This is a genomic window from Paracoccus aeridis, from assembly GCF_004923205.2.
Taxonomy (GTDB): Bacteria; Pseudomonadota; Alphaproteobacteria; order Rhodobacterales; family Rhodobacteraceae; genus Paracoccus; species Paracoccus aeridis.
In genome coordinates this window covers 109,782-201,688 of the sequence record NZ_SELD02000001.1, presented here as the reverse complement: position 1 = coordinate 201,688, position 91,907 = coordinate 109,782, and the positions used below count along the sequence as shown (strand labels likewise).

Sequence of the window (91,907 nt, the reverse complement as noted above, 5' to 3'; positions counted from 1 at the left end):
CGGCGGCGCGGGCGGCGGCAATGGCGGCTCCGGAACCGGCGGCGGCCTGCCCCCGCAGGAAGCGCGGCGGCGCGCGGCCGCGGCCCCCAAGGCCAAGGCGCGCCGGCGCGGCAACGTCGTGACCCGCGGCGTGGCCGGGACCATTGCGCTCGCGTGGCGAATCGTCTGGGGCAGCGTCTGGCGCCTGGGCCTGACGGTCGCGCTGATCCTGTTCGTGGCCTCGGCCTATTACTATTCGACCCTGCCCGAACCGCAGGCGCTGTTCGACGGCCGCGCGCGCGGGTCCGTGACCATGCTGGACCGCGACGGCCGGGTCTTCGCCTGGCGGGGGGAAACCTTCGGCACCGTCAGCTCGGACAAGATCGCGCCGGTGCTGAAAAACGCCGTGGTCGCGACCGAGGACAAGCGGTTCTATTCCCACCTGGGCGTCGACCCGCGCGGCGTCGCCAGCGCCATCAAGATCAACATGGCCGAGGGGCGCGGGCCGCTGGAAGGCAACGGCGGCTCGACCATCACCCAGCAGGTGGCGAAGCTGCTGTGCCTCGGCGAGACGTTCGACCCGACCAAGTGGAAGTCCGAGGCCGAGTTCGAGGCCGAGTGCCGCAAGTCCTCGCTGTGGCGCAAGGTCAAGGAGGTGCCCTACGCGCTCGCGATGGAGACAAAGTACTCCAAGGACGACATCCTCAACATCTACATGAACCGCAGCTATCTGGGCGCCGGCGCCCGCGGGTTCGAGGCCGCGAGCCAGCGCTATTTCGGCAAGCCCGCGTCCGACGTGACCGCGGCAGAGGCCGCGATGATGGCGGGGCTTCTGAAGGCCCCCAGCTATTTCGCGCCGACCGCGAACCTCGAGCGGTCGCGGGAACGGGCCAGCGTCATCCTGGGGCTGATGCACGACCAGCGCTACCTGACCGACGAGGAATACGCGGACGCGAAGGCCAACCCGGCCCGGCTGAGCCGCGCCGCGGCAGCGCGCGCGGGCGGGTATTTCGCGGACTGGGTGATGGAATCCGGCCCCGGCTTCCTCACAAGCGAGACGACCGAGGACGTCACCATCAAGACGACCTTCGACCAGCAGATCCAGCGCGCGGCCGAACGGGCGCTGGCCAAGGTCTTTGCCGAGAAGGTGAAGGACGGTTCCAAGGCCCAGGCGGCGGTCGTCATCATGTCCCCCGACGGCGCCGTGCGCGCGATGATCGGCGGGCGCGACGAAAAGGTGAACGGCACCTTCAACCGCGCGACGCAGGCGATGCGCCAGCCGGGATCGGCGTTCAAGCCGTTCATCTACGCCGCCGCGCTGGACATGGGCTATTCGCCCGACAGCATGATCCTGGACGCGCCGCTGACGATCAACGTGCGCGGGTCCGGGCCGTGGTCGCCCAAGAACTACACCCGCCGCTACCGGGGCGAGGTGACGCTGACGACCTCGCTGATGCAGTCGCTGAACACCTCGACCATCCGCCTGCAGGAAGCCGTTGGCCGCGACGCCGTCCGGCGCGTGGCCGAGGATTTCGGCTTCGGCCACAACCTCGCCTCCGGCCCGTCGCTGGGCCTCGGCGTGTCGGAAACGACGCTTCTCGACATGACCGGCGCCTATGCCGGGATCCGCAACGGCGGCACGGCGGTCCGGCCCTACGGCCTTGTCGAGTTGGCGATCAAGGGCGAACAGACGCCGCTCATGGGCCAGGTCGGCGGCATGGGGCAGCGCGTGATCTCGGCCAAGGCGGCAGGCGAGCTGATCGGGATGATGCGCGAGGTCGTGGCGCACGGCACGGGCACGCGTGCCCAGCTTCCCGGCGGACGCGACGTGGCCGGCAAGACCGGCACCACCTCGTCCTACCGCGACGCGTGGTTCGTCGGCTTCTCGCAGCAATACGTGGCGGGCGTCTGGATGGGCTACGACGACAACAGCCAGATGACCGGTGTGACCGGCGGCGGCCTGCCGGCCGAGATCTGGGCCGCGGTGATGACCGAGATCCACGAGGGCCTGCCGAACGAGCCGCTGGACACCACCAGCGGCGGCGGCGGCGTCGTGCCGCAGATCGTGTCCGTGGGCGACGCCGATCCGCTGGCCGCGGCGCTGGCGCAGGCGGTGTCCGACGCGGCCCCCGTCCGCACCCTGCCCGAGGAGATGGGCGGCGGCGCGCTGGCGCCCATGCCGGACCCGGCGAACGGCAGCCTCGACGCGGCCCTGGCCGAGGCGATGGCATCTGCGCAGGAAGCCGACGAGGCGGCGGTGGCCGAGATCCTCGCGGCCGAGAACCTCGCCCCCGCGGCGGACGGCGGCGTGGTCGATCCGGTCCCGGCAGGCGTGACCGCCCCCCGCACCCCGGGATCGGTCGTCACGTCCGATCCGGCCGGCGACCAGCTTGCCGATCCGCTGGCGGCCCCGGCGCCGGACCCGTTCGTCGAAGCCGCGGCGGCCGAAGCCCCTCTGCCGGACCCTGCGGACCTTGCGGACCCGTCCGCCGGGGCCGGCGCGGGCGCTACCGCCGCCCTGCCGGCGGACGACCCGCTCTCGGCAGCTCTCGGCGCGGCGCTGGCGGGCAACTGACCGGCAGACGCGCATTGCCGCTCGCGTCGATGGTTTCTTAACCTTTCCCGTCGTAGAACTTGCGGACGAATCGGGAAACCGCACCGGGGGCACATGGCTCGGACATTTCATGACGGGCAGAAGGAACTGCGCGCGGCGCGGTCCGCGGGGTGGCACCTGCTGCTGTCGGTGGCCGCGTTCTCGGCGGCGGTGAACCTGCTGAACCTGGTCGGCCCGCTGTTCATGATGCAGGTCTACGACCGCGTCCTGGGCAGCCGCTCGGTCGAGACCCTGGCGGCGCTGTTCGGCGTCGTGGCCTTCCTGTTCGTCATGATGGGGCTTCTGGACCTCGCGCGGACGCGGGTGATGGCCCGGATCGCCGCGCGCTTCCACGCCCAGATGGAAGGCCGGGTATTCCGCGCGGCGCTGCAGGACGGGGCGGCGACCGGGCAGGCCGCCGCGACCGCCGTGGGGCCGGCCGATCTTGACGCGGTGCAGCGGCTGATCGCCTCGCCCGTCATGCTCGCGCTCTTCGACCTGCCCTGGGTGCCGATGTTCCTGGCCGGCCTGTTCATCTTCCACCCCCTGCTGGGCGCGATGGCGTGCCTGGGCGGCCTGGTGCTCGTCATCACCACGCTTCTGAACCAGCTGATGTCGCGCGACCCGCTGCGGCAGGCGCACATGGCCGGGCAGCAGGCCGACCGGACCGCCGCCATGTACCGCGAGGAAGGCGAACTGATCGGCGCGCTGGGCATGCGCGGGGCGACCCAGACCCGCTGGCAGCGGCTGCGCGACGACGTGGCGGACGCCACCATGCGGGGCGCCGACCGCTCGTCGGGCTTCACCGTGTTTTCGCGCGTCTTCCGCCTGTTCCTGCAGAGCGCGCTTCTCGCCGCCGGCGCCTGGCTGGTGCTGCGGGGCGAGGTGACGCCGGGCGCGATGATCGCGAGCTCGGTCCTGATGGGGCGGACGCTGGCGCCGATCGAACAGATCGTGGGCGGATGGCCGCTGGTGCAGCGCGGGCAGGATGGCTGGCGCCGCCTGGGCGAGCTTCTGTCCCGCCGCCCGCCGCCGCCCGCGCGCACCCCGCTGCCCCGCCCCGCCGCGCGGCTGCAGGCGACGAACCTGTCCGTGGTGCCGCCCGGCGCCGACATGGCGACGCTTCGGGCCGTGTCCTTCGCGCTCCAGCCCGGCCAGGCGATGGGCGTGATCGGATCGTCGGGCGCGGGCAAGTCCACCCTCGCCCGCGCGCTGACCGGGTCGTGGCCGCCCGCCGCAGGGTCGATCCGGCTGGATGGCGCGACGCTCGACCAGTACGATCCCGACGTGCTGGGCGGGCTGATCGGCTACCTGCCGCAGCAGGTGACGCTGTTCGACGGCACCATAGCCGAGAACATCGCCCGGCTTTCGCCCGAACCCGGCCCTGCCGCCGTGGTGCGGGCCGCGACGCAGGCGGCCGCGCACCGGATGATCCTGGACCTGCCGCAGGGATACGACACGCCCGTCTCGCAGGCCGGGGCCCGGCTTTCGGGCGGGCAGATCCAGCGCGTGGGCCTGGCGCGCGCGCTCTACGGCGACCCGGTGCTGTTCGTGCTGGACGAGCCGAACTCCAACCTCGACAACGAGGGATCGCAGGCGCTGAACCTCGCCATCCGCTCGATCAAGGCGCGCGGCGGATCGGTCATCATCATGGCCCACCGCCCCGCCGCCATCGCCGAGTGCGACCTGCTGCTGGTGATGGAACAGGGCACCGTGCGGGCGTTCGGCCCGCGCGACGAGGTGCTGAAGTCGACCGTCCGCAACGCCCAGGACATCCGCCCCGCGACGGCGGGCCCGCAGATGGCGGCGGGGGGTGCGGCATGACCCGGAAGGGCGACGCCATCGTGCCGGACGCGGCCGCGCAAGAGGGCGGCGCGATCACCCCGACGCGCCTGACGGGGCGGCCCGCGCGCGGGGCGGGCCCCGGAGGTCCCGGAGGTCCCGGCGTCCGGCCGCCCCAGCCCGCGCCCGCGCCCGCGCCCGCCGGATCGGCGCGCGACGCCGCCCGCAGGCGCTGGCCGGTCGGCGGCACCATGATGCTGGGGCTTCTCAGCCTTCTGCTGCTGGTCGGCGGCTTCGGCGGCTGGGCCACGCTGTCGCGCATCTCGGGCGCCGTGGTGGCCCACGGCCAGATCGAGGTCGAGCGGCACCGCCAGGTGGTGCAGCATCCCGAGGGTGGCGTGGTGGACGAGATCCTCGTGCGCGAGGGCGACCCGGTCCGGGCCGGCGACCCGCTGATCCGGCTGGACGGCGACCTTCTCCAGACCGAACTCGCGATCGTCGAGGGGCAGTACTTCGAGATCCTCGCCCGCCGCGGCCGGCTGGAGGCGGAACGGGACGAGGCCCCGGCGCCGCAGTTCCCGGCCGAGCTTCTGGACAGCATCCCCGAACGCCCCGAGCTGCAGGGCCTGGTCGACGGGCAGACGAGCCTGTTCAGGGCCCGGCGCGACACGCTGAAGCAGTCGCTGGACCAGCTTGCCCAGCAGGCGCGGCAGGTCTCCGACCAGATCGTCGGGATCGAGGCGCAGGAAGCCGCGACCAGGACCCAGCGCGAGCTGATCGAGCGCGAACTGACCGACCAGCGCACGCTGCTCGACAAGGGCCTCGCGCAGGCGCCGCGCGTGCTGGCGCTGGAACGCGAGGCGGCGAGCCTTGACGGCCGGCTGGGCGAGCTCGCCGCGTCGCGTGCGCAGGGGCAGACCCGGCTGACCGAGATCGGCATCACCCAGCTGGCCCAGTCCTCGGAACGGCGCGAGAGCGCCGAGACCGACCTGCGCGACCAGGGCTACCGCGAGCTGGAACTGGCAGAGCGCCGCCGGTCGCTCAGCGAACAGATCGCCCGGCTCGAGATCCGGGCGCCGGTCTCTGGGGTCGTCCAGGAGCTGCAGGTGACGACGCCGCGCTCGGTGATCCGCGGCGCCGATCCGATCCTGTTCCTGATCCCGCAGGACCGGCCGCTGGTGGCGGCCGCCCGCATCTCGCCCCTGAACGTGGACGAAGTCAGGGTCGGGCAGCCCGTCATGCTGCGGATGTCGGCGCTGTCGTCGCGCACCACGCCCGAGATCGGCGGAACGCTCGTGGGCGTGTCGGCGGACGCGGTGACGGACCAGGCGACCGGCGTGCCCTATTACCGCGCCGAGGTGACGATCGCGCAGGACCAGCTGTCGCGCCTGGGCGGCGCGGCGCTGGTGCCGGGGATGCCGGTCGAGGTCTTCATCCAGACCGGCGAGCGCAGCCCCATGGCCTATCTTCTGAAGCCCCTGACGGACTACTTCGCACGGGCGCTGCGAGAGACGTGAGGCGACCCGGGCTGCGGGACGCGGCCCGGCGGGCGCTCCGCGCGGGAGCGAGCCGTGGAGTTGCGGGTAGCCGGTCCTTGGCGTGGCTTGGCGGATCAGAAGCGCCAGCTCGACTTCTCGCCGGTGTTCCGGCCTCGCGGTGCCGCTGCCCGCTGCGCCGACAGGTGCTCGGTCGAGGCCCTCCTCGTCCGGCACGCCAGTTCGCGGCGGCTACTTCGGGGCGGCGACTTCGGCCTATGGCCATTGCAAGGCGGCCAGTCGTTGACTGGCGCACCCTGCCCCACCCCCAACCACGCCCTTCCACGTTGCAGGACTGCCCCACCGCCGACCACGCCCTTCCACGTTGCAGGATTGCTCCGGCGCCAGCCACGCCCCTTCCACGTTGCAGGATTGCCCCGCCGCCAGTCACGCCGCTTCAGGTTGGCGCGCCCTGCCCCACCCCCAACCACGCCCCTCCACGCTGCGGGATTGCCCCGCCGCCTCGTTTGCCTCTAAGCCTTGCGGCAACCGGAGTGCGCGCATGAAGATCATCATCTGTGGGGCGGGACAGGTCGGCTGGCAGATCGCCCGCCACCTGAGCGGCGAGCGCAACGACATCACGATCGTCGACACCGACGCCGAACTGATCCGCCGCGCCACCGACATGCTGGACGTCCAGGGCGTGAGCGGCTTTGCCAGCCACCCCCACGTGCTGGCACGGGCGGGCGCGGCCGACTGCGACCTCCTGATCGCCGCGACGCATTCGGACGAGGTCAACATCGTCGCCTGCGAGGTCGCGAACTCGGTCTTCCAGGTGCCCCGCAAGATTGCGCGGCTCAGGGCAGCGTCGTATCTCGATCCCGGCTACGCCGGCATGTACGGCACGACCAACCTGCCCATCGACGTGGTCATCAGCCCCGAACGCGAGGTCGCGCGCGCCGCCATGCAGCGCCTGCAGGCACCCGCGACCTTTGACGTCGAAAGCTTCATGAAGGGCAAGGTCCTGATGCTCGGCCTCGCGCTCGACGCGGACTGCCCGATCCTCAACGCCTCGCTGCGCCAGCTGGACGACATGTTCATCCGCAACATGGCCGTCGTCGTGGGCATCCGCCGCGGCGGGCGGCTGTTCGCGCCCGAGGCGGACGACAAGCTGTACCAGGGCGACGAGATCTACGTCATCTGCCCGATCGACGAGGTCGACCGCACGCTGGAGCGCTTCGGCAAGCCCACCGCGCGGCCGAAGCGGGTGATCATCGTGGGCGCGGGCAACGTCGGCCTGTCGGTGGCGCAGGCGATCGAGAAGAAGCTGCCCGGCCTGAACGCCAAGCTGATCGAGCGCGACCGCCGGCAGGCCGAGGCCGCGGCCGACGGGCTGGAACGCGTCGTCGTGCTGCAGGGCGACGGGATGTCGGCCGAACTGCTGGTCGAGGCCGGCGTCGCGCGCGCCGACGCCGTGCTGATGCTGACGCAGGACGACAAGACGAACCTTCTGGGCGCGGTCCGGGCGCGCCAGCTCGGTGCGGGGATGGTGGTCTCGCTTCTCAACGACCCGACCCTGATCCCGTTGCGGGGCCCGCTGGGGATCGACGCCTATGTCGATCCCCGCGCCGCCACCGTCAGCACGATCCTGCGCCACATCCGCCACGGCCGCATCCGCGACCTGTATTCCATCGGCGATGCCGAGGCCGAGCTGATCGAGGCGCAGGTGCTGCCCAGCTCCGCCTTCGCCGGGCGGCTGATCTCGGAACTGGACCTGCCCGCGGGGGCGATGATCGGGGCGGTCCAGAAGGGCGAACAGCTGGTCAAGCCGGTGCCGGCCCTTCGGCTCGACGCGGGCGACATCGTCCTGATCTTCGCCCTGAACGACGACGTGGGCGTCATCGACGGGATGCTGCAGGTCGGCATCGACTACTTCTGATGGGCGGGTCGATGGGCCGGACGAAGGGATCGGCATCGATGGACCGGCGCGGCTGATGTCCGTCCGCGAGCGCCTGATCGGCCTGCCGGTCATCGTGCAGCTGGCGCTGGCCGGCTCGCTTGCGATGCTGATCCCGGCAGGTCACGCGGCAGCCGCGGCGGAATGGGCGATGGCGCGCATATTCCTTCACAGCGCGATTGGCTGCACGCTGCTGCTGGTGCTGGTCTCACTCGCGATGGCGGGGCGGATCCCGGCCGACAGGTCGCGGGCGGTCCTGCCCACCATGCTCGGCGCCTATGCCGTGCTGCCGCTGGTGCTGGCGGTGCCGCTTGCGGCGGCGCTGCCCGACACCGGCCTGTTCAATGCCTGGTGGGAGATGCTGAGCTGCCTCACCACCACCGGCGCCACGCTCTACGCCCCCGACCTGCTGCACCCGAGCCTGCACCTGTGGCGGTCGGTGGTCGGCTGGCTGGGCGGGCTGTTCGTGCTCGTGGCGGCGATCGCGCTGCTGGCGCCGCTGCATGTCGGCGGGTTCGAGATCGTGTCGGGCGCGAGCCTCGGCCTTGCCGACGGTGCGCGCGAACCCGGCACCCGGTCGCGGGCGCCCCGGCCGGACAGCCAGATCCGCCGCATCTCGGCCGATCCGGGCGCCCGCATGTGGCGCTGGGGGGCAGAGGTCGCGCCGCTCTACATCGGCCTGACCGCCGCGCTGTGGCTGGCCCTGATGATGCTGGGCGATCCGGCGCTGGTGGCGCTGTGCCGCGCGATGGGAACGCTGTCGACGAGCGGCATCGGGCCGATCGCGGGCCCGGTGGGCGAACCCGGCAGCGGCGTCGCGACCGAAGCGGTGATCGCGCTGTTCCTGCTTCCCGCGCTGACCCGCCGCTTCTGGCCGGGCGGCAATGAGCTGCAGCTTGCGCCGGGGCTGCGGGACGACCCCGAACTCAGGATCGCCGCCGGCCTCGTCCTGTCGGTGACGCTGGTGCTGATGGTACGCCCGCTTCTGGGCGCGATCGGCGTGGTGGGCGCCGTCGCCCCGCCCGAAGCGGCGGCGCCGGGCGTGATCGGCGACCTTGCCCGCGCGTTCGCGGCGGCGTGGGGGGCGGCCTTCACCGCGCTGTCGTTCCTGACGACGACCGGCTGGACCTCAATCCACTTCGAGGGGAGCCGGGCGTGGTCCGGCCTGTCCGCGCCGGGGCTGATCATGGCAGGGCTCGCCATGATGGGTGGCGGCGTCGCCACCGCCGCGGGCGGGGTGAAGCTGCTCCGCGTCTACGCGCTCGCCCGCCACAGCAAGCGCGAGCTTGAGCGGATCGTCCACCCGGCTTCTGTCGCGGGCGGCGGCGCGCGGGCGCGGCAGCTGAGGCAGGGCGGGGCGCACCTCGCCTTCATCTTCTTCATGCTGTTCGCGATGTCGCTGGCGCTGGTGGTCGTGCTGGTGACGATCCGCCCGATCCGGCTGGAAACTGCGACCATCCTGTCGGTCGCGGCGCTCACCAACACCGGCCCCCTGGCCGAGGCGATCCCGCTGATCCAGGCCTACCAGTCCGACGCGGGCAGCGCGGGCGCACCCTGGGCCGGCTGGGCCGGGCTGACCGTGTTCACCAAGGCCGTGCTCGCCGGGGCCATGGTCGCGGGCCGGATCGAGACCCTGGCGCTGCTTGCCATGCTCTCGCCGGGGTTGTGGCGGCGCTGAGAAGCGGTCGAGGCGCGCGGCCTGCCGCCGGCGGCCGCATCGCACGGACAAGCAACGGTTTACCCTGCGTCAGGGGTGCGCTTGCACCAACGCTGCCGCTCGCATAAACGTGATTCTGTCAGACTGACCAAAAAGAAAAGGGCGACGCCAATGGCTGGCGACAAGCAGAACCTTCAGGACGCATTCCTCAATCACGTTCGCAAGGCGAAGGTCCCCGTCACGATCTTCCTGATCAACGGCGTCAAGCTGCAGGGCGTCATCACCTGGTTCGACAACTTCTGCGTGCTTCTGCGCCGCGACGGCCAGTCGCAGCTGGTCTACAAGCACGCCATCTCCACGATCATGCCGGGCCAGCCGATCAGCCTGTACGAAGGCGACGACTGAGTGGCCGAGGCACAGTCCACCGTCGCGCAGCCGACGCGGGCGTTCGTCATCCACCCCGACATGGGGGACCGCCGAGACCAGCGCCGCTCGCCCGACCTCGCGCTTGAGGAAGCGGTCGCGCTGGCCCGCGCGCTGCCCGCGCTCGAGGTGACGGGCGCGACGGTCGCGCGGCTGCGCAATCCTTCGCCGGGGATGCTGTTCTCGTCGGGCAAGCTGGAGGAACTCGGCGCCGCCCTGAAGGAGGCGGAGGCGGAGCTGGTGCTGATCGACGGCCCGGTCAGCCCCGTCCAGCAGCGCAACCTGGAAAAGGAATGGGACGTCAAGATCCTGGACCGGACCGGGCTGATCCTTGAAATCTTCGCCGACCGCGCCCGAACCCGCGAAGGCGTGCTGCAGGTCGAACTCGCCGCGCTCAGCTACCAGCGGACGCGGCTGGTGCGGGCCTGGACCCACCTCGAACGGCAGCGCGGCGGCTTCGGCTTCGTCGGCGGCCCCGGCGAGACGCAGATCGAGGCGGACCGCCGCGCCATCGACGACCAGATGATCCGCCTGCGCCGGCAGCTCGACCGCGTGGTCCGCACCCGCACCCTGCACCGCGCGGCCCGCGCCAAGGTCCCCTACCCCATCGTCGCGCTGGTCGGCTATACCAACGCGGGCAAGTCCACCCTGTTCAACCGCCTGACGGGGGCGGACGTCCTGGCCAAGGACATGCTGTTCGCGACCCTCGACCCCACGATGCGGGCGATCAACCTGCCGGGCCCCGACGGCGAGGCCAGGGGCCGCCGGATCATCCTGTCGGACACCGTGGGCTTCATCAGCGACCTGCCGACGCAGCTTGTCGCCGCCTTCCGCGCCACGCTCGAGGAGGTGCTGGAGGCCGATCTGATCCTGCATGTCCGCGACATCAGCCACCCGGAAACCGAGGAACAGGCCGGCGACGTCGGCGAGATCCTGGAAAGCCTGGGCGTGGAAGAGGACGTGGCCCTAATTGAGGTCTGGAACAAGATCGATGCCCTGTCGCCCGACCTGCGCGCGGCGCTGCGCCGCACCGACGCGCGCCGGGCCGACGTGCAGGCGGTGTCCGCGCTGACCGGCGAGGGGCTCGACGACCTGATCGCCGCGATCGACCTGCGGCTGGCCGACGTCCTCGACGAGCCGCGGGTCGACGATGAGGTGACGATCCCGTTTTCCGACGGCCGCCGCCGCGCGTGGCTGCATGATGTGGGCGTGGTCCGGTCCGAGGAAGCGACCGAAGACGGGCAGCGCGTGTTCGTCACCTGGACGAAGCGCCAGCAGACCGCGTTCGAGGCACTGGACGGTGCCCGCCCCGGTGACGGCGGTCAGGGGGACGGCGGCCAGGGGGACGGCGGCCACGGTGACGCTGGCGAGGGTCACGACCGCAATGACGTCGAGGATGATGACGGGCCGACCCGGACGCCGGGCGGCTGGGACCCGCTGGGCCGCGACTGACCGCCGCCCGCGGCGGACTGCGCGCTTCTGTTGGCGGCCCTGAAGGAAGGCGGTTTACAAGCTTGGCCGCCCCCCAGGGTTGACGGCCCGCGAGGGTGACGGCGGCTACTTCGCCGCCATCAGCTCTTCTTCCGCGCGCATGCCGCCCACGACGCCCAGCGACTTCAGCTTGCGGTGCAGCGCGCTGCGCTCCATCCCGACGAAATGCGCGGTGCGGCTGATGTTGCCGCCGAAGCGCTCGATCTGCGCCAGCAGGTATTCCCGTTCGAACAGTTCGCGCGCGTCGCGCAGGGGCAGGCTGGTGATGCGGTTGCCCAGCGCCAGCGTGTCGCCGTTCTCGCTGGCGCCCGACTGCGGCTCCAGCTCGCCGGGCTGGATCGGGCCGTTGCCCTCGCCCAGGATCAGCACCCGCTCGATCACGTTACGAAGCTGGCGGATGTTGCCCGGCCAGCGCATCGTGTGCAGCACGGTGACGCTGTCGTCGGGCAGTTCGCGCAGCGGCAGCCCCTGGGTCGCGTGGAACTGCTCGATGAAGCGGCGGGCGAGCGCGCCGATGTCCTCGCGCCGGTCGCCGAGCGACGGGACCGCGATCGGAACGACGTTCAGGCGGTCGTAAAGCTCCTGCCGGAAGCGGCCCACCTCGATCTCGTGGGCGAGGTCGCGATTGGTCGAACTGAGGACGCGCAGGTCCACCCGCACCCGGTCGGTGCCGCCCGAGCGCTGGAACTGCTGTTCGGTCAGCACCCGCAGGATCTTGGGCTGGGTGCCCAGCGGCATGTCGGCGACCTCGTCGAAATAGATCACGCCGCCATGCGCCTGTTCCAGCAGCCCCGGCTCCACCCCGCGCTCGGGCGATTCCCGGCCGAACAGGACTTCCTCCATCCGCTCGGGCTCGATCGTGGCGCAGGGGACGATGACGAACGGCGCCTCGGCCCGGGCGCTGTGGGCATGGATGTATCGCGCGGCGAGTTCCTTGCCCGACCCCGGCTCGCCGGTCAGCATCACCCGCCCGTTCGACCGCGCGACCTTGTCGAGGTTGTCGCGCAGCCGCCGGAACGGCGCGGAATGGCCCAGCATCTCGGCAGGCGAGCTGTCGCGGCGGCGCAGCGTCGCGTTTTCACGGCGCAGGCGGCTCGTTTCCATTGCGCGGCGGATGACGACCATCAGCTGGTCGATGTTGAACGGCTTCTCGATGAAGTCGTAGGCGCCCTGCCGGATCGCGGCGACCGCGATCTCGATGTTGCCGTGGCCCGAGATGATGACGACCGGCACGTCCGGGTTGTTGGCCTTGGCGTGCTTGAGGATGTCGAGCCCGTCCATCCGGCTGTCCTTCAGCCAGATGTCGAGGATCATCAGCGCCGGCTGGGCCGCGTTGATCGACGCCAGCGCCTCGTCGCTGTTGGCGGCGAGCCGGGTCGCAAAGCCTTCGTCCTGGAGGATGTCCGCGATCAGCTCGCGGATGTCGCGTTCGTCGTCGACGATCAGAATGTCACTCATGTGCCTGTGCCTCCTGCTCTGTTCTGGTCTTGCGCGATGGCGCCAGCCGCACCGGCTGGCGTTCGCGGGGTAGCCGGATCTCGGCCATGGCGCCGCGGTGTCCCGCGGCGTCCGGTTCGGCGTCGGTCAGGACCAGGCTGCCGCCGTGTTCCTCGACGATCTTCTTGACGATCGGCAGCCCCAGCCCGGTCCCGCCCTGCTTCATGGTGACGTAGGGCTCGAACAGGCGGGTGCGGTCCTCGGGCAGGCCCACGCCGTTGTCGGTGATGGTGATGGTCACGGCGTCGGGCTGCGCGTTCATGTCCACCCGCACGGCCGCCGCCCAGTCGCCGGCGGGCCGGTCACGCACCGCCTCGGCCGCGTTCTTGAGAAGGTTCGTGAACACCTGCCCCATCATCCCCGCGTCGCAATCCACGATCACGGGCTCGGCGGGAATGTCGGCCGCGATCCCGCCGGCGACCGCATCCTGCTGCAGGGTCACTGCGTCGCGCAGCAGGCGGGCGAGATCGACCTCTTTCCGGTCGGGTTCCGGCATCCGGGCGAAGCGGCTGAATTCGTCCACGATCCGGCGCAGGTCGCCGGTCTGGCGGATGATGATGCCGACCAGCTGGTCCAGCGCCTCGCGCGTCTCGCCTTCGGGGGCGATGCGGGCGAACTTGCGCCGGATGCGTTCGGCCGACAGCTGGATCGGGGTCAGCGGGTTCTTGATCTCGTGCGCGACCCGTCGGGCGACGTCGCCCCAGGCGGCCATGCGCTGCGCCGAGACGAGCTCGGTCACGTCGTCGAACGCGATGACGTAGCCTTCGACCTCGTGCGCGGCGCCGCGCCGGACGGCGATGCGGACCAGCAGGCTTTCGATGCGGCCGTCGCGCGTGACCCGGATCTCGTCCTGCACCGATGCCGCGACCGACCCGGACAGGCGGTCGAACAGCGCCGCGAACTCGGGCACCGCGTCGCGCAGCGGCCGGCCGATGTCGCGCCGGGGGTCGAGCGCGACCAGCCGGTGGGCGGACCGGTTCATGAAGTCGATCCCGCCCGACGCGTCGAGGCCGACCACGCCCGGCGTGACCGAACTCAGCACGTTGTCGAACAGGCGCCGCTGCTCGTCGGCGGCGCGGTAGGACGCGACCAGCTCCTCGTGCTGCTGCTTCAGCTGCCGCGTCATGTGGTTGAAGCTCGCGCCCAGCGTCTGGATCTCGTCGCCGGTGTCGAGCTCGGGAACCTGCACGTCCAGGTTGCCGCGGCCGATTTGCTCGGACGCTGCGGCGAGGCGGCCGATCGGGCGCGACAGCCGTTCCGCGAACCACATCCCCAGCCAGATCGCCGCCGCTACCAGGAGAAGCGCGAAGCTGAGATAGACCAGCGAGAACTCGAACAGCACCTTGCCGCGGACCTGTTCGAGCTGCTGGTACAGGCCCACCGTCTCGCGGGTGTCGTCCAGGAGGCCCAGCAGGTCGCCGTCCACGTCGCGGGTGACGTAAAGGAAGCGGTCGGGCACGCCGGTCAGCGGCACGAGGGCGCGGAACTCGTTGTTCTGCCAGTCCTGGATCAGCAGCAGGCCCGTATCGAGCGCGACGTCGAACTGTTCCGGGGTCGGCGTCTCGTACCAGAACAGGTAGGACCGTTCGCCCCGCGACCGGATCGCGCCGCCGCCGTCGATGACATAGGCCTCGCGCAGGCCGCGCTGGATGCGGGACTGCCCCTGCGACAGCAGCGCCCGCACGGTGCCGTCGTCGATCAGCGGGTTTTCGGCGGCGGCGGAGTTCAGAAGCCCCGCGAGCATCTGCGCGTCCGATACGAGGTCGCGGCGGTGTTCGTCCTGGTACGCCTCGGCCGCGGCGAGCGAACTCGACACCACGGACTGCACGCGGGTCGAGAACCAGCCCTCGAGCCCGATGTTGACGGTGAGGCCCGCGAACAGCGCGACCAGCACGGTCGGGATCAGCGCGATGCCCGCGAAGACGCCGACCAGCCGCATGTGCAGCCGCGACCCGGCCGCCGCGTTGCGCCGCGCAACCACCATGCGGGCGAGGCGCGCGATCACCAGCGCGGTGAGCAGCAGCATGTAGATGAGGTCGGCCAGCAGGACCAGCCGCAGGGTCGTGCTGTCGGTCGGCTCGTCCAGCGGGCCCAGCACGGCGAAGGTCGCGAGCGCCAGCAGCGGCCCGAGCACCGCCAGCCCGACGGTCGCCACGTTCTGCACGAGGCGCTTGCGGCGCAGCCGCGCCATCTGCTCCCACGGGATGCGCCGCGTCTGCGCCATCACCATCGCCTGCCTTGCCCCGCCAGCGCCGCTGTGTTCGCGGCTCATGTGGCCTTGCCGCGACTATGCGGCGGCCATCTGTGGCTGTTTTACATCAGGCGGCGGCGGCGTGTCACCTCGATATTCAGGTCGTTCACCTTCTTTCGAAGCGTATTGCGGTTGATTCCCAGCAATTCGGCGCAGCGAAGCTGGTTGCCGCCGGTCGCGTCCAGCGCGATCTCGATCAGCGGGCGTTCAACCTCACGAAGAATCCGGTCGTAAAGACCGGGCGGCGGCAGGTCGTCGCCGTGCAGGTCGAAGTAGCGTTGCAGGTGGGTTTCGATCGACTGGCCGAGCCGTTCGGCCGGTGCGGGCGCCGGCCCAGGTGTCAGCGCGGGGGCCTGCGGACGGGTTGTCGAGGACGGCTCCACCCCGGCGACCGACGGGCCCGACGCGAGGGCCTGCCGCACCTCGTCCCCGGTGATCTCGGACCCGGCCGCGACCAGCGCGACGCGGCGGACAAGGTTGTCGAGCTCGCGCACGTTGCCGGGAAAGGGCCAGCTCCGCAGCACCGCCGCCCCTTCGTCGGACAGCTCGCGCCGCGGCAGGCCCAGCGTCGCCGCACGGGCCAGAAGATGGCGGGCGAGCGGCGGGATGTCGTCCACGCGCGCACGCAGGCTCGGCACCGGCAGGACGACGCCGGCGAGTCGGTAGTGCAGGTCCTGCCGCAGCCGGCCCGAGGCGACGTCGGCCATCGGGTCCGGCCCGGCCGTCGCGACCAGCCGCGGCACGCGGGACGTGTCCGGCCCGTTCTCCGCCGCTTCGATCAGCCCGACGAGGCGCGCCTGCGCGGCCTGGTCCATCCCCGCCGGTCCTTCGATCAGCAGCGTGCCGCCGGCCGCGCGGGCGAAGGCGGCGGGCAGCCCCTCGGCGGGGTCGGCGGGGCTGACGACGACCAGCGGGCCGTCGCGGCGGTCGGAAAAGTCGTGCAGCGCGCGGGCGACGGTGGTGCGGCCGGACCCCGGCTCTCCCGTGACCATGATCGGCAGGTCCGCGTTCACCACCCGCGCGACGGTGCGGAACAGCGCCTGCATCGCGGGCGCGTGACCGACCAGCGGCATCGTCGGATCGGCGGCCGGCAGCGGCGACCCGCCATCGTCCTCGGCGCCGCGGACAGGCCTTCGCGCCAGCCCCGCGCGGACCCGCGCCATCAGGTCGGGCAGGTCGAAGGGCTTGGGGAGATAGTCGAAGACGTTCGCTTCGGTCGCCCGGATTGCCGTCACGATCGTGTTCTGGGCCGAGATCACGATCACCGGCAGCGCGGGCCGCGCGCGCGCGATCGACGGCACCACGTCCAGCCCGTTGCCGTCGGGCATCATCACGTCGGTGACGACGAGGTCGCCCCGCCCCTCCTCGACCCAGCGCTGCAGCTGCGACAGGCTGCCGGTGGCGTGGACGCGGCAGCCCGCGCGGGTCAGCGCCTGCGTCAGCACGGTGCGGATGCTGCGGTCGTCGTCTGCGATCAGGACCGTGCCGTCCATGGTCATTCCTTTCCGGCGAGGGGAAGCGAAAGGCGGACCACGGTACGGCCGGGGCGGCTGTCCAGCCGCAGCCCGGCGCCGTGGTCGGCGGCAATCTTGCTGACGAGCGCGAGACCCAGGCCGGTGCCGTTCTCGCGCCCGGACACGAACGGCTCGAACACCTGGTCGGCGATGGCCTCGGGCACGCCGGGCCCGTCATCCTCGACCTCGACCACCAGCGGAAGGGGGGTGTCGTCATCGATCCGGCGCAGCGTGCCGTCGTAAAGCGTGCGGAGCCGGATCGAACCCGGTCCGCGCGGATCGCCCGCCGTCCGGCCGTCGCGGGCCAGCGCCTCGGCCGCGTTCCGCAGAAGGTTCAGCACCGCCTGCACGATCAGGTCGGGATCGACGAACGCGGCGGGCAGGGACGGGTCGTAATCGGTCGTGATCCGGGCGCCGGTTCCGGTCAGCTCGAACGAACGCCGCGCCCGGTCCAGCACGTCGTGGATGTTGATCGCCGCAAGCCGCGGGGCCGAGCTGTCGCCGAAGCGTTCCACCTGGTCCAGAAGCGCGACGATCCGGCGCGATTCCGCGACGATGAGGTCGGCGAGTTCGCGGTCCTCGGGGCCGAGCCCTTCGGCCAGCAGCTGCGCCGCGCCGCGGATGCCGGCGAGCGGGTTCTTGATCTCGTGCGCCAGCATGTCGGCCATGCCGACGGCCGACCGCGCGGCGCGCCTGGGCCCCGGGCCCGCGGGCGCGGGAACGATCACCGCCGACACGCCGCCGCCGGGCAGCGGCCCCATGTGCAGCGCGGCCAGCCGGGTGCTGAACCCGCCGGTGCGGTCGCCGATCTCCCAGCGAAGCGCCGGGCGGCTCGCGACATCGTCGCCCGTCAGCGCGACCGCGAGCATCTGCCCAAGCGCCGGGTCCACCCGCAGCCGCCCGGCGAGCCGCGGGTCGTCGGGCGCTAGCCCGACCGCCGAGCGTTCCGACAGGTTCAGCCATGCCTGCGCGGCGTCGTTGAGGGCCGCGAACCGGCCCGCGTCGTCGAACCTCAGCGCCGGCACCGGCAGCGCCATCCAGCAGCTGTCGGCCGCTCCCATCACGCCGCCCCCCTCACGCTGCCGCCGTCTGGGCCGCCGCTGTCGGGGCCGCCGCCGCGGCGTCGCCCGGCGCGCCCGAGAACACGGCCGCGATCGCCGCCCGCGCCTGCGACGGAGAGGCCGCGGCCATCAGCTCCCGCCGGCCCGCCGCCGCGCCGGCCGCCTCGGCATACCAGCCGAGGTGCTTGCGGGCGACGCGCAGGCCCAGGTCGCGGCCATAGTGCGACAGGATGTCGTCGTGGTGTTCCGCCACCGCATCCGCCAGCGCCGCGCCCTGCGGCACCGACGGCTCGGGCGTTCCGTGCAGGGCGGCGGAAATCTGCGCCAGGCGCCACGGCGCCCCCTGCGCGCCGCGCCCGATCATCACCGCGTCCGCGCCCGAAGCTGCCAGCGCCGCCCGCGCGCTGCCCGCATCCACCACGTCGCCATTGGCGACCAGCGGCAGGCCCACAACCGCGTCCCGCACCGCGCGGATGGCGGACCAGTCGGCAGTGCCCGTATAGAACTGCTCGCGCGTGCGGCCGTGGACCGTGACCATCCGCACCCCGGCATCGCGCGCGCGGCGGGCAAGGTCGGGCGCGTTCAGGCACCCCGCGTCCCACCCCAGCCGCATCTTCAGCGTCACCGGCAGCTCGACCGCCGCCACCACCGCGTCGATCAGCCCCAGCGCGTGGTCGAGATCGCGCATCAGCGCCGCGCCCGACAGCCCGCCCGTCACCTTGCGGGCAGGGCAGCCCATGTTGATGTCGACGATGCCCGCGCCCATGCCCGCGACGATCCGCGCGGTTTCCGCCATGGCCGCCGCCTCGCGCCCCGCGATCTGCACGCTGACCGGCACGCCCCCTTCCACCAGCGCCTTGGCGCGGACGGCGGCGCGGGTGGACGGGCGCGGGGTCACCATCTCGGTCGAGGCGACCATCTCGCTGACCACCAGCCCCACCCCGCCCGCGCTGTGGCGGGCCACGGCGCGGCGGAACGGCAGGTCGGTGATCCCGGCCATCGGCGCAAGGAACACCGGCGGGTCGAGGGTATGGTCGCCGATCTGGAACGGGTCGCGCATGGGTCATCCTGTGAACCGGGCCGCCGCGGTCTGCACGGGCGGCGGGCGGGTGATCTGCGGTTACCCCGCCCGGTGCCGCGCCTCGAGGCAGCGCGCCTGCCATTTGCCCAAAAAAAGGGCAGAAAGCAAGCATTGCGACCTGCCGTGACCTTGCGTCCGGCGCGTCAGGGGCTACCTTCGCGGCAGTTCTGGAAGGGGTAGCCATGTTCCTGTCGGTGTTCGACCTGTTCAAGGTCGGTGTCGGGCCGTCGTCTTCGCACACGATGGGCCCGATGGTGGCCGGGGCGCGCTTTCTCGACACGCTCCGCGCGGCGCCGTTCCGCGTCCACGGCCTGCGGGCCAGCCTGCACGGCAGCCTCGCCTTTACCGGCAAGGGCCATGCGACCGACCGCGCCACGATCCTTGGCCTCGCGGGCTTCACCCCCGACGACATGGACCGCGACCGCGCCGACGAGGTGCTGGCCGACAACGCCCGCAGCAGGACCCTGACGGTCGAGGGGCTGGGCACGCTGCGCTTCGATCCGGCCGCGGACCTGATCTTCGACTTCGACCGGGTGCTGCCGGGCCATGCGAACGGCATGGTCCTGATGGCCACCGACGCGCAGGGCGACGTGATCGCGCGCGAGACCTACTACTCGGTCGGCGGCGGTTTCGTCATGACCGAGGCAGAGCTTGCCGCCAAGGGCGACGACAGCCGCACGGACGCCTCGGCCGCGGTCCCCTACCCCTTCTCGACGGCGGCCGAGATGCTGGCAATGGCCGAGGGGTCGGGGCTGTCCATCGCCGCGATGAAGCGCGCGAACGAACGCACGCGCCGCAGCGATGCCGAGATCGACGCCGGCCTGCGCCGGATCTGGCAGGTGATGCGCGACTGCATGGACCGCGGGCTCGAGACCGAGGGGATCCTGCCCGGCGGCCTCAACGTCCGCAGGCGGGCGCCGTCGATCCACGCCTCGCTGATGAACGAGCGGGGGATGAACATGCAGGCGCCGCACGTCGCGAACGACTGGATGTCGGCCTATGCCATGGCCGTGAACGAGGAGAACGCGGCCGGCGGGCAGGTCGTCACCGCCCCCACGAACGGCGCGGCGGGCGTGGTCCCGGCGGTCATCCGCTACTGGCTCGACCACGTCCCCGGCGCGACCGAGGGGCAGATGCCGGACTTCCTGCTGACGGCGGCGGCGGTCGGCGGCCTCGTCAAGCACAACGCCAGCATCAGCGGCGCGGAATGCGGCTGCCAGGCCGAGGTCGGCAGCGCCAGCGCCATGGCCGCCGCGGGCATGGCCGCCGTCCTGGGCGGATCGGTCCTTCAGGTCGAGAACGCGGCCGAGATCGCGCTGGAACATCACCTGGGCATGACCTGCGACCCGGTGCGCGGGCTGGTGCAGGTGCCGTGCATCGAACGCAACGGCCTGGGCGCGATCAAGGCGGTCAGCGCGGCAAGTCTCGCGCTGCGCGGCGACGGGCGCCACATCGTGCCGCTGGACGCCGCGATCGAGACGATGCGCCAGACCGGCCGCGACATGTCCGAGAAGTACAAGGAAACGTCGCTCGGCGGGCTCGCGGTCAACGTCCCGAACTGCTGAGCCGGGCGGGGTCCGCGCAGGTGCCGGGCGAGGTCCGGGCGCGGACCGGGCGGGGGATCGCCTATCCGGTGGGGCGCCGTCCCGCGACGGCCCCGCGCTGCTTGTCAGACGCGCGCGGCTTGGGTTAGTGCTGCGGCAACAAAAAAAGACGGGACGTGACCATCATGAAACTGCGTTTTGCCCTGCTGGGCCTTCCGCTGGCGCTTGCGGCCTGCGGCGACCAGGCCGACTTCCGCATGCCCTGGGAACGGGCCGAGCCGGAGGTCGCGGCCCCGGTCGTGACCGGCCCGCCGACGATCCCGCCGCCGCCGCAGATCTCCCCCGTCGACCAGCCGCTGCAGGTGGGCGAGGCGGGCGCGGCGCGCCCGACCGCCGAACGCGAGACGGTGGACCTGAAGGCGGTCTCGGCCGCAGGCGAGGGCTGGACGGTCGATGTTTCGGGCGAGCGCGCGTATTTCGCGCGGCCCGGCGCGAACCCGGCGACCGTGGCCGTGCGCCGGATCGTCTATGCCCGCGGGATCGAGTTCGTGGGCGAGCTGAACGGCGGCGTCTTCGCGCTGAACGTCACCTCCACCGACTGCGCGGGCAACCCGCTGACCGCGTCGCTGCGCGCCAACGGCAGGACCTACAACGGCTGCGCCGCCCCGGCCTCGGCCGCGACCATCGCGGCCGTCGCGGCGCTGCCGGCGCCCCGGGCCGCGAAGCCAGCCGCCCCGAAGCGCGCCGCGTCAAGGCCGGCCGCCACGAAGCCCGCCGCCGCAAAGCCCGCCGCAACGCCCGCCGCGGCGCCGGCGCCGGCGGCGACCGAAGCGCCTGCCCGGACTGCTCCGGCCTCCACTGCTCCGGCCACCACCGCTCCGGCCGCTACCAGCCCGAACGCCGCCGAGCCGACCAGCAACGAGCCGGAAGCCGCCTCTCCGGCCACGCCAGCCCCGGCTCCTGCCGAACCGGCTGCCGAGGCGCCGGCCCCGGCGGCCGACGCGCCCGCCGCCGCGGCTCCGGCCGTGATCCCGCCCGCCCCTGCCGCGCCTTCCCCGGCTGCGGCCGACCCCGCGCCGGCCGCCACGTCCGAACCGGCCCCCGCCGGCTCCGCCGCGCAGCCCACGCAAGGCTGACACCTGTTGCGCCAATGGCGCAATCGCCTGACGCCCGCACCGCGCCGCTGGCGCGGACGGGCGGGACACCGCTAGGATCGGGCGCGGGCCCCGGCTTCGTGCCGGGCCCGCCTCGTCCGCAATAAAGGACCGCACGGATGACCCGTCGCCCGACCCTGCTGCGCCACCTGCTGACCACGGCCCTTCCCGCGAGCATCGTCCTGTGCGCCGGATCCGGCCTTGCGGTCGCCGAGCCGATGATCGGCCGGTCGTTCAACAACTACGGCCTTCCCGGCGCGGTCGACACGCCCTCGGCCGAGATGCTGCCCGACGCCGAGCTGACCGCGACAGCTGCGAAGTCCGAGCTGACCGAGCGCGTCGGGCTGGTGTTCCAGCTCGCCCCCCGCGTCACGACGGCGCTGCGCTACGGCAAGTTCGACAGCACCGAGGAACGGCGCGGCTACGTCCGCGACCGGTCGTTTGACCTGCGCTTCCAGATCCTCGACGAGGCCGCGGGCACCTGGCGCCCGGCCGTCGCGGTGGGCATCCAGGACGCGATCGGGACCGGGTTCTATTCGGCCGAATACATCGTCGCCACCAAGACGATCACCCCCACCCTGCGCGCCAGCGCGGGCCTGGGCTGGGGCCGGCTGGCGCAGGGCGGCGGCATCGGCAGCCCCTTCGGCGACCGGCCCGGCCCCGACACCGGCACCGGGGGCGAGCTGAACGCCGACACCTGGTTCAAGGGCGAGGTCGCCCCGTTCGCCAGCGTCGCCTGGGCCGCCGGCGACAAGCTGACCCTCGTCGCGGAATATTCCGGCGACGAATACGCCTGCGAGACCGGGGACGCCGACACCTGCGCGCGTTCGGTCTGGCTGAGCGATTCCGATCCGCTGAAGAACCGCATCAACTTCGGCGCGACCTACCAGCTGGGCCAGAACTACCAGGTCGGCGCCTATGTGCTGGGCGCCAAGCACGTGGGCGTGCAGTTCACCCTGCTGACCAGCCCGCGCCGCGCGGCGTACCCCTCGGGGCTGGAACCCGCGCCCGCGCCGGTGCGCCCGCGTCCCGACCGCGCGTCCGACCCGGACGGCTGGTCCGGCGTCTGGGCCAGCGACCCCACCGCGCAGCCGGCGATCCAGAAGGCGCTGGGCGACGCGCTGGCCGACGAGGGGCAGCGGCTGGAATCGATGGTCCTGACCGCCGACCGCGCCGAGATCCGGATCCGCAACGAACGCTACATCCAGCAGGCCGAGGCGGTGGGCCGCGCCGCCCGTCTGATGACCCGCGCGCTGCCCCCTTCGGTGGAAACGCTCGTCATCACCTCGTCCGAGGCGGGGATGCCCACCTCGTCGGTCACGCTGCGCCGGTCCGACGTCGAGCGGCTGGAAAACACCGAGGCCGGGCAGATCGCCAACGCCGCGGCCCTGACCGACGCGGCTCCGCGGCCGGCGGGTCTGGTGCCGACGCCGGGCGAGTTCCCGGACCTCGACTGGGCGATCAAGCCCTATCTTTCGACCGGGCTCTTCGATCCCGACGAGCCGTTCCGCTACGAGGTCGGCGGCGAGGTTACCGCACGCTACGAGATCGTGCCGGGCCTCGTCCTGCAGGGCAGCCTGCGCCAGCGCGCCTTCGGCAACGCCGAGCAGGAAGCGCCGGGCAGCTATGCCGTGGATGAATATCTCGCGCTGTCGGACGACGAGATCACCGAACAGAACAACGGCGTCTATCGGGTCCGCTCGGATTCGCGCATGTACACGGGCAACGACAAGCTGCAGGTGCCGCGGCTCACGCTGAACTGGTACGGGCGACCGACCCAGACGGTCTATTCGCGCGTGACGGTCGGCCTGCTGGAACGGATGTACGGCGGCGCTTCTGCCGAACTGCTGTGGAAGCCGGTCAATTCGCAGCTGGCGCTCGGGGCCGAGATCAACCGGGTCCGCAAGCGCGACTACCGCGACGCCTTCGAGCTGCTGGACTACGAGGCGACGACCGGCCTTGTCACCGCCTACTACGAATTCGGCAACGGCTTCCGCGGCAGCATCGGCGCGGGCCAGTACCTGGCGGGCGACGTGGGCGCCACGGTCGAGGTCAGCCGTGAATTCGCGAACGGCTGGGAAGTCGGCGCCTTCGTCACCAAGACCGACCTCAGCGCGGACGAGTTCGGCGAGGGATCGTTCGACAAGGGCGTGACGATCAGCGTCCCGCTGTCCTGGGGCACGGGGCTGCCGTCGCTGCGCACGGTCGGTGGCACGCTGTCCTCGCTCAACCGCGACGGCGGCCAGCAGGTCAATGTCCGCGGGCGGCTTTACGAGACGGTCCGGGACAGCCACTCGGTCCGCATGTACGACGGTTGGGGGAAATTCTGGCGATGAGGCGAGCAATGAACCGGGCGATGAACGCGAAGTCGGCACGCGGGGTCGCCGCGCTTGCGGCCCTGCTGGCGCTGTCCGCCTGCGGCAACGCCCCGTCCCGCGGCGACGATCCGTCGCTGCTCAACGTGGCGCGGCAGACCGTCGCGCAGGTCGTGGCACGGCGGGGCGAGCCCGCCGAAGCTGCGGCGCCGCGCGACCCGGCCGAGATGGCCGCCACGGCCCTGTCGGTGAACCCGGGGCCGCTGATCCTCGTCGGGCTGGAGGGCCTGGGCACCACGCAGGTCCTGGCCATGACCGGCCAGAACGGCGGCATGCGGACCTACATGACGCCGAACGAACAGGCGGTGATCCTGCGGGGCGGCATGCTGGTCGGCACGCGCGGCCTGGGCCACGACATGTCCGCGACCGAAGCCGGGCGGTCCGCCGCGCTGATCCGCGCGGGACAGTCGGGGCAGGCTCAGCGGACCCTGCGCTACTACGCGGCCGACGGGCGCGAACGGCCGCTGCCCTTCACCTGCCGGATCGGGCCGGGGCCGAAGGCCGGGGTCATGGTCGAAAGCTGCGAGGGCAACGGCGTGTCGTTCCAGAACAACTACATGGTGTCCGGCGGCGCAATCACCGTGTCTCGCCAGTGGGGCGGGCCGGGGCTGGGCTACCTGACCATCCAGACCCTGCGGCCCTGACGGGCTGTCCTGACCGGCTGAGATCGCCGGGCTGCCCGTGCGGAACGGGGAACGGGCGCCTTCGGGCGCCCTTTCGTTTGCCTACCCCGGCAATTCGGAAATGAATTTACCTAACTTTACCGGACGGGCAGATTTCAGAAAACAATGGCTGAAATGAAAAAGGGCCGGTCTTTCGACCGGCCCGATCTTTGTAATCCCGCGGGGATTATTCGTCGTCGCCGGTGGTGTCGTCGTCGTCGTCATCGTCATCCGAAGCGACAGCGGCGATGACGCCCAGCAGCAGCAGCGCCGGGACAACCAGGCCAGCGTTCGAGCGAGCCGGCTGGGTGTCGACGACGACGGGCTCGACTTCGACGACCGGGGCGACGTAGCCACCAGCCAGAGCGGTCGAGGCGGACAGGCCGAGGGCCAGCGCGAAGGTAGCGAATTTGGTCATGATCATGCTCCGTACTTTTTTGAAGGCTGCCGTTCCCGACAGCATCGTTGCGACAGTTACATAAAGACCCGATCTTGGAAAGCGCAGACGCATTCTTCAGATTGCCGCCCCAGTCGACTGTTGCATAATCGCCAACACCTTCCAGAGGCTCAAGTTCCAGCCATTATCAGGGCCTTCGCGGGCTGTGGCCGAATTGCACCTACCCCGATCCGCCCCTGCCGGCGGAGGTCAGCTCAGGCCCGTCAGCGCGGCCTGCGCGGTCGATTCGGACACGGCCGGGGGTGCCTGCCCCGGTGGCCCGCCTGTCCAGCATGGATCCATGAAGAAGACGACAAAAATACTCTGGACATGTCCGAGTGTTCTTGTCAGATTTCAGACGAGCCCAGAAGGACGCCACCCGAAAGGACCGGAACCATGAATATCAGCCCCTCCGACTTCCCCAGCCTTCCCCATGTCCGGCTGCCGCAGGTGCCGGTCCACGACGCCACCTCGCTGACCGCGGGCGGGAACCAGGCGCTGATCGCGCTGGGGGACCAGCTCTACAACCTGCGGATCACCCGCGCGGGCAAGCTGATCCTGACCAAGTAGGACGTGCAGGCGGGTCCGGCCTTGCGGCGGGACCGCTGATGCATGGGCCGGCCGCGAACGGCCTCTCAGCGTTCGCGGCCGCCGCCTGCGGGGCCACCCGGCCTGGAACCGCGCCCTGCGGGCCGGCCGCCGCCGGGCTTTCCCCCGCCGGGCTTGCTGCCGAACGGCTTGCCGCCCGGTTTTCCGCCGCGCGGTTTTCCCGGGCTGGGTCTTTCCCCACCCGCGTTCCCGCCAAACGGCCTGCCGCCGGTCCGGTCGCCGCCCGGCTTCCCTCCGGACGGCCGGCCACCGAACGCGGGCTTGCCGCGCTCACCGCCACCGCCGGCGCGAGCAGGCCGGCCCTCGCCCTGCGCCTGCCCTGCCGCGCCGGGCCTGCCCTGCCCGCCCGCCGGACGCGCGCCGCCGTCACCCGATTTCCAGCGCGGCTTCCGGGCCTGCTCCCCCTGCTCGCCCACCGGGCGCGGCTTGCGGTCGTATCCGCCGGCACCCTCGGCATGGGGCCGGCGCTCGTAGCCCCCCGCGCCCTCGGCACGGGGCTTGCGGTCGTACCCACCGGCACCCTCCGCACGGGGCTTGCGGTCGTACCCGCCAGCACCCTCGGCACGGGGCCGGCGCTCGTAGCCGCCGGTGCCCTCGTTGCGCGGCTTGCGGTCATACCCACCGGCACCCTCGGCGCGGGGCTTGCGGTCGTAGCCTTCCCCGCGCGGCTTCCTGTCGTACCCGCCAGCGCCCTCGGCCCGAGGCCGACGCCCGTATCCGCCGGCGCCCTCGGCAGGCGGCCTGCGCTCATGACCGCCAGCCCCTTCGCCCCGCGGCTTGCGCTCGAAGCCACCCGCCCCTTCGGATCGCGGCTTGCGGTCACCGCCCGGTCCCTCGACGCGGGGCCTCGGCACATGGCCCCCGGCACCCTCGCCGCGCGGCCTGCGGTCGTAGCCGCCAGCACCTTCCTCGCGGGGCGCGCGCGGCTTGCGGGGGCCCTCGGCCCGGTCGCCGAAAGCCGGGCGGTCGCCGCGCGGCGGGCGGTCGCCACGGTCGAACCGGGCGGGACGCTCGCCACGGTCGAACCGCTCGCTTCGCTCAGGGCGATCGCCGCGCGGGGGCCGGTCGCCCCGGTCCGGGCGCTCTCCCCTCGCCGGTCGCGCCGCCCGGTCATCGTCGCCCCGGCGACCGCGCGCGGCGGCGCGGGGTTCGTCGTCGCTGTCGCCGGTCAGAAGCCCGCCGAGTTGATCCTTCAGGATCCGCCGCTTGACCTCGCGCACCTCGTTCTCCTCCATCCCGACGAGGCGGAAGGGGCCGTAGGCGATGCGGATCAGCCGGTTCACCTGCAGCCCCACATGGGCCATCGCGCGCCGGATCTCGCGGTTGCGACCCTCGCGGATGCCGACGGTGAGCCAGGCGTTCGCGCCCTTCTGGCTGTCCAGCTTGATCTCCATCGGCTGAAACTCCTCGCCGTCGATCACCGCGCCGCGCCGCAGCGGGTCGAAGGTCAGCTCGGACGGGTTGCCGTTCACGCGGACGCGGTAGCGGCGCAGCCAGCCGGTCGCCGGAAGCTCCAGCCGCCGCTTCAGCTCGCCGTCGTTGGTCAGCAGCAGCAGGCCTTCGGACGTGATGTCGAGCCGGCCCACGGACATAACCCGCGGCATGTCCCGCGGCAGCGCGTCAAAGACCGTCTGTCGCCCCTTCTCGTCGCTTTCCGAAGTCACGAGCCCGACCGGCTTGTAGTAGAGCCACATCCGCGTTTCCTGCGGCGCGTCCATCGGCTTGCCGTCGATGACGACCTTGTCGGTCGGCAGGATGTCGAGCGCGGGGCTGGATATCGCCTCGCCGTTCACCCTGACCCGGCCCTCGACGATCATCCGCTCCGCCTCGCGCCGGCTGGCGATGCCCGCGCGGGCCATGACCTTGGCGATGCGCTCGCCGCCCGAGGATTTCGGCGCGGCGGCGGCGGCGGCGGGGGCCGCGGCATCGTCCCCGGCCCCGCCGTCCTCATCCTCGCCCGCGTCCTCGCCCGCGTCCTCGCCCTCATCCACACCGTCGTCCTCGTCGGCGTAGATTTCCGCGTAGTCCTCGTCCTGCCCGAGCGGCTCGGCGGCCTCGTCCTGCCCGGCCTCTCCGGTCGGCGACTGGTCCTGCGGCAGGTCCTCGGGGGTCTCGTTCTCGTCGGTCATGGCGATCTCCTGGCGCATCGCTGCGATGGCAAACGGCGGTGTTATCCCGAACGCGCCAGCGGCGAAAGCGGTTCTTGATCCCGTGCGCGCCGCAGGGCACGACCGGACCATGACATTCATCAGCCACATGCCGCAGGCGCTGGACGAGGCGCGGGCCGCCGCCCGCCGCGGCGAGGTTCCCGTGGGGGCGGTCCTCTGCGATCCAGCCGGCCGGGTGGTCGCAGCCGCGGGCAACCGCACGCGCGAGCTGTCCGATCCCACCGCGCACGCCGAGATCCTCGTGATCCGGCAGGCCTGCGCCGCCGCCGGATCCGAGCGCCTGCCCGGCCACGTCCTGTGGGTGACGCTCGAGCCCTGCCCGATGTGCGCGGCGGCGATTTCGGCCGCGCGGATCGCGACGCTTTATTATGGCGCGTCCGACCCGCGGATGGGGGGCGTCGCGCATGGCGCGCGCGTCTTCGATCACCCGCAATGCCACCACAGGCCGGCGGTCTATGACGGGTTTTCAGGCCGGGATTCGCAGGCGCTGCTGCGGGCGTTCTTCGCCGAACGGCGCGACTAGCCGGCGGGCGACGGGACGACCTGGACCGGGCTCGGGCCGGGAAGGTCGAACACGAGGCAGTCGCCGTCGCGATCGGGCCAGTCCCGCACCGCCGGGGGCGGAAGCTCGAACCCCGCGCACAGGCGGTAGCTTCCGTTCGCAAGCGGCTCCACCCGGTAGCGTTCGCCGGTGAACGGGTCCGCCTCGCGCACGGGGCCGGGGCAGGTCTCGCTTGGCGAAAGGTGGGGTGGCAGGCGGCCCGAAGTCCCCGCCCGGCACGCGATCAGCTGCGAAATGCGGGAAAGATCCTCGCGCCGGGCCTCGTCGCGCCGCTCCATCCGGCCGCGCGCGGGGCCGCCGGACAGGACGAGGCCCGCGGCCACCGCCACGGCCGCCACGGCGCCGATGCCCCGGACCGCCATGCGCTGCACGGGTCGATCATGCGGCATCGATTTCTTCCTTGTAGTAGGCCAGCGCGAGGCCGCCGATCAGCGCGACCAGCGCCGCCTTTCCCAGGAAGCGCGCGGTCAGGTCGCCGTTGAGAAAGGCGTAGATCACCGCCACCGCGTCCGAGAGAAGCGCCACCGCGGCAAGAAGCATCGTGACCGCGGCGAGCCACTTGCGCACCAGCGAGCGCCGCCTGCCGGGATCGCCGCGCGTCGTCCTGGCCACCCGCGCGTTCAGCCAGAAGAACAGCGGCACCGAGATCACCAGCACGGCGACGGACCAGCGCAGGCCTGAGCGCGGCGGGTCGTAGACGTCGCCGTAGTCGGGCAGCAGCCGGTCGAGCACGTCGAAGCCCAGCGTCGTGACGTGCCAGCAGATCGTCGCCAGCAGCAGGAACATGAGGCCGTAGATCACCGCCTCGCCCGCCGAGACATAGGGCCGCGGCCGCGGCACCGGCGGCAGGCCCGGCGCGGCAGGCGTCCAAGCGCCGAGCGCGGCGGCGATCTCGCGATCGCTCCAGCCCGCCCGGGCCAGGTCGCGGCCGAGCTCGCCGGGTGCGCGCCCTGCGGCAAGGCCCGCGCGGACGAAGCCCTCGAGTCGGTCGGTGGGGGTCATTCCGCGTCCTTTCACAGTCGGGCGCAGATTGACGCCCCGACATATCAGGTCAAGGAAGCGATTTTTCTGCTTGCACCCCCCGGCGGCTTTCCCTAAATCACCCGTCACCGGCGGCAGCGTCCACCGGGACGGAGCGCGGGCGTAGCTCAGGGGTAGAGCATAACCTTGCCAAGGTTAGGGTCGTGAGTTCGAATCTCATCGCCCGCTCCAATTTCAAAAAGGCCGGTCCTGCGGGGCCGGCCTTTTGTGTTCGTGATTTACCCGGTGAGATCCTTGCAACGTCTCCCCGGTCCGCCCGCCCCCTGGCGGGCGCGTCCCTCCGGAGTGCCGGCTTCGATGGACCGCACGGAAACGGGCTCGTGGCCCGTCTCCTCCAGCATGCGCGCAGCTTGCATGGATCGTGGTCGCCAGCGGTTCGGGATCGTGGAACTACGCCATCCCCGGCAGCACCAGGTCCGGGGGGCGGTGGCCGTCGGCGAAGGTCCTGATGTTCAGCAGCACCTTTTCGCCCATCTCGGCCCGGCCCTCGACCGTGGCGCTGCCCATGTGCGGCAGCAGGACGACGTTCGGAAGTTCGCGCAGGCGCGGATTGATGTCGTGACCGTGCTCGAACACGTCGAGGCCCGCGCCCGCGATCTCGCCCGCGCGCAGCATCCGCGTCAGGGCGTTCTCGTCGATCACCTCGCCGCGCGAGGTGTTCACGATCACCGCCGAGGGCTTCATCAGCCTCAGCCGGCGCGCGTTGAGCAGGTGGAACGTGCTGGGCGTGTGCGGCACGTTGACCGACACGATATCCATCCGCGCGAGCATCTGGTCGAGGCTTTCCCACCAGGTCACGCCGAGCGCGGCCTCGGTCTCGGCCCGCAGCCGGCGCCGGTTGTGGTAGTGGACCTGCATCCCGAACGCGGTCGCGCGCCGCGCCACCGCCTGACCGATCCGGCCCATGCCGAGGATCCCCAGCCGCGCCCCCGCGATGCGGCGGCCCAGGTAGGCGGTGGGCGCCCAGCCCTGCCAGCGGCCCGCCTGCATCTCGGCCAGCCCCTCGGGGATGCGGCGGGTCACGGCGAGGATCAGCGCCATCGCCATGTCGGCAGTGTCGTCCGTGACGACCCCCGGCGTGTTCGAGACCTGGATGCCCCGCGACCATGCCGCGTCCACGTCGATGTGGTCCACGCCCGCGCCGTAATTCGCGATCAGCTTCAGGCCGGCGCCAGCCTGCCCCAGCAGGGTCGCGTCGATCCTGTCGGTCACCGTCGGGACCAGCACGTCGCTGTCGGCCATCGCGGCGGCCAGTTCCTCGCGCGTCATCGGCGTGTCCACCTTCCGCAGGCGGGCGTCGAACAGCTCGGCCATGCGGGTTTCGACCGAGTTCGGAAGCCGGCGCGTGACCGCGACCCGGACACGCTGACGCAAGGGTGAGCTTCGGTCCATGGGTGCTCTCTTCCAATGCAGGGCCGGCTTTGGCAAAGTGCCGGCTGCACGGGACGGACACAAGTCCCGGCCGCGGCATCGCGCCGCGACATGGGGCATGACAGGGCAGGCCGCCGTTCCGCGGCGCTGAGGGCACGACATGAACATCGGTAAATCCATGCTGGCCGCATCCACGTTCGCGGGGGCGCTGTTGCTGGCGTCCACGATCGCGCCGCTGCCCGGGCTGGCCCAAGGCGTCGGCGCGGACGGCACCGCGCCCGGCGAGGCGGCGGGGGAGCCGGCGATCCAGATCGACCCGGGCGAGGTGACCGCGGATTCGCTCATCAGCCGCAACCAGAACGAACAGCGCGATCCGAACCGCGGGCCGGTCACGAACCTGCCGCTGCCGCGCTACGTGTCGCTGAAGGGGAACGAGGGGAATGCCCGGCGCGGTCCCAGCCTTTCGCATCGGATCGACTGGGTGTTCCGCCATGCCGGCATGCCGCTGCGGGTGGTGGCCGAGTTCGGCCACTGGCGCCGCGTCGAGGACCGCGACGGCGCGGGCGGCTGGGTGCATTACTCGCTGCTGTCGGGGGTCCGCACCGCGGTCATCACGTCGGACATGGTGGACCTGCGCGCCCGCCCCGACACCAACGCCGCCGTGGTCGCGCGGGCCGAGGCGGGGGCCATCGTCCGCGTCCACGAATGCAATCCCGACTGGTGCCGCGTGTCGGGCGGCGGCGAGAAGGGCTGGATCACCAAGGACGTGATGTGGGGCGTGGACCGGCAGGAACTGCGCGACTAGGGCCGCCCTGAAGGGGCCGCGCGCGCCGGCCCTTCTCAGGCCAGCCCCCGCCCGCGCAGGAGCGGCTCGACCCCGGGCGTGCGGCCGCGGAACTCGTGCCACAGCTCGTCCGCGGGACGCGCGCCGCCCTGCGACAGGATGGACCGCTCGAGCCGCCCGGCCGTCGCAGGGTCGAACGCGTCGCCGGTTTCCTCGAATGCGGCGAAGGCGTCGGCGTCCATCACCTCGGACCACAGGTAGCTGTAGTAGCCGGCCGAGTAGCCGTCGCCCGAAAAGACATGGGCGAAGTGCGGGGTGGCGTGGCGCATCGGCACGGCGCGGGGGGCGCCCATCCCGGCCAGCACCTCGGCCTGCCGCGCGATCGGGTCGGCGGGCGGGACCCCGCGGTGGAAGTCGAGGTCCACCATCGCGCTTTCCAGGTATTCGGTCGTGGCGAATCCGGCATCGGCCTGCTCGGCCGCGATGATCCGTTCGCGCAGCGCGGCGGGCATGGGCGCGCCGGTTTCCACGTGGCGGGCGTGGGCGTCCAGCACCTGCGGCTGGTCCAGCCAGTGCTCGAACAGCTGGCTCGGCAGTTCGACGAAGTCGCGCGCGACCGACGTGCCGGCGATCGACGGCCAGTCCACGTCCGACAGGATCTGGTGCAGCGCGTGGCCGAATTCGTGAAACAGGGTCCGCGCCTCGTCCCAGGACAGCAGCGCCGGATCGCCCGTCCGCGCGGGCGGGGTGAAGTTGCAGGCGTTGAGAACGATCGCCCGCTGGCCTTCGCCCATCCCGTGCTGCGGCTGGAGCGCCGAACACCACGCGCCCGACCGCTTGCCGGGCCGGGCGAAGTAGTCGCCGACGAAGATCGCCATGGGCCGCCCGTCGCGGGTCACGGTCCAGCCGCGCACGCGGTCGTCCCAGAAGGGCGCGTCGAAGGGCGCGAAGTCCAGCCCGAACAGGCGATGCGCCACGTCGAAGGTGGCGGCGATCATGCCGTCGAGCGGCAGGTAGGGCTTCACCTCGACCTCGTCCACGGCGAGGCTGTCGCGGCGGCGGGGGGCGGCGTAGAAGCGCCAGTCCCACGGCTCGAGCGCGCCGTTGATGCCGTCGGCCGCGGCGCGGGCGGACAGGTCGGCCTCGTCCGCCAGGACGCGGGGCCGCGCGGCGGCCCAGACCGCGTCCAGCAGCGCCTGCACCTGATCGGCGGTCCGCGCCATTTCCGTGTCCAGCTTGAAGGCGGCGAAGTCGGGATAGCCCAGCAGCTCGGCCCGTTCGTGGCGAAGGGCCAGGATCTCGGCCACGATCGCGCGGTTGTCGGTGGCCGCGCCCCCGGCCCCCTGTCCGCTGCCGCGCGCGGTCCAGCCGCGCCAGGCGGCCTCGCGCAGGTCGCGGTCGGTGGACTGTTCGAGGAACGGCACGATCAGCGACCGGCCGAGCGTCACGACCTGCCCCGGAAGTCCCCGCTCGGCGGCGGCGGCGCGCATGGCCGAGACGAGACTGCCCGGCAGGCCGCCCAGCCGGTCGTCGGGGACGGGCAGGACGAAGTCACGCTCGTCGGCGAGGACGTGCTGGGCGAAATCGGTGGTGAGGATCGCGAGCCGCGCCCTGATCTCGGCCATGCGCGCGCGGGCGGCATCGTCCAGCGCGGCGGCCGCGCGGCGCATGTCGCGGGAGGCGAGTTCCGTGATCCGCCGGTCCTGCGGCGCGAGCGCATCGGCGCCCGCGGCGACTGCCTTCACTCGCGCGTAGAGCCGCGGGTCCATCGCGATGCGGGCGTTGTGGGCGGCGAGCCGCGGCGCGAGTGCGCGCTGCAGCGCCTCGCGCCGGTCGTTCGAGCACAGCCCGGCAAGCGTGTAGAAGACCGAGGCCACGCGGCCCAGCGCCTCGTCCGCCTTTTCCATCGCGGCGACGGTGTTGGCGAAGTCGGGCGCGGCGGGGTTGCCGGCGATCGCCTCGTGCGCGGCCTCGGCCTCGGCCAGCGCGGCGTCGAAGGCGGGTTCGAAGTCGTCGTCGGAGATCAGGTCGAAGCGCGGCAGGCCATGCGGCCCGGACCAGTGGACCAGTTCAGCGTTGATCGGCGTTCCCGTCTCAGAGTTCATCGGTGCTTCCCGTGTGATGGATGGCGCCCCGGCCGCCGCAGACGGGGCAGCCGGGCCGTGCCGGAATGTCGAGCCTGCGGGTGTCGCCCCACAGCCCGTCGAAAAGGATCATGCGGCCGCGCAGCCCCTCGCCCGCGCCCCGCGCGGTGACGCCGGCGACCAGCTTGATCGCCTCGAGCGCCATCAGGCTGCCGACCACGCCGGGCAGCGCGCCGACGACGCCCGCCTCGGCGCAGGGGGGCGCGAGGCCCGGTGCGGGCGGATCGGGAAAGACGCAGGCCATGCAGGGGCCGCCGCGCGCGGGATCGTAAAGCGCGACCTGCCCTTCCCACTGCGCCATCGCCCCCGCGATCAGCGGCACACCCGCGCGGACGCAGGCGGCGTTGACGGCGGCGCGCGCGGCGAAGCTGTCGGTGCCGTCAAGGACGAGGTCGTGGGCACCGATCACGTCGGTGTCGCCGTCGACGATCCGGCGCGCCAGCGGGGTGACGGTCACATGCGGGTTCAGCGCTGCGAGCCGGTCCGCCGCGGCCTCCGCCTTCGGGCGGCCCACGTCGGCGGTGGTGAACAGCACCTGCCGCTGCAGGTTGGACAGGCCGACCGCGTCGTCGTCGGCGACCGTGATCCGCCCCACCCCCGCCGCCGCGAGATACAGGAGCAACGGCGAGCCGAGGCCGCCCACCCCCACGACCAGCACCCGCGCCGCCTTCAGCCGCCGCTGCCCCTGCCCGCCGAGTTCGCGCAGGACGATGTGGCGCGCGTAGCGGTCAAGCTCTGCATCGGTCAGTGGCGCATCGGGATCGTCGGCGGGTGTCGTGGCGAGCGCGGATGCCGGGGCGAGCGGCGGCGCGGCAGCGGGCGGATCGGCCGCCCGCGCCTTGCGCCGGGCCCAGTTGACGACCGCGCCGTAGCCGAGCGCCAGCGTGCCGAGCGCGCCCAGGGCGGCCCAGCCGCGCGCGCTGGTGCCGGCAAGCCCGCCGGCAAAGCTGCCGGGCGCAAGCAGCACGGCGGCCAGAAGCATCGCCCAGACGATGGCCGCAAGCAAGGCCAGCCGCCAGCCCCGCAGCCCGGCGATCCGGGCGGCAACGACCGCGACCGCGATGATGAGAAGGCCGCCCATCGTCAGCCCCGGCCCGTGGACCCGAAGCCGCCGGACCCGCGCGCGGTGTGGTCGAGCGCGGCAACCTCGCGGAACCGGGCGCGCCAGACCGGGGCCAGCACCGCCTGCGCGATTCGGTCCCCGTGCGCCACGGTGAACGCCGCCGCCCCGAGGTTCACCAGGATGACGCCCAGCGGCCCGCGATAGTCCGCGTCGATCGTCCCCACGCCGTTCGCAAGCGTCACGCCATGCCTCAGCGCAAGGCCCGAGCGCGCGCGCAGCTGCACCTCCCACCCCTCGGGGACCTGCAGGCGCAGCCCGGTGGGAACAAGGGCAACCTCGCCGGGTGCCAGCGTCAGCGCGCCCTGGCCCAGATCGGCGCGGATGTCCGCGCCCGCTGCCCCGGCTGTCGCATAGTCGGGCAGCGGCAGCGCGGAATCGGCGCCTTCACAGCGAAGGACGAGGATCTCGGGCGCGTCCAGGGCCGGTCCGTGGGTCTGCATCGGTCACCTGCATCGCCGGACCGCAACCCGGCCCGGAAAAAAGGAAACGGCCCGCCCGGACGGGCAGGCCGAAAGTCACCTCCTGATGGTCGGACGCATCAGCGCGGCGCGATCATCATCACCATCTGCCGGCCTTCCAGCCGAGGCATCGATTCGACCTTGCCGTTCTCGCCCACGTCGTCGCGGACGCGGTTCAGCAGGTCCAGGCCGAGGTCCTGGTGCGCCATCTCCCGGCCGCGGAACCGCAGCGTGACCTTGACCTTGTCGCCGTCTTCCAGGAACCGCATGACGTTGCGCATCTTCACATCGTAGTCGTGGGTGTCGGTCCCGGGGCGGAACTTCACTTCCTTGATCTCGATGATCTTCTGGTTCTTGCGGGCTTCGGCTTCGCGCTTCTGCTGCTCGTACTTGAACTTGCCGACGTCCATGATCTTGCAGACCGGGGGCGTGGCGTTCGGCGAGATCTCGACCAGGTCGAGCCCGACCTCCTCGGCCAGCTGGATGCCGCGCGAAGGCGGGACGACGCCGATGTTTTCGCCGTCCGCGCCGATCAGGCGGATCTCGGGGACGCGGATGCGGTCGTTCACGCGGGGGCCGGTGTCGCGCTGGGGCGGCGCATTGTGCGGTCTGCGGGCTATGGCAGTGTTCCTTGGATAGCTGATTGGATTGCAGGAAAATAAGGAGGATTGCCGCCGGTTTCAACCGCGTTTCGCGCGGCCCGGCGAAGGCCGCGCGGCCGCCGCGGCCCGCCTTTCCCGCCCCCGAGAGCTGTGCGATACTGCGGGCCTAATGCAGATCGCTGTTGGGGAACTACGATGCGTCGGCTCATCTGGTATGTAATCGCTGCGGTGACCCTTGCGGGGATCGTGTGGTGGGCGGCCGTCATGCGCGGGACCGACGGGCTCGCGCCCGAGGGGACCCAGCCGGCGGTGCAGCCGGGCGGGACCGTGACGACCGGCGCGGCCGATCCGGCGCAGGCATCCAGCGGCGCGGGCAGCGGCGCGGTCCCGGTCGCGGGCGAGGCGGTTCCGGCGGTCAGCGCCGCGGACGCCGCTGCCGATGCCGCCGCGACCGCGGCGGACGCCGCGGCCGAGGCGTCCGCCAACGCCGATGCCGCCCGGGTCGGCCCGGCGGCCGATGCCGCCGCCCAAGCAGAGGCCGCGGCCGAGCAGGCGATCGAGGCCGCGGACGAGGCGGCCCGCGCCGCCGACGCCGCGACCGACAGCGCCGCGTCCGGCAACGACGCCGTCGCCCGCAACGCCACCGAGGCCGCGACAGTAGCGGCGGAGCAGGCAGCCGAGGCCAGCCAGACCGCCGCCCAGGCCACGACCACCGCGGCCGAGATCGCGACGCTGCTGACGCCCGAGGGGTTCGACCGCGCCCGCGTGGACCAGCTGATCGACAACAGTTCCATCGCCGACGCGCAGAAGACGACGCTGAAGGCCGTGATCGCCTCGGCCGAGGGCAACCCCGCCATCCTGCAGGCCGCGCTGGACCAGGTGCGGGCCGTCCTGCGATGACGGTGCAGCGGCCCGACCGGCCGCTTGCCGAACGCGCCGAGCCGGTTCCGCCCCCCGATCCCGCGCCCGGTTCCATGCCGCAGGCGCCCGTTTCCCCGCCGCAGGCGCCCGGTTTCCCGCCGCGCACGCCCGTCCCCGCGCCTCAGGCACTCGCAGCCGAGATCCCCCCTGCGCGGCCGCGCCGGGTGCAGTCCTTCGCCAGCTTCATCGCCTCGCCCGGCGACGCGCTGACCAGGGGGCCGGTCGCCGTGCTGCTGATCGAGGACGGCGTCGAGGTCGCATCCACGCTGGAACACCACATCCGCGCGGGGTTCCGCCGCATCCTCGCGCTGTCGGCAGAGCCGCTGCCCGCGTCCGCCCTGCCCGACGATCCCAAGGAACGGGTCATCAACCTGATCCACGACTGCCAGCGCACCCGCGCGCACGTGGAACCCGTCAACGCGATCATCGGGGCCGCGCCCCCGGATACCTGGGTCTATTACGGCTACAACGCCGAATACCTGTTCTATCCCTTCGCCGAGACGCGGTCGGTGGGCGAACTGCTGGCCTTCCACGCCGAGGAACGCCGGCGGGCGATGCTGACCTATGTCATCGACCTGTACGCCCCCGACCTTTCCCGCTTCCCCAACGCCGTCAGCGTGGACGAGGCGATGTTCGACCGCACCGGCTACTATGCGCTCGGCCGGATGGACCGGAACGGGCGGCCGAAGGACCGCCAGCTCGACTTCTACGGCGGCCTGCGCTGGCGGTTCGAGGAGCATCTGCCGCTCGACCGGCGCCGGATCGACCGGATCGCGCTGTTCCGCACCCAGAAGGGGCTGCAGCTGCTGGCCGACCACCGCTTCAACGTCGAGGAATACAACACCCACTCCTGCCCCTGGCACCACAACCTGACTGCCGCCGTCGCGTCGTTCCGGGTCGCCAAGGCGCTGGCGCGGAACCCGTCCTCGCGCGACCACATCACGGGGTTCGCCTGGAACAACTCGCTGCGGTTCCGCTGGACCTCGAACCAGTTGCTGGAACTCGGCCTGATGGAGCCGGGACAGTGGTTCTGAGCCGGTCCTGACGATGGCGAGGCGGGACGCACCGGCATCGGACGGCGTGGCCACCGGGACGGTCCCGGCCGGATCGGCGGCAGAGGTGTTCGGCGCGTTCCTGCGCCTCGGCCTGACCTCGTTCGGCGGTCCGATCGCCCATCTGGGTTACTTCCGCAACGAACTGGTGCTGCGCCGCCGCTGGCTGGACGATCGCGCCTACGGCGACCTCGTGGCGCTGTGCCAGTTCCTGCCGGGCCCGTCGTCGAGCCAGGTGGGGTTCGCGCTGGGGCTGTCGCGGGCGGGCTGGCCGGGGGCGCTGGCGGCCTTTGCCGGTTTCACGCTGCCCTCGGCGCTGCTGATGGTGCTGTTCGCGACGCTTGCGCCGCGGCTGGACGGGCCGGCCGGGGCGGGCGCGCTGCACGGGCTGAAGATCGTGGCGGTGGCCATCGTCGCGCAGGCGGTCTGGGGCATGGCGCGCAGCCTGTGCCCGGACCGGCCGCGCGCGGGGATCGCCGTCGCGGCGGTGGCGGTGCTGGCCTTCGTGCCCGGCGCCTTCGGCATGATCGGCGCGATCCTGGCGGGGGCCGTGGCCGGGCTGGTCCTGTGCCGCGGGGCGGCGCAGCCGGCCGCGCCCGCCGTGCTGCCGCTGTCGCGCGCGGGCGGGATCGCGGCGCTCGCGGCCTTCGGCGCGGGGCTCGTGCTGCTGCCGCTGCTCGCCGGATCGTCGCAGGCCTGGGCCGTCGTCGACGGCTTCTACCGCGCGGGGGCGCTGGTCTTCGGGGGCGGGCATGTCGTCCTGCCGCTGCTGGAAGGCGAGGTCGTCGCGCGCGGCTGGGTGACGCAGGACGCGTTCCTCGCGGGCTACGGCGCGGCGCAGGCGGTGCCGGGACCGCTGTTCACCTTTGCCGCCTATCTGGGCGCGGTGCTGGGGCCGGAACCGAGCGGGTGGCTTGGTGCGGCGCTCGCCTTGGGGGCGGTGTTCCTGCCGGGGTTCCTCGTCCTCGCGGGCGCATTGCCGTTCTGGAACGCGCTGCGCGCACGGCCCGCCCCGCAGGCGATGATGCAGGGCGCGAACGCCGCCGTGGTCGGGATCCTCGGCGCCGCGCTGTATCACCCGATCTTCACCAGCGCCGTGGGCGGGCCGCCGGACCTCGCGCTGGCCGCGGCCTGCTTCGTGGCCCTGACGGTGTGGCAGGCGCCGGCCTGGGCGGTGGTGCTGGCGGGCGCGGCCGGGGGGATCGTCCTCTCCCTCGTCGCGGCCGCGGCCTGACGGCGGAGTCGCGACCGGCGCGCCCTTGCGCGTTTCCGCCCCGCTCTGTTACACGAAAACCTGAACAAACAACCGCAGGACGGCATCACATGGCCTTGGACCAGACCAGCTTCGACAAGGACGACCTGCTGGCCTGCGCGCGTGGCGAAATGTTCGGGCCGGGCAACGCCCAGCTGCCCGAGCCGCCGATGCTGATGATGGACCGCATCACCGACATCAGCGAGGATCGCGGCCTGCACGGCAAGGGCCATGTCGTGGCCGAGTTCGACATCACCCCCGAATTGTGGTTCTTCGCCTGCCACTTTCCCGGCAACCCGATCATGCCGGGCTGCCTCGGCCTTGACGGGCTGTGGCAGCTGACCGGCTTCAACCTGGGCTGGCGCGGCTGGCAGGGGCGCGGCTACGCGCTGGGGGTCGGCGAGGTGAAGCTGACCGGCATGGTCCGGCCTGACCGCAAGCTTCTGACCTACAAGGTCGATTTCACCAAGGCCGTGCAGACCCGCCGCCTGACCATGGGCGTGGCCGACGGCGTCGTCGAGGCCGACGGCGAGGTCATCTATCAGGTCAAGGACATGAAGGTCGCTCTTTCCGAGAGCTGACATCATTCGAATGGGAGGTGGCCATGCGCCGCGTCGTGATTACCGGGCTGGGGATCGTCTCGCCCATCGGGAACAATGCCGCCGAGGTCACGCAGTCGCTGCGCGACGGCCGGTCGGGCATCGTCGCATCCGCCGACTACAAGGAACACGGCTTCCGAAGCCAGGTCGAGGGGCGGCCCACGATCGACATCGCGGCCCACGTGGACAAGCGCGACCTCCGCTTCATGGGCGAGGGCGCGGCGTGGAACTTCATCGCCATGCAGCAGGCGATCGAGGATAGCGGCCTGGCGCCCGAGGACGTGTCGAACCCGCGCACCGGGCTCATCATGGGGTCGGGCGGGCCGTCCACGTCGAACTTCTTCAGCGCCCACCAGACCGTCATCGAGAAGGGCGCGCCCAAGCGCATGGGTCCGTTCATGGTGACGCGCTGCATGTCGTCCACGAACTCGGCCTGCCTTGCCACGCCGTTCTCGATCAAGGGTGTGAACTATTCGATCACCTCGGCCTGCAGCACCTCAGCGCACTGCATCGGCAACGGGGTCGAGCAGATCCAGCTGGACAAGCAGGACATCGTCTTCGCCGGCGGCGGCGAGGAACTGGACTGGACGCTTTCGTGCCTGTTCGACGCGATGGGGGCAATGTCGTCGAAATACAACGACACCCCGTCCACCGCGAGCCGCCCTTTCGACGCCACCCGCGACGGCTTCGTCATCGCGGGTGGCGGCGGCGTCGTCGTGCTTGAGGAGCTGGAGCACGCAAGGGCGCGCGGCGCCAAGATCTACGCCGAGGTCACCGGCTACGGCGCGACCAGCGACGGCTACGACATGGTCGCCCCCTCCGGCGAGGGCGGGGAGCGGTCGATGCGGCTGGCGCTCGCCACCCTGCCCGAGGGGCGGCGGATCGACTATGTCAACGCGCACGGCACCTCGACCCAGGCCGGCGACGTGACCGAGATCAAGGCGCTGCGCCGCGTCTTCGGCGAAGGGAACGTGCCGAAGGTCGGGTCGACCAAGTCGCTCACCGGCCACAGCCTTGGCGCGACGGGCGTGCACGAGGCGATCTACTCGCTGCTGATGATGCAGGAGGGCTTCATCTCGGCCTCGGCCAACATCACCGAGCTGGACCCCGAGATCCGCCCCGAGGAGATCGCGATGGAGCGGATCGACGGCGTCGATTTCGACAGCGTCCTGTCCAACAGCTTCGGCTTCGGCGGCACCAACGCCACGCTGGTCCTGTCGAAATATCGGGATTGACGGGCATGGGCGGACTGCTTGCCGGGAAACGCGCGCTCGTCATGGGGGTCGCGAACGACCGTTCGATCGCGTGGGGGATCGCGCAGGCGCTGGCCCGCGAGGGGGCGGAGCTTGCCTTCACCTACCAGGGCGAGGCGTTCGGCAGGCGCGTCGAGCCACTGGCCGCCTCGGTCGGGTCGGACCTGCTGGTGGACGTGGACGTGACCGACGACGCCTCGCTGGACGCGGCGTTCCAGGCGCTGACCGAACGCTGGGGGCGGCTCGACATCGTCGTCCACGCGATCGCCTTTTCCAGCAAGGACGAGCTGACCGGGCGGTTCGTGAACACGAGCCGGGCGAACTTCCAGAAGTCGCTGGACATCTCGTGCTACTCGCTGATCGAGGTGGCGCGGCGGGCGCTGCCGCTGATGTCGGCCAATGAACCGGGCGGCGGGACGATCCTCACGCTGACCTATGGCGGGTCGAACCGGGTGACGCCGTTCTACAACGTCATGGGCGTCGCCAAGGCGGCGCTGGAATCGACCGTGCGCTATCTCGCCAACGACCTCGGCCCCGACGGGATCCGCGTCAACGCGATCAGCCCCGGCCCGATGAAGACGCTTGCGGGCGCGGCGATCGGCGGGGCGCGCAAGACCTTCCGCCACACCGAGGCGAACGCCCCCCTTCGCGCCAACGCCACGCTCGAGGCGATCGGCGGGACGGCGGTCTGGCTCGCCTCGGACTGGGGCAACTGCACCACCGGCGAGGTGGTGACGGTGGACGGCGGCTACCACGTGCTGGGAATGCCGCAGCCCGAGAACATCTGAGCCGGACCGGGGCGCCGCCCCGGACCCCGGGATATTTCTGGACAGAAGATGGGGCGAGGCATGGTGCAGTTCTTCACCGCGGCGGACGGGGCGCGGCTGGCGTATCGCGACGAGGGGACGGGGCTGCCCGTCCTGTGCCTTGCCGGGCTGACGCGCAGCATGGGCGACTTCGACTATCTCGCGCCCGCGCTGGCGGATTGCCGGATGATCCGGATGGACTATCGCGGGCGCGGGCAGTCGGACTGGACCGGGTCCGGGACCTATACCGTGCCGGTCGAGGCGAAGGACGCGCTGGCGCTGCTGGATCACCTGGGCGTTCCGGCGGCGGCGGTTGTCGGCACCTCGCGCGGGGGGCTGATCGCGATGTATCTCGCGGCGGTCGCGAAGGACCGGCTGCTGGGCGTGTGCCTGAACGACGTGGGGCCGGCGCTGTCGGCCGAGGGGCTTTCGTCGATCATGGACCATGTCGGGCGGCGCCCCGCTGCCCGGACGCTGGCCGAGATGGCGGAGCGGATGCCCGCGATGCTGCGGGGCTTCGGCGAGGTCCCCGAGGGACGGTGGGAGGCCGAGGCCGCGCGGCTTTACCGCCAGGGCGAGGACGGGGTCGAGCTGACCTACGACCCGGGGCTGCGCGAGAGCTTCCTTGCCGCGATGAAGGATCCCGCGGCGACGGCCTGGCCGCTGTTCGACGCGATGGCGGGGCTGCCGCTGGCGCTGATCCACGGCGCGGGGTCGGACCTGCTGTCGGACGAGACCGCCGCCGAAATGCGGCGGCGGCGGCCCGACATGATCTACGGGAAGGTGCCCGGGCGGGGGCATATTCCGTGGCTGGATGAGGGGGAGAGCGTGGCGGTGGTCAGGGAGTGGGTGGGGAAGGTGCAGAAGGCGGCATCGGCTGCATAGTGTGCGCGCTTTGCATAGCGGCATTTACTGACGCAGACCGCCAGGAAAGGAGCTGGCTGAATTGGCCTACCTGTGTCCAGTCGCCTGCTGAAGCGGGCCGCACGGCTGAATTGCATTCAGCAACTCGACATGAAATTGACCCAGCGAAGAGGTCGCATAATCAAGGCAATCTAGGGGCGACAGAACGGCGCCATTCCGCTCAGGAGGAGCGATCTTCTTCTTTCCGTTTCGACCGAGAACGGTTTCAAGCGTAAATGCTCTCGGCTCAAAAGCGGCATGAGCACCGCGAGGGTCCCATCTCACCCAAGGGTTTTTCGGGTCGCTGGAAAATTCTCCGATAAAGGGAAGCCCATTAATTATGTTTCCTGTCATTTGTATGTTGGCTCCGGGACTAATACGTATTGCTCCACCGCCAATCGAGAAATACGGGTCATTTTCTTTAGACACCTGAGCAAAGCCCCTCTCATCCTCATGGGCTTGCGCGTCTCGGGCACTCTTTAAGTATGTCAGCACAGGATCAGTTCGCTGAAGATTCTTATATCTTTCCGCTGCAGCCGTTGCTTTGCCCCCCGCATCCATCCCCAATCTGACGAGTGCGCTTGTGGCAAGTTTTATATGCTCAAGAGTAGAGGCCCATCGAAGAGAAAACTCCACGTAATTCTCCGCCCCTCGGAGTTCATCGCGAAGCTTCTGTAAACGCTCTCGATGATTGCAGTAAGCAGTAAGTGCGCTATCACTCACCCCAAACCCCCTCAAATTCCCGCCACTCGCCCTTGCTCATCCCCGAGTTCTCCGCCGTCACCACTTCCCCCGCCAGCCGCCGCCGCAAGACCTCGACCCCGCGCGCCGACAGCGACACCCCGCCCAGCCGGTAATCCTCGAACGCGCCATACGCCAGCGGCACCCAGTCGGCGACGATCCGGCACATCGCCTCGGCGTAGACGCGGATCTCGTATTGGGCGTGGGCATCCGCGCGCAGGCGCAGGAAGTGGAACAGGTTGTGGAGGTCGGTCTTCCAGTACCACTGGGTGTAGATGTTCGCGGGCAGGTTCATGCGGGCAAGTTCCCGCGCCAGCCCCTGCTGGCCGTCCTGGCTCAGCATGTCCTCGTAGTGGTCGTAGGCGCGGGCCGAATCTTCGCGCAGGAGGTCGAGGACGCGCTGCGCCTCGTCGCCCGACAGGACCTCGCCGCGGCCCTGGTTGTTCACCTTCGACTGCGCGGCCAGCTGTTCCGGCGCGGGGATGTAGAACTCGCGGTCGAGGATCGAGTAGCGGGCGGAGTATTCGTTCACGTTCGCCGTGCGGTGGCGGATCCACTGCCGCGCCACGAAGACCGGCAGCTTGACGTGGAACTTGACCTCGCACATCTCGAAGGGCGTCGAGTGCCAGTGCCGCATCAGGTAGCGGATCAGCCCCTCGTCGTTCGACACCGCCTTCGTGCCGCGGCCATAGCTGACCCGCGCCGCCTGCACGATCGCGCCGTCGTCGCCCATGTAGTCGATGACGCGGACGAGCCCGTGGTCCAGCACGGGGTGGGCGACGTAGAGGTGGCGTTCCATCCCTTCGCTGACCGCGCGCAGAGTGGGACGCGGCGCGCTGCGGTCCTCGTCGATCTGGGCTTGCTGCTCGGGGGTCAGGGGCATCGCGGCGTCCTCTCGGGTTCTCACCACGTTTCGTAACGCGAGCGCCCCCGGTGCGAAACCCGTGGTTCTGGCGCAGGCGGTTCGCGCGTGTCACGATCGCGGCGAAGATCAACGGGAGACGATCATGGAAGTCCGCTACCTGCACACGATGGTGCGCGTTCTCGACCTCGACGCGACGATGCGATTCTTCGGCCTGCTGGGGCTGAGGGAAATCCGGCGCATCGACAACGACAAGGGCCGCTTCTCGCTGGTCTTCATGGCCGCGCCGGGCGACGAATCCGCGCCGGTCGAGCTGACCCACAACTGGGACGGCGACGACGCCCTGCCCTCGGACAGCCGCCACTTCGGCCATCTCGCCTACGAGGTCGAGGACATCTACGCCATGTGCCAGCACCTGCAGGACAACGGCGTGACGATCAACCGCCCGCCCCGCGACGGGCACATGGCGTTCGTGCGCAGCCCGGACAACATCTCGGTGGAACTGCTGCAGAAGGGCGAGCGCCTGCCGCCGCAGGAACCGTGGGCGAGCATGGAGAATACGGGTCACTGGTAACGCCGCGGCAGTCCTTCGATGACCCCCGGTCCGCCCGAAGCGGACCGGCACGCGCCCGCCCGCCCCAGGCGGGTGCGTTCGCACCCACCAGGCGTGCGCGTGCCTCCGGAGTACTGGCGTCATCGGGCCGCACGGAAACGGGCTCGTGGCCCGTTTCCTTCAGCATGACTGCGCGGCGGGAACACCCGGATCACCGTTGCGGAACATAGCGCGAACGCATACGTTGGGCGCCATGGCTGGCATGACCCTCGAACGCAAGCTCGCGATTCTCTCGGACGCGGCGAAATACGACGCCTCCTGCGCTTCCAGCGGGACGGAAAAGCGCGACTCGCGCACGGGCGGGATCGGATCGACCGAAGGCGCGGGGATCTGCCACGCCTACACGCCCGACGGGCGCTGCGTGTCTCTGCTGAAGATCCTGATGACGAACTTCTGCATCTTCGACTGCGCCTATTGCGTGAACCGCGTCAGCTCGAACGTCGAACGCGCGCGGTTCTCGGTCGAGGAGGTCGTGTCGCTGACGCTGGAGTTCTATCGCCGCAACTACATCGAGGGGCTGTTCCTGTCGTCCGGCATCATCCGCTCGCCCGACGCCACGATGGCCGACATGGTGCGGATCGCGAAGACTCTGCGGGTCGAGCACGGCTTCAAGGGCTATATCCACCTCAAGACGATCCCCGACGCCTCGGCCGAGCTGCTGGACGAGGCGGGGCTTTACGCCGACCGGCTGTCGATCAACATCGAGCTGCCGCAGGACGAATCGATCCGCGAACTGGCGCCCGAGAAGCGGCCCGAGACGATCCGCACCGCGATGGGCCGCGTCCACCTGACGCGCGAGGCGAGCCGCGACCGCAGCCACAAGGGCACGCGCCCGGCGAAGTTCGCGCCCGCGGGGCAGTCCACGCAGATGATCGTGGGGGCGGACCGGGCGAACGACGCGGCGATCCTGTCGACCGCCTCGCGGCTCTACACCGGCTACGGGCTGAAGCGGGTCTATTACTCGGCGTTCTCGCCGATCCCGGACGCATCCAGCGTGCTGCCGCTGGTGAAGCCGCCGCTGATGCGCGAGCATCGGCTGTACCAGGCCGACTGGCTGATGCGGTTCTACGGCTTCGAGGTGGACGAGATCGCGGGCGTCGCGCCCTCGGGCAATCTCGACCTCGACATGGACCCGAAGCTCGCCTGGGCGCTGGCGAACCGCGCGGACTTTCCCCTGGACGTGAACCGCGCCTCGCGCGAGATGCTGCTGCGGGTGCCGGGGTTCGGGACCAAGACGGTGAACCGGATCCTCGGGGCGCGGCGCCATGCGGTGCTGCGCTACGACGACCTCGCGCGGCTGGGCGCCGTAATGAAGAAGGCGCGCGCCTTCGTGAGCGTGCCGGGCTGGTCGCCGAAGGGCCTAATCGACAGCGCCGACCTGCGCGCGCGCTTCGCGCCGCCGGCTGAGCAGTTGCAGCTGATCTGATGCCGGTCGTCGTCCTGCCCGACACCGGCTGGCGCGAGGCGTGGCGCGACGCCGCCCGCAGGCTCGCCGCCGCCGACGTGCCCCCCGACGAGGTGGCGTGGGACGGCGTGGCGGGCCTTTTCGCGCCCGAGCCCCTGCCCCCGGCCCAGCCGCTGACGGTGCCGCGCGCCTTCGTCGACCTGGCCGACACCGTCCTGTGCCACCGCGACCCGGAACGGTTCGCGCTGCTTTACCGCCTGCTGCACCGGCTGCGGCACGAACGGGGGATCATGGGCAACCCGGCCGACCCGCTGATGGCCCGGCTCGAGGCGCTGGCCAAGTCCGTCCGCCGCGACAGCCACAAGATGCGCGCCTTCGTTCGTTTCCGCGAACTGCCCGGCACCGATGACGCCCCCCGCCGCCGCTTCGCCGCCTGGTTTGAGCCGGAGCACTTCATCGTCGCCCGCAACGCGCCCTTCTTCGCGCGCCGCTTCGCCGACATGGACTGGACGATCCTCACCCCCGACGAACGCGCCGACTTCATCAAGGGCGAGCTGAGCGTCGGCCCAGGCGCGCCGAAGCCCGACCTGCCCGAGGATGCGTCCGAGGCGCTGTGGACGACCTACTTCACCAACATCTTCAACCCGGCGCGGATCAAGCTGGACGCGATGCGGTCGGAAATGCCTGTCAAGTACTGGAAGAACATGCCCGAGACGCAGGCGATCCCCGCAATGCTGGCGGATGCCGAACGAAGGGTCATCCAGATGCGTTCCGCTGCTGCCACGGTCGCGCCCGCGCGCGCCGCGCAGATCAGCGAAAGGTATCGCAGCGCCATGCCCAAGGCCCCGGATAGGATCGACACGCTGGAACAGGCGGGCGAGGCCGCGCGTCACTGCACGCGCTGCCATCTTCACTGCGACGCCACCCAGACCGTGTGGGGCGAGGGTCCGGCCGACGCGCGGCTGATGATCGTGGGCGAACAGCCCGGCGACCACGAGGACCTGCAGGGCCGCCCCTTCGTCGGCCCGGCGGGCGAGATCCTGGCCGAGGCGATGGGCAAGGCCGGCCTTGCACGCGAGGAGGTGTGGCTGACGAACGCCGTCAAGCATTTCAAGTTCAAGCCGCAGATGACCGCGCGGGGCGGAAAGCGGCGGCTGCACCAGAACCCCGACCGGGCGGAAATCGACATCTGCAAGTGGTGGCTCGATCTCGAGCAGCGGTTCATCCAGCCGAAACTGACGCTCGCGCTCGGCGGGACGGCCGCCTACGCGCTGACCGGCCGCAAGGAGGGCATCACCAGGCGCCGCGGCAAGGTCGAGGAAACCGAGGGCGGCCCCGTGATGCTGAGCTGGCATCCGTCCTACATCCTGCGCGTCCCGGATGTCGGCGCGGCGAACGAGGCCCGCGCCCAACTGGTCGAGGACCTGCGCCTCGCCGCCCGGTTCGTGGCCTGAGCCTGCGGGGACGCAAGGCGGCGATCGGCCGGCTGTCATCAAACCATCAGCCTGTCGTCATATCTTCATTCGACAGCCGCGCGCGCACGCTGTAACGACCCCGCAGACGCGCAAGGCGAAGGAGTCTGACATGCGGATCGCGGTTCTTGGCGGCGACGGTTTCGTGGGCTGGCCCACCTCGCTGCACCTGTCCAACCTGGGCCACGAGGTCCACATCGTCGACAACCTGTCGCGCCGCTGGATCGACACCGAGCTTGGCGTCCAGTCGCTGACGCCGATGGACTCGATCCAGGAACGCTGCCGCATCTGGAAGCAGGAAAGCGGCAACGCGATCCAGTTCCACCTGCTGAACCTCGCCACCGAATACGAGCGTCTGAAGTCGTGGCTGCTGGACCACCGCCCCGACGCGGTCATCCACTTCGCCGAGCAGCGCGCCGCGCCCTATTCGATGAAGACCGACCGCCATAAGGTCTACACCGTCGACAACAACGTGAGCGCGACCCACAACCTGCTCGCGGCGCTGGTGGAAACCGGCATCGACGCGCATCTGGTCCACCTGGGGACGATGGGCGTCTACGGCTATTCCTCGGTCGGCGCGCCGATCCCCGAAGGCTATCTCGACATCCAGATCGACACGCCGTCGGGAAAGCGCGACCAGCAGATCCTGTATCCGACGCGGCCCGGATCGGTCTATCACATGACCAAGTCGCTCGATCAGATCCTGTTCCAGTTCTATGCCCAGAACGACGGGCTGCGGATCACCGACCTGCATCAGGGGATCGTCTGGGGCACGCACACCGACCAGACCCGCCGGCACGAACAGCTGATCAACCGCTTCGACTACGACGGCGACTACGGCACGGTGCTGAACCGCTTCCTGATCCAGGCCGCGATCGGCTATCCGCTGACGGTCCACGGCACGGGCGGGCAGACCCGCGCCTTCATCCACATCCAGGACTCGGTCCGTTGCGTCGAGCTTGCGCTCGGCGATGCGCCGCAGGCGGGCGATCGGGTCCGCATCTTCAACCAGATGACCGAGACGCACCGCGTCCGCGACCTCGCCCAGCTGATCGCGAAGCTCGCGGGGGCCGAGGTCAAGTTCCTGCCCAACCCGCGCAAGGAAGCCGACGAGAACGACCTGATCGTCAGGAACGACCAGTTCCTCGCGCTCGGGCTGAACCCGATCACCCTCCAGGAAGGGCTGTTGTCCGAGGTCGTGGACGTGGCGAGGAAATACGCCCACCGCATCGACCGCAGCCGCGTCCCCGCGGTCAGCGCCTGGACCAAGGACATCGCCCGGCGCGTCGACCACGACCCGGAAGGCAAGCGGCTCAAGGCCGTTTGAACAGGGCGGCCCGGCCATGCAGGGGTTGACCCCGGACCGCCCCGCGCGATCCGACCGCGCCTTCGTGACGCTGGTGACGAACGCGGACTACGCGCTCGGCGCCAGGGCGCTGGTGCGGTCGATCACGCTTTCCGGCACGGACGCCGACATCTGCGTGCTGCATACCGACGTGGCGAACGCCGACCTCGCCCCGCTTGCCACCTTGGGCGCGCGGCTGGTGCGCTGCGACCTGCTGCCGACGTCGGACGCCTTCAACGCCGCCCATGCCCGCGACGCGCTGCACGGGCGGGCGGCGTTCACCAAGGGCGAGAAGCCGCCGTTCCACACGCCGCTCGACAACTTCGCCAAGCTGCGGCTGTGGCAGCTGGACTATGCGCGGGTCGTCTTCATCGACGCGGATGCGCTGGTCCTGCAGCACGTGGACAAGCTGTTCGACTATCCGCAGTTCTGCGCCGCGCCGAACGTCTATGAAAGCGTGGCCGACTTCCACCGCATGAACTCGGGCGTGTTCACCGCGCGCCCCGACCCGGCGACGTTCGCGGACATGCTGGCCAAGCTGGACGTGCCGGGCGCGTTCTGGCGGCGGACCGACCAGACCTTCCTTGAACACTACTTCCCCGACTGGCACGGGCTGCCGGTGTTCATGAACATGCTGCAATACGTCTGGTTCGCCATGCCCGGGCTGTGGCGCTGGCAGGACGTGAAGATCCTGCACTTCCAGTACGAAAAGCCGTGGCAGGACCACGCCAAGGCGGACCGGCTGCGCCCGCTGATCGACCTGTGGCGCGCCTATGCCGGGGACGGGCCTGTCCCCGACAGCCGGACCCTTCCCGACCCCGCATGAGGGTCGCGCTGACCGGAGCGTCCGGCCTCGTCGGCCGCTTCATCGCCCGCGCCGCCACCGCGGCGGGGCACGAGGTCGATCCCCTGCCCGGCTGGCGCCTGGGCCGGCCCGCACCGCTCGAAGGGTGCGACGCGCTGGTCCACGCGGCTTTCGCCCACGTCCCCGGCAGGTATCGCGGCGGCGAGGGCGACGATCCCGCCGCGTTCGTGGCGGCGAACCTCGACGGGTCGGTCGCGCTGTTCGAACAGGCGCGCCGGGCGGGCGTCAGGCGGGTGGTCTTCCTGTCATCGCGCGCCGTGTTCGACCGCCTGCCCCCGGGCACCCCCCTGCCTGACGGGACGGCCCCCGACCCCGCCTCGCTCTACGGGCAGGTCAAGGCGCAGGCCGAGGCCGCGCTCGCCGGCCTTCGGACGCCGGATTTTGCCACGGCGAGCCTTCGCCCCACCGGCATCTACGGCCCGGGCCCGGGACACAAGTGGACCGGCCTGTTCGCGGACTATCTCGCCGGGCGCAAGATCGCGCCGCGCGTCGCGACCGAGCTGCACGGCGACGACCTGGCGCAGGCGGTCCTGCTGATCCTCGCCGCCCAGGGCGCGCCCGGGCAGGGGCGCGGCGCCTTCAACGCGTCAGACATCGTGCTCGACCGCCACGACCTTCTGGCCGAGGTCGCGCGGCTGGCCGGCGCCCGCCATCCGCTGCCGCCCCGCGCCGATGCGTCCGCGGTGTCGGTGATGTGCTGTGCGCGCCTGGCCGCGCTCGGCTGGCGGCCGGGGGGCCTCCCGCTCCTGCGGCGTGAACTTCCGACAATGTTTCGCGTTCCAGTGTAATGATCGCCTTCCGCGCGCGCTCTCGCACGCCGTGGTTGCGGAACAATCATTTGCAACATCTGCCGCGCAGGCGTAAGTCCGTCGCCTTGCCCGAAGGAAGCTGAAAGATCCCGAACAGAAATGAACGTCACTGCCGATCGCCAACGCGCGTTTGTTGACCCTCCCACCCCCCGTTACGCCGTCTACGCCATGCCCGCCGGGGCCTTCGCCGAAGCGGGTTCGGCATGGCTCGGCTGGGACGCGCGCGCGGGTCGCCATGTCGTGCAGCCGGATCTGCCGGGACTGCCGCGCCCCCTGTCGCAACTGGCGCTGCGGGCCGGCCGTTACGGGTTTCACGCGACGATCAAGGCGCCGATGGCCCTGGCCGAGGGGCAGGGCTACGACGACCTGCTGGCCCGGGTGCAGCGGCTCTGCAGCAGCCTGAAGCCTGTCGAGCTGCAGCTGGAACTGCGCGAGGATCGGAACTTCCTGGCGTTCCGCCCTGTCACCGACACCTCGGCCCTGCAGGACATGGCGGCGCGCGTGGTGCGTGACCTCGATCCGCTGCGAGCCGCACTGACCGATCGCGAGATCACCCGCCGCAATCCCGGCGCCCTGTCGCCGCGCCAGCAGCAACTGCTGGTCGAGTTCGGCTATCCCTACGCGCTCGAGGAATTCAGGCTGCATCTCACCCTGACCGAGCAGCTTGCCGGCGACGAGCGTCAGTCGTCGCAACGCGTCGCCCGGGACTTTTTCGCGGACAAGGTGCCCGACCCGTGGCGCATCGACGAACTCTGCCTTCTGGCCGAGGACGCCGAGGGTTATTTCCACCTGCGGGACTGCTGCCCTTTCCGCGGATGAAACCGCCGCATGGAAAAGGGGCCGGACGGCCCCTTTCCGCTGCCGCCATGCGCGCAGGCGTCAGTCGCGCAGCGCGTCGGCGATCTGCTCGCCCGGGGCCGAGGTGAGCGTCTTCGGCACTTCCTTCACCAGCTTTTCCTGCAGCATCTTGTGGTAGTGCTTGCGCATGTTCCCCAGCGTCGACGGGTCGGCGATCACCGCGAGCTCATCGACCTTGTTCTGCAGCACCATCGTGTTCAGCTTCTCGACCAGCTGCTTGGCGAAGGTCGCCTCGTCCTCGTCCCGGGGCGTGGTCTCTTCGGGCTGGCGGCCCTGGCTTTCGTCCTGCAGGTGCTTCGGTCCAATCCGCTCGCTTTCCTGAAGCTCGATTCCGTGCCTGGCCGTGTTGCGGAACAGGACGGCCCCGTGACCGTCCGCGACGACGACGAGCGCATTGTGGGAAAGCATGGTTTGTCCTTTCAGTTTTGTTAGCCCTGCAAACGCCCGGCACCTTGCGGGGTTCCGGTTTGACGCCCCCACCGCGCGGGGGCAGAAGGGGGACGACAGGGGGAAGACCTGATGGAAGACCGGCAGACCCGCCTCAAGCGCATGGGCATCCGCAGCTGGCGCCGCGGCACCAAGGAGATGGACCTGATCCTCGGCCCCTACGCCGACGAGCGGATGGGGCAGCTGGACGACGCGGCCCTTGATGCCCACGAGCGGCTGCTGGAGGAGAACGACCACGACCTTTACGCATGGATCACCGCGCGCACCCGGGGCGAGGGCAGCGGTCCCCCCGGCCTGGACGCCGCGCTGGCGGATGTCGCGCGCTTCGCGGCCGCGCAGGGACGGCTGAGGGACGGCTGAGGGACGGCTGAAAAACGGATCGGGAAAACCGTTGCCCGCTTAACCGAATCTTGGGTGTTTTGCGCGATGTTCACCAGGCAACAGCTTGGAAGCCGCGATGAACCGATTTGCCCTGATCCAGCGGGACGCAGACCGCACGGCCGCACCCGCGGTCACCGCGCAGTCCGAATGCTACCTCGACACGCTGCAGATCCTCGACCGGCTGCACCGGCTCATGCTGGACCTGATCAAGGATGAATTCGAACGGCTGGGCCGGGTCGACCTGACGCCGGTGCAGGCGCTGCTGGTCTACAACCTCGGCGGATCCGAGGTGTCCGCGGGGGAGCTGCGGTCGCGCGGCATGTACCAAGGGTCGAACGTCAGCTACAACCTCAAGAAGCTGGTGCAGATGGGCTATGTCCATCACCAGCGCTGCGAACAGGACCGCCGCTCGGTCCGGGTGCGGCTGACCGACGACGGGACGGCGGTGCGCGACATCGTGGGCGCGCTGTTCACGCGCCACGCCGACGGGCTGGACGCGTCGGGCATCCTGGACGATCCGCCGCTGGAACAGGTGAACCGCCAGTGGCGCCGGATCGAACGGTTCTGGACCGAGCAGATCAGGTACATCTACTGACGCCGCCCTGCGCAGGGCGCGCCGGGGCCCCGTGACCGCGGAACCCGCGGCAGGGCCGGCGCGTCGCGCGGGCCCGCCGTTCAGGTGGTGACGTCGGGACGGTCGCGGCCGGTATGTTCACGGATCTGCGCCAGCGCCTCGGCCGCCGCGATCACGGGGGCGAGAACGTCTTCGGGCGCGCGGTCGTGCGGCTCTTCCGGGCCCGCGAAGCGTTCCAGATAGACGCGGAGCGTCGCCCCCTCGGTCCCGGTGCCCGACAGGCGGAACACCACGCGGCTGTCGTCGGTGAACAGGACCCGGATCCCCTGGCGCTGCGACACCGACTCGTCCACCGGATCGACATAGGCGAAGTCGTCCGCCTGCGCGACGGTGAGCCCGGCGAAGTCCTGCCCCGGCAGCACGTCCAGCATCGACCGCAGCCGGTCCATCAGCGCGTTGGCCCGGTCGGATGCGACCGCCTCGTAGTCGTGCCGGCTGTAGTAATCGCGCCCGTAGCGGTTCCAGTGCCCCGCCATGATGTCGGCCACGGTTTCCTTGCGCGCGGCGAGGATGTTCAGCCACAGCAGAACCGCCCACAGCCCGTCCTTTTCGCGGACGTGGTCGGACCCGGTCCCAGCGCTTTCCTCGCCGCAGATGGTGACGCGGCCCGCGTCCAGCAGGTTGCCGAAGAACTTCCAGCCGGTCGGCGTCTCGAACGCCTCGATCCCCAGCGCCTCGGCGACGCGGTCGGCGGCGCGGCTGGTGGGCATCGACCGCGCGACCCCGGCCAGCCCGCCGGCATAGGCGGGCGCAAGCGTCGCGTTCGCCGCCAGCACCGCAAGGCTGTCGGACGGCGTCACGTAGACGCCGCGACCCAGCACCATGTTGCGGTCGCCGTCGCCGTCCGAGGCCGCGGCGAAGTCGGGCGCGCCCGGCCCCATCACCAGGTCGAACAGCGGCTTGGCCCAGACCGGGTTCGGGTCGGGATGGCCGCCGCCGAAGTCGGGCAGCGGCGTCGCGTTCTGGACCGTGCCGGGCGCGGCGCCCAGCCGGCGTTCCAGGATCTCGCGCGCATAGGGCCCGGTCACCGCGTGCATCGCGTCGAAGCGCATCGTGAAGCCGCCCGCGAACAGCGCCCGGATCGCGTCGAAATCGAACAGCCGCTCCATCAGCGCGGCGTAGGACGCGACCGGGTCCACGACCTCGACCACGGTACCGGCGAGCCGCGTTTCGCCGAGGCTGCCAAGGTCCACGTCCTGCGCATCGAGCATCATGTAGCTGTCGATCTCGCGGGTGCGGGCGAAGATCCGGTCGGTCACGGTTTCGGACGCGGGGCCGCCGTTGGGGCCGTTGAACTTCATGCCGAAGTCCTCGTCCTCGCCCCCCGGATTGTGGCTCGCCGACAGGATGATCCCGCCATCGGCCCCCCGCTCGCGGATCAGGTTCGACGCGGCGGGCGTGGACAGGATCGCGCCCTGCCCCACGATCACCCGCGCCGCCCCGTTCGCCGCCGCCATCCGCAGGATGACCTGGCTCGCGCGGTCGTTGAAGAACCGGCCGTCGCCGCCCAGGACCAGCGTCTTGCCCTTAACCCCGCCGATCGCGTCGAAGATCGCCTGGGTGAAGTTCTCAACGAAATGCGGCTGCATGAAGACGCGGGTCTTCTTGCGCAGGCCCGAGGTGCCCGGCTTCTGCCCCTCGATGGGCGTGGTGGAGACGCTGTGGATACGGTCGGCCACTGGGTCGGACATCGGCTGCTCCTGCAAAGGTTCCCTTGATCCGGCGCACCGGATTCGGCTGGCCTTCCTTAGCCCACGCGCGGTCCCCGCGACAGCCCACGCGCGGTCCCCCCGACACCCCACGCGCGGTCCCCGCTACAGCCCACGCGCGGTCCCCCGCGACAGCCCACGCGCGGTCCCCGCGACAGCCCACGCGCGCATCCGTCCCGAAGATCGCGGGCCGAGCATCCATCCCTCACGCGGGCGCTGCGGCCCGAAGCGCCGTCCGCGACGCGGCAGGCCGGGCGGCCGGGATCGCCTTGCCGCTGTTTGGCCCAAACCGTAGGTTCGGAAGAACATTTTACGGCGGGAATCGGACCATGGTTGATCAAGCGGGCTTCGGCCGACTGGCGGGCTTCGTGCGTGGCAACCGCGGCGGCCGGCCCACGATCGCGGCCAGCACCCTGCCGCCGCCGATCCGCTTCGACATCTGGACCGGCCGGTCGCTGTTCGAGGCGGGGCGCGAACTCGCCCGCACCGACCACCCGCTCGTCAACGGCGTGACCGACCGTCTTGTCGCCCGCCTGCGCGACAACCAGCAGGCGATCCGCAGCAACTACCTCGCCACCGTGGCCGACGCCGAGGCCGGCGAGGACGTGACCCCCGCGGCCGAGTGGCTGATCGACAACCACCACATGGTCGAGGAAAACCTGCGCCAGCTGCGCGACGGGTTCAACAACCAGTTCCTGCGCCGCCTGCCCCGGCTGGCGCTGTCGCAGGGCGGATCGGCCCCGCGCAGCATGGTGATCGCGTGGTACTACGTCGCGCTCAGCAACTCGGAGATGTCGCCGCAGTCGCTCAGCGAGTTCCTGCGCGGCTACCAGACCGAGGTGACGCTGGGCGTGGCCGAGCTGTGGGCCGTGCCCACCTTCCTGCGCTACGTGCTGGTGGAAAACCTCCGCCGCCTGTCGGATCGCGTGAACATCGCCCGCCAGCGCCGCACCCGGGCCAACGAACTGGCCGACGAGCTGGCGACGCTGGAAGGCGCCACCACGATCCGCAACGCGCTTCATCGCCGGATGTCGCTTCTGCGCGACGACACGGTCGCGGCGCAGCTTCTGTACCGGATGCGGGACGCGGGCACGAACGGGCAGATCGCGCTGACCGAGATCGACCGCCTGCTGGGCCGCAGCGGGTCCACCGACCGCGCGGTCGAGGCGGAATACAACCGCCAGTCCACCGGCAACGTCACCGTGGGCAACATCATGCGAAGCCTGCGCCGCATGGGCGACGTGGACTGGCTGGAGTGGTTCGAGGGCGTGAGCCTGATCGACGCGGCCCTTGCCCGCGAGGGCGAGTTCGCGCGCCTCGACCAGTCCACCCGCACGAGCTATCGCAACGCGATCGAACGGATCGCCCGCCGCTCGGCCCTGTCCGAGATGGCCGTGGCCGAGCGGGTGCTGGCGGTCGCGCGCGCGCGCGCGGCAAGCGGCGCGACCGTCGAGATCGGCGACCTGCTGGTGGGCGTCAACCGGCACCGCTTCGCCGCGGACTGCGGCTATCGCCCGCGCTGGAACGAACGGGTCGGCCGCGCTGTCGGCTCGACGGGGATCTGGGGACTCGTCGCCGCCGTCGTGGTCCTGACCGTGCTTCTGACCTGGGCGCTGATGGCGGCGCTGCCGGCGGACCGGCTTGCCACCTGGATGCTGGTGGCGCTGGCCGCGACCGGGGCCTTGGTCGCGTCGGAAACCGCCATGCGGCTGGTGGCCTTCGTCACCGCGCGCTGGATCCCGCCCAAGCGCCTGCCCGCGCTCGACTACCGCCACGGCGTGCCGGAGGAATCGCGCACCCTCGTCGTCATTCCCGGCATGCTCAGCAGCATCGACGCGATCGACGAACTGGTCGAGATGCTGGAATCCCACTACCTCGCCAACCCGCTCGGCGCGGTCAGTTTCGCGCTGCTGACCGACTGGCGCGACGCCCCCACCGAGGAACTGCCCGACGACGGGCGCCTGCTGGACCACGCCGCCAAGCGGATCGAGGCGCTGGCCGACCGCTACAGCCACGGCGGCGTGCGGCGGTTCTTCCTGCTGCACCGGCGGCGCCTGTGGAACCCGGCCGAGGGCGTGTGGATGGGCTGGGAACGCAAGCGCGGCAAGCTGGCCGAGCTGAACGCGCTGCTGCGCGACGCGACCACCACCAGCTTCATCCCGACCGGCCCCATCCCGCCCGAGGGGATCCGCTACGTCGTCACGCTGGACAGCGACACCCGCCTGCCCCGCGACGCCGTATCGACCCTCGCCGGCAAGATGGCGCACCCGGTCAACCGCCCCGTCCACCGCGCCGACGGCATCGTCGTGCGCGGCCACGCGATCATGCAGCCGCGCGTCACGCCATCGCTGACGACCGGCGCCGACGCATCGGTGTTCCAGCGCGTGTTTTCCGCGAACCGGGGCCTTGATCCCTACGTCTTCACCGTGTCCGACCTCTACCAGGACCTGTTCGACGTCGGCAGCTTCACCGGCAAGGGCATCTACGACGTCGACGCGTTCGAGCGCGCGTGCGAAGGCCGGATGCCCGAGAACGCCGTCCTGAGCCACGACCTGCTGGAGGGCAGCCTCGCCCGCGCGGCGCTCGTCACCGACGTCGAGGTGGTCGAGGACTTCCCCCTGCGCTACGCGACCGAGGCGAGCCGCCAGCACCGCTGGATCCGCGGCGACTGGCAGCTGCTGCCGTTCATCTTCGGGCCGGGCAACGGGCTCGACGGGCTCGCCCGGTTCAAGATGATCGACAACCTGCGCCGCAGCCTGCTTGCGCCCGCTTTCGTCGCCGCCTCCGTGATCGGCTGGCTGACGCTGCCGGGCGCGTGGCCGCTGATCTGGCAGGCCATGCTGATCCTGCTGCAGGCGCTCGTCGCGATCCTGCAGGTGGACCTCAAGATCGTGACCGGCCAGCACGGCATCTCCGTGCACCACCAGTTCCGGCTGATGCTGCGCGACGCCCGCAACTACCTGACCGAGCTCGGCCTGATCCTGACCACGATGGCGCACCGGGCGGTGCGCTCGATCGACGCGATCGGCCGCACCTTCTGGCGGCTGGGGGTCAGCCGCAGGCACCTGCTGGAATGGACCCCCGCGCGCGAGGCCGGGCGCGGCCCCGCCAGCCTGAGAAACAGCTACCGCGGCATGGCCGGATCGGTGGTCGTGGGCGTCCTCGCGCTGGTCGCGACGGCCCTTCTGAACCCGACCGCCCTGCCCGTCGCCTTCGTCCTGTGCGGCCTGTGGACCGCCGCGCCCTTCATCATGCACAGCGCCTCGCGCCCGCTGGAGACGCAGGACCGCCTGCACCTCTCGGACGAGGACGAGGCGGACCTGCGCCGCATCGGGCGGCTGACCTGGCGCTTCTTCGAGGATTTCGTCGGCCCCGACACCAACCACCTGCCGCCCGACAACTTCCAGGAAACCCCCGCGCCGAAGCTCGCGGAACGGACCTCGCCCACCAACATCGGCCTTTACCTGATGTCGGTGATGTCGGCGCACGACCTCGGCTGGATCGGGGTCGAGACGGCGCTGAAGCGGATCGACGCGACGCTCGGGACGATGGAGCGGATGGCCCGGTTCCGCGGCCACTTCTTCAACTGGTACGACACCCGCACGCTGACCGTGCTGCCGCAGCCCTATGTCTCGTCGGTGGACAGCGGCAACCTGGCGGGCGCGCTGATCGCGCTCGCGTCCGGCCTGCGCGGCTGGGCCAGCGAGGCGGCGGCGATCCGCCAGCCCCGCACCCGCGGCATCGCCGACACGCTGGGCGTGCTGCGGACCCGCATCGCGGCGCTGCCGGAACCGCAGCGGGCGCTGCGCGAACTGCGCCAGTCGCTGGACACGGCGGTCGCGGGCTTTGCGGTGGCGCTGCAGCAGATCTCGGCCCACCGGGGCCGGGGCACGCTGGCGCAGGCGCAGCTGCGTTCGCTCGCGGCCGACATCGACCGGCTCGCCGCCGATCTCGCCGGCAGCCTGCCCGGCGACGAGGGGGCCGAGGTCGCGCACTGGTCGCGGGCGCTGGTGCGCCACTGCGACGACGTGCTGCAGCCGCTTTCGGAAGGTCGCGACGCGCTCCAGTCCTTCGCGGTGCGCGTGGGCGTGATGGCGGAACGCGCGCGCGCGCTGGCGTTCGAGATGGACTTCGCCATGCTCGTCGATCCCGAGAAGATGCTGCTGTCGGTGGGCTACCGCCCCGACGAGGAGGAACTGGACGACTCCTGCTACGACCTGCTCGCGTCCGAGGCGCGGCTGACCTCGTTCCTGGCCGTCGCCAAGGGCGACCTGCGGCAGGAACACTGGCGCCGGCTGGGACGCCCCTTCGCCAACATCGGTGGCGAGGGCGCGCTGCTGTCGTGGTCGGGCTGCATGTTCGAATACCTGATGCCGCCGCTGCTGCTGAAGGAACGCCAGGGCGGCATCCTGAACGCGTCGAACCAGATGGCGGTGGACGTCCACATCGACTGGGGCCGGGCCCGGAACATCCCGTGGGGCGTTTCGGAAAGCGCGTTCAACGCGCGCGACCGCGACATGAACTACCAGTACTACGCCTTCGGCGTGCCCGCGCTGGCGCTGAAGCGGTCGGGCAACGACCAGGTCGTCGCCCCCTACGCGTCGATCATGGCAGCGCAGCTGCGCCCGCAGGCGGCGCTGAAGAACCTCGATGCCCTGCGCGCGATCGGGGCCGAGGGGCCGCACGGCTTCTACGACGCGGTCGACTTCACCCGCTCGCGCCTGCGCGATGGCGTCCACCACTCGGTCGTGCGCAACGTCATGGCGCACCACCACGGCATGTCGATCCTCGCGATCACCAACGCGGTCCTTGACGGCATCCACCGCGACCGCTTCCACGACGATCCCGTCGTGCGCGCGTCCGAGCTGATGCTGCAGGAAAAATCGCCGCGCGACATCGTGCCGGTGACCCGCTCGCCGTCGCGGTCCCACATCGACATGGGGACCGGGGTTGCCGCAGGCGACACCGTCACCTTCGTGAACGACCCCGGCCGCGCCGAACGCGAGGTCGGGCTGATCTCGAACGGGCAGTTCTCGACCCTCGTGTCCTCGACGGGGGCGGGCCGGTCGATGCTGGGCGAGATGGCGATCAACCGCTGGTCGCCCGACCCCACCCGCGACGACGGCGGCATCTACGTCATGATGCGGGACGCGCAGTCGAACGAATGGTGGTCCGCGACCTCGGCGCCCTGTTCGGACAAGGACGAGCGCAGCTCGACCATGTTCTCGGACCACAAGGCCGAGTTCTTCAAGACCGCGAACGCGATCGAGAGCCGGCTCGAGGTCATCGCCGCGACCGAGGCCGACGCCGACGGCCGCCGCCTGACCCTGCGGAACCGGTCCGGCAGCGACCGCACGATCGAGATCACCTCCTACGGCGAGATCGTGCTGGACGCCCCCGCCGCCGACCGCACCCACCCGGCCTTCTCGAAGATGTTCGTGGAAACGGAGATCCGCGACCGCGGCGCCCTGATCGTGGCGCAGCGGAAGCCCCGCGACCCGCACGGGAAGTCACGCTACTTCGCGCATCTCGTCGCCGGCCCGCACAGCGCCGGCACCCCCGCGACCGAGGCGGAAACCGACCGCCGCGCCTTCATCGGCCGCGGCCGCAGCCTCGGTGACGCGGCGGCCTTCGATCCGGGCGCGACGCTTCGCGGCGGGCAGGGCTACACGATGGACCCGTGCTTCGCGATCCGCCGCCGCATCCGCGTGCCGGCCGGCAAGACCGTGTCGCTGACCTTCTGGACGCTGGTCGCCAACACCGCCGAGGACCGCGACCGCCTGGCCGCGCACTACGTGCGGCCCGAGACCTTCGACAACGAACTGCGCCTCGCCTGGACCTACTCGCAGGTGCAGCTGCGCCACCTCGGCGTCACGCTGGAGGACGCGCGGCTGTTCCGCCGCTTCGCCGCGCTGCTGATCTGGCCCGACATGCGGCTTGCGCTGGAAGGCGGCGCCGACGGGCGCATGGGGCCGCAGTCGGCGCTGTGGCCGATGGGGATATCGGGCGACGACCCGATCATCCTGATCCGCATCGACGACGAGGGCGACCTGCCGATCGTCCGCCAGGCGTTGAGGATGCACCAGTTCCTGCGCGCCCGCGGCGTGGCCCACGACGTTGTGGTGCTGAACGAACGCGCGACCAGCTACATCCAGGACCTGCAGCATCACCTGCAGTCGATGATCGAGGCGGCCGAGCCGCAGCGCGGCGTGCGCTGCCACCTGCATGCGATCCGCCGCGACCAGCTGTCGGCACAGTCGTTCGAGACGCTGCTCGCCTCTGCCCGCATGGTCCTGCACACCCGCAACGGCCGGCTGGGCGACCAGATCGAGCGGCTGGCGAACGAGGCCGCGCAACCCGCTCCGGCCGAGCGGCGGTCCCCGGTGCGCCGGCCGCTGCCCGACGATCCCAGGCCCGTTCCCGCGTCGCAGTCGCAACTGGACTACTGGAACGGCTACGGCGGCTTCTCGCCCGACGGGCGCGAATACGTCGTGCGCACGACGACCGACCGGCAGACGCCGCATCCGTGGATCAACGTGATCGCGCGCGAGGACTTCGGCTTCCACGTCTCGGCCGAGGGCGCGCCCTACAGCTGGGCCGTGAACTCCCGCGATTTCCAGATCTCGCCGTGGTCGAACGACCCGCTGCTGAACCGTCCCGGCGACGGCATCTGGATCTACGATCCCGAGACGGGACGCGTCGCGACGCCGTTCCTGGCGCTGGCCGAGAACGACGACGCCATCTACGAAAGCGCGCACGGGATGGGCTATTCCCGCTTCTCGGCCGACCACGGCTGGGTTGCGCTCGAAGCGGTGATGACGCTGGCCGACGGCCACCCGGCGCGGCTGACGCGGCTGACGGTCAGGAACCGCACCAGCCGCCGCCTGCGCCTGCGCGGCGCGGCCTTCGTCGAACTGGTGCTGGGGAACGACCGCGCCCGGTCCGCCCCCATGATCCGCGCGCATTTCGATGCCGAGACGGGCGCGGTGATGGCGCGCAACCCGTTCTCGGCCGACTTCTCGGACCGCAGCGTGGCGCTGACCTGCGATCGCCCGGTGGACGCCAGCAGCGCCTCGCGCGCGGCCTTCCTTGGCCGTGGCGGGTCGATGTCGCGCCCCGCCGGGCTGGACCGCTGGCCCGCCCACCGCAACGGACCCGAGCTTGCAACCGATGGCGACCCCGGCGCGGCGATCCGCTGGGCGCTGGACCTCGCCCCGGGCGAGACCGCCGAAACCACGATCGTCCTGGCCGAAGGCACCGCCGGGACGCTCGCCGACACGCTTTCCGCCACCCGCGCCCCCGGCGCGGCGGAACGGGGGCTGCGGGCGATGCAGGCCGAATGGGACGGCGTGCTCGGCAGCCTGCAGGTGAGGACCCCGGACCCGAAGCTCGACCTGATGGTGAACGCGTGGCTGCCCTACCAGGCGCTCGGCTGCCGGATCCGGTCGCGCACCGGCTTCTATCAGGCCTCCGGTGCATTCGGCTTCCGGGACCAGCTGCAGGACACCGCGGCGATGCTGCTGCAGGATCCCGCGCTCTGCCGGCGCCAGCTTCTGAACGCGGCCTCGCGCCAGTTCCCCGAAGGCGACGTGCAGCACTGGTGGCTGCCGCGCTCGGGGGCGGGCGTGCGGACGATGATCTCGGACGACGTGGTGTGGCTGGGGAACGTGACCGCGCAGTATGTCGCGGCGACCGGCGACACCGCCCTGCTGGACGAGCCGGTGGAGTTCATCGCCGGCGCAGCGCTCGACCCCGGGCAGCACGACCGCTTCATGACCCCCCGCCCCTCGGGCGAGGTCGCGCCGTTCTACGAACATTGCGCGCGGGCGCTGGACCTCGCCATGGCGCGGACCGGCGAACGCGGCCTGCCGCTGATCCTCGGCGGGGACTGGAACGACGGCATGAACCGGGTGGGCGAACAGGGTCGCGGCGAAAGCGTGTGGCTGGGCTGGTTCCTGTGCGCGACCATCGACGCCTTCGCGCCCCTTGCGCAGGCGCGCGGCGACGATGCCCGGGCCGACGCCTGGGTGACGCATCGCAACGCCGTCGCTGCGGCGCTGGACCGGTCCGGCTGGGACGGCGCCTGGTACCGGCGCGGCTATTTCGACGACGGAACGCCCCTGGGCTCCGCCGAAAGCGAGGAATGCCGGATCGATTCCATTGCGCAGAGCTGGGCGCTCCTGTCCGGCGCGGGCCGCCCCGACCGGGCCGTGATGGGCGTGAACGCCGCGCTGGACCAGCTGTTCGACCGGGATGCGGGGCTGATCAAGCTGTTCACGCCCCCCTTCTCGCGCTCGGCCGTCGAGCCCGGCTACATCAAGGCCTACCCGCCCGGCGTGCGCGAGAACGGCGGCCAGTACACCCACGCCGCGATGTGGATGGTCTATGCGCTCGGCCGCAGCGGAGACGGCCAGCGCGCCCACCGCCTGTTCGACGCGATCAACCCGATCTCGCATTCCTCGGACCAGCGTTCGGCCGACACCTACCGGGTCGAGCCCTACGTCGCCGTGGCCGACATCTACGCCGGCCACGACAAGCTGGGCCGGGGCGGCTGGACCTGGTACACCGGGTCCGCCGGATGGATGTACCGCGCCGCGGTCGAAGGCATCCTGGGCATCCAGCGCCGCGCGACGGGCTTCACCGTCGACCCCAGCCTGCCGCCCGACTGGCCGGGCTTCAAGGCGGACCTGAAGCTGGCCGGGCATCGGGCCGAGGTCGAGGTGCAGCGCGAGCCCGGCGGCGACCTGACCATCCGGGTGAATGGCCGCGAGGTCAGGACGGGCGAGCTGATCGCAATCGAGGACGCATGACGCGCGGCCCGTCTGCATGCCTGATCCCGGGGCATGCAGACGGGTTGGCCGCATCTCGTCCTTCGGTGAGCGGCGGCGTGTTGGGTGGCACCTCGCACAGAGTCCCCTCTGCGGCAGGATAACGACCCGCGGCCCGTGAGGACCGAACTTGCGGCCCTTTCCCGGGCGACACGACGACCGGACTGCCGCGACAATCCTATCCTTCCGACCTGCCGCAAACCGACGCGGGCGGGGCGGCGAGGCATCCCAAGCGGAGCTGCGGGGCGCGTACGCCTCCGGCGCGGAGGATCCGAGGCGCAGTAGCCCTTGAAGTCGCCATCGCCGCGGAGAATGCGCCCGGTTCGCGACAACTTCCGCAAGGCGGGGTCCGCGGAACGAGCCGTCTACGCAAATCCAACGCGACGACCCTTTGCCCCCCGATCAGTTCACCACGAACTCCGCATGAAGCGCGCCCGCGGCGTGGACGGCCTTCAGGATGTCGATCATCTCGCGCGGCCGCACCCCGAGCGCGTTCAGCCCGGCCACCACGTCCGACAGCGACGATTCGGCGCTGACCTCGGCAAAGCCGATCCCCGGTTCCTGGGTGATCTGCGCATCGGTGCGCGGCACCACGATCGTCTCGCCGCGCGCGAACGGGTTGGGCTGGGACACCACCGGCGCTTCCCGCACCCGCAGCGTGAGGCTGCCCTGCGACACGGCGACGCGCGAAATCCGCACATCCTCGCCCACCACGATCGTCCCGGACCTGTGGTCAACCACGACACGCGCGCGCGCCTCCGGTTCGACCGTCAGGTTCTCGATGCGTCCGGCGAGCCGCGCCGGGTTCACGGTGCCGAGGCTGCTCGGGTCCACCGAGACGGTGCCCGCGTCGAGCAGTTCGGCCACGCCGGGCCCCAGGTCGTCGTTGATGACCGCCTCGATCCGCGCCGCGGTCGTGAAATCGGCGTCCCGCAGCGCCAGGCGGAAACCGGTCATTGTCGAGAAGTCGAAGCTCACCTCGCGTTCCACCCGCGCGCCGGACGGGACCGCCCCGGCGGTGGGCACGCCCTGCACAACCTTCGCGGCCTCCCCCTCGACCGCGACGCCGCCGGCGATCACCGAACCCTGCGCCACCGCATAGACCGACCCGTCCGCGGCATTCAGGGGCGTCAGAACCAGGGTGCCGCCCAGCAGGCTTTTCGCGTCGCCGATGGCAGCCACGTTCACGTCGATCTGGCTTCCGGCGCGCGCGAACGGCGGCAGGGTGGCCGTGACCATCACCGCGGCCACGTTCTTGGGGCGGAAGTCTTCGCCGGTCACGTTGACACCCAGCCGTTCCAGCATGCCGGACAGCATGTCCTCGGTGTAGGGCGTGTTCCGCAGGCTGTCGCCCGTGCCGTTCAGGCCGACGACCAGACCGTAACCGACGAGGTCGTTGCCGCGGACCCCGTCGATCGTGACGAGGTCCTTGATCCGGACCGGCGCGGCCTGCGCCATCAGCGGCAGAAGAACCGCCAGCACGGCCAACCACAGCAGCCGCGCCATCACAGGTAGTCCATCAGCGAAAGGCGGCTGAGCCGCGCCGTCAGGGCGTAGAGCTTTTCCAGCCGCGATTCGGCGTCGGTCAGCGCCGTCGCCGCCTCGTACGGGTCGGCCGAGGCCAGCCTGTCGTGCATGATCCTGAGCCCCGTCCCCTCGGCGTCGTTGCGGGTCGCGGCCTGTTCCACCGTGGCCTGGGCGACGCCGACGGATGCCTGCAGCTCGGTCAGGCCCCTGGCGCCCGCCAGCAGGCGCTCGCCCGCGGCGCCGATCAGCAGCGCTGCCGCGCCCGCATCGGCAGCGGGTCCCGGCTCGGCCGCGAAGGCCGCGATGGCGAGGCCCTTCAGCGTCTGGCGCACGCCGTCGGCCGAGGCATCGGCCGGGTTTTCGACCTTCGTGCCCGGGCCGACCGCCACGCCGCCCGCCGGAGCCGGGGCGCCATGAAAGGCCATGTCGAGGAACCCGCCGCCGCCCGCCGGCGCGTCGAACCACGCGTCGATCGCCGCGATCGCATCCCCCGCCGTGGGCTGCGCAGCGGCGATCGCCCGCGTCATCGCCATGATGTCCTCGGCCGGCGAGAGCGGCGCCGTGTCGGTCGCCGCCCCCGCCAGAAGAAACCGGCTGCCCGCGCTCACGTTGAACGCGGCCACGACCGACGCCATGTCGCTTGCCGCCTGGCGCGCGTGAAGGCCCATCGTCGCGGCGTTGCCGACCCGCGCGTCGGCGATGAGGGATGTTCCCTTGTCACCCACGAGCGACTGCACCGAAGCGAAGGCGGCCTGAACCGATTCCAGTTCGGTCCCGACGAGCGCCGCGTTCGACGACAGCGCGTCGAGTGTCGTCAGGCGCGAGGTGATGAAGGCCACCGGCCCCATGTCGCCCTTCTGCGAGGCGGCGAGGTCGTGGCGCCGGCCGGTCGTCACCTCGTGCGAGAGCGCCGACAGCTGTGCCTTGATGTCCTGGTTGGCGCGCCGAAGCTGCACCCCCCGGGACAGGTCGGATGTGGTCAGGGAAATGCTCATGTCAGCCCCAGGATGTTCAGCAGCATGTCGTCGACCGCCTTCAGCACCTTGGCGTTGGCGGCGTAGGCCCGTTCGAGGTTGAGGAGGTTTTCCATCTCGCGGTCGGTATCCACGCCGTCGGCGCGCATCATGTCGGACAGCGCGTCGGCATGGGTGTTGGCGCGGGCGCCGTCCGCCTCAGCGCCCAGCCGCAGACCGGCGACGGACGAAGACAGGTCGGCCGCGTGGCCCTGCGCCGCGCGGGGTGACGCGCCGGGCCCCGCGCCGGCCGGCGGGCGCGCCCGCGCGAGCGCGTCGGCGAGCCGGCCCAGCACGCCCGGATCGCCGGGCGCGGCCGGCAGCGCAGCCGCCATCCCGTCGCGCAGGCGCCAGGTCGCGCCCCCGCCGGCAGGATCGGCAAGCGGGTTCAGCGCCAGCCTGCCCGCGAGGCCGGTCGCATCGGCGGGAAGGCCCCCGGCGCGCGCATCGATGAACAGCCCGGCCCCGCCCCCCGCCAGCGTCGGGTCCACGGCCGGATCGGCCGCGCGCTGCACGAGATCAAGCGCCATGCCGTCCAGCTGCGCCTGCAGCCCCGGCGCGGTCTGATCGCGGATCGCGAGGTTGGCCGCGAGCGTGCCGCCCGCGAACATCGACATCTGCCCCGCCGAAAGCTCCACCCCGTCGACGATCAAGAGCGACAGCGGGCTGCCCGCGGTCATGTCCGGCTGGACCGGCCCGGTCGCCCGGAAACCGAGCGGCAAGGGGGTCGATCCGTCCAGCAGCAGCGACCCGCCCTTCGTGACCAGCGCCACCCGGCCGTTGTCGCGCGGCAGTTCCTGAAGGGGCACGATCTCGGACAGTGACGAGATCAGCGCCTGCCGCCGGTCCATCAGCGAAGAGGCGTCGTTCCCCTGCGCGAGCTGCACCGTGACCAGGCGGTTCAGGTCGGCCACCTGGGCCAGCCCGTCGTTGAGCCGGTCCACATCCCGTGCGACCGCCGCGTCTGCCTTGGTCCGGCTTTCCTGCAACTGCGTGCCGAGCTGGTTGATCTGCGTGGCAAGCGCCCCGGCGGTCGAGATGACCGCCGACAGGCGAACCTCGCTGTCGGGCCGGGCGGCCGCGGATGTCAGCGCGGCCTCGAAGCTCGCCATCGTGGCGGTGAGCGAGCCGGGTTCGCCCGGCACGCCGACGGCCTGTTCGATGTCGCGGGCGAAGGCCGTCAGCACGCTTGTGGACGCGGCGTCGGCCCCGGCGAGCCGCTGCTGCGCCAGCACCGACTGCCGGACCACCCGCGCGACCGAGTCGATCTGGACCCCGCCGCCGCCCGCGACATGGGCGCGCGACGACAGTTGCAGCTCGCGCCGGGCATAGCCGGGGTTCTGCGCGTTGGCGATGTTGCTGGCGACCACCTCTGTCCCGCGGGCGGCGTAGGTCAGCCCGGACATGGCGTTCGACAGCGCGTTCGTCAGGCTCATTGCGGTGCCCCCTTCCCGGTCCCGCGCCTCAGCGCTTGATGTTCGTGGTTTCCTGCAGCATCTCGTCCACCGTCTGGATGACCTTGGCGTTCGAGGAATAGGCGCGCTGGGTCTGGATCAGGTCGGTCAGTTCGGCCGCGACGTCGGTGGTCGATCCTTCGCGGGCATAGCCCACCACGGTCCCCGTCGGCCCGTCGCCCGCGTCCCACAGGAAGAACGACCCCGAGCTGGGCGAGACCTGGTAGGTCTGGTTGTTCAGCGCGATGAGGCCGTTGGGGTTCGGGACGTCGACCAGCGGGATCTGGTAGATCGTGCGGATGAAGCCGGTGTCGTAGGTCGCGCGCATGAAGCCGTTCTCGTCGACCTCGACCGCGGTCAGGTTACCGACGGGCGATCCGTCCTTGCTGATGTTCACGGGCTTGAAGCTGTCGGCGAGCTGCGTCAGCCCGTTCGCGTCGCCGGCGGTGCCGATCCGGACCGCCATCGGGCCGCCTGCCACGTCGAGCGCGAGTTCCCCTGTCGCGGGGTCGTAGGCGCCGCCGCTGAGCGTCGTGACCGAGGACAGGCGCCCGCCCAGGGTGGGGCTGTCGTCGAAGGACAGCGTGTAGCTGCCCACCAGGTTCGTCGAGTCGGGCGAGGCGGAGTCACGGATGTCCATCTGCCACTGGTTCGACATCTGGCCCGGCACCGCCGACGGGACCGGGGTGAAGGTGATGTTGAGCGATTCCGACGTGCCGAGGTTGCCGAAATATTCCACCCGGGTCGTCATCGGCTCGCCGCTTGCGCCTTCTTCCGTGGCGACGGCCGGCAGGTTGATGCCGAGGCTCATCATGGTGGTGGGGTCGGCAGAGGTCTGGTTGGCGTTCAGCACGATCGGCTGCAGCCCGCCCACGGCGTCGCGGGTCTGGGTGGGGATGGTGCCGTCCGAGTTCGCGGGCCAGCCCATCAGCACCAGCCCCGAATTGGTCCGCAAGACGCCGTCGGCGTCGGGCCTGAACGACCCGGTCGTGGTCATCATGATCGGCCGGTCGGCCGGGTTCAGGCCCATGGTCGCGGACGGGATCACCGGCAGCATGCCGCGCCCCGAGATCGCGAGGTCGAGCGGGTGCGACGACGAAATCAGCGCCCCCTTCTGGTCGATCACCCGCGAGGTCATCGCGCGAACGCCGCCCGCCGAATAGACCCCGGCGCCGCGGGCCTGGTTGATGACCATGCCTTCGAACTGGGTGTTCACCCGCTTGTAGCCGTAGGTGCCCGAGTTCGCGATGTTGTCGGAGATCCCGGCGAGCCGGGTTGCGTTGGCCGCCAGGCCGGCGACACCGGCGTTGAGGGACGAGGAGATCGACATGGTTCACCCGTGTTGAGTCGCGTTGTGGAAGCTGTGACCGAAAGGCCTTAAGATCAGGCTAACGGCGGCCGGTGTCGGCCGGTCAGCGGAGCAGGATGACCTCGACCCGGTTGTTGGCGGGATCGAGGGGGTTGGAGTTGCGGTGCCGGCGGTCGGCCAGCGCCGTCACCCGCTGGATGCGCGCCGGGTCGAAGCCCCCCGCCTGCATCAGGCCGCGCACCGCGTGGGCGCGCGCGTCCGACAGCGCCCAGACCGGGGACACGACCATCATCTGTGGGAAGCTGCGGACGTGGCCGGCGATCGCGATGTCGTTGCGGACCTGCCCCAGCACCTCGGCCACGATCTGCGCGAGGTCCACGAGCACCGGCGCGGGCTCTGCCGTGTCGCCCTGGAACAGCGGCGCCCCGGCAATGTCGCCCAGTTCGATCACCAGCCCCTCGTCCGTCATGCGGGTCACGACGTGGCGCAGGATGTTCGTGCGCTGCATCGATTCGGCCCCCGACCCGTTCAGGCGGTCCTGGACATGGCGCGCCATCTCCTCGAACGCCCGGGCGGCCGCCGCGTCGCTCGCATCGGTCGCGTCGGTCGCGTCGGGGGGCGCGAGCGGGTCGGTCGTGGCCGGGTCCACGCCGGTGGTGCCGCCGTTCGGGGTCTGGATCACGGTGGGGTCGAAATAGTCGGCCAGCCCCTGCCGCTGCTTTTCGGTGGTGGCGTTCAGCAGCCACATCAGCAGGAAGAACGCCATCATCGCGGTCACGAAGTCGGCGTAGGCCACCTTCCAGGCGCCGCCGTGGTGGCCGGCCGCGACCACGTCGCCGCCGCGCCTGATGATGACGGTGGGTACGTTTTTTCCCGCCATGTGACTGCCTTCCCGATCCGAGCTCGGGTCCGGCCTATCACGCCTGCCCTCAAGGCGCGGTTAACAGGTCAAATGCCGCGCAGTTCGTCCGCGATCAGCATGGCGGCCTTCTCGGCGATCATGATCGTGGGCGCATTGGTGTTGCCCGAGGTGATCGTCGGCATGATCGAGGCATCGACGACCCGCAGCCCCTCGATCCCGCGCACGCGCAGCGAAGGATCGACTACGGACCCCGGATCGGCCCCCATCCGCGCGGTCCCCACGGGGTGGAAGATCGTGGACCCGATCCGGCCGGCCGCATCCGCCAGCGCCTCGTCGCCGTCAACGTCGCCGCCCGGCTTGAACTCCTCGGGGCGGTACCGCGCCAGCGGCTCCTGCCGCATGATCCGGCGGGTCATGCGGATCGCGCGCGCGGCCGTCAGCCGGTCGCCCGGGGTCGAAAGGTAGTTCGGCGCGATTCGCGGCGCGTCGCTCGCGTCGGGCGACGTGATGCGGACGTGGCCGCGGCTTTCCGGGCGCAGCGGCACGACGCTGGCCGTGATCGCCGGGAAGTCGTGCAGGGCCTGTCCGAACGCCTCGAGGCTCAGGGGCTGGACGTGCCATTCGAGGTCCGGCGTCGCCACGTCGGGGGACGAGCGGGCGAAGGCGCCGAGCTGGCTGGGCGCCATGCTCATCGGGCCGGTGCGGCGCAGCAGGTACTCGGCCCCGATCATCCCCTTGCCCCACCAGCCGCGCGCGAGCTGGTTCAGCGTCCGCGCGCCCGTCACCTTCCACGCGCAGCGAATCTGCAGGTGATCCTGCAGGTTCTCGCCCACGGGCGCGTCGCGCAGGACCGGGATCCCCATGTCCTGCAGCAGCGCGCCGGGCCCCACGCCGGACAGCTGCAGGATCTGCGGCGTGCCGACCGCCCCCGCAGACAGCACGACCCGCCCGCCGCGCACGATTTCGGACCCGCCGTCCGCGGACAGTTCCAGCCCCACGGCGCGCCGGCCCTCGAACACGACGCGGCGGACCTGGCGGCCGGTCATCACGGTGAGGTTCGGCCGCTTCATCGCCGGCCTGAGGAACGACCGCGCGGCCGAGACGCGCCAGCCGCCCTTCTGGCTCACCTTGAAATAGCCCACGCCCTCGTTGTCGCCGGTGTTGAAGTCGTCCACGCAGGGGATGCCCGCGACCTCGGCGGCGCGGGCCCAGTCGTCGAGGATGTCCCAGCGCAGGCGCTGCTTCTCGATCCGCCAGGGGCCGCCCGCGCCGTGGTGTTCCGAGGCGCCGGCGAAATAGTCCTCGGACTTGCGGAACAGGGGCGCCACGTCGTCCCAGCCCCAGCCCGTGCAGCCCGCCTGCCGCCAGCCGTCATAGTCGGCGGCCTGTCCGCGGACATACAGCATCCCGTTGATCGAACTGCTGCCCCCGAGGACCCGCCCGCGCGGGTACAGAAGCTCGCGCCCGCCCAGGTTCGGCTCGGGCGCGGTCTTGTACATCCAGTCGGTGCGCGGGTTGCCGATGCAGTACAGATAGCCGATCGGGACGTGGATCCAGTGGTAGTTGTCCCGTCCCCCCGCTTCGACCAGCAGGACGCGGATGCGGGGGTTTTCCGACAGGCGGGCGGCCAGCACGCAGCCGGCGCTGCCCGCGCCCGCGATGACGACGTCGTAGTCCAATTCCAGCACCCCTCCCCGGATCGAGGCGATGCTAGCAGCGCGTCCACCGGGCACAAGGGCGGCGGCACGGCACCTGCGGCGGCTCGCCCGTGATGGGGATGTCACAATTCCGGCAGCCCGCCCGCGCCGCTGCGTCCGCAGCGATGGCGCGGACTTGTGCGGCGGCAGGGGCGGTCTATGTTGGCGCCATGCTGATCGAGGGCCAATACGACCTGACGACCGGCGCGGGGCTTCTGGCCTGCCCGCGCTGCGACGCGCTCCATATCGAGGAGGAGCTGCTGTCGGGCGAGGTCGCCCGCTGCGTGCGCTGCAACACCGTGCTGGCGCGGCCGCGCGAGGGGGCGTTCACGCGCATCGTCGCGCTGTCGCTGACGCAGGTCGTCCTGATGATCGCGGCGACGTTCTTTCCGTTCCTGCAGATCTCGCGGATGGGGTTCGGCAACGACACCTCGCTGTTCGGGGTCGCGCTCGCGTTCTCGCACGGGTGGATGATCCCGCTGACCGTGGCCGTCATCGTGTTCATCGTGGCGCTTCCGGTCATGCGGGCCCTGCTGCTGGTCTACACGCTGATGCCGATGGCGATGGGCCGCCGGCCCGCCCGCTATGCCGCGCCGGCGTTCCGCGCGTCCGAGATCATGCGCCCGTGGTCCATGGCAGAGATCTTCATCATCGGCACGGCGGTCGCGCTCGTGAAGGTAGGCGGGCTTGCCTCGCTGCACATGGGACCGGCGTTCTGGGCCTTCTGCGCGCTGATCCTGGTGGGGCTGGCGAGTCGCATCTACACCAGTTCGGCCACGATCTGGGACGCGCTCGAGGATCAGGGCGTCCGGACCGACGGGCGCGAGGTCGTGCCCGCGAGTCGCGCCGAGGCCACATCGGCGGGCCGGGTTCCGGCGGCGAGCGGCGGGGCGAGCGTCGGGGCAAGCGTCGGGGCGCGCGGATGAACCGCCCTGCCGCGGCCGCAGCGGCCGGTCACGTGGCCGGCCACTCGTCCGGTCACGCCCCTGGTCACGCCGGCGGCGGCGACGTGGCCGACCACGCGCCCCTGCTGACCGCGCACCGGGCGAACCTCGTGGGTTGCCGCAGCTGCGGGCGGGTCTGGCCCTCGGGGCACGAGATCTGCGACCGCTGCGGCGCGACCCTGCACCCGCCCGACCGCAAGGGGCTGCAGGCGGTCTGGGCCTGGCTCGCGGCCGGGCTGATCTGCTACGTTCCCGCCAACCTCATGCCCATGCTGAAGACGGAAACCTTCGCGGGCATCGGCGCCTCGGCCGAGGCCACCATCCTGGGCGGCGTGATCGAGCTCATCCACTATGGCAACTACGGGGTCGCGGCGATCGTGTTCGTGGCCTCCGTCATCGTTCCGCTGATCAAGTTCGGCGCGATCGCGTGGCTCGCGGTCGTCGCGGGCAGGCCCGCCACCCATGAGGCGGCCCATACGCGGCTGAAGGTGTTCGAGGTGATCGAGTTCATCGGCCGCTGGTCGATGATCGACGTGTTCGTGGTGGCGATCCTGTCGGCGCTGGTGCAGCTGGGCTTCGTCGCCTCGATCCATCCCGGCCCGGCGGCGGTGTGCTTCGCGCTGTCCGTTGCCTTCACGATGGTTTCGGCGCAAAGCTTCGACCCGCGGTTGATCTGGCGCGGCCTGCCGTTGCGCGGCCGCAAGGACAGGACCCCTGGATGACCGACACGCCGCCGGATCGCACGCCCGCATCTTCGCCCGACCCGACCCCCACCCCCAACCCGACCCCGCCCACCAGCCCGCCCCCGAGCGGCCAGGGGCCGCTTCGCCCCGCCAGCCCGGTGCGGCGGACGGCGGCGCGGGCCGCGCGGGCGGGCGTGTCGCTGATCTGGCTGGTGCCGTTCGTCGCGCTGGTCGTGACGCTCGCGCTGGGGTGGAACGCCTATAACGGGCGCGGCACGCTGGTGTCGGTGGCGTTCGCCGACGCCACAGGGATCACGCCGGGCGAGACTCAGCTGCGCTTTCGCGAGATCCCGGTGGGCCAGGTCGGTGCGGTGCGCTTCACCTCGGACCTGCAGCGCGTGATCGTGGACATCCGCGTGGCCGAGGAGGTCGCGCAGTACATCGACGACGACGCCGAGTTCTGGATCGTCCGGCCGCAGGTGTCCACGCAGGGCATCTCGCGGCTCGACACGGTGCTGACCGGGGCCTTCATCGAGGGGTTCTGGGACGACGAGGAAGGCCCTGCGACCGAGACCATCCACACCGGCCTGGAACGCCCGCCCCTGACGCGCAGCAACGAACGCGGCACCTGGGTGGTGCTGGCCGGCGACAACGCCACCGGGATGAGCGAGGGCGCCCCCATCTACTACCGCGGCCTGCCGGTCGGGCGGATGCAGAACCTGCGCCTTGCCGACCGCGACGAGACGGTGCTGGCCGACGTCTTCGTCGAGGCGCCGCATGATGAGCGGCTCACGACGGCGACCGTGTTCTGGGACGTCTCGGGGTTCAGCGTCGGCCTTGGCCCGCAAGGCGTGCAGCTGAACGTCACCTCGGTCACCTCGCTCCTGCAGGGCGGGGCCGAGTTCGCCACGCTGAGCTCCGGCGGCGACAAGGTCGAGGCGGGGCATGTCTTCCAGCTGTACCCCAACCAGGACGCCGCGCAGACGCAGCTTTTCTCGGGCTCGCCGCAGGACGAGCTGCGGCTGACCCTGCTGCTGTCCGACGCCGTGCGCGGCCTGACGGAAGGAGCCGACGTCCAGTACGAGGGGCTGAGCGTCGGCCGGGTCACGAACTTGGCCGTGCGGCAGCTGCAGGGCGCGAACGGCGCGCCCGGACCGACCGCGCAGGACATCACCATCGCTGTGTCGCCGCAGCGCATGGGCCTTGGCGACGATGCCGGCCCCGATGCGGCGCTGGCCTTCCTGACCCAGCGCGTGGCCGAGGGGCTGCGCGCCCGCGTCACCGGCGCGGGTTTCTTCGGCACCTCGCTGATGGTGGAGCTGGTCGAGCTTCCCGACGCCCCGCCCGCGCAGGTGGCAGCCAGCGCCCAGCCCTACCCGATCCTGCCGACGGCGCCCGCGGACCTGTCCGACATCTCGACGACGGCGCAGGGCTTCCTCAGCCGCGTCGGCGGTCTCAAGCTGGAAGAGCTCGTGAAGTCCGCGACCGACATGATGAACAGCATCACCGCCGTGGCGAGTTCGCAGGACACGCGCGCGATCCCGCAATCGCTGCGCCGCACCATCGACGAGGCGCAGGTCACGATGACCGAGCTCCGCACCGCCGTCGAGGAGCTTCGCGCCTCGGGCACGGTGGCCAATGTCAGCCGCGCCACGGCGCAGGCTGACCAGCTCGTCACCAAGCTGAACGCGACGGCAGACCGCGTGCCCGCGATCGTCGAGCAGCTGGACCGCGCCTCGGCCTCGGTCAGCGGCGTGGACTTCGCGGCCATCGCCACCGACATGCGCGCGGCGCTGGCGGACGTGCGCGCCGTGATCGGCACCGACGCGGCCCGCGCCCTGCCCGGCCAGATCTCCACGACCGTCACGAACATCGGCACGGCTGCCGACAGCATCGGCGGGCTCGCGGGCGACCTGCGCGCCAACCAGGCCGCGACCAGGCTGACGCAGGCGCTGGACAACGCCACCGCCGCCTTCGCGTCGGTGAACGAGGCGGCGGCGGACATTCCCGGGATGGTGGACAGCCTCGACGCCGCGGCGGCCTCGGTCGACGAATTCGACTTCGCGGGCATCAGCGCCGAAGCCAAGGGGCTGATCGCCGACCTGCGCGCCATGCTGGGAACGGAAGACGCCGCGCAGCTGCCGCGCAACCTGTCGGACACGCTGCAAGCCGCGTCGGGGCTGCTCAACGACCTGCGCGACGGCAACGCCGCCGGCAGCCTGAACGCCGCGCTCGCATCGGCCCGCCGGGCGATGGACCAGGTCGCCGTCGCGGCGAACACCCTGCCGGCCCTGTCGCAGCGCTTCCAGGCGCTGGCGGCGCGCGGGGAAAGCGTGATCTCGTCGTTCGGCGACCGCGGCGCGTTCCAGACGGAACTGGTCAACACGCTGCGGACCCTGCGGCGGGCGGCCGAATCCTTCGGCAGCCTGTCCAACTCCATCGAGCGCAACCCGCGCGCCTTCATCCTGGGACGATAGACATGCGTCATGGCCTGACCCTCATCCTGGCCGCCGCGGCGGCGCTCGCGGGCTGTTCCAACCCGGAACGGGTCGAACGCTACCTGATCAACCCGCCGGCCGCGGGAACCCGCGTCGGCAACAATCTCGGCACCGCCGAACTGCGCGACGTGTCGCTGCCGGCCTATGTGCTGTCGGGCGAGGTCGCCTGGCAGACGCCCGACGGCGCGGTGCGGTCGAACACCCGGACGCTGTGGGCCGACAACCCCGAACGCGCCTTCACGCTGACCCTCGCCCGGTCCATCACCGAGATGTCGGGCGCGACCGTCATCGCCGAGCCGTGGCCCCTGGCCGAGCCGCCCCGCCGCCGGGTCGAGGTGCGGGTGGAAACCGCGCTTGCGCAGCTGAACGGCATCTACCGCCTGAAGGGCGCCTACTACGTGTCGAACGAAAGCTCGGGCGCGGCGAACCATGCGCGCATGTTCGACATCCAGGTGCCGCTGCCGGTGGCGGAAAAGCGGGCGTCGAGCAGCCTGGGCCTTGGCGGCGGGGCAGCGCGCCGCAGCCCGGCTTCCCCGGCCGAGATCGCCGCGGCGCAGAACGCCGCGATCGCGCGGCTTGCAGCGCAGATCGCCGTCCTGGGCGGCCCGGGCGACACCATCGCGACATCGGCCCCGGCGGACACCGGGTTCTCGTTCGACCTCGCCCCCCTGCCGCCGCTTCCGGAACTGGAACCGCTGCCCGGCGACAACGACGTGATCGCGGTCGAACCGGCCGCGTGACGGGCTGCCCTATCGGTCGTCGGGCTGGAACGTTCCGAACCGGCCCGCGGCGAAGACCAGCGGGTGATCGTCGGGCCCGCCGACCGTCACCCGCGCCACCTGCCCGATCACGACCGTGTGGTCGCCCCCTTCATGCGCGGCGTGGCGGACGCAGTCAAACCGCGCGGCGACCCCGGCGATGACCGGCACGCCCTCGGCGTTCGCGATGTCCTCCAACCCCGCAAACCCCTCGCCGCCGCGGGTGAAGCGCAGGCACAGGTCCAACTGCTCGGCCCCCAGCACGTGCACCGCGAAGGCCTGCGCCCGCGCGAAGGCGTCGTGGCGGGACGAGCTGCGCGCCGGGCACCACAGCAGAAGCGGCGGATCCAGCGAGACGCTGGTGAAGCTGTTCACCGTCATCCCCGTCGGCCCGTCCGGCCCGGCAACGGTGACGACCGTCACGCCGGTGGCGAACCGCCCCAACGCCTGCCGCAAGGCCCGCGCCTCGGCCGTTTCGGGGTGGAAGGTGATCGCATCGGCGATGCGGTCGAGCTCACCAATGGGCAAGCGGGTCATGCGACCTCCTCTCCTTCGGGCGGGTCTGCGGGTTCGGCGAGCCGCCGCGCGCCCATGATCGCCCCGTGAAGGCGCGGCCCGGCGACCACCACCCCCGCGACCTGCGCGGCGGCCGAATTGAAGCGCAGGGCGCCGCCGTTCATGTCGGTGGCGACGCAGCCCGCGCGCGCGGCGATCAGGCTCGCGGCCGCCACGTCCCATTCCCAGCAGGGCCTGAGCGACAGCGCCGCGTCGAAGCGCCCCTCGGCGGCAAGGCACAGCCGCCAGGCGATCGAGGGGCGGAACTCGCGCCGGAACGGCGGCGGCCGGTCGGTGCGCCACATCGCGGGGTCGAGCGAGGCGCGGCTGGTCAGGACGCGCGCGCCGGGAAGGTCCGTGTCCGACGGTCTGACGGGATCGCCGTTCCGGGTCGCCGGTCCGTCCACGCTTGCGGCGTAGATCAGGTCGCGCGCCGGCAGGTAGACGGCGGCGGCGGTGACGCGGCCCCGCTCGGCCACGGCGATGGCGTGGCAGAACCCGTCCTGCCCGTCGATGAACGCGCGCGTGCCGTCGATCGGATCGACGATGAAGATGCGCTCCGCCCTGCGCCGCGCCGGGTCGTCCGCGCTTTCCTCGCTGAGCCAGCCGTAATCCGGCCGGGCCGCGCGCAGGGTGGCTTCCAGCTGCTCGTTGACGGCGAGGTCCGCCTCGGTCACCGGGCCGGCGGTGCCGCCCTTGTCCCAGGCGCGGGGGGCGTTCTTCCAGAACCGCAGCGCGATCGGCCCGGCGTCCAGCGCCGCGCGGACCAGCAGGGGCAGGTCAGCTGCCGGCAAGGGTCATCCCTTCCACCAGCAGGCTGGGGACGGCGTGGCTGCGCCATTCCGGCAGGTCGTCCGCCGCGGTCAGGCGCAGCAGCATGTCGCGCAGGTTGCCCGCGATGGTGCATTCGTTGACGGCGTAGGCGATCTCTCCGCCCTCGACCCAGAACCCCGCCGCGCCCCGCGAATAGTCCCCCGTGGTCGCGTTGATCGACGAACCGAGGAACGAGGTCACGACAAGGCCCCGCCCCATGTCGCGCAGCATCTGATCGCGGCTGATCGCGCCGGGCGACAGCCGCACGTTCGAAACCCCGGGCGACGGCGGGCTGGAGGCGCCGCGCACCGCGTTCGCCGTCGATTGCAGGCCCAGCTTGTTCGCCGTGGCGATATCCAGCGTCCATCCCTGCAGCACGCCGTCGCGGACGATGGCGCGTTCGGCGGTGGGCAGCCCCTCGGCGTCGAACGGGCGGCTCGCGCCGAAGCGCGGCGTAAGCGGGTCCTCGATCAGGTCGAAGCCCGCGGGAAGGACCTGCGTGTCCAGCGCATCCCGCAGCCATGACGCGCCCCGCGCCACCGCCGACCCGTTCACGGCCGACAGCAGGTGCCCGATCAGCCCGCCCGCGACGCGCTGGTCGAACAGCACGGGCACCGCGCCGGTGGGCGGCTTGCGGGCGCCGGCGCGGGCCGCCGTGCGTTCGCCGGCGAGGCGGCCGATCTCCTCGGGGGCGGGCATGTCGGCGGCCCAGACCCGCGATTCCCCTGCCCAGTCGCGCTCCATCGCGGTTCCCTCGCCCGTGATCGCGACCGCCGACACAGAGTGGGACGTGCGCTCGTAACCCGCGGCGAAGCCGTTGCTGGTGGCGAGGAACAGCCCGCGCCGGGCAAAGGCGGCGCCGGCGCTGTCGATCATGCTGACGCCGCTGACGGCGCGCGCCGCCGCCTCGGCCCGCAGCGCCGCGTCCTGCAGCGACGCGGGCGCGGGCGGGGCCGTGTCCTCGGCCAGTTGCAGGCCGCCGTCGTAGCGGGGGGCGAGTTGCGCCGGATCGGCCAGCGCGAGAGCGTCGTCCACCGGCGCCTCGCGCGCCATGGCGACGGCGCGCTCGGCCATCTCGCGCATCGTTTCGGGCGACAGGTTGCTTGCGGCCACGCAGGCCTGCCGGCCGCCGATCAGTACCCGCAGGCCAAGCTCGGTCCCGTCGGCGCGCTCGGCGTGTTCCAGCCGGCCGCCCCGCACCTCGACCGACAGCGACGACCCGCCCACCGCCAGCGCGTCGGCCTGGTCGGCGCCGGCGGCCCTGGCCGCGTCCAGAAGCGCGGCGGTCAGTGCCTGCAGGTCAAGATCGTCACGCATGTCGGGCAGCCTTCCAGCAAGTTGGGGGGACCGCTCGATGCGGAAGGGACCGGGCACAGGCCCGGTCCCCCGCCAAGCGTCCTGAGGCAGATCGTTACTTCACCTGCTGGCCGTTGGCAAAGATCGAGCCGCCTTCCCTGAACTCAATGTCCATGGTCGCCGTGTCCGGGCCCTCGCCCGCCTTGGTGAACATCGCGAGCATCATCCGCGCCGCCCCGACCTGTTCCTGCTGTACGACGCCGATCTGCACGAGGCGGTCCAGAAGGCCGTTCAGCCCCTCGGCCCGCGCGTTGATCTGCCCGACCGGGGTTTCCATCCCGCCTTCGCCCGCAGCCGCAAGATTGCCGGCGGCGGTCACGTTGACGCCCGCGCCCGACAGCGCGAACTGGTTGATGGCGATATCGACGGGCTCGTACGGATCTTCCGGTGCCTCGGCGGCTTCGGTTTCGGTCGCGTCCGGGGTGGCCGCATCCGGAGTGGTGGCGTCCGCCGCGTCCGGAGCGGTCGCGTCCGGGGTCGTGGCGTCCGCCGCGTCGGGAGCAGGCGCATCCGGCGTGGCCGCGTCCGGGGCAGCGGCGTCCGGGGTCGTCCCGTCGGTCGCAGGCGCGGCGCCTTCGGTCGCGGGCGCAGCGTCATCCGTTCCGGCTTCGGCGGCAGCTTCGGCCGCCTTCATCACCTCGGGGTCCAGCACGTCCTGCTTCACCCGCAGGTTGCCGGTCACGTCGATGTCGAGGTTGGCCGGGTCGCGCGGCAGCACCTTCGCCTGGTCGAACTGGTCCCAGATGGCGTCGCCAAGCGTCAGGCCGGCGATCGAGTAGGTGAACTTGAACGGCTGCGGCTCGTCGCTTGCGCTAACGGGCAGCTGCAGCAGGACGCTGTTGCTGTCCATCCCGTAGGTGACCGGGAACGGCATGTCGGACGACGTGACCTCGGCCGTCATCCGGTCGCTATCGACCTGGTAGTTCAGGCCGGCCTGCGACAGGCCGATGTCGGCGCTGAAGCCCTGGCCGTCGCCCTTGACCGCGGCGGTCATCGGCGCGCCGTCCTCGCCGGTGCCGGCGAGATCGAAGCTGGCGGTCAGCGGACCCGCCTGCAGGTTCGCGGTGAACGCCATCCCGGCGCGCAGGGCGGCGGCCATGTTCTCGTCCATCCGGGCATTGGCCGGGAACGTGCCCGAGCCCGTGCTCTTCAGCGAGTTCAGCGCGATGTTGCCGTTCACCTTGTAGTCGGCGCCGTCGTCGTCCTTGCCCGCGACGTTCAGGGCCAGCTCGCTGCGGCCGCTGGTCACGTCGAAGTCGGCCTTGAGCGGGTCCCCCTGCACGACATGCTCGCGGATGCCGAGGTCGGCCACGGTCAGCGTGGCAAGGTCGGAATGCGTCTCGTCGGCCGTGACGACCTCGTCCAGCGTCACGGTGAGGTTCGGCATCCGGGTTTCGCTGGTCAGGTCGCCGGCGGTCCCGGACGAAATCACCTCGGTGCCCGGGTGCGCCAGGGTGGCGGTCACGTTGACGTCCCCGTCCTCGGCGTCCTTCACCACGAACCTGGCGGTCGACTGGTCCGACGTGGTCGTCCGGACGCGGCCGTCGCCCGTGCCGGTCAGGGTGATCTGCGGAATGGTCAGGGACACGTCGGAATCCTGGCCGTCCATCGTCAGCACCACGTCGCTGAGGACGAGGCTGTCGCCCGTTTCCTGCCGCGCACCCTCGGCGACCGTGTAGCCCGAGACCTTGTAGTACTCGGTCCAGCTCTGCCACACTTCGGCAGGCGTCACGTCCGCCAGAACGGGCGTAGCGGAAGCGAGAAGGGCGAAAATGGAACTCGTCGCACGGAAATGCATGCATCTTCCTCTCAGGTTGGGCGTCAGGTTCGTCTTGCCGATTTGTCGCACGGCGAGGATCACAGGCCAATGACGGACGACCTCGTTTGGATCCATCGCGATCCCGAGAGCGTGGTCAAACTCGTGCTGAATCGCCCCGCAAAGGCCAATGCACTGACCGGGGCGATGCTGGACAGCCTGTGCGCGGCGGTGACGGAGGCGGGGCGTTCCGGGGCACGGGCGCTGGTTTTGACCGGGAACGGCAAGGTGTTCTCGGCCGGCGCGGACCTTGGCGAGGCGGCGGCGGGCCTGGCCGTCTCGTCCGCGTGGGAAAGGCTGTCGGGGGCCGTCGCGGACCTGCCCTGCCTCACGGTCGCGGCGCTGAACGGCACGATTGCGGGCGGGGCGAACGGCATGGCGCTTGCCTGTGACATCCGCATCGCGGTGCCTGAAGCGACGTTCTTCTATCCGGTGATGCGGCTCGGCTACCTGCCGCCGCCGTCCGACGTGGTGCGGATGGTCCGGCTGGTCGGCCGCTCGCGCGCGGCGATGATCCTGTCGGCCGGGCAGCGGATCGGCGCCGAGGAGGCACTGGCCTGGGGTCTCATCGACCGGATCGTGCCCCGCGAGGCGCTGATGGAAACCGCGCTCGCGCTCTGCGCCGGGGTGGTCGCGGCGAAGCCCGGCCATGCCGAGGCGATCGGGCGGATGGTCCGCGCGGCGGGTCGGGGCTGACCTGTCAGGCCCCCGGAGGCGGTGCCGGGCGGCTGGCGATGAAGACCGAAACCAGCGCCAGCACGCCGAACTGGACCAGCCACAGCTCGGGCGGCAGCAGGAAATAGCTGACGCAGAGCCCCCCCGCCATGCTGGCGATGGCGATGACCTTCACCCGACGCTCGATCGCGTGATGATCCTGCCACTGCCGGATCTGCGGGCCGAAGATGCGGTGGTCCATCAGCCGCCGGTGGAACCGGGGCGACGAGCGTGCAAAGGCGAACGCCGCCACGATCAGGAACGGCACGGTCGGCATGATCGGAAGGACGGTTCCGATCACCGCGAGTGCAATGGCCAGAAAGCCGAGGCCGCCCCAGACATACCGCATGTCAGTAGCGGTAATGTTCCGCCTTGAACGGGCCGTCGACGCTGACGCCGATGTAGTCGGCCTGTTCGGGCCGCAGCTGCGTCAGCCTGACGCCGATCCGGTCGAGGTGAAGCCGCGCGACCTTTTCGTCGAGGTGCTTGGGCAGGATGTAGACGCCGGGCTGGTAGTCGTCGCCGCGGGTCCACAACTCGATCTGCGCCAGCACCTGGTTGGTGAAGCTGGCCGACATGACGAAGGACGGGTGCCCGGTGGCGTTGCCGAGGTTCAGCAGGCGCCCCTGGCTCAGCAGGATGATGCGGTTGCCCGAAGGCATCTCGATCATGTCCACCTGGTCCTTGATGTTCGTCCACTTGTGGTTGCGGAGCGCGGCGACCTGGATCTCGTTGTCGAAGTGGCCGATGTTGCCGACGATGGCCATGTCCTTCATCTCGCGCATGTGCTCGAGCCGGATCACGTCCCTGTTGCCGGTGGTCGTCACGAAGATGTCGGCGGTGGCGGCCACGTCTTCCAGGGTCACGACCTCGAACCCGTCCATCGCGGCCTGCAGGGCGCAGATCGGATCGACCTCGGTCACCTTCACGCGCGCGCCCGCCCCGCGCAGGCTGGCCGCCGAGCCCTTGCCCACGTCGCCATACCCGCAGACGACCGCGACCTTGCCGGCCATCATCGTGTCGGTCGCGCGGCGGATGCCGTCCACGAGTGATTCCTTGCAGCCGTACTTGTTGTCGAACTTCGACTTGGTGACGCTGTCGTTCACGTTGATCGCAGGGAACGGCAGAAGCCCCTGCTTGTGCAGGTCGTAGAGCCGGTGAACGCCGGTGGTGGTTTCCTCGGACACGCCGCGGATCGCGTCGCGCTGCGCGGTGAACCAGCCGGGGCTCGCCGCCAGCCGCTCGCGGATCTGGGCGAACAGCGCCTCTTCCTCTTCGGACTGCGGCGCGCCGATCAGGTCGGTCTCGCCCGCCTCGACCCGCGCGCCGAGAAGGATATAGAGCGTGGCGTCCCCGCCGTCGTCCAGGATCATGTTCGCGGTGCCATCGGCGAACTGGAAGATCCTGTCGGTGTAGGACCAGTATTCGGGCAGCGTCTCGCCCTTGACCGCGAAGACCGGGACGCCGGTCGCGGCGATCGCCGCGGCGGCGTGGTCCTGCGTGGAATAGATGTTGCAGGACGCCCAGCGGACCTCGGCGCCAAGTGCGACCAGCGTCTCGATCAGAACCGCTGTCTGGATCGTCATGTGGAGCGATCCCGCGATCCGCGCGCCGGCGAGCGGCTTCGCCGCGCCGTATTCCTGCCGCAGCGCCATCAGGCCGGGCATTTCGGTTTCCGCGATGTCCAGTTCCTTGCGGCCGAAATCGGCAAGGGTAATGTCGCGGATGATCGAGCCGTCTTGGGTTTGCATGTGTCGTGCCCGGGGAAAAGAATCAGCGCCGGCATGTCACAGCCGGCGCTTGGACGCAATCGACAGAAGGGTGAGACGGGCCGGAGCGGGCCCCTCGCCGCTCAGCCCGGCAGCCCGGCGGTCCGGAAGATCACGGACGGATCGGTCCCGTCCTGGTAGCCGATGCCAGACGCGACGATGCAGCTGCTGCCGTCGGGGCGTTCGAAAACCATCGTCCACGTCCCCATCTCGTCCGAGCCCCACAGGCGCAGCCCGTCGCGCTTCGCCAGCACCAGCGTTTCGCCGAACTCGGCGTCCAGCGCGCCGTGAATCTGGGCGCTGGCGTCGCACCAGGGCGTGCCCGCGTCGGCGCTGCCGGTGGGCAGGGTCCCGGCCAGGTCCACGACCTGCCGCGCGCTCATCCCGGCGACGGCCGACCATGCCTTGACGGCCGGCAGCTCGCCTCGGGCCTCGACGGCAGAGTGAGCTGCGGTTACGGGTGCAACAGCGGCGGTGGCGGCCAGGATCAGGGCGGCGGTGCGAACGGCGAACATGGGAAAATCCCTCGGCATTTTACTTGTCGTGCTTTGTCAAGGGAAAACGCGCAAGGCACTATGCAGTTCCGGCAATTTGTTGCCGGGATCACGCACGATCGATCAAGGCAACGTGAGAAAAAGGCAGCGAGAGGTGGCAAGTGTCTGACGTCGTGGCGGATATCGGGGGCACGAATCTTCGCGTCGGAATCGTGGAAAATGCCGCATTCTCGCGGACGGAGGTGGTGCGGGGACCGCTGCCGCAGTCCGAGTTCGTGCCGCTGGTGCGCCGGATGCTGGGGCCGGGGGCGCCCGATCCGGGTCGGATCGTGGTGTCGGTCGCGGGTCCGGTGATCGACGGCGTCGGCCATCTCACCAACCGTGACTGGGCGTTGCCCCAGGCGCAGCTTGCCGCCGACCTGGGCTGCGAGGCGCAGGTCATCAACGACATGGCCGCGACCGGCTATGCGCTGCCGCACCTGGGCGACGGCCAGGTCGCGGTGGTGAGGCCGGGCCGGCGCGACTGGGGCGGCAACGCGCAGGCGCTGGTCGTGAACGCGGGCACCGGGTTCAACGTCTGCCCGGTCCGGCGCGAGGGCGGCCGCACGCTGGCGCTGGAATCGGAAACCGGCCACGCGCTCCTGCCCGCGATGGTCGCGCGCAGGCTGCAGGACGCGATCGGCGCGGCCACCCGCGACTTCCCCACCATCGAGCTGCTGCTGGCCGGCCCCGCCCTGCCGCGCCTGACCGATGCGGCGAGGGCGGCGGGCCACGCCGCGCCGATGGCCCTTGCGGCCGAACTGTTCGGGATGACCTGCGGCGACCTCGCAATGCGGCACTGGCCCGACCAGGGGCTTTGGCTCGCCGGCAGCGCGGCCCGCGCGATGGCGGCCGAACGCGCCGCGTTCCTGGGCGGGCTGGAACAGGTCTTCGCCGCGCCCGGCATGCCGCCCGCCGTGATCGACCACCTGCGCGACATGCCGGTGGTCGAGATCGTCGACGACCTCGCCCCGCTCAGGGGGTGCATGGCACGGCTGCGGGAAATCTGAACGGCCGTGCGCCGTTCGTCTGGCTTTTGGCGCCGCAGGCTGCAAGACTGCCCGCAAAGAACAAGATCAAGAACGGGCGGACAGGCAACGTGCAGACCAGTGATCGCGGCGGCCGGCGGGTCGCGGGCAGACGGCACCTGACCGCGGCATCGATCGCGGCCTTGTGCGTGGCGGGGATTGCCGCCGGCGTGGCCACGGGGCCGCGCGTGGCGGTGGCGCAGTCGTCCGGGCCTGCGGGGTCCGGGTCGGGTTCGGCTGGCTCGGGCTCTGTCGGCTCTGCCTCGTCCCCCTTTGCACGGCTGTTCGGGGGCAGGCCCGGCACGAACTCGCCGGTCGATCTGGTGTTCAGGGTGCAGGGCAGCGATCCGGGGCTGGAGCGCACGCTTCGCAACGCCTCGGTCCTCACCGACACGCTGGCCGAGGGGCGGCTGACGGGGCAGGACATCTTGGCGGCCGCCCGGGCCGACTATGCCCGGCTCGTGGCCGCGCTCTACGACAACGGTTACTACAGCGTCGTCATCGCGATCCGGCTGGACGGGGTCGAGGCGTCCTCGATCGCGCCCCTCGATGCGCCGGACCGGGTGCAGCAGGTCGTGGTGGACGTCCAGACCGGCCCCGCCTTCCGCTACAGCCGCGCGCAGATCGCCCCGCTGGCCCCCGGGACCGACCTTCCCACCGGCTACGCCGTGGGCGAGGTCGCGCGCACCTCGACCATCCGGCAGGCCGCCCGCGCGGGCGTCGAGGCGTGGCGCGAACAAAGCCACGCCAAGGCCGACGTGGCCGCGACCGAGATCGTGGCGAGCCACCCGACCGCCACCATCGACAGCCGCATCGCGCTGGACCCCGGCCCCCGCGTCCGCTTCGGCAAGCTGACGATCAGCGGCAACCAGCGGATGGACCCGCGCCGGCTCCGCAACATCGCGGGCTTCCCCGAGGGAGAGCCGTTCGATCCCGAGGAACTGGACGACGTGCGCCGCCGCCTGCGCCGCACCGGCGTCTTTTCCGCCATCACGCTGGAAGAAGCCGAGTTCCTCGGCCCCGGCGACACGCTGGACGTGACGCTGACGGTAGTGGAACAGAAGCTGCGGCGCGTGGGCATCGGGTTCGAGCTGAGCTCGCAGGACGGTGCCGCGATCTCGGGCTACTGGATGCACCGCAACCTCCTGGGCGGGGGCGAGCGGCTGCGGGTGGACGCCGCGGTGCGCGACATCGGGTCGGGCACCTCGGGGCGCGACCTGCTGCTGGGGGTGCGGCTGGACCGCCCCGCGACCCTGAACGCCGACACCACCGCCTATGTCGAAGCGCGGGCCGAGCAGCTGCGCGAGGAAGACTACGACCAGGATCTCGGCGTGCTGGGCATCGGCTTCACCTACCAGCCGAGCGAACGGCTGACCGGCGACATCGCATTGCAGTATCGCAGGTCCAGGGTCGACGACGACTCCGACGGGATCTCCGACTTCGAGGTGCTGGCGCTGCCGATCGCCGTCACCTGGGACCGGCGCGAGCCGCTGATGACGGACGCCAGGCGCGGCTTCTGGCTGCAGGGCGAGCTGACGCCCTTCACCGGCTTCGAGGACACCGGCTCGGGCGCCCGGGCCGTGGCCGAGGGGCGCGCCTATCGCAGCTTCGGGCAGACCGACCGCTTCACGCTGGCAGGCCGCGCCCGCGCCGGGTCGATCTTCGGACCCACGATCGAGGAAACCCCGCGCGAGTACCTGTTCTATTCGGGCGGCGGCGCATCCGTGCGCGGCCAGCCCTACCAGTCGCTCGGCGCCGAGGCGATCGTCGGCTCGGACGGCACCACGATCGAGACGGGCGGGATGAGCGTCGCCAACGCCACCGCCGAGATCCGCTACCAGCTGCGCGAACGGATCGGGCTGGTGGGCTTTGCCGACGCGGGCAAGGTCTGGACCGACGGCAGCTTCGGCGGCGACAGCGACTGGCACGCGGGCGCGGGCGTGGGGGTGCGCTACAACACGCCCATCGGCCCGCTGCGCTTCGACGTGGCGGGGCCCGTCGGCGGCGACACCGGCGAGGGCGTGCAGGTCTATCTCGGCCTCGGGCAGGCATTCTGAAGGCGGGACTTCCGATGAAACGCATCCTTCTGGCGCTGTGGCTGACCCTTCTTCCCGCCCTTGCGCTGGCGCAGGAAACGCCCGCGCCCCCCGCCCAGCCGGGCGCGGAAGCCACGCAGGACATCGCCGGCGCGGCCGCCGAGATCTCGGCCGAGGTCGAGGACGACCGCGGCTTCCTCACGCGCTTTCTGGAACGCAACCTGTCGAGCGCCGGCCGCAGCGTGGTGATCGAGGGCTTCCAGGGCGCGCTGTCGTCCCGCGCGACCTTCACCCGGCTCGCGATCTCGGACCCCGAGGGCACGTGGCTGGAGATCCGCAACGGCGCGATCCAGTGGAACCGCTCGGCCCTGTTCGGTCGCCGCATCGAGATCCAGGAACTGTCGGCCGAGGAAATCCTGCTGCCGCGCCTGCCCGCGGGCGAAAGCCGGACCGCGACGCCGGAAATCAGCGACTTCCAGCTGCCGACCCTGCCGGTGGCCGTGAACATCGCCAACATCGCGGCCGCCCGGGTCCAGATCGGCGAGCCGGTGATCGGCGAGGCGGCGGTCGTGTCCGTCAACGGCTCGATGCAGCTTGGCGGCGGCGAGGGCCAGTCGAAGCTGGCGATCGAGCGGGTAGACGGCAAGCGCGGGACGTTCGCGCTGGACGCCGCGTTCTCGAACGAGACCCGCAACCTGAAGCTGGACCTGACGCTGGACGAAGCCGAGGGCGGGCTGTTCGCCAACCTCGTCAAGCTGCACGACCGCCCCGCCGTCCAGGCCGAGATCCACGGCGAAGGGCCGCTGTCGGATTTTGCCGCCGACATCCGCCTTGCGACCGCGGGACAGCCCCGCGTCACCGGCCGCGTGTCCGCCACCGCCGCGCAGGGGCCCGACGGGACGCCCGGCACCGGTTTCCGGCTGGAACTGACCGGCGACGTCGCAAGCCTGCTGCCGCCCGAGAACCGGCCCTTCTTCGGGGCGCAGTCGCAGCTTCTGGCCGAGGGCTGGCGAGGGCAGAACGGCCGCATCTCGCTGCCCGTCCTCCTGGTCCGGACCGAGGCGCTGAGCCTGACCGGCTCGCTCACCACCAACGAGACCGGCGCGCCGCAATCGGTCGTGCTGCTGCTCTCGCTGGGCGAGGATGCGGGCGCCACGCAGCTGCCCGTGCGGCTGCCGATCGGCGGCGCGGCCACGACGGTGCAGTCGGGCAATCTCCAGATCTCCTACGACGCGGCGACCGGGGACGCATGGACGGCCGCCGGGCGGCTGGGCGATCTCGTCTGGAACGGCAACCGCCTGGGCGAGGTGACGCTGGACGGGAACGGCACGGTCCCCACCGCCGACGGCAAGGTCCAGCAGGTGCTGGGCGACCTGTCCCTTGCCGCGGCCGGGGTCGCGCTTCAGGACGCGGGGCTGCGCGACGCCATCGGGTCCGAGGTGACGCTGAGGACCGGGTTCAACCTGACGCCCGGCAACGCGCTGCGGCTGACCGGGCTTTCGCTCGACGGGCAGGATTACGGGCTGTCGGGCACGCTCGACGTGAACGGCCTGAGCACCGGCATCACCGTCACCGGCGACGTGGACGCTGCCTACGAGGACCTGTCGCGCCTGTCGACGCTGGCCGGCCGCGACCTGACGGGCCGGGCGGACGCAAAGCTCACGGGGCTCTACACCGTGCTGACGCGCGGGTTCGACATCGACGCGCGGATCGAAGGCAACGACCTTTCGGTCGAACAGGAACAGCTTGACCGCCTGCTCGGCGGCGCATCGGTGATCGAGGTCAGCGCCAGCCGCGGGCCCGAGGGGATCGAGATCCGCAATCTCGCGGTCAACGCACAGCGCCTGACCGCGACGGCACAGGGCACCCTGTCGAGCGAGGCGAGCGACCTGCGCGCGAACCTGAACCTCGCGAGCCTCACGGACGCCGACCCGGAACTCGCCGGCAGCCTGTCGGCCGAAGCGGTGGTCAGCGGCGGCCAGGGCATGCGGCGGCTGGCGCTGAACGGCGAGGCGACGGACCTGATCCTCGGCATCGCCGAGCTGGACCGCACGCTTGCCGGGCGCACGAACTTCAACCTGATCGCGCAGGAGGCCGACGGATCGTTCCGGGTCGAGCAGCTTCGCCTCGCCAACCCGCAGCTGACGGTCGACGGACAGGGCAACTTCGTCCCCGGTCAGCTCGATGCGCGGTTCGACCTGTCGGTGCCGGACCTCGCCGTGCTGGGACGCGGCCTGTCGGGCGCGCTCCGGGCGCAGGCGACCGCCTCGGAAAGCGGCGGGACGCAGCAGTTCAGCGTGACCGGCACCGGAACCGAGCTGCGGCTGGGGCAGGAAGACGTGGACGGCGCGCTGACCGGGACGACCCGCTTCGACCTGCAGGCCACCCGGCGGGACGGCGTGGTGACGATCCAGTCGCTCGACATCGCCAACCAGCAGCTGAACGCGAGCGCCACGGGCACCATCGGCGCGAACGCCACCGACATCGACGGCAGCATCGACATCAGGTCGCTGGCGTCGTTCGGGCGCGGCTGGCGCGGGGCGCTGTCGCTGGAAGGATCGCTCAGCGACGACGGCACCGGCGTCCGCCGCTTCGACGTGACCGGCACCGGGCAGGATCTCGCGCTGGGCGCGAGTCAGGTCGACGGCGCCCTGACCGGCACCACGACGCTGGCCCTGCGCGGCACGCAGTCGGGCAGCAGCTTCACCATCGAACAGGGCGAACTGGTCAACGCGCAGACGACCATCCGCGCCGAAGGGACGTTCGCGCCGCAGGGCACCGACCTGACCGCCGACATCGACTTCGGCAACCTCGCCTCGCTCGGGCTGGGGTGGAGCGGGTCGCTGAACGCGGATGCGAGCCTCGTCGACGACGGCACCGGCGCGCGCCGGCTGACGGTGGACGGGGTGGCCAGCAACCTGTCGCTCGGCCAGGCAGAGGTCGACGCGGCCCTTGCCGGCGAGACGCGGCTGACCGTGAACGCGCTGGAACGCGGCGGCGTCTTCACCATCGAGAACGCGACCATCGCCAACCCGCGTCTGTCGGCCGACGCGCGGGGAACGGTCGGCGGCGGCAACACCGACCTGACGGTCAATCTGGACGCCGACGACCTGCGCTTCCTCGGCCGCGGGATCGGGGGCGGGGTCGCCGCCACCGCGCAGCTGACCGACGACGGCAGCGGCACCCGGCGGATCAGCGCGCAGGGCACCGCGACGGGTCTGTCGATCGGCAACGCGCAGGTGGACCCGCTGCTGGCGGGGCAGACCACCTTTGACCTTGCCGCCACGCAGTCGCCGGCCGGCATCGCGATCGAGCGGCTGGTCGCGCGCAACGGCCAGCTGCAGGTGACGACCAGCGGCAACCCGCGGGACGGGCTGGACGTGGATGCGAGCCTGTCGAACCTCGCGCTGCTCGTGCCGGGCATCCCCGGCCCCGCGACCGCGACCGGCACCGTGCGGCAGGAACCCGGCGGCATCATCCTCGACGTGGCCGCCACCGCGCCCGGCGGCACCCGCGCGCAGATCGCGGGGCGCGTCGCCACCGACGGCGGCGACAGCGACCTGCGGATCAGCGGCGTCAGCGACGCGGCCATCGCCAACCCCTTCCTGCGCGTGCGTTCCGTCGAAGGCCCGGTGTCGTTCGACCTGCGCCTGGCCGGGCCGCCCGCGCTGGAATCGCTGACCGGCACGGTCAACCTGAACGGCGCGCGGCTGTCGGACCCGAACCTCGGCCTGTCGATCGACCCGCTGCAGGCCACGGCGAACCTGCAGAACGGGCTCGTGAACCTGGACGTGCGGGGCACGGCCGGCGCGGGCGGCACGCTGCGCGTCACCGGCCCGGTGGACCTGCGCGGCGGCTCGCCGGAGCTGAACCTGCAGGCCGAGCTGAACAGCGTCGTCCTGCGCAACCCCGACCTTTACCAGACGACGGCGGACGGCACCGTGTCGATCACCGGCCGGGCGGCGGAAGGGCCGCTGATCTCGGGCCGCATCCTGCTGGAGCAGACGGAGTTCCGGATCCCGACCTCGGGTCTGGGCGGCGCCCGCGCGATTCCCGACATCACGCATCTGGGCGAACCGCCGGCGGTGCGCGCGACCCGCGCCCGCGCGGGCCTGCTGCCCTTCCCCAGCGCCGACAGCCGCCTTGCCGGGCTGGCCGGGCCGCCCGCCACCCCGCCCGCGGTCGCGGCGCGGCTGGACCTCGTGATCGACGCCCCAAACCAGGTGTTCGTGCGCGGCCGCGGCATCGACGCCGAGCTGGGCGGCCAGATCCGCCTGACCGGCACCGCGCGCAACATCATCCCGATCGGCCAGCTGGAACTGATCCGGGGCCGCGTCGACCTGCTGGGCCGCCGCTTCACGATGACCGAGGGGCTGATCGAACTTCAGGGCAGCCTCGTCCCGGTCATCCGGCTGGTCGCGGAAACCCAGCGCGACAACATCACCACCCGCATCATCATCGACGGCGAGATCCGCGACCCCGACATCACCTTCGAATCGAACCCCCAGCTGCCCGAGGAAGAGGTCCTGTCGCAACTGCTGTTCGGCCGCGGGCTGGACAGCATCAGCGCGCTGCAGGCCGCGCAGCTGGCCAACGCCATCGCCGTGCTGGCCGGAAGGGGAAGCGAGGGGATCGTGTCGAACCTGCGCGATTCGGTGGGGCTCGACGACCTCGACCTGACCACCGACGAGGAAGGCGACATCTCGGTCCGCGCGGGCAAGTACCTGTCGGACAACCTCTACACCGACGTGCAGGTCGAAGCGGACGGCACGTCGAAGATCAACCTGAACCTCGACGTGTCGCAGGAACTCACGGCGCGGGGATCGGTCGGCAGCGACGGCGACAGCACCGTGGGGCTGTTCTACGAACGCGATTACTGACCGGGCCGGCAAAGGGACATCCGATGGCGCGCGCATTCCACCACCCCGACCAGGCCCTGCACGACCCGCAGCAGTACATGCGCTTCGGCCGCGTCGTGCCGCCCAAGGACCTG

At 71.3% G+C, this 91,907-nt stretch carries 71 protein-coding genes and 1 tRNA gene (1 of these 72 only partly in view); 41 read left to right on the top strand and 31 right to left on the bottom strand.

Annotated features, from left to right (window positions below; genetic code table 11):
• The 7 genes from ELI80_RS00925 to hflX all read left to right on the top strand — a co-directional run.
• Positions 1–2,554 (top strand): transglycosylase domain-containing protein (locus ELI80_RS00925; protein ID WP_438943045.1); only part of this gene is annotated, 2,554 nt, incomplete at its 5' end.
• A gap of 93 nt (positions 2,555–2,647) precedes the next feature.
• Positions 2,648–4,396: a type I secretion system permease/ATPase gene (locus tag ELI80_RS00920; protein ID WP_136648787.1), complete on the top strand. Its 1,749-nt coding sequence runs from the start codon at positions 2,648–2,650 to the stop codon at positions 4,394–4,396.
• A gap of 209 nt (positions 4,397–4,605) precedes the next feature.
• Complete coding sequence (locus ELI80_RS00915; protein WP_136648807.1) at positions 4,606–5,871, top strand: HlyD family type I secretion periplasmic adaptor subunit; 1,266 nt, start codon at positions 4,606–4,608, stop codon at positions 5,869–5,871.
• Positions 5,872–6,391: 520 nt separating this feature from the next.
• Positions 6,392–7,768, top strand: a complete 1,377-nt coding sequence (gene trkA / locus ELI80_RS00910) for a Trk system potassium transporter TrkA (RefSeq protein WP_136648786.1) — start codon at positions 6,392–6,394, stop codon at positions 7,766–7,768.
• Between the two features lie 55 nt (positions 7,769–7,823).
• Positions 7,824–9,464 carry a TrkH family potassium uptake protein gene (locus tag ELI80_RS00905; RefSeq protein ID WP_136648785.1) on the top strand — a complete coding sequence of 547 codons (1,641 nt, stop codon included), beginning with the start codon at positions 7,824–7,826 and terminating at the stop codon, positions 9,462–9,464.
• 150 nt (positions 9,465–9,614) lie between these two features.
• Complete coding sequence (hfq, locus tag ELI80_RS00900) at positions 9,615–9,848, top strand: RNA chaperone Hfq (RefSeq protein WP_089343093.1); 234 nt, start codon at positions 9,615–9,617, stop codon at positions 9,846–9,848.
• Entirely contained in the window at positions 9,849–11,318 is a 1,470-nt protein-coding gene (hflX, locus tag ELI80_RS00895; protein WP_268939826.1) for a GTPase HflX, read from the top strand.
• 105 nt (positions 11,319–11,423) lie between these two features.
• Here the strand turns inward: hflX and ntrX are convergent, their stop codons facing one another.
• From ntrX to dusB, 5 genes are all read right to left on the bottom strand, one after another.
• Positions 11,424–12,815 (bottom strand): nitrogen assimilation response regulator NtrX, encoded by a 1,392-nt coding sequence (ntrX, locus tag ELI80_RS00890; RefSeq protein ID WP_136648784.1) that lies wholly within the window; start codon positions 12,813–12,815, stop codon positions 11,424–11,426.
• Positions 12,808–15,084 carry a sensor histidine kinase NtrY-like gene (locus tag ELI80_RS00885; RefSeq protein WP_438943046.1) on the bottom strand — a complete coding sequence of 759 codons (2,277 nt, stop codon included), beginning with the start codon at positions 15,082–15,084 and terminating at the stop codon, positions 12,808–12,810. The genes ntrX and ELI80_RS00885 overlap by 8 nt, the downstream gene beginning before the upstream one ends.
• An 83-nt stretch (positions 15,085–15,167) precedes the next feature.
• Positions 15,168–16,598: a response regulator gene (locus ELI80_RS00880; RefSeq protein ID WP_136648783.1), complete on the bottom strand. Its 1,431-nt coding sequence runs from the start codon at positions 16,596–16,598 to the stop codon at positions 15,168–15,170.
• Positions 16,599–16,600: 2 nt separating this feature from the next.
• Positions 16,601–17,680 carry a two-component system sensor histidine kinase NtrB gene (locus ELI80_RS00875; RefSeq protein ID WP_136648804.1) on the bottom strand — a complete coding sequence of 360 codons (1,080 nt, stop codon included), beginning with the start codon at positions 17,678–17,680 and terminating at the stop codon, positions 16,601–16,603.
• Positions 17,681–17,693: 13 nt separating this feature from the next.
• Complete coding sequence (gene dusB / locus ELI80_RS00870) at positions 17,694–18,740, bottom strand: tRNA dihydrouridine synthase DusB (RefSeq protein ID WP_136648782.1); 1,047 nt, start codon at positions 18,738–18,740, stop codon at positions 17,694–17,696.
• Positions 18,741–18,943: 203 nt separating this feature from the next.
• On the opposite strand from dusB, the gene ELI80_RS00865 reads away from it, so the two are divergent.
• The 4 genes from ELI80_RS00865 (at position 18,944) to ELI80_RS00850 (ending at position 24,478) form a co-directional block, all read left to right on the top strand.
• Positions 18,944–20,326 (top strand): L-serine ammonia-lyase, encoded by a 1,383-nt coding sequence (locus tag ELI80_RS00865; RefSeq protein ID WP_136648781.1) that lies wholly within the window; start codon positions 18,944–18,946, stop codon positions 20,324–20,326.
• 155 nt (positions 20,327–20,481) lie between these two features.
• A complete protein-coding gene (locus ELI80_RS00860; RefSeq protein WP_136648780.1) occupies positions 20,482–21,441 on the top strand; it encodes a hypothetical protein in 960 nt (319 codons plus the stop codon).
• 137 nt (positions 21,442–21,578) lie between these two features.
• Entirely contained in the window at positions 21,579–23,795 is a 2,217-nt protein-coding gene (locus ELI80_RS00855; RefSeq protein ID WP_136648779.1) for a YjbH domain-containing protein, read from the top strand.
• A 20-nt stretch (positions 23,796–23,815) separates the two neighbouring features.
• Complete coding sequence (locus ELI80_RS00850; protein ID WP_136648778.1) at positions 23,816–24,478, top strand: YjbF family lipoprotein; 663 nt, start codon at positions 23,816–23,818, stop codon at positions 24,476–24,478.
• 205 nt (positions 24,479–24,683) lie between these two features.
• On the opposite strand, the gene ELI80_RS00845 is transcribed toward ELI80_RS00850, so the two are convergent.
• Positions 24,684–24,920 (bottom strand): hypothetical protein, encoded by a 237-nt coding sequence (locus tag ELI80_RS00845; protein WP_136648777.1) that lies wholly within the window; start codon positions 24,918–24,920, stop codon positions 24,684–24,686.
• A gap of 408 nt (positions 24,921–25,328) precedes the next feature.
• Here ELI80_RS00845 and hemP point away from each other — a divergent pair, with 408 nt between their 5' ends.
• Positions 25,329–25,502, top strand: a complete 174-nt coding sequence (hemP, locus tag ELI80_RS00840) for a hemin uptake protein HemP (RefSeq protein WP_136648776.1) — start codon at positions 25,329–25,331, stop codon at positions 25,500–25,502.
• A 65-nt stretch (positions 25,503–25,567) separates the two neighbouring features.
• Here the strand turns inward: hemP and ELI80_RS16620 are convergent, their stop codons facing one another.
• Positions 25,568–27,670 (bottom strand): pseudouridine synthase, encoded by a 2,103-nt coding sequence (locus ELI80_RS16620; protein WP_438943044.1) that lies wholly within the window; start codon positions 27,668–27,670, stop codon positions 25,568–25,570.
• A 109-nt stretch (positions 27,671–27,779) separates the two neighbouring features.
• Here ELI80_RS16620 and ELI80_RS00830 point away from each other — a divergent pair, with 109 nt between their 5' ends.
• Positions 27,780–28,232 (top strand): nucleoside deaminase, encoded by a 453-nt coding sequence (locus ELI80_RS00830; protein ID WP_136648775.1) that lies wholly within the window; start codon positions 27,780–27,782, stop codon positions 28,230–28,232.
• On the opposite strand, the gene ELI80_RS00825 is transcribed toward ELI80_RS00830, so the two are convergent.
• Both ELI80_RS00825 and ELI80_RS00820 read right to left on the bottom strand, forming a co-directional pair.
• Positions 28,229–28,660, bottom strand: coding sequence for a hypothetical protein (locus ELI80_RS00825; protein WP_136648774.1), 432 nt, complete (start codon positions 28,658–28,660; stop codon positions 28,229–28,231). The genes ELI80_RS00830 and ELI80_RS00825 overlap by 4 nt on opposite strands.
• Positions 28,650–29,273 carry a DUF5671 domain-containing protein gene (locus ELI80_RS00820; RefSeq protein WP_136648773.1) on the bottom strand — a complete coding sequence of 208 codons (624 nt, stop codon included), beginning with the start codon at positions 29,271–29,273 and terminating at the stop codon, positions 28,650–28,652. The genes ELI80_RS00825 and ELI80_RS00820 overlap by 11 nt, the downstream gene beginning before the upstream one ends.
• Before the next feature lie 135 nt (positions 29,274–29,408).
• On the opposite strand from ELI80_RS00820, the gene ELI80_RS00815 reads away from it, so the two are divergent.
• A tRNA-Gly gene (locus ELI80_RS00815) sits at positions 29,409–29,483 on the top strand.
• Between the two features lie 219 nt (positions 29,484–29,702).
• Here the strand turns inward: ELI80_RS00815 and ELI80_RS00810 are convergent.
• The gene (locus tag ELI80_RS00810; RefSeq protein WP_136648772.1) at positions 29,703–30,704 is read right to left on the bottom strand and encodes a 2-hydroxyacid dehydrogenase; all 1,002 of its coding nucleotides are present in this window, start codon (positions 30,702–30,704) and stop codon (positions 29,703–29,705) included.
• Between the two features lie 139 nt (positions 30,705–30,843).
• On the opposite strand from ELI80_RS00810, the gene ELI80_RS00805 reads away from it, so the two are divergent.
• The gene (locus ELI80_RS00805) at positions 30,844–31,488 is read left to right on the top strand and encodes an SH3 domain-containing protein (protein ID WP_236641258.1); all 645 of its coding nucleotides are present in this window, start codon (positions 30,844–30,846) and stop codon (positions 31,486–31,488) included.
• A gap of 35 nt (positions 31,489–31,523) precedes the next feature.
• Here ELI80_RS00805 and ELI80_RS00800 read toward each other — a convergent pair whose 3' ends face one another.
• From ELI80_RS00800 to infC, 4 genes are all read right to left on the bottom strand, one after another.
• Positions 31,524–33,572, bottom strand: a complete 2,049-nt coding sequence (locus tag ELI80_RS00800) for a M3 family metallopeptidase (protein ID WP_201740501.1) — start codon at positions 33,570–33,572, stop codon at positions 31,524–31,526.
• Positions 33,562–34,692 (bottom strand): HesA/MoeB/ThiF family protein, encoded by a 1,131-nt coding sequence (locus ELI80_RS00795; RefSeq protein ID WP_136648771.1) that lies wholly within the window; start codon positions 34,690–34,692, stop codon positions 33,562–33,564. The genes ELI80_RS00800 and ELI80_RS00795 overlap by 11 nt, the downstream gene beginning before the upstream one ends.
• 2 nt (positions 34,693–34,694) lie before the next feature.
• Positions 34,695–35,174: a dUTP diphosphatase gene (gene dut / locus ELI80_RS00790; RefSeq protein WP_136648770.1), complete on the bottom strand. Its 480-nt coding sequence runs from the start codon at positions 35,172–35,174 to the stop codon at positions 34,695–34,697.
• A gap of 98 nt (positions 35,175–35,272) precedes the next feature.
• The gene (gene infC, locus ELI80_RS00785) at positions 35,273–35,761 is read right to left on the bottom strand and encodes a translation initiation factor IF-3 (RefSeq protein WP_236641257.1); all 489 of its coding nucleotides are present in this window, start codon (positions 35,759–35,761) and stop codon (positions 35,273–35,275) included.
• Positions 35,762–35,989: 228 nt separating this feature from the next.
• Between infC and ELI80_RS00780 the strand changes: the two genes are divergently transcribed.
• From ELI80_RS00780 to ELI80_RS00750, 7 genes are all read left to right on the top strand, one after another.
• The gene (locus ELI80_RS00780) at positions 35,990–36,694 is read left to right on the top strand and encodes a hypothetical protein (protein WP_136648768.1); all 705 of its coding nucleotides are present in this window, start codon (positions 35,990–35,992) and stop codon (positions 36,692–36,694) included.
• Positions 36,691–37,749, top strand: a complete 1,059-nt coding sequence (locus ELI80_RS00775; protein ID WP_236641256.1) for a glycosyltransferase family 2 protein — start codon at positions 36,691–36,693, stop codon at positions 37,747–37,749. The genes ELI80_RS00780 and ELI80_RS00775 overlap by 4 nt, the downstream gene beginning before the upstream one ends.
• 13 nt (positions 37,750–37,762) lie before the next feature.
• Positions 37,763–39,001, top strand: coding sequence for a chromate efflux transporter (gene chrA, locus ELI80_RS00770; RefSeq protein ID WP_136648767.1), 1,239 nt, complete (start codon positions 37,763–37,765; stop codon positions 38,999–39,001).
• Between the two features lie 89 nt (positions 39,002–39,090).
• Positions 39,091–39,600, top strand: coding sequence for a bifunctional 3-hydroxydecanoyl-ACP dehydratase/trans-2-decenoyl-ACP isomerase (gene fabA, locus ELI80_RS00765; RefSeq protein ID WP_136648766.1), 510 nt, complete (start codon positions 39,091–39,093; stop codon positions 39,598–39,600).
• Positions 39,601–39,623: 23 nt separating this feature from the next.
• On the top strand, positions 39,624–40,853 hold the full coding sequence (gene fabB, locus ELI80_RS00760; protein ID WP_136648765.1) for a beta-ketoacyl-ACP synthase I: 1,230 nt from the start codon (positions 39,624–39,626) through the stop codon (positions 40,851–40,853).
• Positions 40,854–40,858: 5 nt separating this feature from the next.
• Entirely contained in the window at positions 40,859–41,659 is an 801-nt protein-coding gene (locus ELI80_RS00755) for an enoyl-ACP reductase FabI (RefSeq protein WP_136648764.1), read from the top strand.
• A gap of 60 nt (positions 41,660–41,719) precedes the next feature.
• Positions 41,720–42,562 carry an alpha/beta fold hydrolase gene (locus ELI80_RS00750; protein ID WP_136648763.1) on the top strand — a complete coding sequence of 281 codons (843 nt, stop codon included), beginning with the start codon at positions 41,720–41,722 and terminating at the stop codon, positions 42,560–42,562.
• 66 nt (positions 42,563–42,628) lie between these two features.
• On the opposite strand, the gene ELI80_RS00745 is transcribed toward ELI80_RS00750, so the two are convergent.
• Both ELI80_RS00745 and thyX read right to left on the bottom strand, forming a co-directional pair.
• Entirely contained in the window at positions 42,629–43,216 is a 588-nt protein-coding gene (locus ELI80_RS00745; protein WP_136648762.1) for a PIN domain-containing protein, read from the bottom strand.
• A 79-nt stretch (positions 43,217–43,295) separates the two neighbouring features.
• A complete protein-coding gene (gene thyX / locus ELI80_RS00740; protein ID WP_136648761.1) occupies positions 43,296–44,204 on the bottom strand; it encodes an FAD-dependent thymidylate synthase in 909 nt (302 codons plus the stop codon).
• Between the two features lie 124 nt (positions 44,205–44,328).
• On the opposite strand from thyX, the gene ELI80_RS00735 reads away from it, so the two are divergent.
• From ELI80_RS00735 to ELI80_RS00705, 7 genes are all read left to right on the top strand, one after another.
• Entirely contained in the window at positions 44,329–44,757 is a 429-nt protein-coding gene (locus ELI80_RS00735) for a VOC family protein (protein ID WP_136648760.1), read from the top strand.
• A gap of 241 nt (positions 44,758–44,998) precedes the next feature.
• A complete protein-coding gene (locus ELI80_RS00730; RefSeq protein ID WP_201740505.1) occupies positions 44,999–46,222 on the top strand; it encodes a putative DNA modification/repair radical SAM protein in 1,224 nt (407 codons plus the stop codon).
• Positions 46,222–47,655: a UdgX family uracil-DNA binding protein gene (locus ELI80_RS00725; protein ID WP_136648758.1), complete on the top strand. Its 1,434-nt coding sequence runs from the start codon at positions 46,222–46,224 to the stop codon at positions 47,653–47,655. Before ELI80_RS00730 ends, ELI80_RS00725 begins: the two co-directional genes overlap by 1 nt.
• A gap of 130 nt (positions 47,656–47,785) precedes the next feature.
• Positions 47,786–49,000 (top strand): NAD-dependent epimerase/dehydratase family protein, encoded by a 1,215-nt coding sequence (locus ELI80_RS00720; RefSeq protein ID WP_136648757.1) that lies wholly within the window; start codon positions 47,786–47,788, stop codon positions 48,998–49,000.
• A gap of 16 nt (positions 49,001–49,016) precedes the next feature.
• On the top strand, positions 49,017–49,844 hold the full coding sequence (locus ELI80_RS00715) for a glycosyltransferase (protein WP_136648756.1): 828 nt from the start codon (positions 49,017–49,019) through the stop codon (positions 49,842–49,844).
• A complete protein-coding gene (locus ELI80_RS00710) occupies positions 49,841–50,671 on the top strand; it encodes an NAD-dependent epimerase/dehydratase family protein (RefSeq protein ID WP_136648755.1) in 831 nt (276 codons plus the stop codon). Before ELI80_RS00715 ends, ELI80_RS00710 begins: the two co-directional genes overlap by 4 nt.
• Positions 50,672–50,791: 120 nt before the next feature.
• A complete protein-coding gene (locus ELI80_RS00705; RefSeq protein ID WP_136648754.1) occupies positions 50,792–51,511 on the top strand; it encodes a DUF1045 domain-containing protein in 720 nt (239 codons plus the stop codon).
• A gap of 60 nt (positions 51,512–51,571) precedes the next feature.
• Here the strand turns inward: ELI80_RS00705 and ELI80_RS00700 are convergent, their stop codons facing one another.
• On the bottom strand, positions 51,572–51,958 hold the full coding sequence (locus ELI80_RS00700; RefSeq protein ID WP_136648753.1) for a host attachment family protein: 387 nt from the start codon (positions 51,956–51,958) through the stop codon (positions 51,572–51,574).
• A 111-nt stretch (positions 51,959–52,069) separates the two neighbouring features.
• On the opposite strand from ELI80_RS00700, the gene ELI80_RS00695 reads away from it, so the two are divergent.
• Together ELI80_RS00695 and ELI80_RS00690 are read left to right on the top strand one after the other, a co-directional pair.
• The gene (locus tag ELI80_RS00695) at positions 52,070–52,357 is read left to right on the top strand and encodes an FAD assembly factor SdhE (protein WP_136648752.1); all 288 of its coding nucleotides are present in this window, start codon (positions 52,070–52,072) and stop codon (positions 52,355–52,357) included.
• 97 nt (positions 52,358–52,454) lie between these two features.
• The gene (locus ELI80_RS00690; protein WP_136648751.1) at positions 52,455–52,973 is read left to right on the top strand and encodes a MarR family winged helix-turn-helix transcriptional regulator; all 519 of its coding nucleotides are present in this window, start codon (positions 52,455–52,457) and stop codon (positions 52,971–52,973) included.
• 80 nt (positions 52,974–53,053) lie between these two features.
• On the opposite strand, the gene ELI80_RS00685 is transcribed toward ELI80_RS00690, so the two are convergent.
• A complete protein-coding gene (locus tag ELI80_RS00685; protein ID WP_136648750.1) occupies positions 53,054–54,703 on the bottom strand; it encodes an alpha-D-glucose phosphate-specific phosphoglucomutase in 1,650 nt (549 codons plus the stop codon).
• A gap of 347 nt (positions 54,704–55,050) precedes the next feature.
• On the opposite strand from ELI80_RS00685, the gene ELI80_RS00680 reads away from it, so the two are divergent.
• On the top strand, positions 55,051–63,531 hold the full coding sequence (locus ELI80_RS00680; RefSeq protein WP_136648749.1) for a GH36-type glycosyl hydrolase domain-containing protein: 8,481 nt from the start codon (positions 55,051–55,053) through the stop codon (positions 63,529–63,531).
• Between the two features lie 420 nt (positions 63,532–63,951).
• On the opposite strand, the gene ELI80_RS00675 is transcribed toward ELI80_RS00680, so the two are convergent.
• From ELI80_RS00675 to ELI80_RS00650, 6 genes are all read right to left on the bottom strand, one after another.
• Positions 63,952–65,007, bottom strand: a complete 1,056-nt coding sequence (locus ELI80_RS00675) for a flagellar basal body P-ring protein FlgI (protein ID WP_236641264.1) — start codon at positions 65,005–65,007, stop codon at positions 63,952–63,954.
• Positions 65,008–65,054: 47 nt separating this feature from the next.
• Positions 65,055–66,071: a flagellin family protein gene (locus ELI80_RS00670; protein ID WP_136648747.1), complete on the bottom strand. Its 1,017-nt coding sequence runs from the start codon at positions 66,069–66,071 to the stop codon at positions 65,055–65,057.
• Entirely contained in the window at positions 66,068–67,525 is a 1,458-nt protein-coding gene (locus tag ELI80_RS00665; protein ID WP_136648746.1) for a FlgK family flagellar hook-associated protein, read from the bottom strand. The genes ELI80_RS00670 and ELI80_RS00665 overlap by 4 nt, the downstream gene beginning before the upstream one ends.
• Before the next feature lie 28 nt (positions 67,526–67,553).
• On the bottom strand, positions 67,554–68,873 hold the full coding sequence (locus ELI80_RS00660) for a flagellar hook protein FlgE (protein WP_136648745.1): 1,320 nt from the start codon (positions 68,871–68,873) through the stop codon (positions 67,554–67,556).
• Between the two features lie 82 nt (positions 68,874–68,955).
• A complete protein-coding gene (locus ELI80_RS00655) occupies positions 68,956–69,732 on the bottom strand; it encodes a flagellar motor protein MotB (RefSeq protein ID WP_136648744.1) in 777 nt (258 codons plus the stop codon).
• Between the two features lie 68 nt (positions 69,733–69,800).
• Positions 69,801–71,393 (bottom strand): GMC family oxidoreductase, encoded by a 1,593-nt coding sequence (locus ELI80_RS00650; protein ID WP_136648743.1) that lies wholly within the window; start codon positions 71,391–71,393, stop codon positions 69,801–69,803.
• A 188-nt stretch (positions 71,394–71,581) separates the two neighbouring features.
• Here ELI80_RS00650 and ELI80_RS00645 point away from each other — a divergent pair, with 188 nt between their 5' ends.
• Genes ELI80_RS00645 through ELI80_RS00630 form a run of 4 tightly spaced genes read left to right on the top strand, consistent with a single transcriptional unit; the run spans position 71,582 to position 76,276 of the window.
• Positions 71,582–72,337, top strand: coding sequence for a paraquat-inducible protein A (locus ELI80_RS00645; RefSeq protein WP_136648742.1), 756 nt, complete (start codon positions 71,582–71,584; stop codon positions 72,335–72,337).
• Positions 72,334–73,077: a paraquat-inducible protein A gene (locus ELI80_RS00640; protein ID WP_136648741.1), complete on the top strand. Its 744-nt coding sequence runs from the start codon at positions 72,334–72,336 to the stop codon at positions 73,075–73,077. The genes ELI80_RS00645 and ELI80_RS00640 overlap by 4 nt, the downstream gene beginning before the upstream one ends.
• On the top strand, positions 73,074–75,515 hold the full coding sequence (locus ELI80_RS00635; RefSeq protein ID WP_136648740.1) for an MlaD family protein: 2,442 nt from the start codon (positions 73,074–73,076) through the stop codon (positions 75,513–75,515). Before ELI80_RS00640 ends, ELI80_RS00635 begins: the two co-directional genes overlap by 4 nt.
• Before the next feature lie 2 nt (positions 75,516–75,517).
• Entirely contained in the window at positions 75,518–76,276 is a 759-nt protein-coding gene (locus ELI80_RS00630; protein WP_236641255.1) for a PqiC family protein, read from the top strand.
• A 9-nt stretch (positions 76,277–76,285) separates the two neighbouring features.
• Here ELI80_RS00630 and ferA read toward each other — a convergent pair whose 3' ends face one another.
• The 4 genes from ferA to ELI80_RS00610 form a co-directional block, all read right to left on the bottom strand.
• Positions 76,286–76,831: a flavin reductase FerA gene (gene ferA / locus ELI80_RS00625; RefSeq protein WP_136648739.1), complete on the bottom strand. Its 546-nt coding sequence runs from the start codon at positions 76,829–76,831 to the stop codon at positions 76,286–76,288.
• Positions 76,828–77,643, bottom strand: a complete 816-nt coding sequence (locus ELI80_RS00620; protein ID WP_136648738.1) for a 3'(2'),5'-bisphosphate nucleotidase CysQ — start codon at positions 77,641–77,643, stop codon at positions 76,828–76,830. The genes ferA and ELI80_RS00620 overlap by 4 nt, the downstream gene beginning before the upstream one ends.
• On the bottom strand, positions 77,630–78,979 hold the full coding sequence (locus ELI80_RS00615; protein ID WP_136648737.1) for a TldD/PmbA family protein: 1,350 nt from the start codon (positions 78,977–78,979) through the stop codon (positions 77,630–77,632). The genes ELI80_RS00620 and ELI80_RS00615 overlap by 14 nt, the downstream gene beginning before the upstream one ends.
• Positions 78,980–79,073: 94 nt before the next feature.
• Positions 79,074–80,816, bottom strand: coding sequence for a DUF2125 domain-containing protein (locus ELI80_RS00610; protein WP_161596404.1), 1,743 nt, complete (start codon positions 80,814–80,816; stop codon positions 79,074–79,076).
• Between the two features lie 69 nt (positions 80,817–80,885).
• Between ELI80_RS00610 and ELI80_RS00605 the strand changes: the two genes are divergently transcribed.
• Positions 80,886–81,530, top strand: a complete 645-nt coding sequence (locus ELI80_RS00605) for an enoyl-CoA hydratase/isomerase family protein (protein WP_136648735.1) — start codon at positions 80,886–80,888, stop codon at positions 81,528–81,530.
• Positions 81,531–81,534: 4 nt separating this feature from the next.
• On the opposite strand, the gene ELI80_RS00600 is transcribed toward ELI80_RS00605, so the two are convergent.
• The 3 genes from ELI80_RS00600 to ELI80_RS00590 form a co-directional block, all read right to left on the bottom strand.
• The gene (locus tag ELI80_RS00600) at positions 81,535–81,897 is read right to left on the bottom strand and encodes a YbaN family protein (protein ID WP_136648734.1); all 363 of its coding nucleotides are present in this window, start codon (positions 81,895–81,897) and stop codon (positions 81,535–81,537) included.
• Position 81,898: 1 nt separating this feature from the next.
• Positions 81,899–83,299 carry an adenosylhomocysteinase gene (gene ahcY, locus ELI80_RS00595; protein ID WP_136648733.1) on the bottom strand — a complete coding sequence of 467 codons (1,401 nt, stop codon included), beginning with the start codon at positions 83,297–83,299 and terminating at the stop codon, positions 81,899–81,901.
• Between the two features lie 101 nt (positions 83,300–83,400).
• Positions 83,401–83,832 carry a hypothetical protein gene (locus tag ELI80_RS00590; protein WP_136648732.1) on the bottom strand — a complete coding sequence of 144 codons (432 nt, stop codon included), beginning with the start codon at positions 83,830–83,832 and terminating at the stop codon, positions 83,401–83,403.
• A gap of 140 nt (positions 83,833–83,972) precedes the next feature.
• Between ELI80_RS00590 and ELI80_RS00585 the strand changes: the two genes are divergently transcribed.
• The 4 genes from ELI80_RS00585 to ELI80_RS00570 form a co-directional block, all read left to right on the top strand.
• Positions 83,973–84,860, top strand: coding sequence for a glucokinase (locus ELI80_RS00585; protein WP_136648731.1), 888 nt, complete (start codon positions 83,973–83,975; stop codon positions 84,858–84,860).
• A gap of 89 nt (positions 84,861–84,949) precedes the next feature.
• Complete coding sequence (locus ELI80_RS00580) at positions 84,950–86,935, top strand: autotransporter assembly complex protein TamA (protein WP_236641254.1); 1,986 nt, start codon at positions 84,950–84,952, stop codon at positions 86,933–86,935.
• A gap of 14 nt (positions 86,936–86,949) precedes the next feature.
• Positions 86,950–91,794: a translocation/assembly module TamB domain-containing protein gene (locus ELI80_RS00575; protein ID WP_136648730.1), complete on the top strand. Its 4,845-nt coding sequence runs from the start codon at positions 86,950–86,952 to the stop codon at positions 91,792–91,794.
• A 23-nt stretch (positions 91,795–91,817) separates the two neighbouring features.
• On the top strand, positions 91,818–91,907 hold the beginning of the coding sequence (locus tag ELI80_RS00570) for a histone deacetylase family protein (protein WP_136648729.1). It continues 960 nt past the right edge of the window; the window shows 90 of its 1,050 coding nt (coding positions 1–90); the start codon lies at positions 91,818–91,820; the stop codon falls past the right edge of the window.

Excerpts from the sequence above, each read along its gene's own strand:
- ELI80_RS00775 (WP_236641256.1), top strand. The coding sequence starts at position 36,691 with ATGACGGTGCAGCGGCCCGACCGGCCGCTTGCCGAACGCGCCGAGCCG.
- chrA (WP_136648767.1), top strand. The coding sequence starts at position 37,763 with ATGGCGAGGCGGGACGCACCGGCATCGGACGGCGTGGCCACCGGGACG.
- ntrX (WP_136648784.1), bottom strand. The coding sequence starts at position 12,815 with ATGAGTGACATTCTGATCGTCGACGACGAACGCGACATCCGCGAGCTG.
- ELI80_RS00825 (WP_136648774.1), bottom strand. The coding sequence starts at position 28,660 with ATGCCGCATGATCGACCCGTGCAGCGCATGGCGGTCCGGGGCATCGGC.
- ELI80_RS00655 (WP_136648744.1), bottom strand. The coding sequence starts at position 69,732 with ATGGCGGGAAAAAACGTACCCACCGTCATCATCAGGCGCGGCGGCGAC.
- ELI80_RS00795 (WP_136648771.1), bottom strand. The coding sequence starts at position 34,692 with ATGGGCGGCCTTCTCATCATCGCGGTCGCGGTCGTTGCCGCCCGGATC.
- ELI80_RS00855 (WP_136648779.1), top strand. The coding sequence starts at position 21,579 with ATGACCCGTCGCCCGACCCTGCTGCGCCACCTGCTGACCACGGCCCTT.
- ELI80_RS00720 (WP_136648757.1), top strand. The coding sequence starts at position 47,786 with ATGCGGATCGCGGTTCTTGGCGGCGACGGTTTCGTGGGCTGGCCCACC.
- ELI80_RS00725 (WP_136648758.1), top strand. The coding sequence starts at position 46,222 with ATGCCGGTCGTCGTCCTGCCCGACACCGGCTGGCGCGAGGCGTGGCGC.
- ELI80_RS00610 (WP_161596404.1), bottom strand. The coding sequence starts at position 80,816 with ATGCATTTCCGTGCGACGAGTTCCATTTTCGCCCTTCTCGCTTCCGCT.
- ELI80_RS00680 (WP_136648749.1), top strand. The coding sequence starts at position 55,051 with ATGGTTGATCAAGCGGGCTTCGGCCGACTGGCGGGCTTCGTGCGTGGC.
- hfq (WP_089343093.1), top strand. The coding sequence starts at position 9,615 with ATGGCTGGCGACAAGCAGAACCTTCAGGACGCATTCCTCAATCACGTT.
- ELI80_RS00600 (WP_136648734.1), bottom strand. The coding sequence starts at position 81,897 with ATGCGGTATGTCTGGGGCGGCCTCGGCTTTCTGGCCATTGCACTCGCG.
- ELI80_RS16620 (WP_438943044.1), bottom strand. The coding sequence starts at position 27,670 with ATGACCGACGAGAACGAGACCCCCGAGGACCTGCCGCAGGACCAGTCG.
- ELI80_RS00880 (WP_136648783.1), bottom strand. The coding sequence starts at position 16,598 with ATGGACGGCACGGTCCTGATCGCAGACGACGACCGCAGCATCCGCACC.
- ELI80_RS00780 (WP_136648768.1), top strand. The coding sequence starts at position 35,990 with ATGCGTCGGCTCATCTGGTATGTAATCGCTGCGGTGACCCTTGCGGGG.
- ELI80_RS00575 (WP_136648730.1), top strand. The coding sequence starts at position 86,950 with ATGAAACGCATCCTTCTGGCGCTGTGGCTGACCCTTCTTCCCGCCCTT.
- ELI80_RS00700 (WP_136648753.1), bottom strand. The coding sequence starts at position 51,958 with ATGCTTTCCCACAATGCGCTCGTCGTCGTCGCGGACGGTCACGGGGCC.
- ELI80_RS00805 (WP_236641258.1), top strand. The coding sequence starts at position 30,844 with ATGAACATCGGTAAATCCATGCTGGCCGCATCCACGTTCGCGGGGGCG.
- ELI80_RS00865 (WP_136648781.1), top strand. The coding sequence starts at position 18,944 with ATGTTCCTGTCGGTGTTCGACCTGTTCAAGGTCGGTGTCGGGCCGTCG.
- ELI80_RS00735 (WP_136648760.1), top strand. The coding sequence starts at position 44,329 with ATGGAAGTCCGCTACCTGCACACGATGGTGCGCGTTCTCGACCTCGAC.
- ELI80_RS00670 (WP_136648747.1), bottom strand. The coding sequence starts at position 66,071 with ATGAGCATTTCCCTGACCACATCCGACCTGTCCCGGGGGGTGCAGCTT.
- ELI80_RS00810 (WP_136648772.1), bottom strand. The coding sequence starts at position 30,704 with ATGGACCGAAGCTCACCCTTGCGTCAGCGTGTCCGGGTCGCGGTCACG.
- ELI80_RS00730 (WP_201740505.1), top strand. The coding sequence starts at position 44,999 with ATGACCCTCGAACGCAAGCTCGCGATTCTCTCGGACGCGGCGAAATAC.
- ELI80_RS00755 (WP_136648764.1), top strand. The coding sequence starts at position 40,859 with ATGGGCGGACTGCTTGCCGGGAAACGCGCGCTCGTCATGGGGGTCGCG.
- ELI80_RS00885 (WP_438943046.1), bottom strand. The coding sequence starts at position 15,084 with ATGGTGATGGCGCAGACGCGGCGCATCCCGTGGGAGCAGATGGCGCGG.
- ELI80_RS00875 (WP_136648804.1), bottom strand. The coding sequence starts at position 17,680 with ATGGGAGCGGCCGACAGCTGCTGGATGGCGCTGCCGGTGCCGGCGCTG.
- ELI80_RS00820 (WP_136648773.1), bottom strand. The coding sequence starts at position 29,273 with ATGACCCCCACCGACCGACTCGAGGGCTTCGTCCGCGCGGGCCTTGCC.
- fabA (WP_136648766.1), top strand. The coding sequence starts at position 39,091 with ATGGCCTTGGACCAGACCAGCTTCGACAAGGACGACCTGCTGGCCTGC.
- ELI80_RS00590 (WP_136648732.1), bottom strand. The coding sequence starts at position 83,832 with ATGTTCGCCGTTCGCACCGCCGCCCTGATCCTGGCCGCCACCGCCGCT.
- ELI80_RS00830 (WP_136648775.1), top strand. The coding sequence starts at position 27,780 with ATGACATTCATCAGCCACATGCCGCAGGCGCTGGACGAGGCGCGGGCC.
- ELI80_RS00690 (WP_136648751.1), top strand. The coding sequence starts at position 52,455 with ATGAACCGATTTGCCCTGATCCAGCGGGACGCAGACCGCACGGCCGCA.
- ELI80_RS00630 (WP_236641255.1), top strand. The coding sequence starts at position 75,518 with ATGCGTCATGGCCTGACCCTCATCCTGGCCGCCGCGGCGGCGCTCGCG.
- ELI80_RS00750 (WP_136648763.1), top strand. The coding sequence starts at position 41,720 with ATGGTGCAGTTCTTCACCGCGGCGGACGGGGCGCGGCTGGCGTATCGC.
- ELI80_RS00710 (WP_136648755.1), top strand. The coding sequence starts at position 49,841 with ATGAGGGTCGCGCTGACCGGAGCGTCCGGCCTCGTCGGCCGCTTCATC.
- ELI80_RS00800 (WP_201740501.1), bottom strand. The coding sequence starts at position 33,572 with ATGAACTCTGAGACGGGAACGCCGATCAACGCTGAACTGGTCCACTGG.
- trkA (WP_136648786.1), top strand. The coding sequence starts at position 6,392 with ATGAAGATCATCATCTGTGGGGCGGGACAGGTCGGCTGGCAGATCGCC.
- ELI80_RS00915 (WP_136648807.1), top strand. The coding sequence starts at position 4,606 with ATGATGCTGGGGCTTCTCAGCCTTCTGCTGCTGGTCGGCGGCTTCGGC.
- ELI80_RS00675 (WP_236641264.1), bottom strand. The coding sequence starts at position 65,007 with ATGGCGCAGGCCGCGCCGGTCCGGATCAAGGACCTCGTCACGATCGAC.
- ELI80_RS00920 (WP_136648787.1), top strand. The coding sequence starts at position 2,648 with ATGGCTCGGACATTTCATGACGGGCAGAAGGAACTGCGCGCGGCGCGG.
- thyX (WP_136648761.1), bottom strand. The coding sequence starts at position 44,204 with ATGCCCCTGACCCCCGAGCAGCAAGCCCAGATCGACGAGGACCGCAGC.
- ELI80_RS00615 (WP_136648737.1), bottom strand. The coding sequence starts at position 78,979 with ATGCGTGACGATCTTGACCTGCAGGCACTGACCGCCGCGCTTCTGGAC.
- ELI80_RS00635 (WP_136648740.1), top strand. The coding sequence starts at position 73,074 with ATGACCGACACGCCGCCGGATCGCACGCCCGCATCTTCGCCCGACCCG.
- ELI80_RS00665 (WP_136648746.1), bottom strand. The coding sequence starts at position 67,525 with ATGAGCCTGACGAACGCGCTGTCGAACGCCATGTCCGGGCTGACCTAC.
- ELI80_RS00605 (WP_136648735.1), top strand. The coding sequence starts at position 80,886 with ATGACGGACGACCTCGTTTGGATCCATCGCGATCCCGAGAGCGTGGTC.
- ELI80_RS00695 (WP_136648752.1), top strand. The coding sequence starts at position 52,070 with ATGGAAGACCGGCAGACCCGCCTCAAGCGCATGGGCATCCGCAGCTGG.
- ferA (WP_136648739.1), bottom strand. The coding sequence starts at position 76,831 with ATGACCCGCTTGCCCATTGGTGAGCTCGACCGCATCGCCGATGCGATC.
- ELI80_RS00645 (WP_136648742.1), top strand. The coding sequence starts at position 71,582 with ATGCTGATCGAGGGCCAATACGACCTGACGACCGGCGCGGGGCTTCTG.
- ELI80_RS00640 (WP_136648741.1), top strand. The coding sequence starts at position 72,334 with ATGAACCGCCCTGCCGCGGCCGCAGCGGCCGGTCACGTGGCCGGCCAC.
- ELI80_RS00905 (WP_136648785.1), top strand. The coding sequence starts at position 7,824 with ATGTCCGTCCGCGAGCGCCTGATCGGCCTGCCGGTCATCGTGCAGCTG.
- dusB (WP_136648782.1), bottom strand. The coding sequence starts at position 18,740 with ATGCGCGACCCGTTCCAGATCGGCGACCATACCCTCGACCCGCCGGTG.
- fabB (WP_136648765.1), top strand. The coding sequence starts at position 39,624 with ATGCGCCGCGTCGTGATTACCGGGCTGGGGATCGTCTCGCCCATCGGG.
- ELI80_RS00705 (WP_136648754.1), top strand. The coding sequence starts at position 50,792 with ATGAACGTCACTGCCGATCGCCAACGCGCGTTTGTTGACCCTCCCACC.
- ELI80_RS00845 (WP_136648777.1), bottom strand. The coding sequence starts at position 24,920 with ATGATCATGACCAAATTCGCTACCTTCGCGCTGGCCCTCGGCCTGTCC.
- ahcY (WP_136648733.1), bottom strand. The coding sequence starts at position 83,299 with ATGCAAACCCAAGACGGCTCGATCATCCGCGACATTACCCTTGCCGAT.
- hemP (WP_136648776.1), top strand. The coding sequence starts at position 25,329 with ATGAATATCAGCCCCTCCGACTTCCCCAGCCTTCCCCATGTCCGGCTG.
- ELI80_RS00850 (WP_136648778.1), top strand. The coding sequence starts at position 23,816 with ATGAACGCGAAGTCGGCACGCGGGGTCGCCGCGCTTGCGGCCCTGCTG.
- ELI80_RS00685 (WP_136648750.1), bottom strand. The coding sequence starts at position 54,703 with ATGTCCGACCCAGTGGCCGACCGTATCCACAGCGTCTCCACCACGCCC.
- ELI80_RS00715 (WP_136648756.1), top strand. The coding sequence starts at position 49,017 with ATGCAGGGGTTGACCCCGGACCGCCCCGCGCGATCCGACCGCGCCTTC.
- ELI80_RS00660 (WP_136648745.1), bottom strand. The coding sequence starts at position 68,873 with ATGTCGATCTCCTCGTCCCTCAACGCCGGTGTCGCCGGCCTGGCGGCC.
- dut (WP_136648770.1), bottom strand. The coding sequence starts at position 35,174 with ATGCAGACCCACGGACCGGCCCTGGACGCGCCCGAGATCCTCGTCCTT.